Genomic DNA, 114,862 nt, shown 5'->3' on the forward strand with positions numbered 1-114,862 from the left:
GCATATTCGTCCTTGTAAAGCGCGACCATTTCCGGTGACGGCGCACTATTGGCGGGCATATTGGCCGCCGCCTCGAAATCATCATCGGTAATGACCTGCCCTTCGCGCTTTAGTCGGCGCTGCCCGTCAAAGGCCAGGTTTCGGACGATCCGAAACAGGTAGCTTGTCGAATCTTCAAGGAATTTTCCGCTGGATGCCTCGTCAAAGCGAAGCCAGGCTTCCTGCACGACATCTTCGGCATGCGCACGGCTGCCGACGATGCTGCTGGCATAATTCAGCAACGCCCGACGGTGCGTGACAAAGATATCAATGCTGCTTGGCTGCTTACCCAAATCTGGTCATTCCTGCACAGGCCTTGCGGCCCCCTTGGAACCGGCGACCGCCACCGCATTCAAAAATTCGAATGCGGATCATTCGCAATAACCTCTAATATTTTGTGCAGAACCACGCAACAGTTTTCACGCATTGCCGAACAGAACCGCCTCAACAGCGGTGAAAAATCAAACTGGAATGATGGTTATATCTGAACGCTACGCGGCTCAGGCACTTTCTTGCATGCGCTTGTCAAACGCTTCGCGGGCCGCTTCTACTTCGGGCATTTTTTCGCGCGTCCAATAGTAAAGCGCCTTGAACGGCTCGATCAGGCTACGCCCCAGCGGGGTGATTTCATATTCGACGGCCACAGGCGATGTCGCAATCACATTGCGCGCGACAATGCCGTTGCGCTCAAGCTTGCGCAGCGTCTGGGTCAGGGCCTTTTGCGTGATGCCCTCAAGCCCGCGCTTGATCGCATTAAAACGAAGCGGCCCGTCGGCCAGCACCGCCAGGATCATCATCGACCATTTATCGGCGATTTGATCAAACAGCTCGCGCGACGGGCATTGGGCGTGAAATTTCTCGATCGAACATTCTTTCATCGGCTGGCCTTCCAATCGCCTTGGCTCCGATCAGGTGCATCAACCGCAGATGTGCGGTTTCCTCGAGTATACCTGGTTACCTCAAGGTGCCTGATTGACACCAAGTATATAACATATATCTAGTTGCCATCATAGACTTTCATAAACCGGAGCATTCCGTGATGACGAAAACAGATATTCTGTTTCAGCCTTTCAAGCTGAAGACACTCGAACTGCCCAACCGCATCGTGATGGCCCCGATGACCCGCTCCAAGGCCGAAAACGGCATTCCGGGTCCGATCAATGCCGAATATTACCGCAAGCGCGCCGAAGGCGGCGTTGGCCTGATCCTGTCCGAGGGCACCGTGGTCGAGCGCCCGGCGTCCCGCAATGATCCGGGCATTCCGTTCTTCCATGGCGACAAGGCAATGGCCGGCTGGAAGGCCGTTGCCGATGCCGTCCATGGTGAAGGTGGTAAAATGGGTCCGCAGATCTGGCATACCGGGTCCACTCGCGCCTTTACCGACTGGGAACCCGACAGTCCGGTTGAAAGCCCGTCAGGCCTTCTGGCGCCCAATGAACCGCGCGGCAACACCATGAGTGATGCAGATATTGCGGACACCATCGCAGCCTTCGCCAAGGCCGCCCTGGATGCCAAGAATGCCGGTTTTGATACCTTTGAAATTCATGGCGCGCATGGCTATCTGATCGATCAGTTCTTCTGGTCGGGCACCAACCTGCGCACCGATCGCTTTGGCGGCAAGACCATCAAGGAACGCGCGACCTTTGCGCACGAAGTGGTGAGCGCCATGCGCGCGGCCGTCGGTCCGGACTTCCCGATCATCCTGCGTGTCAGCCAATGGAAGCAGCAGGACTTCACCGCCCGCCTTGCGACCACCCCGGATGAAATGACCGATTGGCTGGCCCCGCTGGTCGAGGCCGGGGTTGATATCATCCACGCCTCGCAACGCCGTTTCTGGGAACCGGAATTCCCCGAGATTGACGGCGAAAAGGGCCTGAACTTTGCCGGTTGGGCGAAAAAACTGACCGGGGCCGCAACGATTTCGGTCGGTTCTGTCGGCCTGTCCTCGGACTTCATCGGCGCGTTTTCCGGCGAAGCCTCCGAGAAATCCAGCCTCGATGACCTCATCGCGCGCATGGAAAAGAACGAATTTGATCTGATCGCGGTTGGCCGTGCGCTGATCACCGATGCCCAGTGGCCCAATAAGGTCGCAAAGGGTGCCTTTGATCAGCTTGAAGATTTCAACGCCTCTGCGTTGGCAGAACTGGTGTAGGTCCGCCTGCACCATCCCCCCCCCTGTTGTGCCACGCAAAAACAGCCCGCCTCTTTCCCCGGCGGGCTGTTTGAATTTTGATCGCGATTTTCAGGAAACTTGCGCCAGAAAAATGCACGCAACCTGCCATCATGATCCAATAGCCAGATGACACAGCTTGATATCGATAAACTCAAAGCAACCCTGGCCGCGAAAGACCCCGGCCTGTTTCATTTCCATGAAATCTTTTGGGATGACTGGGACGGGCTTTATATCGGCGACAAGGTCAAACTCGGCCACGCGTTCCCAGGCTCAGGACCTACTAATTTGATTTGAATGGCAGACGTTATATTTGTGAAATCCAAGGAAAAGTCCGCCGGGCGGGTTGGTATCCCGGACAAGGGTTTTGACGCTGGAGTTTGCAAATATTACGTCTGTCCTTTGGATTCACCGGATTTGCACGGGCTACTTTGTCGCAAAGCCTTGAAAGATGCATATCTTCCTGCAGCTTTGCTCCGTGTATCCGCACAAATCCGGTGAACCATTCAGACCAAATTAGTAGGTCCTGAGCCTAATGCCGTGCGCGCCGGAAAGCTGCCGGGCGTGATCGATACCGGCACCAAGAAAGGCGGCGGACGGTTATATCTGTGGAAACCGCGCGGACTGTAAAAACCAGCACCCCTATCGCCTTCACATCAAAAACGTGCTAAATTCGCATCATAAAAGATGTTTTAAAGGTGCGACGATGGATATCACCAAGGACATTCGCCCGCTCACCGAATTCAAACGTGAAACGGCACAATTCACCAAACGGCTCAAGGAAACGGGAAAACCGGCTTTTCTGACAGTCAATGGCAAGGCAAGCCTTGTGGTCATGGATGCTGGCGCATGGCAGGAAATGCAAAACCGGCTTGAATATGCCGATAGCGTTGCAGGTATCCGCAAAGGACTGACTCAGATTGATCAGGGCGAAGGTGAAGATGCCAAAGCCTTCTTTGACACGCTTTCTGATCCGGCCGCATAGCCGGGCATGAAGCATTGTCGGGTTATCCTTGCACCCAAAGCGGCCCAAGACATCCGCGATGCCTTTGAATGGTTGCGCATGGAAAATCCTGCTTATGCCAATTCCTGGCGGGATGGTCTGCGGGATGCCATCATGGCGCTTGAAACCCTGCCGCTCAAAAATCCGATTGCACCGGAAAGCAGGGAATTCGATGTCGATATCCGCCAGCTTCTATACGGGCGCAGCACACCTTGGCGGATTTTCTATTCCGTCAACGATCAGCAGGTCTCGATCCTGCATGTCCGACACGGGCGACAGGATTACTGGCGCCCGTCCGATACGGACAATTGATCGCAATACCGGATCTTAACGCAAATCTTCCGGCAGGATATGAACCCCGTCGGGGTCAAGGCGGATGTCATCAACGCGCGTAACGTGTTCGACCGCCAGCGCATCATAAAGATGCGGGAACAGCGTGCCGCCACGGGCCGGTTCCCATTTGATCTTCCCCTCGATCGGGGCGACCGGAACATGCAGCAACTTCAAATGATCCCGCCCGGCATAATGCAGGGCAAGGGTGGCTGCCAACGTTTCCTGGGTCGAGAAATGGATAAAGCCATCGGCAATATCGTGCGGCGCACCGTCATATTGTCCGACGCTGATCGCTTCCGCCCACTCATCCGCGCCAAGAACGCGGTAGATTGTTTTATCTGTTATATTTGTCATGGCCGGAATTTAGGCAGCCGTGCGCAAAACGGCAAGCCTATTTCATTTGAGCCTTGAGCCAGCCGAGAAGCGTCCCATGGCGCTCCCTCTTGGTAAGATATAGACCAACTCGTTAAATCTCTTTTCCTGCTAAGATTACAGTGGCGCTGTCTTGCAACTCAGCAATCAACCTGCATTTTGCTATCTCCAGATCACTGATTAGACCTGCTAGATCATCTGGCCCGTCACTTGCAATGCAAATCATCTGCTCTCCCGTGCTAAGTCTTGACACTATGCATAACGCTTTAGTCTCCAGAACGTGATCCATAGCCAACTCAAGCGTTGATTTCACAGAGCCAGCGTGATTCGGAAGAGTCAGGGCATCCATTCTACATCTCTCTCGACAATGAAAACAATTCAGGAACATAACTTTTTTAAACGCTTTAATATCAAAGCGTTACGCGACTCAAAAAACTTTGACCTAACATCACGAGTCGGTTAGCATTTTTACTGAACCAAGCAATAAAAAAGGCGATCTCTGTTGGAGCAGAGACCGCCAATATATTGCTCCTCAAGTCAGTTCTGCCTCGAGGTTGCATTTTGTGAAGACGTAGAAAGTATCAACTACGACGCAGTGGTTCAAGGCAGATCGCTCTTTAGCCTTGAAAGGATATAACCATGGCTAAGAAGTCGAGCTCGAAGACTACTTCTTCATCCGGCAAAGCAAGAAGCGCTGTAACCGGACGCTATGTGACAAAAGGGTATGCAAAAAAGCACCCTAAAACCACAGTAGTAGAGAAGAAGTGATTCTGTATGAAGAGGAGGAGACTCATCTCCTCCTCTTCATCACACCCCAACCAATCCTGTCAGAAAATCTTCGTCTGACCTTTAATCAACGCGATCTGACGCTTCAACCACCCCAGAAGTGCCCCATGGCGCTCCGTCTTGGCAAATTCCGGGCTACAGACCAGCCAATAGGCCGATTTCATCGGTACTGCCTTGCCGATGGGTTTGAGGAACCCCTGCGCGATATCGCCCTCGATCAGAAGCGTCCGCCCAAGCCCGATGCCCATGCCATTGATCGCGGCCTGCAACACCAGATCGGCGCGATCAAAGGCGAGTGCGTTGGCATCCTCTATGATCTCCACCCCGGCCTGCCCGGCGTAATAGCCCCAACTGAAATCCGTGCCATCGCGCTCGCCCACTGCATCCTTGAGCAAGGTGACATCGCGCGTTCCAACAACATCGTCAAACGCACGATCCCCGGCACAATAACCGGGGCTCGCCACCGGAATGATCGCAGCCTTTTTAAGCAAGCTGGAATGCAGCCCCGGATACGGCCCGGCGCCAAAGCGGATGGCGGCATCAATCGTGCCCTTGCTGAAATCCACCGGCCGGTCATTGACATCCAATGCAATCTCAAGCCCGGCCTGTTGCGCGCTTGCCAGATTGGGCAGCACCCATTTCATCGCAAGGGCCGATGCCACCGACAGCCGCACCGTTCCGCTCGTTCTGAATTTCTCCAGCCGGTCAAACGCCTGATCCCAGACAGCCACGGACTCAATGGCCGCCGCGCACAGCACCCGACCATATTCGGTCGGCGTGATCTGGCGCGTGGTGCGTTCAAACAGCGCAAAGCCAAGCGCCTCTTCAAGCTGCGTAATCCGGTGACTGACGGCGGATTGATGCACACCAAGCTTTTCGGCCGCCTTGCTGAAACTGTTTTCACTGGCAATCGCGGCAAGTACCGGTGCCAGGTGGCTCGCCCGTGCAATCAGATACTCGCGAGAAATTTCATGAGGTTTCTTCATCTATATATGAGTCCAGGATCTCTGAAAAAACGATTAAAACAGCTTCAATTCAGATTTTAGCAGGAATAGAGTCATGAGTACATCTCAAGAAAAAACCCACACCGTCCCGGTCCAGATCGTCAATGCCTTTGTCAAAAACGGAACAGGCGGCAACCCGGCCGGGGTCGTTCTGGATGCCGACCAATATAGCGACGCGCAAAAGCTTACGATCGCACAGAAAGTCGGCCTGTCGGAAACCGCCTTTGTCTCGAAATCCGCGACCTGCGGCATCAAGCTTGATTTTTTTACGCCAACCAAACGCATCGCCCATTGCGGCCACGCGACCATCGCGACCTTCTCCTACCTCGCCGAACTGGCACGCTTTGGCGATGGCGAGACCTCCAAGGAAACCGTCGATGGCCCGCGCAAGATCATCCTTGATCACGGCATGGCCTATATGGAGCAACTCGCCCCCACCTACACCCCGGCCAGCAGCTGGACGGATCACGGTGTCACGCTCTGTGATGTCCTGAAATCGCTTGCGATCACCTCGGATGATCTCGATGACCGCGCCCGCCCGGTTCTGGTCAACACCGGCAATAACTTCATCGTCATCGCGGTGAAAGATCAGAAGACGCTCGCCAACATCACGCCCGATCAGGACGCCATCAACACGATTAGCGAGAAGCTGGATCTGATCGGCTATTACATCTTCACCACCGAAACCGGTGGCGCTGACGACGCAGGCATTGACGCCACCACCCGCATGTTCGCCCCGCGCTACGGCATTGCCGAGGAAGCCGCCACCGGCATGGCCGCCGGCCCGCTGGCCTGCGTGCTCCATGACCTGGTGGACATGAAAAAGGACACCTTCCTGATCGCCCAGGGCGAGTTCATGACCGAACCATCCCCCAGCCAGATCAAGGTCACACTGGACCTCAAAAACGACCGCATCACCGGCCTTCTCGCCGGCGGTCAGGGCAAGGTGATGAAAAACCTTGAGATTGCGCTGTAAGTACCCGCCCCTCCTTGGCGCTTCTGCAAGCTCGTAGAAGCGCCATAGCTTTACCTGCAAGTAAAACACAAGCCAAACTCAGCACAAAATCGCAAAACTTTACTCATAGGTAAACATGACTTTACATTTGTAGCAAAACCACCTAAATTTACTCACAGGTAAATTTGGAGGATACTGTGCACATCGCTCGCATGGATCAGCTTGGCTCGGAAATCCGCAAAACCCGCAAGGCACTCGGCTTGTCGCAGACCGATCTGGCACTTGCCACGGGGCTAAGCATCAAGTTCCTCAGCCAGCTTGAAACCGGCAAGGCCGACAATCCAAGCTTTGCCAATATCCTTGAGATCACCCGTGCACTTGGCGGTCAGGTGATGCTGGATTGGCCCGATATCTCGATTGCCCCCGCCCCCACCCAAACGGACGGAGACGGGGTATGAGCAAAACCCTTCTGGTCCTCGCCAATGGTCACGATCGGGTTGGCGTTTTGCAATCCGATGCACGCGGCTACATGTCGTTTGACTATGACCCGGATTGGCTTTCAAGCCCGGCCACCTATCCGATTTCGCAAAGCATCCCGCTGCGATCCGGCCCGTTTGACCATCAAGCAATTGAGCCATTCTTTGACGGGCTTTTGCCGGACAAGAAAGATGTCCGCCGCCAGATCGCAGCACTTTTTGACGTTGCCCCAACGGACGAATTTGGCATCCTTGAGCATATCGGGCGCGATTGCGCCGGGGCCTTGATGCTGATCCGCCCGGATCAGGCCGAACAGCCCGAACTATCCGGCGCGCATACTGCATCGATTTCACAAAACGACCTCGCCAAACGCATTGCCGAACTGCCGCAAAGACCGCTTTTTGTCGACGAAGACGAAGTTGTGCTGTCGCTGGCCGGGGTGAATGACAAGGCCGCGGTTTATATCGATCCCACCACACAGGAAATCTCCCTGCCGATTGGCGGCTATCCCAGCACGCACATCCTCAAGATTGATATTGAACGCCTGCCCGACTCAACCCGGACAGAGCATTTCTGCATGAAACTTGCGCGCAAGATCGGCCTTGATGCCGCGCACACCAAAATCAGGATTTTCAGTAACCGCCCGGTCCTGTTCGTCACCCGATTTGACCGGGCCTACGCAAAAACATCAACCGGCGTCCGCGTCACCCGCCTGCATCAGGAAGATTTCTGTCAGGCGCTTGGCGTAAACCCGGATGTCAAATATGAACGGCAGGGCGGACCGGACCTTGCCACGATGTTTGCGCTCACCAAACAGGCATCCACCATCCCGGCCCGCGACATCCCCAAGCTGCTTGGCTTTGTGATTTTCAACTTCCTGATCGGCAACCCGGATGCCCACGCCAAGAACTATTCCCTGATCTATCGGCAACGCCTGCAATCGGTTCAGACGGCAATCAGCCCGCTTTACGATGTCAATAACGGCGCTGCTTTTCGCGATTGCTTCAAAAGCCAGCGCGCCCGCCTGGCGCAATCGATTGGCGGATGTTTTGACCCGACCGAACTGGACTGGTCCCACTGGGAAACCCAGGCCCGCATGATCGGTAGCTCCCCCACCGCGCTTCGCAAGGCGTTGCTCACCATGGCAAAGAAAGTGCAGGAAACCATCATCCCGCTACGCAATGAATTGCGTGACACGGACGCCGATAGCCCAAGGCTTGATCTGATCGTTGACGACGTATCGAACCGATGTGAAGCTTGGATCAGAAAACTGGGGTGATCCCATGGATGATGATTTCGAACTCCCACCGGGCATCGGCCCGCACAATGACCGCGAACTGGAACTGATGCTGGCCGGAACAAAGCCGATGGCGATGTTCTCGGACGCGGTCCACGTCAGCGACTATTTCCCCGAAACCGATTTCGCCCCGCACGTCAAATCAGGTCGAATCATTCGGGTTGAAGAGATCATCCGCAAAGCCCCTTACCCAATGCGTTACCTGTTTTATGCCCTGCCCGGCGAAGAATGGCGGATCGAGGAAGCGTTGGTTATGTGTCGCAATCTATGCGCCGGAACGGTAGCAGATCACGACGTTGATTCCGCACGGATGGGAGCGTTACTAGGATATTCGGAAGAGGACATTGCTGCGTTTATAAACCATCAGCAATACATGAAATCAAAGATATCGTGATACTCGAAATCACCAGTATTGCTCATATTCCTTGAGCAACAACGCAGTCTTCAGCAACCCACGGCTCTCAGCAAACTGAATGATCTTACTCGTCGAAAGAGCCGGGTTCTGGTAGCCGGTTCTCATGCACTTTAACGCACTGAAAGCTGTTTGCTCATGCAGCGTGATCGTATCAGCAATAAATTCATCCGGCGATTTAAGCTCAATGCCGAACTTCACTAATTCTTCCGGCGGAAAATCTTTCAAATTGTCCGTCACAAGAACCTGCGCGTTGGTATGAATCGCCGCGGCCAACACATGCCGATCACCCGCATCCGGCAACGTTAGTGCTGGGATATGAGGCTCATGCCCTGTTACGCAAGCATCGCGAAAAGCTCTTTCAATTGCCGCACGTTGCTTTGCTCCATTTGCTTCGCCTTTGGTAATTTTCTTTATCGCCCGCTCGGTCTCATCCAATATTTGCGGACTCCAGCGCGGGCGGAAAAGTTCCGCCTCGGCTAGATGAAGCAACAAATTGCGCTTGAACACATCGGCCAGAACACAGGCATCAACAAGAGCTGTAAAATGGTCTGCCCGATAAGTCATCTGCGCTCAATATCCTTTCAAAAGAAGCTCTGCGTCCATTTTTGCCAGTTCGGACAAGGCTTCGCGACGTTCTGCATCACGGGCGGCCTTGTAAGCAAACAAATCCTCGGCCTTAATCCGGCGATGCCGACCGACAGTAGTAAATTTGATATCGCCGGCTTCAAGCAGTTTGATCAGATAGGGTCGAGACACATTCAGCAGATCTGCCGCCTGCTGCGTGGTCAAATCTGCCGAAAGCGGCACCATCTGAAATCCCTGACGGCTGGAAACTAGACGCAGCAAAGCCATCAGGCTTTCCGTCAGCGCCGGGCTCAAGGTAATCGTTTCGGGCTTACCATCACCGGGCATAACTGTCAGCTTGGTATCTTCACCTTCTTGTGTCTGCGAAGCAATGATCTGGCGGAGTTGATCTGCTGTCGCGCTTTCAATTTTCGTTGGCAATCTACCGCCAAAATCGTCTTTGCGAATTGCCGACATCTCTTATCTCCATTCCCTTTTCCCGCATCGTCGGGCTCAACCGCCCTCAGATGCGACTACATCATATGCCACCCCTGCAACAAACGCAATATTCGAAACAAACGAAATATTCGAAACAAACGAAATATTCGAAATCACGGTAGTTTCTTATCCGCACTCCGCTTCACAACGCTCACCCCCAAAACCCCCAACGCAATGCCCCAGATCGGGCTGGTATTGACCAGGGCCGCGATAATCGCCGGGGCCTGGAGTGGCGTTAAGATGATGGCATAGGCGATGGCGCCCATGGTCATGATCCAGGTGAGTGCCACGGCGTAGCCGAAGCTGGGGCGCCAGCGCCGCACGAACGCGTCTTCGCTTGCGACTTCGGCGCGGATGGTGCGGTTGACGGATTTCAGCGTCTCGGTATCGCGGGCCAGTTCGATTTCGGCCATGCGTTCGGTGTGGCGGTTGGCGGCAATAAGTTGTTCGGGCGTGACGTCGCCTTTGGTGACCGCTTTTTCGACCTGTTTGAGGCCCTCGGCCGCCGTTTTGGCGATCGGGTTGTCGATATGATCAAGCCCCGCACCCACCGCTTTCATCAAAAACGGCAGGCCGATCTGGGCGAGCAATGCCGGGATCATGTGAGCCTCCCTACCCTATGTTTTTGTAAAATAAGTGGTTTCCAATTTCTGCCACCGGCACATGGCCGCGTGCCCAGAATGGATCGACCGCATAAGTGTGATAGTGGGTGGCACCATCGGTCGGATCGGGAAGCTCCCCCGCAACTGCGCGCTTGGCGATGCGTTTGCATAGCCGATAGGCCGGGTCGCGCGGGCTGAGGGCGAGCAGCTTCTTGCGGTTGGGGTCTGCTGCGTTCCAGCAGGAAAACTGCGCCGGTTTGAGGCACACCGATTTGACGTCATTGCCCCACCAATAACGCCCACGTTGTTTGGCAAACGCCACGCGGTTGAGGATGACGGCTGCCACCGCCTCGATCCCGGCGAGTTCTTCACCGCGCGCCTCGCCATAAAGGGTTCGGGCAAGCACTTCGACCTCGGACAGGGCATCGGGGTTGGTGAGTGGCTGTGCCGTCAGGGTTTGGGTTTCGGTCATAGGCTCAGATCCTTTTTGCCGGGGATTGCGGGCATGTCGAGCTTTGCCTCGATCCGGAGCAAATGGCCGGTCAGGCGTTTTTCGACATCCTTGAGATAGGGGATGGAGACATAGTTGCGCGCGACGTCGAGCTTGAACGCCGCCAAGGCATCGCGCAGATCGCTGGCGTCCGTTTCCTCGCGGGTGCGCAGCTGTTCAACGCGACCCAGCAGCTCGGATCGCATGCGCCAATGCAGCCAGAACAGGCTCGCAACAGCAGGGATTTCAACAGCCGTGATCCACCAGATCACATCAACCGTCTGGGTCACAGGCAGGGTCATGGGGGCCTCGATTTGGAAAAAGTCAGAACAGGAAAATCAGCCATGGGTTCCCGCCTGCGTGGGAACGACGGATTTACGCCACGGCTTTCGTCATCCCCGCGAAGGCGGGGATCCATTCAGGACGAAAAAACAGACTTGTTTTGCTCAGACGCATCACAGACAAAGAAAAACCCGCAAACCAACGGCTTGCGGGTCAGGTCGACCGCGCCTCCACCCGGGGCAACACCCCGCGGGCTGGAGAGGCGGTCAAAACATTCAGGAGGCGAACGGCATCAAATCTACGCTGCCGGGCCCTTCAGCTTTTCTTCCAGGTCCTGCCAGGCCTCGCCAGAGGCGACAAGGCAGCTTGGGCCGGACGGATAGGTAAACAGGATGGTCCAGGTCTGGCCATCGGGCGCTTTGAGCACCTCGATCACGCCACCATTGGACGTGACACCCACCGCGACCGGTTCTTCGGAATATTTCGCGCTCAGGCTATCGATCACCTTGGATCGATCCCCGCAGACCGGGGATGCCGAGGCTTGGGGAATGGTAACTGCAACGGCACCTGCCACCACAGCAATCAAGCTCAGTGTTTTCAACATGGTCAGGCCTCCTGACAGTCAGGTGCGCCCACATGGACGTCTTGTTTTCCTGTACTGCGAAATGGATCAACAAATGATCTTTGGCCGTTTCCCGGTCCGGCATCTGTGCGCCGGGACCTCTGCTTATCTGGCTTAAATACTCACTTTGGTATAGGAAGAAAAATTCCTTACTATTCTTTCATATAATAAACGTAGGGTTCAAAGCTGAATTTTCCATGAACATTTCACAAATGTGATAAAGGCCGCCGCTAACCATTTGGCATTGTGGGAAAGTTTTTTCTTCCCTCACGGATTGAAGAACCTTTCTCACGGGTTGAAGTGGCTCTCGGCCCGGAAAATCCCGCTTTTACCCCGCCAGTCGGCGCGTTTGATCGGCATATCGACCCGTGGCAGGCGCACCGGATCATTCAATATACATCCCGCCACCGCATCAAGCCCGTCATCCGGGCCATTGCCATCGGGATGCCAATCGCGCATCTGGCCCACGAACGGTGTTTGACGAACGCCGTCATGCACATGCAACAGCCCCGCCCCCATCACCGCGCCAAAGGCATCCTCGATCCGGGTGGCTTTGTGCGTACTTTCATAATGTTCTACGACGCTGGCCGCCCATCCGATTGATTTCAATTCCCGGCGCAAAATATTGGGCAGGAACCGGCCAATGCCATTGGTCTCGACCCGGACCGATGGTAAATGATGGCGCGCCATGAAGTCTGCGACCTGCGCACAAAGCTGGCTGGCCTCATCGCGCCAGGGCATATCGCCGCTTGTCGCCGGATCAGATGCCCGCAACCAGGCCATATCCTGCAGCCAGTATTCGCCCTGATCGCAAATATAAACACATGCCACCACGGCCCCGTCACCGCGCATTGACCCGAAACTCGGATCAAAATGACAGGCACTCGCCACCATGGTCCGCCCGCCAATGCGAAGCGTCATGCGGCCATTGCCGTGCGTGATCTCGGCCGCGCCGTCATAGAACCGCAGTTTGGCGGGATCGAGGATGCCTGCCACCGGGGCCATCATTTCAAGCATCATCTGACTTTGAAACTTGCGCTCCGGCGTTCGGGCGCGCATCGCATCAATCGCCGCAATATCAAACCGCTCCGGCCAGCTTGATGTCCCGTCCTTATTGACGATGGGCAGCTCAAAGCGTGAAAAACCGGCCAGAAACGGCGCGGCCTCGCCGACCTCGGACCGCGCCTCCTTGGCGTAGATCGAGTAATAGCTGTGCGGCGTTCCGACATAAAGCTGCGCACCGCTCGGGCCCAACACATAGGCAATCTCGGAAAGCTTTTCGCGCAGCTCGGATCGCTTGTGGGCGGTATCGCTGTTTTTGGGCACCTCGACATCATCGCAAATGACGATATCGGCCCGCGACCCGGTAATATTGCCGCCAATCCCGACTGCCTGCATCGACGGATCGCGCAACACCGCTGTCCGCGCTACCGTAAACCGCTCGCTCCCCCAATCAATCAGCTTTTCGGGCAAAAGGGCGGCCATCAATGGATGACGCTCAACCACACGCTTGACGTTGCGCACCATCTTTTTCGCCAGATCCAGATCAGCAGCCAGCACCAGAATGCGCAAGTTCGCATCGCGATACAGCAACCAGGCACAAAACAACCCGACCAGCGTTGATTTGCCGGAATTGCGAAACGCCATCAAAAGCATCTCGCGCTTACCGCTCTCCCAGCACTCCTCCAGCCAATCGGCCATCTTGCGATGATGCGCAGGCAGACCAAGCCCCAACATCTGATCCCAGATCCAGACGAATTCGGCGAAGCTTGCCATTTGCTCGATCCTCGAAATGATCAGATTACTTTATCTTGAATTCAAAAAAGGCATCCGGCGACACATGCCGCCGAATACCATTCACATCACGGTGAGAATTGCTTCTTAGAGGTTTGAACAAACCCCAAATTTGCTTTCCCAGGACTTGCCCTTGGACTTGACCTTGCAGTTATGGGCATCACGATTGCTAAGGACTTTGCCTTCGCAATCTTTACGTGACCAGCATTTCTGCTTTTGGGTCGCGCCCTGCACCTCTTCAATCAGGCTGTCTTCCGAGCTCGAACTGGTCGACTCGTCGTCACCACCATTGGCAAATGCAGGGCTTGCCAGAAACATCAGACTGGCAAAAACAATCATCGCATTCTTCATGATCTGTCCTTTCTAAAGTTAGGCATTTATCGCTGCGCGACCTATGCCGGCAGCTTTCAAGGACGTCTCTACAATCACGGATGTGATACCATCACACAAAGATCACAATGCTTTACGCCAATCCCTTCCCTCAGTTGGCACCTTCAAGCGCCTCCTTCGCTTTGGCGATCAAATCGCTGGTGTTCATTCCATCGTCCGCGCCGTCGTCTTCCCCCATCCCCTGATCCTCAGACGCCCAACGCAGCAACTTGATCAACCCATCAAGATGCCCGAGTGCGGCCTTGCAGGCCGCCTGATGGGTGTTGAAATCCTTCGCTTCACGCAGAAGGGCGGCCTGTTGTGCCGCCCGGCGATAGGCATTGCGCACGCGCTTGATATCACCGGGCAAATCACGCAGTAGTTCCGCCCGCAAACTCGCGATTGGATCGGTGTTTTCCGTCTCACGCATCGCCCATCCTCAGACTGTCGAAAGCTCTGACAACCGCGCATTGGAAAGCTTTTCCGGCCAATAAGAAAGATTGCGCAAGTGCCCGTTCATCGCCTTTTCCGCACCACCAAACGCGCCCAGCACGATCTTGGAAAAATTGCGCGGCATGGCAAAGCCATCGGGGGATGACAGCACCACGCCATCCAGCCCCACCGAAATCACATCATCATCCCACGCCAACGCAATGCGATGGCGGGTATCCTTGGCAAGCTGGCCATAAAGCGACTGGGTGACCAGCGGCACGCCACCGGCGCGGAGCGAAATGCGCAGCTGATCAGCATCGCTGTCATAGCCAAGATCAAGGTGATCATCATTAAGGCTTAAGGAATAAAGCTGCACGATCCGCCAGATCCCCTGCCAATCGCGCGCGGTATGCAGATCAAACACCAATGTGCCCCGCCCTTGCACAAACCAGTCGCCGGGATCGATGCGCACATCATCGCACGCCCGCGCCGCCGGGATGCCGTTGCTGATGATATCGCTGGTCGGTGCAGGTCCCGCTTCAAGCTGCGCATTCCAGATCAGGATGGAGGCCGGAAGGGCGCTGATCGCCGTGCTGATTTTCGGATAGCGCGTGGTGCCGGATGCCGGTTCCGCAATCCACACCCGCTGCCAGGTTTCATCCAAAGCAAAGCCATGCGCGGACGGCCCGTCAATGCCGCCCAGCGTGATATCGGCCGTGCCCGATACCGCGCGCATCCAGACGGCAAAGCTATAGATTTCACTGGCAACAAGCCCGCCGACATTCTGACAAAGCCCGTCTGCACCGGCGGCACTGCCGGGCAGGTCAAGCTGCATCGCGCTAAGGCTGCCATCCGGGGCAGCAACGGCGCTGGGCCCTACCACAACCCCGCTATTCTTTTCCCAAAGCGCATTGTCAAAGGCGGTTGAATAACGCAGCAAGTTGGTCGTCGCCCCCTCGATCAGAAGGCCCAGACGCCGGCCAAGACCGTCATGATCATAAGCCGGTTGATCCATCGCGCGGGTTTCAAGCAGGCCGTTTGGGCCACGCACAAGCTTGGTGCTGGCGCGCGCGACACTCATGCCGGCCGCAAGCGGCTGATAACGCAATCCCATTGGATGCATCTCCGTTTAATTGGCTGTTGGTTGATGGTGGCGCGCTAGCCGCCAATGCGATGGATGTGACACCAGGTCAAAAGATCATGGTCGCCGATTTCGCGCGTTTGGCTATCGCTATGCCAAAGGCGCAGGCGCAATCCGGTGCCAGGCGTCATACCGATCCGCGCAATGCCATTCAGCCGCAAACTGTGCGACGCCCCGCTGCCGATTGCCGTGATGTCGTTGCTTTGCAAATGGCTGGACCAATCGGTGCCATCAAAGCGTTCGAGCGACAATGTCGTAGAAACCGACTGGTCGGTAATGGGAAAACGCACGGCGATATCAACATGATAAAAGCCGGGCGGAAGCCCCGTCACGCCATGCACACCGCTGTCATAAAGACCGTGGCTATCCTCAATCACCTGATCCCATTCGATCAGAAACGCCCCACCCGCCGGGATGGATTGGCTCGCCACCCGCGAAAGCTTGATCACCGGGCCGCTTTCATGGATCGGGGCGGCAAACCAGCGCGTGCCATCACAGATCAGATCGACCATGTCACCGCGTGTCGGAAGCGGATAAACCGTCACCTCCGCCCCGCCATTTGTCGGGCGAATAACATTGCCAGATGCGGTCGTGATATCAACCATCGTGCCATCACCGTTAAAAACGCGGTAGCGCACGCCATTGCGCGCAAGCGATGCCACCGGCAGGGTCAATTGCGCCCCGCTTGATAACCGAACCAGCGATCCGGTTTCGCGGATATCCATGATCCGGCTGACCGGCGCATCAATCACCGGCATGCGGCGCTCATCCTCCCACGCCAGCAGATCGCCACTGCGAAAATCAAGATTGAGCATCGCCGATGCGTTGGATCGTTCAAACGACGCAGCTGCGGTTTCAGACCGGCTTTCGGCGGCCTCGGCCCGGTTGGCAGCATCCTGTGCCTGACTTGCCTTGGTGGCCGCCTGCGCGATTTCATCGCCGGTTGGACCATTGGAAAGCCCGCTGCCATCACTGTTCCAGATCAGCGCCCGACCGGGCTCAACCCCCGGCAATTCCGCCGATGCCGGTGCATCCTGATCCGGCCCAAAGCGCAGCGTGCCGGAAAGGGCGCGATCCACATCACCAAGGGCGGCCGTCATGAAATCAAGATCACGCTCCAGCGCATCCCCGCGCGGGATCGACATGGCGTCAAAGGCACTCAGCCGACGCAAATGCAGCTGCCGGGCAAGGGTGATGGTGCTGCCATGTACCGGCGGGGTTTCAAACCGCACCACACCTCCGCCACCCTGATCAGCGGGCGTTAGGGCAATGTGAAACCCGGTCTCGGTTTCACTGCCATCAATGACAACCCGCACATCGCCAGCGTCAAACACATCAAAATCAAATGGAAACGTCTCGCGCACGCCGTCGCCAACGAAGGCGATGGCAGCCCGGATCTGATTGGCAAAAACGGCACCCATAGCTTCTTCCCCATATAAACCTCAACCCCACCCATCACGCTTTGAAAACCAGGCATTCAGCCGTGCAACTGTGTCGTCTTCGACCGATCGTAAAAGTGACTTTTCGCGCCAGGCCGCCTGTTGATTGATGCGCGCGCGTTTGCGGTTGGCGGCATCGGCGTCCATATCCGCATCCTGCCGGGCGGCCTTTTCAAACCCCGCCAGCACCGCACTCGCTGATCCCGATCCACCGGCCATCAGGCCCGATGCCCCTTGCCGGGCGCGTGCGGTTGCCTGACGACGCCGAAGATCCTCTTCGCGTTTGGCGGCATCTTCGCGTTGGCGTGCTTCAAGCTCTGCCAGTTCGGCCTGCCGTGCCGCTTCGCCTTGATTGATGCGGGCTTGGGCGTTGCTTTGATTGGCGCTGATCCGTTGTCCGGTTTGCAGCACCGATGCCGCCATCGGCACGATTGATGTAAATCCACCCATCAGTCATTCACCCCCATTTCACTGGCTGCACCCAGCAATAAAAAAGGCCGGGGCAATGCCCCGGCGATGCGCCACAATCCGCTTTTAACCGTCCCGCCACTGCCTCGCCGCCAGCCAAGCGCGCGCAGCGTGATATCCCCGCTATAAAGCGCATCCTTTTCATCAGGCAGTGCAGATACCGGAAGCGCCACATCGCGCAATCCCCGACCGGTATCAACGCGCAGCTGCCCGGTTTCCTGCAAACGCAAGGTGACCGAAACCAGCCGCACGGCATTGCCGCCATGCGGGCGACTGCCATCCGATGCGGCGGGCGGCAGGGCATAAATTTCATGGGTAAAGGGCAATCCGACTTCGATCTCGGAGACCGCCCCAATGTGATCGGGCACCGTAATCGTGCCCCCGGCGACCGGGATATCATTGGCAAGAACGCCATCGCCCCAGACGCTGACTTCAAGCCCATCAAGCGCCTCAAGATTACCCCAATGACGGCGCGGCGGCTCGCCCTCCGCCACCGCTTGGTGGCGATAAAGATCAAAGCCGCATGCCAGGTCAAATACGCCGAGGAAATAGCGCCCGTCGCGTTCCAGCACGACATAAACATCCCCCCCCCGATACCGAAATCGACCTGAAGGCACAGCCCGCAACCGATTGCGCCGACCAGGCAGTGATGGCTTCACTGCGATACAGGGTCAGGGTTGCGAGCGATCCATCCTTCATCACCACATGCAACAAACGCCGATCAGGATCAAAGGTCTGATCAATCGGATGATTGATCAGGTGGCGTGACAGCAAGGCCAGATCGGCTGATCCATAGGCCTGCTCGACATCGGTAAACAGGAACTCACGAATTTCGCGTCCGCTCCGCCCGGCAAAAAGCGTCGCGCCATCAACATTGACCAGCGGCACGGTGCGATCACTTTGGCTGCCAATCCGGGTCTGGCGTGTAACCTGCACATTGGCCGGCGTCAGCGGATCGCCCGTCACCATCCATTCCGAGCCGCTGGTAAAGACCTGCAAATGTCGACCGGCGAAAATGCCGGTGATGGCGTTGACCTGATCGGCCAGCAGGGCAAATTCAATCGCCTCGTCATCAAGGCCTTCGCCAAGCTCGAAATTAAACAGATCGCCCGATTTCGACATCCACAAACGGTTGGGCAGATCGCGCGATCCACCAATGATCAACCGGTCCTGATGGAAGGTCACGCTGCGCGGCCAACCACGCACATCCGAGAAGGCCTGCTCGACAAAATCGACTGTCGCGTTGGTATTGGGCAAGGATTGCTTGAGTGCGATGGTCGCAGTGCGGGCATCAGCAACCGCAGTGATTTCACCCTCTATCCCCTGTATCCGCCACAGGGTGCGAACATGCCCCGCCACAAACAAATCGACATTCGCACTAATCTGGACCGTGCCGCTGGCACCTGATGGCGTCAGGGTCGCGGCGGGTTCGGCAAATTTGTAATAAGGCTGCCGGGTCCGAAGATTGGTTTTGCGCCAGGCCCAAAGGGTTGTTTGCCAGCTGCCATCGCTTGTCCGCGTCATCCGCACCGGCGGTGCATCGGGGTGCACGACCAGAAGCGTATCGGCACTTTGTGTCCAGTTCAGAAGATCAAGCTGCTCGGCCCCGAACGTGGTTTCAAACCAGACCGTCTCGACCCCATCCTCAAACACGCGCGCATGCTTGTCGCCAAAGGCCAGCAAATAGGTCTGCTCGGTATTGAACTCGAACTGGATCAGACGCGCCCGCCCGGGCAATTCATCAATCAATCGAATACCGGGACGGCGACGCACCCCGCCAGACGGCTCGATGAACACATTACGCAGGCGCGCCGCCCCATTGGCATAAGCACTCAGATCCGATCGCCCCCAAAGCTCGGGCGCCAGTTCGCCGGTCGAAAAGGTGTTTTTCTCCAGAACACGGCGTGCCATGGCGGCTCCCTCGTTGAATTATGGTGATACGCTTGCGGATCGGGATCCCCGCCTGCGCGGGGATGACGGAGCCCACAACAGATGCATGGAACGAACGTCATTCCCGCGAAGGCGGGAACCTCGACCGGCAGGCTCCAAACCCAAGGCCCGCCACCCTACCCCCGCGCCGCAATCAGGGAAAAATCATCAATCGCATGCGGCGTTGATTGCTGCGCATCGGCAAGCCGTGCTTCGCGCAACTGATCCTCGGCCCGCTTGAAAAGGTACTCGGCGCGTGTGCTGCTCTCGGTCAGCGGCAGGCAAAACTCGGCCGCCAGCCGCGCCATCAACGCCAGATCAAACCAGGCCGGAAAGCTGCCCTCGGGCAAGCGTGCAACATAGGCAAGATAGGCACTGTCGCCCGCGACCTTGATCGCCTGATCGCGCAACTCAAACGCTGCGATCTTGCCACCGTCATTTTCAAGCGACAGCAAGCGGATGAAATCGCGCGGCAAGGCAAACAGATGACTGCCATCTCTGGCCGAACTTGTCCCACTCCCATCGGCCAAGCGCGACAACCAGCTCCCCCGCCCGGCAAACCGCCACGGATAGCCCGCCAGCATCCCGTCCCGCACGCTCGGATACAACATCCGGGCAATCTCGGCCTCGGCCACGTCTTCCTCAAAAGAAGAAATCGGCGCCGCCCCAACCATCACCAAAGCCCGCGCACACAGCGCCACATCACTTAACGCCATCCGTTTTGCCCCCAAACAAAAACGGGGCCCGGAAAACCGGACCCCGCAATAAAGTCAACCGCCAGACTTACGATGCCGACGGATAAAACGCCTTGATCGCATAGGTCATCGCGATGTTGCGTGGGCGAACAGAACCAGAATATCCACTGGCCCCAGCCGCTCCGGGAAGAGTGCTTGTCGCGTTTGTACCAATCCCCCGTAAGCGACCTTGGGGATAATTTTCAGTATCATAGTTATCAAGTCCGAGGGATTCGGCTATTGCTCCGGAAGTTAATTGCGTCGAAGCAGACCAAACAGCATCATCTTGAGTATCAAAGCCAACGATACTTGGTTTTTGCCAACTTCCAAACACACGCCCATCATCAACACCGCGACCATCATCAAAACCGCGTACGAACTCGCCACGAAGGTCCGGCAGGTTAAAGGTCGACACCTGATCACCATGCCCCCAAAGGGTGCCAATGGTGGCAAACAGATCGGCATAGTCGGTACGTGAAACGGCCGAACCATCACACACCAGCCAGCCGGTCGGCGGGGCGGGCATGGCAAAGGCTGAAACCGTGCCGATTTCGCTGCCAATAATGACACCACCGCCAGCCGTGCCACCACCAGAAATCAACGTTTCGATGGCCTGAAGCAGTTGGGTTTTGTCATCGCAATCGGGCCAGATACCCGCACCCTGAATAACGTTCAGAACTTCACATTCCACTGGGGTTGAACCCTGCATGGGCAGTCTCCTTGGCTGGGTAAAAAGAAACCCCGGCAACTTGTGTCACCGGGGCGAGGTTGAGGGAGGATGGAAAGGTTGGATCGGACTTATCCGGATCAGTCGGTGTTTGAGGTACCAACCGCCGTCATGTCACGGACATCGACACCGCCTGCGCCAGCACTTGCGACGACGAACAGGCCGCCCGACATGGTGGCGTCGCGGTTGGTGTTGGCGATGATGAAATCGCCGACGCGCAGCATGTCACGTGCATCGGCAAAATAGTCGGCGGTATCGACGTCAGCGGCGACGTCGGGGGTGATGTAGTGCCACAGCGTAAAGCCGTTGGCATAGGCCAGAACACTGAGGTTTCTGGCTTTGAAACCTTCTGCCATTTCGGGCTCCTGTTGTTAGGAAATGTTGGGCTGAGCGGTTGGCACGAGATCCCCGCCTGCGCGGGGATGACGGTGCTGAATTAAGTGCATGGAACGAACGTCATTCCCGCGCAGGCGGGAACCTCGAACAGCATGCTGAACAGGGCTTTGGCGCTATTCCTGTGCTTGCAGGCACACCACGCCATCGCCATCAATCAGCGTTGCGCCTTGGCTCATGGAGTTGTTGACAAAGTGGGCTGCGTGATCGCCATGCCAGGTGATGTCGGACTGAACATCCGAGCCGATGGCGTGGCCAATGGCGGTTCGGTGATACCAGAAGCAGGACCGAATGCCGCTTGCCACCGGAAGGCCCGAATGGGGCATCCAGAGCGTCCCGAGCCAGCGTTTGGCCTGTGTTCCCTTCCACGGCAGATCGTCATCGCCGATATAGTCAGATCGCGAAAACTCATCGATCAGCAGCAGCTCAGACCACTGCTTCCAGCCGACAATCGCATAGCGCTGCCCGTCATCAGGCACATCGCGATCACCAAGGCTTTCGAACGCCATCATCACCTTATCAAGGGTCATGCCCTCGGTATTATCGGGCACAACATCGCTGGCCCCGACCAGGGCATTAATGATGAGCTCGTCGGTCTTGCGGCCGAGCGCATAGGCCCCGGCATTGGCCAGAACCATCTTTTCATCATGGTTGATCTTGAGCTCATCGAGCGCATCAACCCAGTCGCCGGCATAGTAATCGCGCAGATCACAACGCACTGCCTCGTGATCGACATTCATCACCGGCACCTTGCCATGGCGGGCCTTGGTGGTTGCCGTACCCTTGCCGACCTTCTGGAAAACCGTGGTCGCGCCCTTGATGGAATTTTTTACCCGCACCGTGTTGCGAAGTTTCGATCCCATGCGTTGATAGGCCTGATGCACATCGGCCTGAAAATGGTCGATGAAGCTTTGATCAATCGTGGTTGTCATCGCCTTTTATCCCCTTGTTTCAGATATGATTTTGTCGCGTGCACAAGCAGCCGCCGGGGTTCAATTGCGCCATCTGCCACAATTGCCCCAAACCCGGTCATTTTCCGGTCATGGTTTGATGTTTTAAGAAAGCCGTCGATGGAGCCTCATCCCTCGATTTTGCATCGTTTTGCCTGAGGCATTCATCTTTCCAGCAAGGAAAGGATCGCAGAGCGTAGCGGCACTACGGTCAAGGTCCTTGACGCTGCGGGAGAGATGAATGCCCCGGCCCGAAGGGTTCGTGTTTGGCGACGTTTTACGTCGTTACAGCGCTTGCACGATGTGCCACATCGTTCTGCGCGCCGTGCCTTGCCAAACGGTTCGCCAAACGCGAACAAAACCGGTGCAAAATCGAGGGGTGAGGCTCCGTGGGACACGCACCGGATTTGCCCCGACCTGTTGCACCCGAAGGGCTCGCCTGTGCGTTACAAACAAGAAAAGAGTGTCTGCCGTGAAGAAGTCGGTTTTGCTTGTGTTCGGCCTGATCGGGCTGGGTGTTGCGGGCTATTTCCTTTTACCGATGACCCCGATCCCCGATTACGTCCACGCGGTCATGGACCGCGCGGATAAGCTTTTCTAGGGTCCAAACTCATTCACATAATCGTCCCGGTCGCCCGGATTTGTGCGGATATGCGGAGCGAAATCACAGAAAGATCTATATCTTTCAAGATTTTGCGACAAAATAGCCCGTGCAAATCCGGGTGATCCGAAGGACAACCGCTATGAGAGAAAGCCCCTTCGTCAAATCCCTTGACCGGGGATCGCCCCGCTCTGCGGGTTTTTCCTAGATTTTTCTCTCATAGCGGTTGCCGGGTCGGTCATGTGAATGAGTTTGGACCCTAGGTCAGGCTTAAGCCCCGGACAGGCGGGCAAAATCCGCCTGCACCTCGGCGACCAGCGCCGGATCACGATCGCGCCAATAGCGCGGATCATTCATCTTGCGCCGGATTTCGGACCGAAGATTGGTTTCCCCCGCCCCGCAATCGGCTTTGCCAAGGGCTGCCTCATTGCTTTGCGCCATCATACGATGCATGGCGCGCACGCCATCGGCACTTTGACACAGCGTTTCAAAGGCGGCGTCTGGCAGATTGGCCTTGCCCCAGCTTTCAATTTTCGGTGCCAGCTTCTTCCAGCTTTCCGCACCGCCAAACTCGGCCGCAAGTGCTGCGCGATCTGTCGCACGCCGGGCGGCCTGATCAAGATCGCCCAGAAGCGGTGAAAGGACTTCCCCCGCCAGATCATAGACCAACTGCGCCTGGGCGTTGCTGAAGCCTGCTTCATGCAGGCGCTGGTTCAGATCGGCATCGATATCGCCAAAACCATCCGCAAGCGTGATTGCATAGGCGTCTGGTGTTTCGGGCACCAGATTGGCAAGGGCTTCGGGATCAAGCATGCTTTCAGGCATCTCGTTGCTGGCATCTTCTGCTTCCGGCGTTTCGGATGTTTCCGGCACGTCAGATGCCGCGACTTCCGGAGAAAGAAGGTCGGGTTCGGTTGTCATGCGAACACTCCGCTAAATGGGTCAAACTTTGTTTGGCATGTGTGGCTCCGGTTCCCCGCCTGCGCGGGGATGACGGTGCCCAAAACATCTCATGGAACGAACGTCATTCCCGCGCAGGCGGGAACATCGCGCCGCAAGCTCCGTCGTCTTTCGCGCCAGCCGCCAATCGCTTGATCTGCAACACCAGCGCCCGTTGCCCTTCGCGCATCCAGATCGCCTTGTCACTGGCATCCGGCCCAAGCACGCTGAGCAGGAAATGACGTTCGAGATCGTCGAGAACCTTTGCACCGGCATCACTATCAAAGCAGGCCTGCCAATGATCGGTGCCGTCCTTGGTCAGGGCTTCGGTTTCAGCCTCGAACCAGTCCCATCCGATATCAACCATCACACTGCCTCCGCGATTTCAGACGGCAGGCTTGGCCGCAACAGATGGTCGGGCACGCCAAACTGATCGGCAAGCCAGCGGACCATGACGGGCAGATCGACCTCTGCCAATGCCTCCGGGCCCAGGGCCGCGATGCGCGAAAGCCAATCAAGCGCCTGACCTGCCTGTACCCGTTTGGGCAATTGCGCCAAGGGGGCCGCGTGACGCAGCACGACAACATCGCCATCAAGCGGGATGTCTGGAAGCTCCCCGGTTTGGGTCAGGATATAAAGTGCCCGCCGGATCAACGGATAAAGCAACTCCGCCTGCAACCGGCCATAGGTTGCCCCCAGAAGCCTTGCGTTTTCCGATGCCCGTTCCAGCACCTCGGTCGCGGTCATGCCCGGTTGATCGGTTTGCCCCAACCGATCAGCCAGCAAACACCGTCGGATGCGATCACGTAGGTCTGAGAGCACAAGATCCGACACATCAAACCGACCGGGCGCCTCAAGCGGTTTGAGCCCCGCCGATCCCACGGCCTTGGGAATGATGCTACCCGGCACGAGCCGGATGGTCGCGGGATTGAGCACCCCGTCATCATCGGCCTGCCAGATGCCAGTAACGGCGATCGAGGCGTTTTTAAGCACCAGCTCGACCACCTTATTTGCTGTCTTGATATCGGGCAGCGCCTTCATCACGGGCGACCGGCCATAAATCTCGCCCGGTGCCTTCATCCAGCGAAAGGCAATATAGGGCGAGACATCAAAACGGTCGCGATAGATCAGATCATTGGTCGTGGCATCGCCGTCTTCGCGAAACACACACAGCTCATAACCGGTTTTGCCGTTGGCTGCCGGAAGTACCGCCTCGATCACGGTGATGCGTTTTGGTGCATCCTTGTCATCGCCATCATCGGCTAAGCCCTTGGCTACCGGCCAGGTCGCCGCGATCTCGTCGCGGGTCAGTGCCAGTTTGCGAAACACTGCGTCCATCTTGCCATCAGACCGCTCTTCAAACGCCAAGTCACGCAAGGGCACGGCGGTAAAGCGCAATGCAGACGGGCTGTGCAAATCGGCCTTTTCAAGTCGCAAACACGCCGTCCCGGCCGTCACCAGATCGAGAAACGCCTGATGCATTTCGACCGCAAAGTTGGAGCGATCAAAGTGCCCCTGCAAAATCCGAACGGCCCGACCAAGTTGCTCGGTCAGTACCTGCCGATCCGCATTGGCGACATTGCCGCCCGCCTCCAACTCAAACCAGCCACCAGCGGGCGGGGTAATTTCGGCCATCAGACTGGCGGCAAGTTGTTCGACCGCATCGGATGCCGTGGCATCAAACACCCGATCCAGGCGCTTGCCGCCACTGGTCTGGTGGCTTGCCGCTGCATTGCGCTGTGGCAGGGCAAATTCATAACAATCCTGCCAATGCGACAGCCAATTGCGCCGGCGTTCCATCGCCTTTTGAAAGCGGGTGCGCAGATGAGCGATATCTGCCCCATCGGTTGCCTTGTCCGCAGCCACCGCCTTTTGCGACTTCGCCATGCTTATTCCCCCAACAGGTTCTTGCCACCGCCCGCCTTGGCGATGCGGTCTGTCAAAAGCCCGCGATAACTTGTCCCGATCAAACTGGCGCGCCCATAACGACGACGTTCAAGCGCCTCGGTCCGGGCCAAGCGTGCGGCGTCTTCGGCACTGGTGTCATCTTCGGTTTTGGTCGCCGTTGGCGTTTGGGCCGGCGGCGCAACACGTGCCGGTTTCGGCGTGGAAAACAGGCTTCCCATCTGGGCCTCCGGTTTGTGAAGTTTGGTGATGGTTTCGACAGAGCACGTTACATGAGTTCCCCGCCTTCGCGGGGATGACGGTGCCCAAAACAGCTGCAAGGAACGAACGTCATTCCCGCGAAGGCGGGAAGCTCGATCCACAAGCTCACAGCCAAACGCAAAAACGCCCGCAAGGGTCGGAACCCTGCGGGCGCATCTGTGGCGTTGATTTGTCTCTTATGTCACATTAAAAAGAACAAATCAAGAACATTTTTCAGAAAAAAACACATCCCCGATTTGATCGCGCTCCAACCCCTTTTGCAGATGGCGATAGAGCTGCCAGGGGGTGATGATCCAGAGTGCCGAAATGCCAAGCAACCGTTTGACCAGTTCGACACAACTCATCGGGCCAAAGCGGACCTTGCGTGAAATGGAGGCCGGATAGCGCGCCCAGATACAGTGATATCCAAGGCCGCGATAATAGGCCGCCGGATCAAAGATCGGCGAATAGCACCAGCTGTCACAGCGCACCCGATGGCTTTGCGGGTCAAGGCAGATCCATTCCCCTGCCCGAACCCCGGATACCAGCACAAAGCAATGGCGAAAGCCCGGTTTGAGAACCCGCAACAAACGCTTTTCCGGCGCATCGGCAAACACCACCAGTACTGAAACCTCACGCCCTGTCGAGGATTGGTTGGTCCAGTGATCGATCCATGGATCGGCGGCATCTCGCAAGGCTTCCCCGGCAATCGGGGCGGGTTTGATCAGGTTTGTTACATCCCGCATGGCGACAGATCCCCACCCAGTTCCACGGCAACATCATCATGATGAAAACTTTCATCACGCCCGCGTTTGACGATCCCGCGCGTGACCAGCACATTTTCAAGGGACTCCATGGCATGGCGCCATAGATCCCCCTTACCCTTTTCACGCGGATCACGTGGGTCGGGTTCGCGTTCGACGAGGCCAAAATACTCCAGAACCTGCAAATGGCGATCACCCAGAATGCCGCCCTTTTTAAGGCGCATCACTGCGTTATAAACATCATCCGGATCACAGGGGCGGACCACCTCGCCCGCGTCGGCCACCACACGCGCACCTTCGATCCGGGCCGTCTGACAGCGCACGAACCAGAACCATGCCTGCCTGGCACTGGAAAAAGGGGTGATGTCGCGCGCAGAAAGTGGTTTGGGAAAAAGTCGTTGTTCGGTCACGTCGCCCTCCTGCTTGGTAATGCCTGTTCATTCCACCGGGCCTGCAACCGCACCATCACCGTGCCAAATCCAGAAAATGGATACAGCAATCCCGCCCGCGCATTTGGCAATGCACGCCGGTGCGATGAATGGTTTGTGATGTCCCCAAGGGCCTTTTCCGCCCGCGCAAATCAGCAGCTTTGACCGCCGCGTTATCAGCCGGCCTTGATCAGGCCCGACTTACTTCCAGATGCAATTCCGGTGTTGATATGCAAGCTATAATCCCTTTTTGTTCTCATTGTAAAGGATTAATTTCCTATTCAAAAGACGAGGCGATTCTGCCTGCATGGGCCCAGCGGCGCCCCAGATCCTATAACAATTTGATTTTATGGATCTTTTGGGGCCCCGCCTTATGGCAGGTTCTCCTTCACTACGACCTGCATGGTGAGTTTGGCGACGTCCTCGTCGGCCGCCTGGCCGTTGCGGAGGTTTTCGAAAATCCGCAGGGTGTTTTGCACAATCACGCCCGGGCTTTGGGTGATGACGACATCCATGATGTCTTCAAGCAAGAAGCGTCTTGTATCAGGGGTCAGGCCATGACCGATAAAGATGATTTCGCGTCCCCGCCCACTTTCGCGCAGCGCGCGCGCCACCCCGTCTGACGAACCGCCGACGTTATAAATGCCGACCAGATCGGGATATTCTTCGAGAAGCGATTTGGTGTGCAGGTAGTTTTCACTGCGGTTATCATGACCTTCGCGGGCTGCCACCACGCGGATATCGGGAAAATCTTCCTCCATCAGCGACAGGAAACCCATTTCGCGTTCTTCATGGGCGCGATAGGTGCGGCTGGCGGCAATCATCGCAACCCGACCGCGGGCAGGCCCCATGAACCGGCCCAGCAAATAACCCGCTGTGCGCCCAACCGCCCGGTTATCCAGCCCGACATAGGCCGCGTGCGGCACACCGGAAATATCCGAGACCACAGTAATGATGTGTTTCCCGGCATCCTGAAGATCGGCCACAGTTTCACGCACCAGCGGATGATCAATCGCCATAAAAGCAATGCCATCGGCCTTTTCACCGTGTTGGCGCAGGGCTTCGGAGAGCAGTTGCGGATTGAAACTGTCGATAAAATAGACACGCGCGCGGATGTTATAGCCCGTTGTCGCCTCGGCTGCGGTCTTGATGCGATCACCGAGCAGTTTGAGATACGGGTTGGTGCCCGATGGCAGCAGGAATACCACACGCATCGGCTTGGGCCGGAAGACTTCATGGGTGTCGGTTTCGGGCAGATAGCCAAGTTCGCTTGCGGCCTGAAGCACGCGTTTTGCCGTGCGTTCACGCACGCCGGGGCGCTTGTTCAGCACCCGGTCGACCGTTGCCGGAGACACCCCGGAAAGGTCGGCAATATCCTTGATGATCGGCCCGCTTGTCTTTGGCATTGCACCCTCAAAACCATCAAAACACATCATTTTATGATGTTTGATGAGGCAATATGTTTCACGTACTCTGGGATCATTCAAGGGAAAAGAACAACAAGACAGTCCTGAAATAGACTAAAACACACAGACCATCACGGGAGGAAACCAATGGTCATCCAGAGCAAGTTTCGCCATATCGCAACAACTTTCGTTGCTGCTGCATCCCTTTCTGTCATGGCGCATGCCGCCAGCGCACAGGAATATGAACTCAATTACGGTCACATGAATTCGCCGACCTCTGTTGTCGGCATGCAGGCTGACTGGTTGGCCGAGGAAATCGCCAAAAACACCAACGGTGCGGTCAAGATCGACGTTTATCCGTCATCCCAGCTTGGCAAAATCCAGGAACTCGCCGAAGGCGTTTCCATGGGCGCCATCGCGCTGTCGCACAACACCGCTGGTGCGCTGAGCTCGCTTTATGAAGATTTCGGCGTACTTGATACCCCGTATCTGTATCGTGATTACGACCACCTGATGAATGTGGTTGATATCAACTCGCCCGTCATGGAAGAGCTGAACCAGGGGCTGATCGACAATACCGGCATGCGCGTTTTGTATGCTTTCTATTTCGGCACCCGTCAGCTGACCGCTGATCGCGCGATCAAAACGCCGGCTGATCTTTCGGGCGTTAAAATCCGCGCCATTCCGTCGCCGGTTTACCTGACCGCGGTCGAAGGCCTTGGTGCCGCCCCGGTTCCGGTTGACTGGTCAGAAGTACCGACCGCACTTGCCACCGGTATCGTTCAGGGCCAGGAAAACCCGGTCAACGTGGCTGTCGATCACAAGCTTTATGATGTTCAGTCGCACATGATGCTGACCGGACATATCTCAGCCGCTGAAATCGTCGTGATCAACGAAGACCTGTGGCAGAGCTTCCCTGACGACATCAAGGAAGGCATTGCCAAGGCAGCCGAGACGGTGCGCATGAAAGCGTCCCAGACGATCCTTGATAAAGAGGCAGGCGATCTTGCCAAGCTCAAAGAAGCTGGCATGACCATCATCGGTCCGGATGACGGCCTTGATGTTGCGGCCTTCCGTGCAGGCGTTGAAAAGCTTGTGCACGAACGCTTCGACGACAAATTCGGCAAATATTACGAGCAGATCTCTGCTGTAAAATAAGCAGGATCGATCGTCTTCGGGCGGCATCGGGGAACGACACGTTCAGGGATGCCGCCCGTTTTTTCCAAGCCTTTGTTTTCAGGTATCGTGATGCCTTACAGGAACTCCCCGATATATAAGGGGCTGGACCGGATATGCCGGGTTCTGACCGCCTTTTCCATGGTGATGCTGGCTTTGATGTCAGTCCTGGTGGTTGGTCAGGTCATCTTGCGCAACTTCTTTGATCTTGGCCTGCCCTGGGCGGATGAGCTGTCGCGCATTGCCAATATAGCCCTGGTGTTTTTCGCGGTCCCGGCACTCATGCTCCATAACCGTCACATCGCAATTGATCTGCTGTTCAGTGCACTTGGCGCACGCGGCAAGGCGATTTTGCGGTTTGCCAATTACGCGCTGATTACCGCCTTTTCCGCGATATTCCTGTTTGGTCTTTTTAAATTTGTGATGCGTGCGGGCAAGTTCACCACCCCCTCGCTTTCTATGCCCAATTACGCGGTTTATGCGCCTGTCGTAATCGCCATCGTGCTGTTGCTCGCCGTTGCGCTGTATCGCCTGATTTCGCGGACCGAGCCGGTCACGGAATATGACACTGATGACGGCGGCAACGCGATTGCCGAAGCAATTGAACAAGAAATGGCAGCAAGCCAACGCCCGGAGGATACCCGCAAATGATGAGCGCAACCCTCCTTATCCTGTTTCTGGCATTGATGATCATCCGCCTGCCGATTGCGGTCTGCCTTGGCCTGTCATCTGCGGTTGTCATGATCCTGTTTAACCTGCCGATGACGGTTCTGGCCCAGCGCACGGTCAATGCCCTGGATTCCACCCCGCTTCTGGCCGTCCCGCTGTTTATCTTTGCCGCCAACCTGCTCAGCCTGTCGGGTGTCACCAACCATCTGTTCGAGCTTGTCCGTATGATGGTCGGCTGGATCCGGGGTGGCACCGCACAGGTCAGTGTTCTGGTCAGCCTGATCTTTTCGGGCGTGTCGGGTGCGGCCCTGGCTGATATTGGCGCTCTTGGCGCGGTTCAGATCAAGATGATGCGCAAGCAGGGCTATTCGGCCGAGTTTGCATCGGGCATCACCATGGCAGCGGCCACCATTGGTCCGATCTTCCCGCCCAGCATTCCGATCATTATTTTTGCCTCTGTTGCCAATGTGTCGGCGGTGAAGCTTCTGATTGCCGGTATTGTGCCAGCCGTTCTGATCACCGCCCTTTTGATGCTGCAGGTCGGCGTGATGGCACGCATCTACAAGCTGCCGCGCGATGAAGTGAAATTCAACATCGCGGCCTTTGCCCGCAAGTTCGTGATTTCCCTGCCGGCCCTTGCCGCCCCGGTCATTCTGATTGGCGGTCTGGTATCGGGTTATTTCGGCCCGACCGAAGTGGCCGGTGTCACCGTGGCCTATGCGCTTTTGATCGGCAAATTCATCTATCGCCAGCTTGATCTCAAACGCGTCCTGACCGCAGCCCGCGACAGTGTCGATGCGACGGGCAGCGTTCTGTTTATCGTTTCCACCGCGGCCCTGTTTGCCTGGGTCCTGACCATGGATCGCCTGCCAGCAACGGCAAGTGAGTTCCTGCTTGGGCTTTCGAGCGATCCGCTGGTGCTGCTTCTGATTGTCAATGTGCTGTTGCTGGTGGTGGGGATGTTCCTTGAATCCATCGCAGCCATCCTGATCATCGCCCCGATCATTACGCCTGCGATGACGGCCGCCGGTGTTGATCCGCTGCAGCTTGGCATTGTCTTTGTGCTTAACCTGATGATCGGTCTTCTGACCCCGCCGGTTGGCATGAGCCTTTATATGGTCAGCATCATCGCCAAGATGCCGCTGCACCGGGTGATCCGCGGCGCCCTTCCCTTCCTGTTACCGCTGTTTTTGTCGCTGCTCGCAGTGACCTGCATACCGGCAATCTCTGTCTGGTTGCCCAACATTCTGGATTAAGTGAGGAACTATGAGCAGATTTCTTGGTGAAATTCGCCAGCTGGGTTACGTCGTGCCCGATATCGAGGCCGCCATGGAATATTGGTCGGAAACGATGGGTGTCGGCCCCTGGTATTACAACCCGAAAGTTCCGATCGAGGATTACCGTTATGACGGTCAGTCCTATGAGGTCCATAACTCTGTGGCCCTTGCCAATTCCGGCTATGTCCAGGTCGAACTGATCCAGACGCGCAACGATGCGCCGTCGATGTATCGTGACTTTCAACAGGCGGGCAATACCGGCCTGCAGCACGTCGCCTATTGGACTGAAAAGTTCGATGACGACCTGGCGCTGATGGAAAGCCAGGGTTTCAAGGTCAAGATGAGCGGCAAGGTCGGCGACAATGGGCGCTTTGTCTATTTCGACAAGGAAGACCATCCGGGCACCGTGATCGAACTTTCCGAAGTTGTCGGTCCGAAAGGCCGCCTGTTCAAATCCATCTATGAAGCCTCCATCGACTGGGATGGTGCTGATCCGATCCGTCCGTTCCCGTCGCTTTCGGAAATCTGAGCCATGGACCTGATCGAAGCCCGTTACCTTATCGAAACCCCGATGGCCCCGGAAAAGATCGCCGGCATCATGGCCGGTGAGCAAAGCAGCGGCACGTTTGTGCGCGTTGCCGGGGAAACCGACGAGCTGCGCGAACGTTGTGCGGCCCGCATTCTGGGCATCCGTGAACTGACCCCGGTCAACCAGCCAAGCCTTACGAGTGCCTATCTTGAGGCGCGCGGGGTCAAGGGCCCCTATCGCCGGGCGGAAATCCGCATCGGGTTCCCGACGGGCAATATCGGGCGCAATCTGGCAACGCTGGCCTCCACGGTTTCGGGCAATCTTTATGATCTGGGTGAGATCACCGGCCTTAAGCTGATTGATGTCACCGTGCCCAAGTCCTATCGCGATCTTTATGACTATCCGGTGGCTGGCACCAAGGGCACGCGCGATCGCATGAGTGTCCATGGCCGCCCGTTCTTTGGCACCATCATCAAACCGAATGTCGGTTTGCGCAGCCACGAGATCGCCGATCTTGTCGATCAGTTGTGCGAAGCCGGTGTTGATTTCATCAAGGATGACGAAATCTGTGCCAACCCGGAAAGCGCGCCGCTTGCGGAACGTATTCCGGCCGTGATGGATCGGGTACGGCGTTATCGCGACAAGACCGGTCGTGATGTAATGATTGCCTTTAACATCACCGATGAAACCGATGCCATGCGCCGCCATGCCGATCTGATCGCAAAGGAAGGCGGGTCGTGCGCGATGGTCAGCATGAACTGGGCCGGTCTTTCCGCCCTTCAGACCTTGCGCAAATCCACCAACCTTGTCCTGCATGGGCATCGCAACGGTTTTGGTGCGCTGTCGCGTCATCCGCTGATCGGGATGAGCTTCCCGGCCTATCAGACGCTCTATCGTCTGACCGGGATGGATCACATGCATGTGCATGGCATGGGCGGCAAATTCTGTGACGATGACAGCGAAGTCGCCGCATCGGCCGAGCTGTGCGCCAAACCGCTTGCCGAGGGCAATGGCGACGAGGACCGCGTTCTGCCGGTCTTCTCATCGGGCCAGTGGGCCGGCACGGTTCCAGCCACGTACGAGGCCGTCGGATCGGCTGATTTCATGTTCCTTGCCGGTGGTGGCATTCTCGCCCATCCGTCTGGACCTGCGGCCGGTATCACCAGCCTGCGTCAGGCATGGGAAGCCTGCGAAGCCGGGATCAGCCTTGAAAAACATGCCAAGGACAACAAAGCCTTGGCCGAGGCGCTATCGTTTTATGGGGCGCGAGGCTGACGATGACCAAGTTCATTTTCTGTGCCGATGATTTCACCGGGGCATCCGATACCCTTGCAACAGTGGCCCGTTCCGGCCTGTCTGCACGGCTATATCTGAGTGCCCCGCAATCCGAAGCCGCAGAAAATGAAACCGGTCACGGGTCGCTTGGTCCCGACCTTGGCAGCCTTGATGCCTTTGGGGTTGCAACGTCACTTCGTGCTTTGGGGGTCGAAGACGGCGTTGCAACCATTTCTCCGCTGGCCGAACACCTCAAATCACCCGCCTGCAACCTGTATCATTTCAAGGTCTGCTCGACCTTTGACAGTTCGCCCACCACTGGCAATATCGCAACCATTGCTGATCACTATGCCAAGGCGGTCGGTGCGCCGTGGAAAGCGATCATTGGTGGGCAGCCGTCACTGAGACGCTTTTGCCTGCTGGGCAACCTGTTTGCCGGGGCGGGTGATGGCAAGATTTATCGCATTGATCGCCATCCGGTCATGGCGAAGCACCCGGTCACCCCGATGGATGAGGCCGACCTGTGTCGCCATCTGGCCAAGCAGGGCTGGACCAATGTCGGCCTGATTGATTTCACCATCATCCGCAAGGGTCGCGTGACCCTGGTCAATGAAATCCGCCGTCGCATCGCGAGTGGGGAAACCGAAACCCTGTTTGACGTGACAGAGGCAACCGACCTTCTGACCATTGGCGAAGCCCTTGGTGAGATTACGGCCGACATGCCCGTACTTTGCGTCGGCGCAAGCAGCGTCGCACAGGCGATGTTCCCGTCCTTTGAGACGGCCAATGATCCCACGCCGAAACCCAGCCGGCGCGAAGGCCCGGTCTTTGCCTTTGCCGGCAGCCGATCATCGTTGACCTCCGATCAGGTGGCACACGCCAAGGCCTATGAAAAACGCAATGTGCGTCCGACCGACCTGCTTGATCCGAAGGCCACCGCAAAGCTGCGTGATGAATGCCTATCAGTTCTGGCATCGAACAAGAACCTACTGGTCGCGCTAACTGATGATCGCGATCATGATATAGCAAGCCACGATCTGGCACGTGCCAGTGCGGATTTCATCAGCGACATAGCCAACGAAATCGCCCTTGGGTTCCTTCTGATTGCCGGTGGCGATACCTCAAGCCTGGCAGTGCAGAAACTGGGCATCGACAGCCTGTCTTTCGCGGCTGATTTCGATGCCGGTGCTCCGATCATTCGCGCCCATTCAACCCGCACCATTCTTGACGGTATGCCGATGCTGCTTAAAGGCGGGCAGATGGGCAAACCGACCCTGTTTGACAATATCGCAGCCCTGCCCGTCAAAGGCGCTTGAAACCGGGCTGTCTCAGGAATTAATTCCTTTCGCTTGGCGCTTGGCTCCTGCTAGGATGCGCCATGATCCGACATCAACAAATTTGGGCTGCCCTTGACCAGATTGCAGAGGACCATGGTTTGACACCGTCTGGACTGGCAAGACTGGCGCAACTGGACCCGACCACATTCAATCGGTCCAAGCGCACCACCGCCCAAGGCAAGGCACGCTGGCCCTCGACCGAAAGCATTTCCAAGGTGCTTTCCGTCACCGATGTCAGCTTCCGTGAATTTTCCGAACTGGTCGATGGCAACGGGGCCGGGCGCATTCCCGTCATCGGCTTTGCCCAGGCGGGTAATCGCGGCTTTTTTGATGATGCCGGATATCCCGTTGGCGGTTCATGGGAAGACATCACCTTCCCGGCCCTGCATGACCCGACCGCCTATGGGTTGCGCATATCAGGGGAATCCATGGCACCGGTTTTTCGCGATGGTGATCTGATCATTGTCAGCCCGGCATCAAACATCCGCCCCAAGGACCGCGTGGTTGTCAAAACCGTGGACGGCGAAGTCATGGCCAAGGAACTTGTCCGGCGCGGCGCGCTGGGTGTGGAGCTGAAATCCTTTAATCCGGACTTCGAAGACCGCTTTGTTCCCGCCGATCAGATTGACTGGGTGGCGCGGGTTTTGTGGTGCAGCCAGTAAACCTGTTTCCATTGAACAGATAACCACATTCGATCAATGGTCTATTCAAATCGGGCGCGCGACATATTACATTAAACCTGATCAATAAAAATCCGGCTGGTACCTTATGGGAAAAGGAAGAACCGTTTGACGCTGCAGCGCCATCACATTGTGCGTTATCTGGTAATTATCCTTGCCTATTTCGTCACGGGTTATGCCGCTATTCATCTGCCGTTCTTTGCGACCAGCATCACACTGATCTGGCCGCCAGCGGGCATCATCCTTGCTGCGCTGGTGTATTGGGGATGGCGCTATTTCCCGGCGGTTTATATCGGGGCGTTCCTGTTAAACATTGTCATTGCCCAAACAATTGGTGCGATGATCTTTGTCGCCGTGGGCACGACGCTGGCCGCCGTGATCCCCGCCATTCTCATTTCGCGCTTTGCCGGGCGATATCCCTTTGCCCGTCTGCGCGATATCGCGATCTACCTTCTGGCAGGTGGGCTACTTGGCCCGGCGCTTAGTGCGACTTTTGGCGCGTTGAATGTCAGCTTCTTTGACGTTGGTAACTTTGACCGGTTCGAGTTGGTTTGGCAGGGCTGGTTCAAGGGCGATGTGATTGGCGCCCTTGTTGTTGGTCCGTTGGTCTTGCGCCTGTTCAACTGGCGTATCAAACCGCGCCCGATCATGCATTACTGGGAACTGGGCTTTATCGGTCTCGCCTGTGTGGTTCTGGCATCCGCCGTACAAACCACGCCGCTGACCGCCCGCCCGGAATTTCTGTTTATCTTTGTCTCCCTGCCCTGCGTGATCTGGGGCACGATCCGCTATGGCCTTTTAGGTGCTGTTGTCACCAATGCCCTGATTGCCGGCGATGTCATTGCGTTTGCCGCCCTTGGCAACTCGACCTTTGCCGGGATTGAGCTGCAATCAGGCATTAGCAATCTGTTTGGCTATCTGATTGCAAGCTCAGTCGGCGCCTTGTTGCTTGCCGTGGGTCTGGAACGCATTGCAACGGTGACCATGCGTGCGCGCGATGGCAGGCTGTCGGGCGAAGTCCACCGCCTGCGTCGTGCCTTGGCGGTCCTGATCGGTGTGATCGGGTTCGGAGTTTCGGGTTTTGCTGGCTGGTACACCTATACCCAGCTTGAAGAGGCCGACCGTCTGACCACCGAACAATATCGCTTGGCGTTTGAGGCGTCGCTTCGTGAAGAACTTGGCCGCGCCACCGATGCGCTGATAGCAGTCCGCACACTGTTTGATGTGCATGGCAGTGTGTCTGCGACCACCTATGACGCCATGGTCGCCCCCTGGATCAACCGACGTCCGGGCGTTGCCGCCCTTGAATGGGCGCCGCATGTTGAACGACGCGCTCGCATCCTGGTCGAAGAAACCGCCGAACTGCGCGGGGTTAAAAACTTTGCCATCCGCGAAGTCATTGATGGCGTCACCCGCCCGGCCGAGGAACGCGATAGTTACTACCCGGTCTTTTATGTCTTCCCGCGTTCGGGCAATGAGCAGCGCGTCGGCTTTGACCTTGCCAGCGAACCGGCGCGCAAACGCGCGCTTGAAACCGCGATCAAGACCAATAACGTCACCCTGACCCAGCCGCTTAATTCCGTGCAGTCAAATGCATCGCTTGTTTCATCCCTTGCGTTTCTGGCTGTGGAAAATCGCCGCGATCCGGATGGCCCGCCGCTGGGCATTGCGGTCGGGGTGCTTCGGATTACCGACATGATTACGCGTGCGGCCCGGGTGGCGCGCATTCCCCTTGATTACGCCCTGCATCTTGCCGATGCCAAGACAGAAGGCCGGGCCGGGTTGCTCTATTCATCAAATGATGCTCAAGGCGCACTGGATGAGATCGAGGCGGAGCTTGCCATTCCGTTCAATCCGAACATTTCGAATTTCACGTTCGGCTATCGTGACTGGACGATCCTTCTGCATCATCAGAACAAAGGTTATAACACGCTGGTCTATTGGCAGCCCTGGGCGATCTTTGTCTTTGGCAGCACGATCAGTGTCCTGCTTCTGATTTATCTGCGCTCGCTTAACCGCACGGAGAAACACATTGTCGATCTGGTCACGACCCGAACGGCTGAGCTCGAAGATGCGCGTGCTGCCGCCGAAAACGCCATGAACCAGGCCCAGCAGGCCGACCGTGCGAAATCGGAATTCATCGCCCATATGAGCCACGAATTCCGATCCCCGATGACGTCCATTCTGGGCTATACGCAACTGGCATCTGACAGTCTGGACAAGGACGGCACCAACAATACCGACACACTGCGTAATTACCTCACGACCATTCGCGGCGCCGGTCGGCATGTTCTGTCGCTGATCGGTGATATCCTTGATATCTCCAAGATCGAGGCGGGCAAACTAGTCCTTGAAGAAGCGCCGCTTGATCTGCACCATCTGTGTGAAGAGGTGGTCTCGATGATGCTGGTGCCAGCACGCGCGCAGGAAAATACGCTGGAACTTGATATTGATCCCAAGCTGCCGCGCCATGTCATTGGCGATACGGTCCGCCTCAAACAGGTCCTGACCAACCTTGTTTCCAACGCCATCAAGTTCACCAAATATGGCAAGGTGCAGGTATCTGCTGTCCCGCTTCAGATTGACGAAGACAAAGTCTCCTTCCGCATTTCTGTTCGTGATGAGGGGATTGGCATTCCGCGCAACAAGCTTGATGCGATCTTTGATGCCTTTACCCAGGTCGATACCACCACGACCCGCCGCTATGGCGGCACCGGCCTTGGCCTGACGATTTGTCAGCGCATGGTTCGAGAAATGGGCGGCATGGTTAAGGTCGAAAGTCAGGAAGGCAGCGGCAGTACATTCTGGTTTGATTTGACCCTGCCGCGCAGCACCGCAGAAGCCGTTGCCGAGCATGACGGTCAGGCCCTGCACGCCCAGGATCAGGAAACCGCGCCCGATCAGGCCGAACAGGTTCAACCCGGCACCTGGAACCTGCTCCTGGTCGAGGATATCGAGATCAACCGCATCCTTGCCCAGAAACTGCTTGAACAGCAGGGCCACACGATTACCACCGCCGCAGACGGCCAGATTGCGCTTGATATCCTTGCCGCGACCGATTTCGATGCGGTTCTGATGGATCTGCATATGCCGGTTCTCGATGGCATCGAAGCCACCCGGCGCATTCGCATGTTTGAAGACCCGGTCAAGGCGACCATTCCGGTCCTCGCCCTGACCGCCGATATCTCAAACGACAATCTCGAAACCTTCCAGGAGACCGGCTTTGATGCATATTGCACCAAGCCGCTTGATATCGAGATGATTGACGCCGAGCTGGCCCGCCTGACCCACCGCAAACTGGAACATCGCAAGGGCACAAACGACCCGAGCAACGCCTGATCGGGCAATCCTATTTACTGACGCCGGTCATACACCGGAGTTCCTCGGCGACATTCGGCCCGGCGGTCAGGATTGGCGCGCCGTCTTCAAGCGCATTGGGCACACCAAGATAATCATTGGCCCAACCGCCTGCTTCCTGCATCAGAAGGATGCCGGCCATGCAGTCCCAGGGATTGATGTGCGGCTCGTAATAGCCGATCAAACGCCCGGCCGCCGCATAGGCCATCGAAAGCGCGCCCGATCCGTTGCGCATAAAGATGCCCTTGCGATCGAGAAGGTCCTTGATAAAGGGCGTGATCGCGTCACTTGTCGTGCGATGTGACATGCCAAGTCCCATCGGCCCGTCACCAACGGTTTTGACATCGCTTGCCTTGATCGGTTCACCATTTACAAACGCACCTTCGCCGCGCTTTGCGGTAAACAGTTCATCACCGACAGGCTGATAGATCAGGGCAAGCTCGATCTTGCCTTTGACGACAAGGCCGATGGAAATGCACCAGCTTGGCATCTGATTGACAAAGCACGCCGTGCCATCAATCGGGTCAATCACCCACAGGCAGTCATTATCACCCTTCTCGATGCCCATTTCCTCGCCAAGGAAGCCATCCTCGGGAAAGCTATCGCCGATCTGGTCGCGAATGATCGCCTCGACATTCTTATCGGCGATACTGACCATATCGAGCGGGTTTTCCTTGGCCTCGACCTCAAGATCGCCAGCCGTACCGTCAAAATATTCCATGGCGCGTTCGCCGGCATGGCGGATCACATCACGGGCATGCTCAAACCGCGCGTCGAGATCAAGTTTGATGTCATCACCCATCATGTATTCCTTTCAAAGCGCCGATCAGCCTCAATGCCCGGTCGGCAGAAAACGTCTCGAAATCAATCATCTATAGAAAAACCTATCGCATAAGTTGTTGCAAGCTTTCATGACATTTCAAAGGCGGTTGGAAGCGCGATGTTTTCTTTGACCATCCTTGGGCAAAACTCCTATGCTATGCGCCGCTTGAACAGCCGCCCCACAGGCGCCTTCCCCGGATAGAATCAGGAGCATTAAAATGGGTCACGCCGCCACCGATAGCACTGTCACCACCTGGACCTGGCATCAGGGTCAATGGCACGAAGGCAATCCCAACATCATGGGTCCGCAAACCCACGGTGTCTGGATGGCCTCGACCGTGTTTGACGGCGCGCGCCGCATGAACGGCAAAATGCCCGACCTGTATCCGCATTGCGCACGTGTGATCCGCTCGGCCGAACTGATGGGCATGAAACCGGCTATCACCACCGATGAAATCGTCGCCCTGGTCAAGGAAGGCGTGCAGAAGTTCGACCCGGAACTGGCCCTATACATCAAGCCGATCGTCTTTGGCGGAGAGGGCTTCATCGCGCCGACGCCCGAAAGCGCACAGTTCGTGCTGTGCATCTCGGTTACCGAAATGCCCGAAGCCATCCAGACCGGCTTTAGCGCCTGCAAATCAAGCTTCCGCCGCCCGTCACCGGAAAGTGCCCCGACCGAGGCCAAGGCATCCTGCCTTTATCCCAATGTCGGCCGTGCTGTGACCGAGGCAACCGGTGCTGGCTTTGACACCGGTGTGATGCTCGACCCCATCGGCAATGTTGCCGAGTTTTCCTATGCCAACCTGTTCTTTGCCAAGGACGGTACGGTTTATACCCCGGCGATCAATGGCACGTTCCTCAATGGCCTGACCCGTCAGCGCGTGATCAAACTGCTTCGCGAAGATGGCGTCGATGTCGTTGAAAAGACCTGCAAATACGAAGAACTCGAAGCCGCTGACGAGATCTTTGGTACCGGCAACTATTACAAGGTCGCACCGTGCGTCAAACTCGATGACCGCAACCTGCAGCCCGGCCCGATCACCCGTCGTGCGCAGGACCTTTACATGACGTTTGTTGACGCCAGCGAAGACTGATCACGCATTCCATCACCACAAATGAAAACGGGCCGGATATCCGGCCCGTTTTTTTGTGTTCAAGCGATTTACTGCTGCGGCAGCGGCTGGGGAATTGGATTGCCCGCGACATACGGGTACTTGGCAAAGATTGATGCCACCGCGGCCCGCACGGTTTCATTCGGGGCTTCGCGCACCGCACTGGTCACGCGCGAAATTGCGGTTCCTTCCCACACCATCTGACGGGTACGGCGATCTACCAGATCGATGTTCAGCGTGCCTTCGGTGTAGCTATCGACATAACCCGGCTCGACATAACCCGGCCAGCCGACATACATCCCGCTGCGATAGCCATAATACCCGCCCATGTAGACCGGCGGTGACGAGCGGGTCTTTTCCTGGGTCTTGAGATGGAAATTGATCAACAGGTCCGGGTTGTGGATATCAAGCTGATAACCACGCGACACCATCGCCAGATTGATCGCATCCTCAATCCGCTGACCTGACAGGGTTTTATATTCTGCCTCGGCATCCTTGCCAGCACCGTCGACAAAGGCAAACGTCCTGAACTGCCCGAAATCGGCGGCCGGATCGGCATCGGTATAGATGCGCGGCCCGCTGGCACATGCGCTCAGAACCATTGCCATCGCCCCGACCAGCGCAAATTTTACTGTTCCAAGCCCGATCATTGCCCGTGTCCTTTATCGTTTGGCGCGGCCTGTGACGCCGCTGCTCTGATAATAGTATGACGTTTCAGGGCATTGATTTCATCATCAGAAAATGAACTGATCATGGCAGAACAACCAAAAGCTGCAGATTTTTGTGATCAATCCTGATCCAGCGGGTTGCTTGCCAGTGCCTTGGCAAACCCGACACCGACCAGCCCGGCGATATGGCATTGCGGTTTACGATCGGCCTGATCAGCCACCAGCTTTCCGAAATCCCGGACAAAGCCGGTACGGGGATAATCGCGCAGGATTTTTGCCCGGACATCGGGGTGGATATTCATCACCTGCATGCCGACCACATCGACCCCGGCACCCAGATGAAGAAGCAACCCTTCCGGGTCGCGCGGACCGGTGTGACAGACGGCCGAATGCAGGGCCATGGCTTCGTGGATGATATCGGCCTTTTCAGGGTCATAGTCCTGCTGACCAAGCCAGCGATGGGCGCACCCGGCGGCCTCGACCTCAAACGATCCCGGTCCATCACATTCGGGGGATGCCAGTGAAATATCATGCAGGATGCTTGCGATATAAAGCATTTCGCGGTCAAAGCGCACGTTGTGATAATCGGCCAGCGTCACACCAAAGGCGAAGCTGCGCAGTCCGTGATATTGCACGAAATCCGGCTGCAGGCTGGCCGCCCATGCAGTTGCCTTTTGCGCCATGGCACTATCAGGCACGCCAAGACGATCCAGCACGGCGCGATCAGGTCGCCCGATCCCGATTGATTGGCGCAGCGCATAGAACTTGTCGCGAATGCCAAGCCGGACAAAGTTGAAAATCAAAGCTGCCTTGGGATCACGCCCAAGAGCTGTGGTCAGTGCGCGGGGCATGGCAGGCACTTTCATGTTTTGGAAAAACGGGTGGCAGATCCGGAAAGGGTTGGCTTAGTTCCTGCCGATCAACGCATCTGCCGTCTGGCGCAGATCATTGATCTCGTCATCAAGTATGGTACGGTCATTCATCGAATGGGCCAACACAATCGCGCCTTGCCAGCGCAGGACAATCCGGCGACCCGCAATCGCGGCACTGTGCGCATCCAGCCCGCCTTCGCGAAGCTGGTCAGCCACCCAGTCGATCAGGGCATCAAACACGCCCTGCCCGATTTTGCGTGCTGGATCGAAATCCGCATCGCCGGGCATATCAAGCATCAAGCGCGCCAATGGGCAGCCATGACTGACGCGCCTTGGCGTCATGGCATCAAGATAATCAAAGAAAACCGATAACCGATCCCCGACCGCACCCTTGGATTTGATGCTGTCGAGAAGCGGGATGAACTCGCCTTGCATGGTTTCAAGGGCTGCCTGCGCCAGGTCATGTTTTTTGGGAAAGCGGTAAAACACCCCGCCGGCGGGCAACCCGGCCTCGTTCGCAACCGATTGAATGGTAGCCGCGTGATAGCCATCACGCCAGATCACATTCATTGCCGCACGGGCAAGCTTTTGCCGCTTCTCTTCGGGTTTCAGCTTTGAGGCCATGACCATCACCGTCAATTAAGTAAGTTAACTCACTTACTACTGATTATAACTATCTGTCAATCGCCTTTTCATCGTCTTATTCCGGCGTTACGCATGCACAGATGTTTGAAAGCCGAGCGCGTGGCGTGTATCAATAAACACATCGGACACGCGCCTAAACGGCACAAAACCAACAACATGATGCGGAGCAACCGTGAAAAACAATCAATTCACCCTTGCCGATATCCGAAATGCGGTATCGGCCGGCGTGCTCAGCGAAGAAGCCTTTGCACGGCTCGAAGGGTATCTGGCGGAGCAAACCCAGGAATCACCTGAAACAGAAAAATTCACCCTGTTTCGCGGCATGAATGACATCTTCAGTGCGCTAGGCATATGCGCCCTTACCATCGGCTGGTTTGTGCTGTGGGGATTGCTCGCCAATGGTCCGGCCTTCTGGATCGCACCGCCGCTTGCGATGATCGCCTATGTTGCGTTGGCGGAATATATCGCCGGCAAACTCAAGGCGTCCCTGCCCTCGATCGCCATCATGGCCGCCCTAGGTGCGACGCTGATGATCTATGCGGTTGCGCTTTACATGTCCTTTGCCGGACCGACCGGGCAGCTATCAGACCTTGATACGGTGATTGATTTCGGCCAGCGGTCAATGAATGTTCTGGTGTTTGTTGCTGTCATCGGCTTTGCCTTCCAGCTGGGCTTTTTCCTGCGCTATCGTCTGCCGGTATCCTTTGCGCTGATTGCCGCAGGTATCGTCGGTGTCTTCTGGACGGCCCTTTTGGCAACCTTTGGCCCGGCGGCAGAGCCCTACATTCCCTATCTGATCACCGCCACGGGTATCTTGCTGCTCGCCCTTGCGATTTTTATCGACAGCCGCGACCCCAACCGGGTCAATGGCTGGGCAGAATGTGCGTTCTGGCTGTATGTCTTTGGCGCACCGCTGACCATCCATTCGATTGCCGCAACGTTCGAGGCTGCCCCGCTTGCCATGATCCCGGTGATCATCATTGCGATGTTGCTCTCCCTCATTCTGGATCGCCGGTCGCCCATCATCAGCGGCCTGATCTATGTCGGCTATCTGCTGCAATCGGGCTTTGAAGGTGCCGCCATCGATCCGTCCATGACCATCGTTCTGGTCTGCTTCATTGTTGGCGGACTGGTGATGGCCTTCGGGGTTGGCTGGCAACGCGCACGCCATATGTTGTTGGCCCCGTTTGAACACCATCCACTGCGGCGTTATCTACCGCCAAGTTGATCAGGTGGCGTCGCGATACCAACATAACAAAGGCCCGTATCAAGACGACGCGGGCCTTTGTGGATCCTAACACCGAAAAATCAGCGCTATCGTGAATTTTCCAGCCTTACTTGATCGCAAGGATATCGAAGTTCTTGATATTGGGGACAACACCGTTTTCCCAGCCACCATTGACAAGTTCGGAAGATTTTTCATTCAACAGTCCTGCGACACGACCGGCAAAATGTGCGTCGCGACCGGCTTCACCGGAAAAAATGTCAAAGATTGCAAAGGTGGTTTCATCGATCTGCAACCCTACCCAGAACAATGTTGCGGGTTCGGTTTGCCTGACAATTGGCCCGGCGGCTTTTAACAGGGCGGCAAGTTGTGCGCTCTGCCCCGGCGCGGCTTCAAGCTTGATAAATGTCGCGGTTGTCGCGGTGTAAAGATCAACAGCGTCCTTTGCCGATAGCACATTGGCATTGTTGATATTGGCAACGACGCCGGCATCCCAGCCGCCATCAACCAATTTATCGGCATTTTGTTTCAGGGCACCGGCGACACGACCGGCAAAATGTGCGTCCCGTGCCTTTTCATCCACAAAGACATCAAAGATTGCCAACGTATCCTGCGCTTGCAGGGCGAACCAAAGTTTCGTTCCTGGTTCGGTTTCTTCCACCAACGGTGCCGCATTGGTCAAAAATTCCGCAAATGCTTGCGCTTGACCGGGCGCTGCGGGCATTTCGATAAAGCTGGCCGTCTCGTTATTCATGGCATTTTCCTGTGCATATCCAACGGTTGTCGTGCTGATAACAACCAATGCCGATAGTATCTGAAGGATTGTCGCTTTCATGATCTACTCCTGATTTGGATTTCAGCGGCTCGTGTTGCGCAATAACCTTGTCCCACAGCAAGCCGTCTCAGCGCCAATTCCGATACCCTATTTTACGATAGGCATTGACTATGCACATCGTCCCATAGACCCTGTTTGAATACGCAATATTGGGAGGCCACCATGGAGATGAACCAAGTTCGCTATTTCCTAGCCGTTTGCGAACATCGCAATTTCACGCACGCTGCCAATGCATCCAACGTGTCCCAACCTTCGCTGACAACATCCATCAAAAAGCTTGAAGAAGAATTGGGTGGTGCCTTGTTCATCCGTGACCGGGCGGGTTGCCGCCTGACACCACTTGGAAAACTTATCAAACCAAGACTGACAAAGGTTCTTGTCGAGACCCGGGAAGCAAAGGCAGAAGCCATCCGGCATGCAAGGCTTGAAAGAGTTCCCATAAGCATTGGCATTGGAGAAACCATTGGCCAAAATGCTATTTCCAAAGCCGTTGAACAGTTCAGAACCCGCCTGCCGCAGGCCGAGATTGAATTGATTATTCAGCCATCCGAGTTGCTGTTTTCAGGCCTTCGGAGCGGAGATTTCGACATCGTCATCACGGCCGAAAATGTCAGCCCCGCACTTTATCGCATAGACCATCTCTATCGAGAGACCTACAAGGTCGTCGTCGCGCATGACCACCCGTTAACCCAATTGGATGGCATTTCACTCGCAGACCTTGCCAAGGTCAATATGCTCGACAGGCCAAATTGCGAGATGCGCGATACGCTCCATGAAACCTGTGCAGATCAGGGACATACGCTTTATGCAGCATATCGTTCAAATCGTGTTGATTGGCTGATTGACCTTGCCCGTCAGGGGTGGGGGGCTGTCATTTTACCGATAACTGCAATCCCGGCGGATAGCAGCCTTGTATCGCTTCCGATTATTGGGATGGAAATCGAACGCGATGTGGTGGCCTTGCGTTATCGACATCAGGTATCAAGGCCAGAAACAAAAGAACTGGTCAAAGAAATTTCACGCAACCAGTTTCAGTCAATTCTTTAAAATCAAAGCGATTTCCGATTAAAGCTTTGTAATGATTTCCTGATCACCCAAACGAAAAAAGGCCCGCATCATTGCGATGCGGGCCCTTGTCATTTCAAAATAAGGCCGCAGCCTATCAGACGTTAAGGTCTTCACCCTCCAGCGCACGGTCGATCAAGGCAACGCTTTCATCAAGACCGTAAAGCGCGATGAAGGAACCCATGCGCGGGCCCTGTTCCTGACCAAGCAGCACTTCGTAAAGCGCTTTGAACCAGTCGCGCAGGTTTTCGTAATTGTGGTTTTTACCCACGGTGAAAACTTCGGTCTGGATGTCGGACGGATCAGTACCCGGTGCGACTTTCGACAGGGCATCGCGCAGGTCCTTAAGGGCGGCCTGCTCTGCCTCAGTCGGGGCGCGGTACGATTTCGCCGGTTTGACGAAGTCACGGTAATAGTTGATCGCATAGCCGACCAGCTTATCAAGATACGGCGCGGTTTCCGGCGTCGCACCGGTGGCATAGCGCGAAATGAACTTCCACAGCAGGTCACGATCATCGGTGTTACACACCGAAACCAGGTTCAGCAGAATGCCGAACGACAACGGAATGTCGCGATCCGGCGCGGTACCGGCATGAATGTGCCAGGCCGGGTTCTGCAGGATCTTGGTCGGATCGGTTTCGGTTTTAAGCTTTTCAGCAAAGGTAAGATATTCATCCACGGTTTTCGGGATGACATCGAAATACAAACGCTTTGCAGTTTTCGGCTTCTGGAACATGAACAGCGACAGGCTGTCTTCCGGCGCATATTTCAGCCAGTCTTCCATCGAAAGACCATTACCCTTGGATTTGGAAATCTTCTGGGCGTTCTCGTCAAGGAACAGCTCGTAGTTGAAGCCTTCCGGCGGGGTGCCGCCAAGCGCCTTGACGATCTTGTTGCCGAGTTCGACCGACGGAATAAGGTCCTTGCCAGCCATTTCATAATCAACGCCCAGCGCATACCAGCGCATCGCCCAGTCGGGTTTCCACTGAAGTTTGCACGCACCGCCCGTGACCAGCGTTTCAACAAGCTCGCCGGTTTCCGGGTGCTCATACACGATGCTACCAGATTCCGGCTTAAGCTCGGTCACCTTGGCCATCAAGACCTTGTTGGTGCCCGGCTCAACCGGCATGAACGGGCTATAGGTCGCGCGACGTTCTTCACCAAGGGTCGGCAGCATGATTTTCTGGATCGCGTCATAACGTTCCAGCAAACGCAGGAGTGCCGCGTCAAACATGCCCGAACGATAACATTCGGTCGAAGATTTGAACTCGTACTCGAAGCCAAACCCGTCAAGGAACTCACGCAGCTTGGCATTGTTGTGATGCGCAAAGCTCTCATGGGTGCCAAACGGATCCGGAACGGACGTCAGTGCCTTGCCAAGATGCTCGGCAACCATGTCCTTGTTCGGGATATTGTCCGGGACCTTGCGAAGGCCATCCATATCATCGGAGAAGCAAAACAGCTTGGTCGGGATATCGCACATGGTCTCGAACGCGCGACGGACATAGGTCGTGCGCGCAACTTCACCAAAGGTGCCGATATGCGGCAGGCCCGACGGACCATAACCGGTTTCAAAAAGGACATAACCCTTTTCAGGCGCCTTCTGTTTATACCGCTTGACCAGCTTGCTGGCTTCCTGAAAGGCCCAGACGTTGCTGTTAAGTGCGGCATCTCGAAGATCGGTTGTCATTTTTGAAACCTTGTTTGTCAGTTGGATCGTTGAATTCTCGGGAAATCTTGTTGGGGACAAACCCCTCACACGCGATCACAGGGATCGCATGTTTGCGCGAAGCTATACCCCACTTCGGGCCAAGATCAAGCACCTGTTGCGCATGGCAGCCAAATAATCGCGGAATTGGTGGGGAAAACTGCGGGCTTTATTGCTTTCTCGTTGCGTGAAAAGCCCGGCGCGCGGCTACACGTAAGTGTAGTTGAATTTAGCTGTCCGGAAGCAAATATCCGATTATGGGTTCGCACGCTTAAGTCGATACGATCTTTTTTCATAGAAACATGGGACTGAAGCATAACAAAGAATAAGTCTAATCTAATACCGATGATCAATTTCTAAGCGCAGGCAAACCCGACCGACGAACCAAGCACGAAGACTGGAGTGTATTGATGTCGTTTGGAGAGACCGGTGCCCGGATCACCGAAAACGCCTTTCCGACGGGAAGTCCAGACCAAAGGTTTGAGCGCGTTGTTGAATACGCGCCAAATGCCATGATCCTGATTGGCACTGACGGGACCATGGAAATGGTTAATGCCCAGACGGAAATCATTTTCGGTTATGCCCGTAGCGAGCTGCTCGGCCAACCGATTGAGATGTTGGTCCCGGAACGCTTCCGCGCAGGCCATCCCAATTTGCGTGGCTCCTACACCAATCATCCGAACCCGCGACCAATGGGAGCGGGTCGTGATCTTTATGCGCTGCGCAAGGATGGCAGTGAGTTCCCTGTTGAGATCGGCCTGAACCCGATTTCAGACGGCGAAAACATGCAAATCCTTGCTGCGATCTCCGACATTTCCGAGCGCAAACACCGCGAAGAGCAAATCGCTCGATCGCTGCGGGAAAAGGAAACCCTGCTGTCAGAGGTCCACCACCGGGTAAAAAACAACCTGCAGATCATCCACAGTCTTCTTGATATGCAAACATCCTCGGTGATTGACATTCAGGCCCGAGAGGCCCTGATTGATAGCTGCAACCGCGTGCGGTCAATGGCGCAAATTCACCAGTCGCTTTATCAAAGCGAAGATATCGCCAAGGTCAATTTTGCCGATTTCTGCGAAAGCCTGATTTCTTCCCTGCTTGCGACCTTCAATGTCGATATCACCCGGGTTCGGGTCGAAAGCGATCTGGCCGATGTGCAGCTTGCCATCGATCAGGCGGTTCCGTGCGGCTTGATTGCCAATGAGCTGATCACCAACGCGCTTAAGCACGGCTTCCCCGACGGTGCGGAAGGCCAGATCGAAGTATCGACGAAAATGATTGATGCCGATGTGGTCGAGCTTCGGGTGTCCGATAACGGACGCGGCATGCCCGATAACTTCAAGCTCGGCACCACGGATGGCCTTGGTCTGCAACTGATCGAACTGCTTGTCGATCAGATTGGCGGTGACATTGATGTCCTGACCGATCAAGACACAACCTTCGTCATCACATTCAGGATAGGGAGCTGAATGCGATGACCCATCCCGTCCATGTCATGATTGTCGAGGACGAGCGCATTATTGCGCTACATCTGCGCAAGCAGCTCGAAAAACTGGGATACGAACGCACAAGCGCCCATACCCGCGGCGAGGATGCGCTGGCGGCAATCAATGAAGATCCGCCGGATATCATCCTGATGGACATCCGGATTGACGGCGATATTGACGGCATCGAAACGGCGGCCGGCATTCCGGCAAACCTGATGATCCCGGTCATCTATCTTTCGGCCCATTCCGAAGATGCGACACTGGCGCGCGCTCAGAAAACCCGCCCTTATGGCTATCTGATCAAGCCGTTTTCCGATCGCGAATTGCACGCCACCATCCAGATGGCGCTTGAACGGCGTTCAGCCGAACTGGCCCTGTCGGAAAGTCAGCACCGTTTGTCCCTTGCCATGAATGCCGCGCAGATGAGCTGTTGGGAAATTGATGTCCTGACCCGCCAAATGCACAGCACAGGTCTTGGCAATTTCGAACTGCTTCAGGAAACCGAAACCGTCACTGAAAGCTGGGATGCGTTTCTGGAACGCGTCGCATCCGAAGACCGCGACATGGTCCATAAGGCCTTTGCCTATGCCGTGGGTCATGGCGAGTTTTATGACGTCGTTTTTCGCAGCCTGGATACCGATCAGAATTATCGTTGGCTACGCGCCCGCGGAAAGTCCTTCGGCGACGAGCGCAAGGGATCACAGCGTATCATCGGTATGATGCAGGACATCACCGATCAGCGCCTGACCCAGGACAAACTCCGCGAAGCGATGACGGTATTTGAAACCACCCAGGACGGTATTCTGATCCTTGATCCGGAGCTCAATGTCACCAATGCCAATAAAGCCTATTACCGAATCACGGGCGACACCGAAGAAAACACCCTGAAAAAGCCGCCCTATTTCCTGTCACCCAGCGAACATCCGGCGGAATTTTTCCCGGAACTGTTTTCAGGCGGCAGCATCCGCCGTCACTGGCATCGTGATCTTGATACCAGAAATGCCGACGGCAATCCGATCTCACTGGCGATTCAGGTGATTGCGGTTGAGAACGAGGAAAACGTTCTGACCCACTTCGTCATGATCGTTTCCGACCGCACCGCCATACGGCAGGCCGAGCAGGAATTGCACTATCTGGCCCAATATGACGGATTGACCAGCCTGCCCAACCGCCTGCTTGCGACCGACCGTCTTAACCGCGCGATTGAGCGATGCGAAGCCAATGGCCGCATGGTCGCCTGCCTGTTTCTCGATATCGATGATTTCAAGACAATTAATGACACGCTGGGTCATGCGGCAGGTGATCAGGTCATCCTGATTGCCGCCACCCGGATCAAGGGCATTACCGAACGTACCGACACCATTTCGCGGCTTGGCGGCGATGAATTCCTCATCATTCGCGAAAACATTCCCAATGAAACGGCGGCAACCAATCTGGCGCAAAAGATCATTCAGGAACTGCAGCGCCCGTTCTATATCAGCGGTCATGAGATGAACATCTCCGCCAGTGTCGGCATTTCACTGTATCCGATTAACGGTTATTCATCCCACGACCTGATCCGCCTTGCTGATACGGCGATGTATGCGGCCAAGGATCGTGGCCGGCGGACATATGCGCTTTACGAGCCGGAAATGACCGAAAATGCTGCGCATTACATGACACGATCCCTTGAATTGCGACGTGGGCTGGAAAAGAACGAACTCACTTTGCATTACCAGCCGCAAATCGATGGTGCGAGTGGCGATATGGTCGGCGTCGAGGCGCTTTTGCGCTGGAACCATCCGACACAAGGTCTTGTCGGCCCGCATGAAATCATCCCGATTGCGGAAAAAAGCGGACTTATTCTCGAAATCGGCGACTGGGTCCTTGGTGAAGCCTGCCGTCAGGCGCGCCGCTGGCAGGACGAATATGGCCAGAAGCTTCGCATGGCGGTCAATGTCTCGGCGCGCCAGATGCAACAACCGGGCTTTGCCGATACGGTTGCCCACGAACTGGCCATGGCCGGTCTTCCGGCCGAGGACCTTGAAATCGAGGTCACCGAAAGTATGATCCAGGACGAAGCCAGCATGATTCAAACCCTGCATGATTTGCGCGCGGTCGGGGTATCGCTGGCGATTGATGATTTCGGCACGGGTTATTCCTGCTTGCGGTCGATCAAAAGCCTTCCGATCAGCCGCATCAAGATCGACCGCGCCTTTATCAAAGGTCTGCCGGGCAACAGCGATGACGTTGCCCTGATCACAGCCATGCTGGCGATGGCCGATGCGCTCGGCCTGCAGATCACGGCCGAAGGGGTCGAGACGAAAAAACAGTACGAATTCCTGCGTGAAGTACCCGGCATCGAATTACAGGGCTTCCTGTTTGGCAAACCGATCCCCGCTAACGAAGTCTTTGCCCCGGTGATCGGCAAGTCCCGAGTATTTTAATTTTCACAATCGAAACCTTCTGAGGCGCTTTCCTTGCAGGATATTCTACTTTAGAATAGCACCTTGACGTGCCGTGCCTGTTTGCCCCACCAAGCCATTGAGTTGGCTTGCGCTTTGTCAAAATGCGATCTCCTCGACGAAAGCATAGGTCGGAAGGACAGCCGAATGAACTTTTCCTCCCTGTCACTTGGCGCCAAACTTACATTTGTCAGCGCTTTGGCAATCGCCATCTGCCTCATTGCGGGCATCTCGCTTCAAACGCTCCAGACAAACCGGACCACCGAAGAACTGACGGTTGGTGAGGCGCGCGCGGTTGCAAACCATCACGCAGAACAGGCTGGCAGTGTTCTCAATAGCGGCATGAGGGTCGCCAAAAATCTTGCCGGCGCGTTTCGCGCCATCCGCGATCAAGGCGGCGTTGACCGCAAAGCCTATAACGAAATTCTCAATCGCACACTGATCGACAATCCGACCCTTGCAGGGGCCTGGTCCGGCTTTGAGCCCAATGCCCTTGATGGCAAGGATGCCGACTATAAAGACGAAGGCGAACCGTTTGGCGATGGCAGCGGCCAGTACGTTACGTATTATTATAATTTTGGCGAAGGCATCACACCCTATCACCTGACCGGCCTCGATAATCCCGAAATTAACGAGTATTACACCGCCCCGCGCGATACCAATCAGCCCTATGTCACCGATGCCATTACCTATGACATTCAGGGGCGCGATGTTGTCCTGACCTCGTTCGTCTATCCTGTCCAGAATCCCGCTGGCGATTTTCTTGGCGTTCTTGGTGTCGATCTTGAACTGAACGCGCTTTCGGAACGCTTTGCCGAATTGACCCCGTTCGGAACCGGTACGGTAAATCTGGTCTCGGCACAGGGCACATGGGTTGCCCATGAAGACCCGGAAATCCGTGGCACAACGCTGAGTGCCGATAACACAGTTCAGGCGGCAATTCTTGATGCGATGAAAAGCGGCACTCCGACCCGGGTTGACGATGACCAGATGCTGCACATGATCGTCCCTGTCGAGATCGCCGGTTACCCGAACCAGTGGGGCGTTGTCGTCAATGTCCCGTATGATACGGTTTATGCCCCCGCAGAAAGCTTACGCAACACCACGCTAATCGGCGGGCTCATCCTGCTTGCGATCGTGATTGCCGTGGTTCTTCTTTCGACCAGAAACCTTGTTTCCCGCCCGATGACCCGTGTCGCGGGCGTGATTGATCATCTGCAGAGTGGTAATTTCGATGTATCGATCCCCTATCTGAAACGAAACGACGAAATCGGCGCCATTGCTAAGGCGCTTGAGGCCTTCAAGGAGGCCTCGGCGGGCATGCAGAAAGCCGAACGTGAAAAGCTTGAAGCCGAGCAGAAGGCCAGCGAGGCGCGCAATCGCGCCCGCCTGCAGATGGCCGACGAGTTTGAAAAGTCGGTTGGGTCCATCGTGGTCAATGTTTCGGATAGTTCAGAAAACATGGAAAGCGTCTCGCGCCAGATGCGCCGGGCCGCAGATGAAAGCTCCGAACAGGCCGTTGTTGTCGCAGCCGCAGCCGACGAAGCCAGTGCCAATGTCCAGACAGTGGCATCCGCAACCGAGGAACTTTCCGCCTCCATTCAGGAAATCAGTTCCCAGGTGGCAAAATCGTCCGACATATCCTCCACAGCTGTTGAGGAAGCATCGCGCGCCAATGCGATGGTCACCGGCCTTGCCGAGGCCGCTGATCGCATCGGTGAAGTCGTCAGCCTGATCAATGATATCGCTGCCCAAACCAACCTACTTGCGCTCAACGCCACGATTGAGGCTGCCCGTTCCGGCGAAGCAGGCAAGGGGTTTGCCGTTGTGGCACAGGAAGTCAAAAACCTTGCCACGCAGACAGCCAAGGCAACCGATGACATCGCCCAACAGATCGGGTCAATTCAGTCGGAAACCCAAAACACGGTTGGTGCGATCGAAAAGGTCACTGAAACGATTTCCAACATCAACGAGATCGCAACAGCCATTGCCTCCGCAGTCGAGGAACAGGGTGCGGCTACCGCCGAAATTTCCAGCAACGTCCAACAGGCCGCAGCTGGTACCAACGAAGTTTCATCCTCTATCGGGATTGTCCGCAACACATCTCAGGAAACCGGTGAAGCAGCATCCAACGTGCAGGCCGGGGCGACCCAACTTGCACAAGAAGCCCGCAATCTGGACGAACAGGTCAGAAACTTCCTTGATCGCCTGCGGAACATCTAGGCTTCCGGGAAGTTCAAATAACACATCACAAGGACGGCATCATTTCTGGTGTCGTCCTTTTGTTTGATCCCCACATCATTCGATGATTGAATTACCTTCGCCAATTACAATTTGCCCCAACAATTCGGGAAACGTTCAATGCTGCCACTTCCTGTAACCATCTGCATTACCGCAGTATTCGTTTTGATGCTGACCGGGCTCAGCCTGATGGTCTCTGTTCGGCGTGCCCAGGTCGGGGTACTGAGCGGCGATGGTGATGACAACACCCTGCGCCGGCGCATTCGGGCGCACGGCAACTTCGTTGAAAATGCCCCGCTTTGCGTGCTTCTCATTCTCGCCATCGAGGCGATCCTGGCGACCTCTGACATTATCTGGATTGTTGCGGTCATTCTGATCGCAAGTCGACTTCTGCATGCGATTGGCACGCTCAAACGGTCCAAACGGATCATCGCACCGGCCATGGTCATGCAGCACATCACGCTTGCGGTCTGTGGTGTCTGGCTTCTGATCCAGTCCTTTGGCAATCTCAGTGCTGCGGGCATGTAATGGTATCAGGTGATTTCGCCAGCGCCGAGGTTGCGGCCAAATTCAATGCCTGCCCGGCTGCGGCCCGCCGGGCATTGATGTCGATCCGGGATTGGGTGTTTGAACTGGCTGGCGAAATCGATGGGGTTGGCCAGGTGACCGAAAGCCTCAAATGGGGTGAACCGGCCTGGCGCCCCAAATCGGGATCAGGCATTACCATCCGGGCCGACTGGAAACCCAAAGCACCTGATCAGGTGATGATCTTTTTTGACTGCAAGACTGACCTGATTGATCGCACGCGTAGCCTGCTTTCAGCCGATCTTGCCACCGAAGGCAACCGTGCGATTATCCTGCCGCTTGATCGCCCCCTGCCCGAACCGGCAATAAAAACTGCGCTTAGTTGGGCTCTGACCTATCACCTCGACCGCAAATCATCCGGTAAATAAGCCCAATCAAAGCTCTCGAACCACCGCGTCAATCTGATCACGCATGGTGCGTAAATCGCGGTTCAACCGCTTGGCGGTTTCAACATCAAGCCCAGTGGCTTCAAGAATGCAGGCAGGTACTTCCTCTGCCTGATCTCGAAGGGTCTTTCCGGCCTCGGTCAGGGTAATGCGGACGGATCGCTCATCACTGGGGTCGCGCGTGCGCGTGACCAGTCCATTGGCTTCAAGCCGTTTGAGCAACGGTGTCAGGGTGCTTGATTCCAGATACATCTTTGCGCCAATACTGCGCACCGACTGATTGTCTTCCTGCCAAAGCGCGACCATAACCAGATATTGCGGATAGGTAAGCCCCAGCTTGTCGAGCAATGGTTTGTAGACCCGGTTAAAGGCATGCCCCGCCGAATAGATCGAAAAGCACAAAAACTTTTCCAGATTGAGAAGATCTTCTTTGGCAGCCTTGGTCATCCATCACATCCTTTAAGCACAATCAGGCCATTCCCGGATCACGTACCTGATCCGTATCATCGATACTGCCTGCCACCCAATGGTCGCGCAAGCCACCGCAAATTCAAAGCCGCTGAATTTAAATCGCGCACGATATAATGACAAGCGATTTATCGACATGACTGCCTTGTTGCATTTTATATCGCACACGATATATTATTGTGCGATCTTATTTTCATCACGCAGACCCTGATCTGCTTTGGACCTGATGGTCACAAAACTTTCACCCTCTTTCGGGCAGGTGCTCTTGCACCTGCTCACCCCCGGCGACATATGAAGGTATCGCAGCCGGGTTCTCACCAAGTCGAACCAACGTTCAAACAAAGGATGAAACCATGTCTGTTGATGTAAAATATACTGCAAGCGCTTCTGCCACCGGCGGCCGTGATGGCCGGGCGAAAACCGCTGACGGCTCGCTCGATGTCAAGCTGACCACGCCAAAGGAACTTGGCGGCGCAGGCGGGGACGGCAACAATCCCGAGCAGCTGTTTGCCATGGGCTATTCGGCCTGCTTTATCGGTGCAATGAAGTTCGTGTCATCCCAGGGCGGCCCGAAAGTCCCCAATGATGTTTCGGTCACAGCCGAAGTCGGGATCGGCCCGCGCGATGCAGGCGGCTTTGGCCTTGCCGTGACGCTCAAGATTGCACTTCCGGGTCTTGATAAGGCGGATGCCGAAAAACTCGTCGAAGAAGCTCACAAGATCTGCCCGTACTCGAATGCAACACGCGGCAATGTCGATGTTTCGTCCGTGATCGCTTAAAGCACAAGCTCCCCCCTGCTGGTCAGCTCCCCCCAAACTGCTGACCGGCAATTTCAGGCCCGGTGTTACCCCGCACCGGGCCTTTTCTTTGTCCGAGCCCGACGCGAAACATGCTGGACGCCCTGCTCATTCCCGTCTATCGAAACGCCATGACCACAACATTCACCCTACTCACAGGCCTCTTTTTCTCGGCCCTGACTTCCGCAACCATCCTGCCTGGCACGTCCGAGGCGGCTTTGGCCGCGATGATTGCGTCCGGTGATCATGCGGTGTGGCTGCTGGTTGTGGTGGCGACGGCGGGCAATGTTCTGGGGTCGCTGGTGAACTGGTGGCTTGGTCTTTATGCCGAGCATTTCAAGCACAAGCGCTGGTTCCCCGTATCGGCAGACGCCCTTGATCGGGCATCGCGCTGGTTTGGCAAATACGGGCTTTGGTCGCTGTTGCTCGCCTGGCTTCCGATCATTGGTGATCCGCTGACGCTATTTGCCGGGGTGATGCGGGTGCGCTTTGTGCCCTTTATCATTCTGGTGACGATTGGCAAGGCCGCGCGCTATGCCATGATTGCCGGTGGTGCATCAGCACTGGCCAAAGCATTCGGCGTTTAGACCGCCTGAGCAATATCGTTCAATAAATCACCACACGCATTTGCCATCCTCCTTGATAACAAACACGGCACCTTTCCCCACAGGATGTCGATCAAGGAGGAAACACCACGCATGCTCAGCGCAACTCTCAGCCTTTATCTTTCCATGGCCGCCTTTGCGCTTGCGGCCTCCATCACCCCGGGACCGGTCAATATTCTGGTGCTAAGTTCAGGCGTGCAATATGGCTTTCGCCCCTCGCTGCGCCTTGTCTTCGGCGCGACAGCGGGCTTTTGCCTGTTATTGCTTCTGATCGGGTTGGGCCTTCATGAAATGCTTGAAGCCTTCCCGCAACTGATCCTCGTCATTCAATGGGCCGGCGTGGCGTTCCTGCTGTTCATGGCCTGGAAACTGGCGACCTCGAACGGCGAACTGGGCAAGGGCAATGCCGCATCCGGGCCCAAGGCGATCACCGGGGCCATCATGCAATGGGTCAATCCCAAGGCCTGGCTGGCATCCATCGCAGGGATGGGTGCCTATGCCGCGTCCGGCGCGCCTGCATTGATCTGGGAATTTACTGCGATCTATTTCGTGGTCTGTTTTGTCTCGGTCGCCTGCTGGGCCTATACTGGCGCGTTTTTATCGCGCTTTCTTGGCGAGCCTACGCGTATTCGCCTATTTAACCGGGCGATGGCGGTGTTGCTGATCGCCAGTGCCGCTTATCTGGTTTTGGGATAAATCCGCCTGCACCGCATCCGGCAAGAGTTTCCCGCCTGCGCGGGAATGACGACATAACTGAGTCTTCCCCGTCATGCCCGCGAAGGCGGGCATCCACAGCTCCAACTTACGCGGCTTGCGCGCGGGCATATTGCCGGGGCGTGGTTGCCATCAGGCGTTTGAAAATGCGTTGGAAATGCGCCTGATCGGCAAAGCCGGTTTCAAGCGCGACATCGACGATCTTTTCGCCCTGCCTAAGCGCATGACGGGCGCGCTGTACCCGGCAATTGATCAGATAGGCATAGGGCGTCATGCCAAAGGCCTTTTTGAAGGCGCGAACCAGATGCGACCTTGAATAGCCAACCAACCCGGCCAGCTCATCAAGCCCGATATTCTCGGCATAACGGGTGCGGATATAGTCGCCCACACGTGCCATCTTGCGATCATGGAGCACGCCGCTAACACCAGCCGCACCATCCAGCACCCCCCGCTGATCAAGCTTCACATGCAGATCGCCAAAGAACGACACCATCGCCGTTTCCTTGCCGAGAATATCCACACCCGGGTTAGCAAGCGTATCGGCCAGATCCAGCAATCCGTCATAAAGATGCGGATCATGGCTCAGTGTGTCGGAAAACATCGCGAACTTCCCGGCCGCATCGGCATCGAGTTCAATCTGCAAATCCAGCAGCCAGTCGGGATCCACAAACAGCATGTCATAAACCCAGTCCGCTCCCTTGACCGGGTTGCAGCCATGCACGTCCTCGGGATTAAGGATCACCACCGACCCTGCTTGCGTTTCATGGGTCTTGCCCCGGTTCCAATAGGTACTAAAGCCGCCCTTCACCGTACCAATCGAAAAGGTATCGTGGCTATGACGCTCGTAACAAACCGAATGCCCATCCGCCACACGCCGCAATTCGACAAACGGCATGGCGTCATCGCGCCAGAAATATTGGGAGGATTTAATCATACTCAAGTTTTTGATTTAATCGATGCAGCGGATTTTGCACCTATATTTACAGTCAATATATGCAAAAATTTCAACCTTACCGCGAAAATTGATTAAAGTTCGAATTATCTCTGCGAAGCCAAGAATCTGACATTAGAAAAAAGAGTTATGATAATGGATAAACGTCAATCTCCGTCTGTACTTCACACAGCAATGTCCTCCTTCCTTGGCGGACTTATTACTCTATTTTTTATTCTTACCATGAACATATTGCCTCAATTTGACCTAAAAATCGAAGAATGGGACACAAAGATTGAAACACTGTATGGCTGGCAAACTCTTGCTGGCGCATTTTTAGCGCTACTAGCCGCTGCGGCTACTGTTGTTGTTATAAACATACAAACTCGGTCCACGAGGGACAATTTTGAAAGGAGCGTTGAAGGTGCTGCAAGAAAGGCACGGGCATTTTTACCTCTAGCCGCAACAGAAATAATCGACTACTCGAATGCCTTTATAACAGAGATGGAAAGCATGGGAGCGCAATTGCTTCCACACGCTCCAAATACAAGATACACAAACGTGCAATCTCACACCTTTCCCGACCTACCAAATGCAGCAATTTCACGTTTTGCAAATGCAACTGAACACGAACAATCTAAATATATTCAGGAAGTTCTAGCCAACACAATCAGAGCACTTCAGTTTCAAAGAGCTCGACTAACGAGATACATTTCCCAAAACCAAGTAAAACACTCAGAAATAGAAGAAACCATAAAGGTATCTTTACAGATCATCGCAATGTGCCATGAGATATTCAAGCACTCCGATAAGAGTTATTGGGATTTCAACAAACGGCAAAGCCTACAAGATGCATTGTCCACCTCCACTGTTAGTGGGCATGGTGTTAATCTACAGAATATTATTGACTGGATCGCCTCGCTCAAGAACTGAAATTTCCCCGGTAGCGCCCCGGCACACACGCCATTATAGTGCCCCAAATGTTCGATGATCGTTCCGAAGAGTCCCAACCGCGTTTCATGCCGCCCAACGCCCCTGTCATGGTCGTTGGATTGCGTCATGCCGTGTTTTTATCGCCCGATGGCGAGATCGAGGAACTCCCGCACGGCGCAGCTGCCAAGCGCGCCCGGTCATCGCGCCCCATTCTGGTTCATACCCCGGCCTGTGCCCGGCGTTTGAAATCCGATCCGTTTCCGGCCCATGACCTGTTGGAACTTTTTGCTTTTGTCCGTCCGGCACAGTTTTGCGTGCCGACCCCGCGCGGCATTGCCCTTGCGACGGGGCAAAAACCGGCCGATGACCTGATTGGTCAGGCAGAGGCACTGGCAGAAGCCATGAAGCGCCTGTTGCAGGAACTCGCCACCCTTCATCGTAATAAGCGTGGCCCGGCACTATCCATCGCATGGCCGATGGCGCGCGGACATTGGCCGTGGGGTGTATCGGTTCTGGCGGCATTGGGAGCGGATGGCGATGGCCCGCACCGATATGCGGTTTATGAGGGACTCAAGATCTGGAAAAAGCTCGGCGAATGGGCCGAACATGCCCCGCCCCCGCCACCGGCCAACCATCCGGTTGATCCCAAGGATGCGCGCAAGCGCTTGAAAGAACTTTTGGGCGAAGGGGCGGAAGAACGCCCGCAGCAGGCCGATTATGCATCCTCGGTCTGTTCGGCCTTTGGCCCGCGTCTGCATGACGGTGCGCCGAATATTGTTTTGGCCGAGGCCGGAACGGGGACCGGCAAAACACTGGGCTATGTCGCCCCGGCGTCGCTGTGGGCGCAGAAGAATGATGGCGCAGTATGGATTTCGACCTATACCCGCAACCTGCAGCGCCAGATCGATCAGGAACTTGATCGCCTTTATGACGATCCCAAGGACAAGCGCCTGAAGGCTGTCGTCCGCAAGGGCCGGGAAAACTATTTCTGCCTGCTGAACTTCGAAGAGGCGCAAAGGCCGCTTGCCCAACAACCGCATCAGGCAACCCCGCTTGGCCTGATTGCGCGCTGGGCGTCGCACACGCGCGATGGCGATATGGTCGGCGGCGATTTCCCCGCCTGGCTGACTGAATTGCTCGGCAATCGTTTTACCGGGGCGTTGGCTGATCAGCGCGGCGAATGCATCTATGCCGCCTGCCCGCATTATTCGAAGTGCTTTGTCGAGAAGACCGTGCGGCGTGCGCGTTCGGCCGAGATCGTGGTCGCCAACCATGCGCTGGTGATGGTGCAGGCAGCCCTTGGCGGGCTTGATGATGCCTCCATGCCGACCCGTTATGTGTTTGACGAGGGGCACCATCTTTTTGATGCCGCCGACAAGGCATTTTCATCGCACCTGACCGGGATAGAAGGGCAGGAACTCCGTCGTTGGTTGCTCGGTGCTGAGCAAAAGGGATCATCGCGTGCGCGCGGCCTCAAGCAGCGGCTTGAAACGCTTATTCTGGATCGCGACGAGCTGCGCGATGCGGTTAATGCGGTGATTGTCGCCGCCCAATGCCTGCCCGAACAGGGCTGGCTGTCGCGCATTCATGACGGATCCCAACATGCCAAGGGCCCGGCGGAAACCTTCCTTGCCCATGTCCGTGCGCAGGTAATGGCACGCTCAAGCGATGGTGATCGCGGCTACTCGACCGAGACCGACTGCAAACCGGCGATCAATGAAGTTCTTGCCAGTGCAGCCGATCTGGATCGCGCGCTGGAGGCCATGGAAAAACCCGCCAAATCGCTGATCAAGATCATCGCTCATATGTTGGACGAAAAGGCTGACGAGCTTGATTCCGCCGAACGCCAGCGCCTTGATGCCGCCATTCGCTCGCTCGAGCGCCGGGCGATCATGCAGGTCGGCGCATGGCGTGAAATGCTGGCTTCCCTAGTGGAGGAAACACCCAAAACCTTTGTCGACTGGTTTGCGATTGAACGCCAGTTTGGCCGGGATTTCGATGTCGGCATGCATCGCCATTACCTTGATCCGACCATCCCGCTGACCACATCGCTTGCCCCGACCGCACATGGCATGGTGGTGACATCCGCCACCCTTCGTGATGGCACGGGCGATGAAGATTTCGACTGGGCCGTGGCCGAGGATCGCACGGGGGCATCGCACATGCCGTTGCCTGCCATCCGGGCCGCGATGAAAAGCCCGTATAACTATGCCGAACAAACTCGTGTTTTCATCGTCAATGACCTTGGCCGCGACAACCCGGACCATGTTGCGGCGGCCTATCGCGAACTGTTTCTGGCGTCCGGCGGTGGGGCACTTGGCCTGTTTACCGCGATTACACGTTTGCGGGCGATTTATGAACGCCTGACCGGCCCGATGGATGATGCCGGTTTGCAGCTTTTGGCCCAACATATTGATGGCATGGATGTCTCAACGCTCATCGACATTTTCCGGGTCGAACGCGATGCCTGCTTGCTTGGCACCGATGCCGTGCGAGACGGGGTCGATGTGCCGGGCGATAGTTTGCGTCTGATCGTCTTTGACCGTGTGCCCTGGCCGCGCCCTGACATCCTGCACCGTGCGCGCAAGTCCGCCTTCCATGGTGCCCGCTATGACGACATGCTCACCCGTCTACGCATGAAGCAGGCCTTTGGCCGCCTTGTCCGGCGTGCGGAAGATCGTGGAGTGTTTGTCCTGCTTGATAACCGCTTGCCATCTCGGCTTCTGGGCGCCTTCCCCGAAGACGTCGAGGTCCAGCGTGTTGGCCTCCGCGAAGCAATCGAGCAAACGAGCGACTTTCTTAGAACGAACTAGTCGTCAGCGTATGGAAAACCGTTCAAATTAAATAGCTTGAGAATGTCTTCGCGCGCTACACTTTGAAAATAATCATCCGCCCCGTCAGGAGACCAGTGCTTGAATTCACTATCTCGAACCTCGTCCAAATCTAATACTTTATGCCAGTCCTCAAATTCATTTTCAGCGCGAAACTTCTTTACGATGCTGTAAACTTTCTGGCGCTCTTTGTCCAAAACTGGATTCAGTTTAGTATCACCATCCCCAAATGAACTACCGGTTTCTCTCGAACCAAATCCATTTAGTGCGGTAATATCTGCGCCTGCCAAGCAAATGCCGTATGAATTAGAAAATCCCAAATATGTGTGCTCAGGTGCAGTGTACCAAATACCGGAAAAATCAGTTCCGATAAGCTCGGCCCCCCAAAAACTAGCGTAATTTAAGAATGCACCTTGGAATTGTGTACCCAGCAAGCGCGCCGAAGAAAAGTCAGCATTCGTGAGAGACGCCGAATGGAACTTTGCACCAGAAAAGTCACCGCCACTGAAGACTGCGCCATCTAGAGTTGCCCCTGAAAAATCAAGCCTAAACTTGTTTTCCCACTCTGACTCAATCTGTCTTCTTGTTCGCCTCCCAACAACCGTTATCACTGCTTGAACATCAACTCGGATTTTCGGACGAGGTTCGAAAGCGTTCAAAGGTCTTGGAGTATTCTCTCTGACATAAGCACAGAAAATTTCCATGATTTGCTTATGATCTCTTAAGCTATCAAGAGCAATTCGTTCGAGCGAATAAATGCTACCTAACCGCACTTCCAGATTTGGCACGGTAACTTCAACATTCTCAACATCTTCAATATGTTCGCCTTCAGAATTCACAACTGGGATGGGTCTTCCATTGTCGTCAAAAATGGGCCAACCATCACGTTTTTTATATCTAGCTACCTTATTGTATTCTTTGACCACCTTTTCAGAACCAAGCCCCTTTACCGCCTCATTTATTCGGTCGGTTATATGCCCTTGTTCTGCAATGCTAACCTGTTTTTGGGCAACAATTGAACGCCAGACCAGAAATGGCAAACCTACAGTTGCGGCAAGTAGCAAACCAAGGTTTCTAATGGACTCAGCTCTTTCCGCAGAAGGCAAAACACCTGCATCGACGACCATCACGACCAGCATTCCTAAGACAGCAATACTGAGTGCAACGAGAGTAAAAACGAACAGCAGGAGCACAAAACCTAATAGTCCGCCTAAAAACGCATTCTCTGAAAAATTCAGTTCGCGCTTAAGCCTCAACCATTCCACAAGTGTTGATTTCTCCCGCCGCACGATTTCCCCCAGCCGAAAATTAACTCATTCAACAAATTACGACCTAAAATAGTATTTCGCTTATAGGTTAAAGGCTACTTTCAATTATCATCCTCGGCGATATCGGCATCAATATCATGCTTAAGCGCCAGCCGGAGAGCATTGAGGATCGCAATAACATCAATGCCTTCCTGCAAAAGCGCCCCTGCAACCGGGGTGATATAGCCGCCTGCGGCAAAGCCCATCGCGACAATGGAGAGCACCATACCGCCAATGACACTTTGTAAAAGGATGCGGCGCATCGCCATGCTGATGTGAAGCAGCTCATCGACTGTAACCAGTGATGCCTCGGGGATCACCACACCGGCGGCATCGGCGGTAACGGCACTTTCCTTGCCAAAGGCGATGCCGACCGTGGCGACGGCCAGTGCCGGAGCGTCGTTGATGCCATCGCCCATGAAGATTGTCGGGGCCTTGGCGGTTTCGGAGCGTACGATGGCGACTTTCTGCTCCGGGCTTTGCGACGCCAGACTTTCGGAAATGCCAAGCAGTTCGGAAAGGTAGCTGACCTCGCTTTCGCGATCGCCGGAAAGCAGCATCACCTTGTTGAAGTGATGGATTTCGCCGAGATGGCCAACGAAGCTTTCGCCCTCAGCGCGCGGGGTATCGCGGAAGCGGAAGGTCGCGCCATATTTGCCATCGACCAGCACCACGCATTCAAGCCCGGCTGCCGTTTCGGGCAAAAGCCGCGCGATCCCGGGATCGGATTTCATCAGTTTGTTGCGGTGGGTAACGGCAACTTCGTGGCCATCGACCTGCCCGCTCAACCCCTGTCCCGGTTTTTCCGAGGCATGATTGACCTCATCAAGCGGCAATTTGCGATCACGGGCGGCGGCCAAAACGGCCGAGGCCAGCGGATGCTTGGAATAGCGTTCCAGACTGGCGGCCAACCGCAAGACAAGATCGCCATTGAATTCCGGCCCCGCCAGAACCTCCACCAATTCCGGGCGGCCATAAGTGAGCGTCCCCGTCTTATCAAAAATAGCCGTCTGGCAGGTCGGCAAGCTTTCCAGCACGGTCGGATCACGCACGACAATGCCGCGCCGGGCGGCAATCGAAATCGCACTCATCACCGTGATCGGAATAGCAATCAGAAGCGGACAGGGTGTCGCCACCACCAGGACCGCAAGAAACCGCGATGAATCGTCACTGAGATAGCCGACCAAGATCGCAAACAAAAGGGCAGCCGGTGCAAACCACGCCCCGATCTGATCACCAAGACGGCGAATGCGCGGGCGCTTTTGTTCGGCCTCGGCCATGACATTCATGATCTGGGCATAGCGGGAGTCTTCCGCGCGCTTTTCCGCCCGAATGACCAGCACCGCCTCGCCATTGATTGCCCCCGACAGGACATTGGTGCCCGGTGCCTTGGCGACCACATAGGGCTCCCCGGTCAGATAACTCTCATCCATGCTGCCATGGCCATCAACGACCACACCATCCGCCGGTGCCGTTTCATGGGGAAAGACCGCAATCAGATCACCAATCTGGATATCGTCAATCGCGATGTCGGTAATCTCGCCGTCTTCGGATTTGCGGTGCGCGACACTTGGCATACGCTTGGCAAGGGCATTGAGCGCCGAGGACGCCTTGCGCATGGCATAGCTTTCCAAGACCTGCCCGCCGGTCAGCATCAGAATGATCAGGCTGGCAGCGAGATATTCTGCCAGCACCACACCGGTGACAAAGGAAATAGCGGCAAGAAAATCCGCCCCCATTTCACGGCGCAAAAGCTTGATCGCAAGCTGCCCCAGAATGGGCAAGCCGCCCACGACAAACAGGATGAAAAGCGGAAGATCAGCAGTGCGCCGGCCAAGCATTACCTCGGGCCCGACGAACATCAAAACAAAGTGGGCCGCCATGGCAAGCAGGGTAACAATCAGAATGGCGCGGTTAAGGGCAGGTGTCGAAAGCGCATCGTCACACCGTTCAAGAACCCCTGCCTGAACACCAACCGGTGCCGCCTTTGCCATGCCTTATCCCTCAATTTCGCCCTTCTTTAAGGGCGCGAAACCGTACCCATCGCCATGGATACCATCAGGTAACTGAACCCTGACGATAACAGGTTGATGCCCAGCAGCAAACCGATTGCCCATGTTGCCGAACTAGGCAATTCAGCAAAGATCAGGATACCGGCCAGAACCGAAATCCCGCCCGAAAGCAGCATCCATTTCCAGCCCGGAAACTGTTTGAGCCAAAGCGCCATCATGGTTTCAAAAAGACCGTGCAAGACAAAGGCAATCGCCAAAAGAACGGTCAGGGTGACAATGCCGCCTTCCGGCATGAAGGCAAGCCACCCACCGATCAGCGCAAAGACAGCCCCCTGAATGACATCAAGACTGCGGCGCGTGGGTGTATCGGCATTCCAGGCACCGTAAAAATGGCCAAGCGCCCCGATCAGAAACAGCCAGCCAATCACGGTTTTAAAGGCAATTGTCGTGACAAAGGGAAAGGCCACCGCCAGCACACCCAAGATCAGCATCACAATCCCGACCGTGCGCAACCGTTTACGCCCCTTTTCCAAAAGGCCACGCATTTCCGGCGTTCCGTCATTGACGATCAAGGTCATGGTAAGGTGCTCCTGACTGCTATGGGGCGCAGCAACATCAACTTGAAATTGCTTCGAAGTATAAACCCAACGCTTTGAGAATAGAACAAGTTCCCGGTTTCGACGGGACCAAACGAACCAAACGACCGCAACGCAAGCGCCCGCGGTCTTTTCTGAAACGATTATAAAAAAATGGTGATAACTGGTTCACTATCGCAGGCTTTGACACGGCGCTTTCAAGGGTTTATTCAAATTCACAAGCTTTCCAATCGGGATGGAAACTCGTGTATTTCACGCCGTTAAACTGCCTGGCTGCCAGACGCACGCTGTCACTTTGTGTGGCGTGGTTGTTGCTGGTTAACGCGCTGTTTTTCGGCTTCATGCATGCGCCGGTCGCCCTTGAAGCGGTGCCGACAGCCGACACGCAAGTTTCCCAAACCTATGTCCCGCTGATCATCTGTACCGCGAATGGCATCAAAACCATTTCGGTCCCAGCCGAGTTTGCCGAAGATCGCACCGCCCATCCGCACAGCTCGGATGCCTTTGACGGTTTCCAGTGTGCGAGTTGCGGCCTAGGCAACCATGCGGCCGGCATGCCGGTTGAACCGGAATTGCCACTGGTCCATCGGGTGCGCCTATCGAACAAGGTCACAGCCCTTCACATCACCGCACGCCTGCATGACTTCTGCCCGATTGCAGCGTCGCCACGTGCACCGCCCGTTGCCATCTGATCCGGTTTCTGATTGCGGCCGTTATATGCTAGCGCGGCCTTCATGGTCCTTTGACGTCACAACTGTATCTGCAGTGCTTGGGGTCGTATCCGATCTGAAACCTTTTTCCAGCCGAAAACCGGCACATACCGGGCATTCCCCGGTTCACAGACTGGTGTCGATACGCGACGGCTTTGCCGCGTATCTGTAAATTTGCCAATGGGAGATCCCCATGAACAAAGACGACGCCTTGCACCTATTGGAAAAACTTGCCGAACCCGCTGTTTTGACATTGCCGGCAGATGCCAGCATCGGCCACCACGCCGAGGACCACACATATGTTTACATTGTGCAGGCCGGGCTGGCTTTGCGCTGCAAATACACTGAACAGGGCGAAAGACAGGTTTGTCGCGTCTATCGTCCCGGCGATGCGATCGGCCTTGAAATGCTGGCCGTGACCGACCCGTCATTGGTGATTGAGACCATCGCACCGTCGGTGATCAAACGTGTCCCGATTCAGCGGGTCCGTCTTGCCCAGCAAAATGACGCCCGCGCGCAAGCCGCAATGATGTCGCTTCTCGCAAGCGAGGTCATGGATGGTCAGCAGCTCAAGATCAGCTTTGGCACCGGATCGGCCATGCGCCGGATTTGCCGGTTCCTGTTATGGTCAGCCCATAATGATCTGGTAGCACTGCCCAACCGCGAAAAGCTTGGCAATATTGTCGCCACCACGACCGAAACGGCCAGTCGCATGATCGCCAATCTGAAACGCGAAGGGGCGATTGTGCGCAATCCGCGCATGCCATCGACCATGCGCATTGACCGCGACAAGCTGTGCAAGGTCGCAGGTGAGCCGCAACAACAAACCGCGGCCTGAAACGACAAAAACGCACCGGGATAATTTCCGGTGCGTTTTTCTTTCAGGCCGTCTTTGGTGCAGGCCAGATGCGCCTTGATCAGGATTGCGCGATCGGGAACTGCGCGGGCGAAGTCAGATTGGCCTTAAGCAGGTTTTCCATATCGCCTGCATTGATCGGCTTGCTGAAATAGAAGCCCTGAACCTCGTCCACCCCTTCGGATGCGATATGTTCAAGCTGGGTTTCGGTTTCAATGCCTTCGACATTGACCGCCATGCCAAATGACCGCGCCAGGAACACCACCGCGCGCACGATGGCGGCATTGCCATCGGAACTGTCAATATCAATGATGAACGACCGGTCGATCTTGATCTTGTCCACCGGGAAACGTTTGAGATAGGCGAGTGACGAATAACCCGTACCGAAATCATCAATCGCAATCCGGATGCCCTGATTACGCAGGATACCCAGCGTGATGGCCGCTTCGCGCGGGTTGTCCATAACCGCCCCTTCGGTTACTTCGAACTGCAACTGATGGGGGTCAAGTTCGGTGCGCGAAAGCACTTCGCCGACACTTTCAATCAGGTCCTCATGACGGGCAAGCTCAAGCGGCGACAGATTGACCGAAATCGTCAGATCGCCATAGCCAGCATCACGCCATGCCTTGGTCTGTTCGCAGGCACGGTTCAAAACCCATTTGCCGATATCGGCAATGATGCCCATGCGTTCGGCCACCGGGATGAAATCAACCGGGCTGACCTGTCCACGGGATGGGCTGAACCAGCGCACCAGGGCTTCCATGCCGATGATACGATGACCGCCAATATCAATGATCGGCTGATAGAAAAGCTCGAGTTCGTCATTTTCAATCGCATGGCTGAGGTCGCGTTCCATCGCCTTGCGTTCCTGAACCTCGACCTGAAGCTTCGGTTCAAAGAAGTGATAGCGATTGCGCCCCTCGGCCTTGGAGCAATAAAGCGCCAGATCGGCATTACGCAGCAGGTCTTTTTCATCGCGACCATCCTGCGGATACATGCATATCCCAACAGATGTCGATGCCTGCACTTCGTTGCCATCAAGCATGAAACGCTCGGAAACACGTTCGATCAAGCGCTGCGCGACAAAGGTCACTTCCTCGACCGAGCCGGGCTCATGGATCAGGACGGCAAATTCATCCCCGCCCAGACGCGCAACCACGTCCTCGTTGCGCAGGCAAACCCGCATGCGCTCCCCCACCCCCTGCAAGAGCAGGTCGCCAATCGGATGGCCCAGCGTATCGTTGATGTCCTTGAAGTTATCAAGATCAAACATCATCAGGACAAAGTGGCTGCGTTCGCGCTTGCTGCGCTCGACCGCGGCTGCCAGACGCTCCTGGAACAGGGTCCGGTTGGGAAGCCCCGTCAAACCATCATGATGGGCCAGGAACTGAATGCGGGCTTCGCTGCGCTTGCGGTCGGTAATATCAGTGATCGAACCATCGATCAGAACCGGGCGTCCCTGATCATCACGAACCAGACGGGCATTTTCCTCGACCCAGATGATCTTGCCATCGGCCCGGCGCATTTCGGTTTCAAATCCGTGTACTGCCCCGTCACGCAGCAACCGGCCGGTGATGCGCAAACGGCTGACCGGGTTCAGGTAATGGAAGGACCAATCCTGTTCCTTGTTGATCAGCTCGTCGACCGTTTCATAGCCAAGAATCGATGCGAATGCCGGGTTGGCCGAATGCACACGACCAAGCGGAATGCTCTGGAACAGGCCCTCGGCCGAGTTTTCGAAAATGCCGCGGAATTTTTCTTCGGCATGGCGCAGTGCGCGTTCAACGGAAAGCTTTTCTGTCACGTCCTGCCCGATGCAGATCACACCGGCAACATCGCCATCTTCGCCGAAATGCGCGCGGGCATTCCATTGCAGCAAACGTACTTCGCCGTCGCGGCGCTTGAACGAGAAGACCTCGTCCTTGATGATTTCACCTGACAGCAACCGGCGCACGGCCATACGAACCCGCGCACGGTCATCCTCGACCAGCAGGAAGTCAAAGAAGTTCTGCCCGGCGGCCTCCATCCAGGAATAGCCAAATGTCCATTCGCATTCGCGGTTATATTCAAGAATGCGCCCCTCGGCGTCGAGGAACATGATCACGCTACCGGCGGTTTGCACAAGGGCGCGATAGCGTTCCTGACGGCGGCGCAAATCATATTCTGCCTGCCGGCTTTTAGTAATGTCGGTGATGGTGACACTGTAACCCAGCAACACCCCGCCTTCGCCGCGAATTTCGGTGGCGTTCACCCGCACCCAAAGCTGGCTGCCATCGGCCCGGCGCATTTCCAGATCGCGGGCATGCACCCCCTTGCCCGATGCAAGGTCGCGCCGTAGCTGAACGCGGTCGTTGTCGCTGGCATAAAACGTTTCCGGATGGCGGAAATAGGCCTGTGTCAGTTCGCGCACGGATTCATAATTAAACAGCGACGCGGTTTCTTCATTCACGCTGGTAATGGTGCCTTCGGCGTTCAGCTCGATAATGCCATGCACGGCATGTTCAAGCGCGCGGCGATAACTTTCCTCGCGCGTGCGTTCCTGCCCGAACAGCACCAGACAGCCCGATGTATCGAGCGTGATATATTGCCAGAAGAAGAACCGTTGCCCGTAATGCATGGTCCGGGTGTTTTCGGAATCAAACTGCGGACCTTTTTCGCTGACCAGTGGGCGCTGGTCATTCGGGTGCGTCAGATCAAGCGGCGAAGAAAGCCCCATCTCAAGGGCAAGCTGTTCGGCCGCGCGGTTGGCACTGCGTAACCGGCCATCATGTTCCACCAGCAAGACCGGCAGCGGGGAGATCAGCGATCCAATCCCCGAAGACACATTGGCATCAATAATCGTAAAGCGGATAAAAGTCCGGCGACCGATGGTCAGCGACCAGCCAAAGATAATGCGCGCGGTATCACGGAAACCGCAGGCGACATGATGATATCCATGGTTTTCAAGAAGGCACTCGGATAATTCCTTGATCGGATCGCACAGGCCTTCGATGACATCAGGGGAAACCCACTGACCAACCTGCACGCCATGATCATAGGTATCGCGCCAAGCCGCGTTTACAAGCATTCGCCCTTCGTCTGGATCATATGCTCCAGACGGCAAACACAGGTGGCTGATCAACGCCGTCAACGTACCGACGGAATCGATTGCGTTGATGTCTCCCATAGCGGCTTTATTCGTCATGTTTGTTGTCGCTGCGCGACCATAACTGCTACCCCATGCAGTGCAAAGCCAAATTTTCCCCGACGAGAGCCAATAACCCCAATCATTCCGCTTGCATTTTTATAGCGGCTTCATTTTTCGTTCTTCTGATCGCACACGCCGTGTTTTTCACGGCTTTCTGCGCCCGTGCGACCGGTGCAAACAGAATGAACGCGATTTCACTACATATTCCTTAAAATCCCTGAAATTTCATCGCTTAGCTGTTGCCCATGGAAGGTTATCGTCATACCATCGGGCGGCTCGGGGGTTTTCACACTGTCCGGATAAAAACGTCTCTTGTCCGGATAAACAGCGTTTCAGGGAACCATCCTCGAAAAGGAGTAACCAACGTGATTTCGCATCAGGACGCCTTGATCTACACAATGGTTATGGTTTCGGCCGCCGATAATGACATCACCGATGCCGAACTTTCCGCGATGGGCCGCCGGGTCCGTTATCTTCCGATTTTTGCCGGGTTTGACAATGATGGCGTGACCAGTGTTGCGCGCGATTGTGCCAAACTGCTTGGCGAAGAAGACGGCATGGACCGCGCGCTGGATCTGATCCGCGATGCCCTGCCGCGCAAACTGCGCGAAACGGCCTATGTCTTTGCCTGCGAAATCGTCCTTTCCGACAGCGAAATCAGCCAGGAAGAACTGCGTATTCTGGAATTGCTGCGCCACCGCCTTGATATCGACCGCTTGGTCGGATCGGCGATTGAACGCGCCATGGCGGCACGCTATGTCCGGCCGGGTGATTTCTAAACTCAGCATTTTGTCTGGCGTCATCAGCATAAAAAAACAGGATGGCCTGTAAGATCAAAATTGCGGAACCAAAAGCGCGCTTGGGGCGTTAGCCCAGAACCCGCTGCTTTCACGGATGCCGCAATGTGATATGGCCTGACTGACAAACTCTATCGACTTCGTGAACCCATTGCTGGCCGGGTTTGCGTTGCCTGTTCTGATTTTGCCACCGCCACTTACGATCGCCATACAAAGGAACTGCTGTCATGACCGCTCTTGCCGGGGAAAACATTGCCTTTATCGGACTTGGATTGATGGGGCGTCCGATGGCGCTTAATCTTGAAAAGGCCGGTGCGGTTCTGACCGTCAACACCCGCAATCCAGAAACGCTTAATGCCTTTGAAGACCTTGGTATCGCAACTGCCGGAACCCCGGCCGATGCCGTGGCCGAGGCTGATATTGTCATCATCTGTGTGGCCAACACGGTCGCGCTTGAAAATGTCCTTCTGGGCGAAGACGGTATTATCGACGGCATGGAAGAAGGCACGATTGTCATCGATATGGGCACAACCTCGGTCGAAGCCACCCGTCGTTTTGCCGATGCGGTTGATGAGGCCGGCGGCACCTGGATTGATGCCCCGGTATCGGGCGGCACGCACGGGGCTGAAAACGGCACCCTTTCGATCATGGTTGGGGCGGATAAGGAAGATTTCGAACGTGCGCGCCGCGTGTTTGATGTTCTGGGCGCACGCGTTACCCATGTTGGTGACGTCAGTTCCGGTCAGATCGCCAAGGCCGCCAACCAGATGATTGTCGGCATCACCATTGGTGCGGTTGCCGAAGCCTTTTCAATGGCCGATGAAGCCAATGTCGATTTGGACAAGCTGCGCTCCGCGCTCACCGGTGGTTTTGCCGATTCAGCGATCCTTCAAAAGCATGGCGAACGCATGATCGAACGCAATTTCGTGCCGGGCGGCAAGGTCGTCACCCAGCGCAAGGACCTGTTCCAGGCGCTTGAGTTTTCCGAAGGCGAACTGGGTGTCGAACTGCCGATCACCCGCCTTGCCATGGAGCTGTATGACGAACTGATCGAAATGGGCGATGGCGATCTCGATCACTCCGCCCTGATCAAAGTCTATGAAGAAGACTGATCCCGTTTCCGTCGAACTGACATCGGTTTTAACCTGCCCCGAATGCGGGCATGTCGAAACCGAAACCATGCCGACCGACGCCTGCCAGTATTTCTATGACTGCAAGGGCTGCGGCGCTGTTTTGCGACCCAAACCGGGTGACTGCTGCGTTTTCTGTTCCTATGGCAGCGTCCCCTGCCCACCGATCCAGTTGCATGGCCGGGGAAAAGATGGCGGCTGTTGCGGACACGGTAACTAGGGTCCAAACTCATTCAAATGACCGACCCGGCAATTGATATGAGAGAAATGGCAAGGAAAAGCCCGCAGATCGGGCTGATCCCCGACCAAGGGATTTGACGCAGAGGCTTTCTCTCATATCAGTTGTCCTTCGGATCACCCGGATTTGCACGGGCTACTTTGTCGCAAAACATTGAAAGATATATATCTTCCTGCGTTTTTGCTTCGCGTATCCGCACAAATCCGGGAGACCGGGACGATTATTTGAATGAGTTTGGCCCCTAGGTCCCCGAAAAATCAGGCAACAATGCCCGGCTTGTGACTGCCGATCCGATAAAGGTAAAGTCGATCAGACCCTGTTTTCATCGGCACTTCGCCAAAGGCCTGCCAGCCCGGAATGGCGAAGGCGCGTGAAATCACAATGCCGCCGCTTGTCATCCGTTCGGCCAAAACATCACCGACATCGCTCATCACCCGCGGATCAAGGAAACAGACCACAACATCCCCCGGGTTGCGATCAAGGGTGCGAAAATCAGCCCGGATAAAATCAAGATTGGGCTTGGCGGCCAGAACGGCACGCATACGGCTGATGGCATATGGGATTGGCGAAAGCTCGATCCCCGTCACTTTGACGTCCGGCCGGGCTCGCGCAATCGCCAAAGCAAGATCACCCCAGCCCGATCCGAAATCGCTCACCATCTTGGTATCATTCGGTATATAGGCGATGATTTCCTCGGCCGCCTTGGGTGATGTCGGCATCGGAACCGCACGCAGACGGATTGCATAAACCGCAATCAGCGCCAAAATAATCCCGACAAGGGCCAGTACGGATAAATCAGTCATCAACCATCCAGATATGTTAGGGTCCGCTCCGGGCAGTCGTGCCACAGGCTTGCATATACCGCAAGTCGCGCTAAAAGCACGAAACAAAGTCATTTGCAGAAGATCGAAGTCATGAGCCACGAAGAAATCGACAGCCGCGTCACAGAGCTTGAAACACAGCTTACCCACATGGAAACCGTCGTCAGCGACCTGTCCGACATGATCAAATCCCAGTGGGACCGCATTGATATGCTCGAACGTCAGAACAAATTAATGACGTCTGATATTAAACGCATGATCGATTTCCTGCGTACAGCACCAGAAGACGACGCACCACCACCGCATTATTGATGGCATTGCGGTCCGTCGATTTCGGCTGCCATCCCGCGCACTTGAAAGACCGATGTGACCAACTTTTATCTCGACATACCCACCTTTGACGCCTTCGAAAAAGTTTTGGATGGCGGGGTTTACCATGCCCTGCCAGATGACTGGTGGGTTGGCACGTCCGATGTCATCGGATCGACCAAGGCGGTCGAAGCAGGGCGATACAAGGACGTCAATATGGTCGGCGCATCGGTTATTTGCGCCGTCAGTAACGCGCTTGGCCATTCCGACTACCCGTTCCTGTTTGGCGGCGATGGGGCCAGTTTCGCCTGCCCGCCTGATAAAATCGACGCCGTGCGCGATGCCATGGCGGCCACTGCGACCTGGGCGGTTGAGACACTTGATCTTGGATTGCGGGTTGGGCTGGTCAGGATTTCCGATATCCGTGCGGCCAACCGTGATGTGCGTGTTGCCCGCTATGCTGTTTCCGATCCTGTATCCTATGCCATGTTTGCCGGTGGCGGCATGCAATGGGCCGAAGACCAGATGAAGCAGGGCAACAACCTGATCCCGCCTGCCCAATCCGGCAGCCGCCCGGACCTGACCGGGCTGTCATGCCGCTGGTCACCGATCCGGGCCGAGGGATCAGACGTCATCCTGTCGATCATTGTCGCCCCGCGCGATGACCGCGCGCGGTTTGACGAAACCGTGGGCAATCTGTTTGCCATCCTTGATGACAGCCCGCGCAAAAGCAGCCCGATTCCAGCAAGCGGCCCAGACGTCGCCTTTCCGCCGCCCGGCCTGCATCTTGAGGCCGAGGCGACCAAACATAAGGAAGGCGGCTATATCAAAGCCTGGCTCAAGGCGCTTTATATCGCGCTGATCGCGGCCATCCTGATGAAAACCGGCTGGAAGCTCGGCGCGTTTGATCCGCGCCGCTATCGCGATTACACCGGCTATAATACCGACTTCCGAAAATTCGGTGATGGCCTGTGGATGACGGTGATGTGCAGTGCCGCGCGCGCCGAAGAAGTCGAAGCCCACCTGCACGCCGCCGAGCTCAGCGGTGCCGTGCATTTCGGCACCCACCGCCAACGCAGTGCCATCATGACCTGCATCGTGCCATCGATCACCAATGATGCGCATTTCCATTTCCTCGATGGTGGCGAAGGCGGCTATACGGCTGCCGCAACCGCCTTCAAGGCAAAGGTCAAACGCGACAGGAATGCTACCCCCGCACCTTCTAATGCATGAAATGCATCAATTGTTGCGAAACAATAGATTTCTTGCATGGCCGTCCTGTTTAGCGGACACTCCCCTGATCCCGGAATGATCAGGACAGCCCCATGGACACCCGCGAGCTTGAAACCCTTATCGCTGTTGCCGACGCGCAATCCTTTCACGGTGCCGCAGATCGCCTTGGCCTGACACAGCCCGCCGTCACCCGCCGGATCCAGCGCCTTGAAGAACGTATTGGCAAAAGCCTGTTTGATCGCACGACAAAGCCACTGCAACCGACCATCGCCGGCCACCGGGCGCTTACCGAGGCCCGCGATCTTCTGCGTCGCCTTGACGGGTTCAGTGATTCGGTTGCCGGTAACACCAAACGCCACGGCCCGTTCCGGCTTGGACTAAGCCACGGGGCAGCCCCGCTTCTGGCCGCCAACGAACTCCGCGCCCTCCACCAAGCGTTCCCGGATATGTCGCTTTCGATCAAGATGGGCTGGTCGGCGGAGCTTCTGCCGCTTCTGCGCCGGGGCGAAATTGATGCGATGCTCTCGCTTGATGGGCCAAACGGCATTGTTGGCGGGGTGCAAAGCCGTGATTTGCCAGCCAGCCTGTCACCACAAACCCTGCTTGATGACCATATCGTCGCCATCGGCCCGAAATCCGGCCGTGATCATCCATCCAATATTGCCGAGCTTGCCCAAAACCCGATGATTCTGATGCCCGAAGGTTGCACCTTCCGCGCACTTGGAAATGCATGGGCGCATAAAAACGGGGTCGAATTTACCTCGGTCCTTGAGGTGTCCGCCCTTGAATTGCAGATCGAAATGGTCGCCGCCGGGGCCGGATACGGCATCATGGCACGGCGTTTCTGCCTGCACAGCCCGGCAGCTGATCGCATCAAAATCCTTGATATTCCCGGCATGAACTGGGGCATGGCGATCACGCTGATTCGCCGCGCCTCAAGTTCCGATCTTGATGACATTATCGACAAGGTCGGGGAGCTTGTGATGGAAGCTGGTAAAATATCCAACATCGATCATGCAGAAATGTTATCAGCTTCATAATCCGAATGAATTGGACGCATGCCACCACCGCGTTCACTATCACAACAACAAAACAGGTATCTCGCCGGAGAAAACGTCATGAGCCCCACTCAAAGCCCTACCCGTATGGCGCTTTTGCGCGCCACCAAATGGTTTCCCTGGATCGTATTGCTGTGTGGCGGCCTTGTGCTGTCGCTTAACCTTGGTGTGCGTCAGTCGCTCGGGCTTTTCATTCCAAACATGCTCAATGACACCGGCTGGAGTGCGGCAACATTCGGTCTGGCCTTTGCCATTCAAAACCTGATGTGGGGTGTTTCGGCCCCGATTGCTGGCGCCCTAGCGGATCGTTTTGGCACCACGCGCACCCTGATTGGTGGGGCTGCGATCTATGCCGCTGGCCTTTACATGATGGGCACCTCAAGCTCGCCCGGTGAACTGCACCTGACGGCTGGCTTCCTGATTGGTACCGGGGTTGGCTCCACCAGTTTCCCGGTCATTCTGGCCGCCATCAGCCGTGTCTTCCCGCCCCATAAGCGCAGCTTTGCACTTGGCCTTGCCTCGGCTGGTGGCTCCGTCGGGCAGTTTGTCATGGCTCCGACCGCGCAGATGCTCAACGGCTCGCTTGGGTATGTCACGACACTTATGATTTTGGCCGCCATTGCCATGCTGATGGTCCCGGCCGCCTTTGCGCTCACCGGCAAGGCCGATGGCCATAGCCCAACGGCAACACCCGACCTTGGCCCGCAAGGTTTGATGGCAGCCTTCCACGAGGCGCGCAAACATCGCGGCTTCATGTTGCTCAATGCCGGCTTCTTTGTCTGTGGCTTCCACGTTGCCGTAGTCACCACCCACCTGCCGACCTTCACCGCCCTTTGCGGCCTGCCAAGTTCGGTCGCGGCCGAAGGTCTGGCTTTGATCGGCCTGTTTAACATCTTTGGCACGCTGACGGCGGGTTGGGCCGGCGGACGGTTTAGCAAGAAGTTCGGTCTGTCGTTTATTTACGGCATGCGGGCTGTGGTCATTCTGATCTTTATCTTTGCGCCCCAAACCTCTGAAACCATCTTGCTGTTTTCCGCGACACTTGGCGCGCTTTGGTTGTCCACCGTTCCGCTCACCAGTGGCCTGATCGCACAGGTTTTCGGTCCGCGTTACATGGCCACCCTGTTTGGCATTGTCATGCTCAGCCACCAGATCGGCGCGTTCTTTGGCGCCTGGATGGGCGGGATCGTCTATGACATGACTGGCAATTTCGATGCTGTCTGGTGGGTCTCGGTCGCACTTGGCGTCTTTGCCGCCCTTGTGCATATGCCAATCGATGATCGTGAACTGCGCTCGACTGCCAAGGCATAACGCGAGCGGCACGTGCCCGTTTCACCAATATCAAGCAGCGCCGGACACCAATCTGGCGCTGCTTTTTTTGATCTCTTTTCCAACCATCTGCTTTGCGCTAAAACGCAAGCCATGGACAGACCGATATATATCACCCCCGAAGGGCTGGACGCCCTTAAATCCGAACTCGACCACCTTTGGAAAAAGGAACGGCCGGAAGTCGTCGCAGTCGTCCATTGGGCGGCGGGCAATGGCGATCGTTCGGAAAACGGGGATTACATCTATGGCAAAAAGCGCCTGCGCGAAATTGATCGCCGCGTGCGTTATCTGCGCAAGCGGATCGAAGATGCCGTGGTCGTCCGTTCCGAAGAACAACCTGATCATGCCCACATCTTCTTTGGCGCCACCGTCACCTACGTCAATGCACGTGACGAGGAAAAAACCATCCGCATCGTCGGCGAGGACGAGGCAGATAGCCTCAATGGCAAGATCAGCTGGATTTCGCCTGTGGCCCGCGCCCTGATGAAATCAGGTGTCGGCGATGTCGTGACCGTCCGTACCCCGGCGGGTGAGGACGAGCTGGAAGTGCTTGAGATCAGCTATCCGGTGTAACGTTACATCCGGCTTTTGACCCGACGTGTTGGTTCGGCAACTTGCGGATCGTCGGGCCAGTAATGTTTGGGGTAGCGCCCCTTCATCTCGGCCTTTACCTGCGCATAGGACCCGTTCCAGAACCCTATCAGGTCACTTGTGACCTGAATGGGTCGTTGTGCCGGGCTTAGCAGATGAAGCGTCACCGCAACCTTGCCATTCGCCACCTTGGGCGTTTCGGTCGCACCAAACATTTCCTGCATCCGCACCGGAAGAGCCGGTGTCTCGCCGCTATAATCAATGCGCATGTTTGAGCCGGTTGGCACTTGCCAATGGCTCGGGGCCAGACGATCCATTTCCTGTCGCTGGTTCCAGTCAATCCCGGCGAGCAATGCCTCTGACAGGTTGATCTGTTTGAGCTGACTGCGTTTGGTAATGCCCGAGAGGTAAGGTGCAATCCAGTCTTCAAGCGATCCCAGAAGGCCGTCATCAGAAACATCAGGCCAAACTTCACCATCTACGCGGTGCAGGAACGCCAGCCGTTCGCGAAGGCCCTCTGATGCCTTGTCCCATGGCAGGCAATGCAGGCCTAGCTTGCGGATACCCTCAATCATGGCGGCCGCAATCGCATCGGGATCGGCTTCGTCATGGGTGGCTTTTTCATCCAACACCAGCGCGCCAATCCGGCGTTGCCAGCGCGCCGCCACCGCATCGCTTTGACTGTCCCAGAAGACTTCGGTGCCTTCGGAAATCTGATTGGCAAAATGGGTTTCAAGGGTGGCGCGCGCCACCGGGGCGGCAAGGTAAATCTTGGCTTCGCGCGCCTGCCCGTCCAGTTCCGCCACGGCGATATAGGGTTCCGACGCCAGACTATCTTCATTGGGCAAAACACCACCACGCCCGCCGGACAAGCGATAGCGCGCATCCGCGCCCTTGCGCCGTTCGCCAATCCGGTCGGGATAGGCAAAGGCCAAAAGCAACCCGACCTCATCAGCATGATCGACCTTTCCACCCCCCGATTTATCAAGCCCGGCTTGTTTGGCTGCATCGCGCAATCGACGGGCAAGTTGTTTGGCGGCCTCGGAGATCATTTTGGTTGCGCGACCCTTGATGATCGCCTCCACGCGGATACGTAAATCCGCTCCGCGCCCGCGCATGAAATCACGGTCGGACAGGAGTGCGGCCAAGGCACAGGCAACCTCATCCAGACCAAGCTGTGCACTAAGCAACATCATATGCGCCAATCTGGGATGGACCGGCAATCCGGCCATGGCGGTGCCCATCGGCGTAATGCGGTTTTCACCATCAAGCGCCTCAAGCCCGCGCAAAACATCGCGCGCCTGATCAACCTTGGCGGCGTCCGGCACATCCAGCCACGGCAGGGCTTTGGGATCCGTGACACCCCAGCGCGCCAGCTCCAGCGTCAGGGGTGCCAGATCGGCCTCAGCAATTTCGGGCGCAGTAAACGGTGCCCGGGCACGTTGTTCATTTTCCGGCCACAGGCGATAACAAACGCCCGGCTCCAACCGCCCGGCACGGCCCCGGCGTTGCTCGGCACTGGCTTGCGATGACTTGACCGTCACCAGCCGAGTCATGCCCGATGCCGGATCAAAGCGCGGCAGGCGTTGAAGGCCGCTATCAACCACCACCCGGATACCATCAATTGTCAGCGACGTTTCGGCAATGGCCGTCGCCAGCACCACCTTGCGCTTGCCGTCCGGTGCTGGCTGAATCGCGATATCCTGCGCCTTGGCATCCATCGCGCCATACAGCGGGGCGATGATGACGTCATTCCCCACCGCATCCTTAAGCGCGCTCTCCACCCGGGTGATTTCACCTTGCCCCGGCAGGAAGGCCAGGATCGATCCGCTTTCCTCCCGCAGGGCCGTTTTGATCGCGGCGGTCATTTCCACATCGATGCGGGTATTGCCCCATTTATCGGGTTTGGTCGGGATATATTTGGTTTCAACCGGATAGGCACGTCCTTCAGATGTGATCACCGGGCACCCGCCCATCAGATCGGCAATCGGCCCGCCATCAAGAGTCGCGGACATGACCACAAGGCGCAGATCATCACGCAGCGCCCCTTGTGTTTCAAGCGCAAGTGCGAGGCCCAGATCGGCATCCAATGATCGTTCATGAAATTCGTCAAACAGGATGGCAGCAATGCCGGGAAGCTCCGGATCATCCTGAATCATGCGGACCAGAATACCCTCGGTCACGACCTCGATCTTTGTATCCTTGGAAACCTTGCTATCGAACCGCACGCGATAGCCCACACGCCCACCAACCGCCTCACCCAGCAACTGCGCCATGCGCCGCGCACTGGCGCGCGCGGCCAGACGCCGGGGCTCCAGCATGATGATCTTCTGATCGCCCCTCCATGCGCAGTCCAGCAACGCCAAGGGCACCTTGGTCGTCTTGCCCGCCCCAGGCGGGGCCTGCAGCACGGCACTGGTGCCGTTTTCCAACGCGGAAATAACATCCGGCAGGACGGCATCAATTGGCAGGGTGGGAGATTCTGAGGTCATGGCAGCTTTACGATCACACAAGGCGAACAGGTTCGCCATATTGCCTCAACAAAGTATCAGCGGTCAGGAGCAATATGCCCTCCGCCTTTGCCTGTGCAATGAGAATTCGATCAAACGGATCCTTATGCACAGGAGGCAGCGTATCAACAGTTACCGCATGTTCACTCAACATGGGGAGTTCCACATAGCCATTATCAAGCATCGCCCTGCGAATGAGCCGCGGGTTTGCCTTGAAGTCGGGCCTTTCCAGTGCATTCTTGGTCGTGATTTCCCAAATATTGATCGGGCTGAAAAGAAGTTCGTTTTCCGTATCAGAAATCATCTTGCGGGCCTCAAGCGACAAACGATCATTGCCCTTTGCAGTCCACAAGATCAGTTGGGTATCCAGCAATAACTTCATCAGCCAACCCCAAACATTTCTTCAATCTCATCCTGGCCCATGCGATTGAAATCATCCGGAATCAGAATTTCTTCATCTTTCAAAAAGCCGATACGTTTCGGGACTACTGCGTCTTCCTGATAAGCCGACATTTGCACAACAGGTTTGCCCGCCTTTGCAATGACAAGGTGCTCACCACTCATGACGCGCGCGATCAAGCGCGACAAATGGGTTTTGGCCTCATGAATATTAACGATGCCCATCACATCCTCCAATTAGACTAAGTTAACTTAGCCTATATTATTTCTGCGCAGAATGCGATTGGGATTTCATAAAGACAATCCCGCGCTCTCCACCAATCCGCTGCAGGGTTTTCATCCCGCGCGTCAGACCATAAAGCGTTTCCATCGCCCCCGCTGCCTTGGCGCGCGATGCCGCTACTCGCGTTATGTCGTAGAGCTTCCGAAATGCTGGTTCTGGCAGGCTGCTCAAAGCCGTTTCGGTTGCCTCCCGCTTCGGATCGGGATGGGTAAAGCTCAATGGCGCGGTCGGGTCAAAATTCGGCATGGAGTGATCTTGCAGGGTTTGGTGCGTTCCGGTCCGTTTTTTCTATCACAATTGACAGCGCCCAGACCATCCAGGCTTGCGTCCAGCGGATATAATTGCGCCGATCCGGCTCCCACCGACCAAGCCCTGCAAAGAACAGATCGCGCTCCGAATCAAAAAGCTTTTCTGCAGACCAAACTGCTATCCGCATCGCCCCACCGGTATCCCCAAACCGGATCAGGCTCCCCATCGCCTGCGCCACTGCATGCGCATCAAGATACCCATCCCGTCCGGCGTAGCTTCGTGGTAGGCCATACTGATCAAAACACTGTGCTCGACAGAACTGCCAGCCACGCGCAATCGCATCCGAAACTCCATTCATGCCCGCGGCGCGAAACCGATCCAGCAAATCAAGAACGTAGCCCGTGTGAAACCCGTCCACGAACCGGTGGTGGGATCGCGTGCCGTAAGGCCAACTGCCATCAGCCTTTTGCGCGGCGCGAACCCGCTCCACCGCCTGCGTCGTTTTGTCATTCGGCCCGATCACCCGATGCAGCGCAAACGCCGCCCACAGGCTGGCATTGTGGATTTCAACATTGGTGTGATCAAAATAGGTGAAATAGCCACCCCGCCAGAGCTTGCTTTCAATGAGGCTTGCCGCCTGCTGGAGGGTGGGATGATCCTTTGCCAATCCGCTTTCGATCAGGGCGTCGACAACGAAACTCGTGACAATCGCACTGCTTTGATGGCGGCAGGCATGAAACGCGCGTGCCTGCCATTCAAACGGATATCCCCAGCCACCATCGGGATTTTGCATTTTCAACAATTGATCGCGCACATCGCAAAGCACTACACCCTTCGCCGCGCCACCCAGCAAAGCCAGCGTCTTGGGATTAACCATCAGCGGAATGCGTGCTGCTTTCCGCAAGACATCCGGACCCCGCTTGATCGCCTGCAGCCACGCCAAGCGCGCAAGGCGAAACCGCCCAAGCCTACTTGCCCGGAATACCGCACTTTCAAGCCCATCAAATGGATCGGCTCCTGCGAATTCAGCGGCCATCATGCGCGTAAGTACCCTGTCCCGGATATCAATCAGGTGATCCCTATCCATGCTTCGCCCCCTCACGCGCGGCAATCCCGGCGGCTATCCCGCAGCAAATCAGGTAATGCCCGTAATTCAGCGCATTATCGGTCACCATGGTCAGCATCACCGACAGCAATATACAAACCGCAAGACGTGCGTGACGCACACCCCAAAGCATCACCCCCCATCCCGCAAGCCAAAGCCCGGCCCCCAGAAAACCGGTTTCAAACAGGATGCGAAAATGATCGTTATGCAGGGCACCAAAGGAGGCAAAAGACTGATAGCCAGACAGGATTTCCTCCACTGCCCCGGCCCCGAAGCCAATCCACCTTTGCCCGTTTGCCCCGCCTTGCCACAGCACCCAGAAATCCTGCCAGAAGGCCAACCGACCACTGCCGTGGGTCAGAAACAGGCGCGGCAGATAAAGGGCCGCAGCCCATCCGGCACCTGCAAGAACGACGGTCCCCACAAGCCATGTCATAGCGCGGGAAAACCGGATCATCCCGATCAGATTGACCAGCATCGCCAAAACCGCAATCCGCGTCTGGCTGAGCAAGATGGCAACACCACTTGCCGCCGCCAGCACCCCATGCCCCCGCCACCGTGCAACCGAGCAAAGCGCAAACAGGCCCAGAAACAGAAACGGCTGATTAAGACGCAAGCCCTCATGTGTCACCTGAAACGAGCTCGACAGCAGCAGATAAAGCATAAGGGCCGGAATGATCAGCCGAAGACTGTCGCGCCCGATCACGAAGCCGATCAGAAGTCCGGCAGGCAGCATCAAAATGTTGCCAATCAGACGCAGCTTTTCGAGGTTTGCACCATTCCCGGTCGCGATCACACCGATCATTGCCGCAAGGATTAACGCCCCCGCTAGAAAACCGCTTCCAAGACGGCTGCGATAGACGAAGCAGCACAAAACAGCAATCCAGAACCCCAGCAGAATAAGCTTAGCAGCCATCCCCCCCGCCGCAATCAGCCAGAGCGACGCCCCCATCGCGAGGTTCCCCAGCAACACCAGCCAGATAGGCAAAGACAGGCCTTGCCCGGCAGCACCCAGCCTTTGCCCGCCTTCCATCGCGGCTGTAGAAACGCTCTCCCTCATGGCTCTGAACCTCGCGCAAGCAACGCGACAGGCAGCTCAAATTCAGCTAGGCTAAAGCTCTTGATTTCAAAGCAGATTGGCAGACCTTGATGCTTTTGCTGGCGCAAACCTGTCTGATGGCGCAGATCATTCTCGCCCCGCTGATGCTGGGCGGACTTAGGCCATGGGCACTTGCTATTCTGACGATCCTGACAGGTGTAGGTGTTCTGGCGATCTGTCTGCGGCCTGCCCCCGTGCAAATAGGCAAACACCTGCGTTATCTCTGGCTGGCCATCGCTGCACTGATTGGCTGGTCGCTCCTGCAAAGCCTGCCCATCTGGCCCATGCAGCCATACCCGTTTGATGCGCCGCGAATTTCGCTTGCGCCTTATGGCTGGCAGAGTTTGGCCGCCTATCTGATCTGGCTTGGCGGTGTAATCACCCTGACGGCACTGGTGGCGCGACTGCAGACCCGCCTGATCCTGATCATTGCACGAACCGTCGTCATCACATGTGCCGTTCAGGTGGTCTTGGCGGCAAGTGCCGAACTGATGGGATGGCAGACTACATTCTGGTTTGCTAAGCAGGCCCATTTCGGCTACTGGACTGGCAGCTTTGCCAATCGCAATGCCTTTGGCAATTTGATGGGGTTTGGCATTGTCGCCTGCCTGTTTCTTTATCAACAATCCCGCGCGGTCAGTTTTGCCAAGCAACTTGATCAGGCCGGGGGCTGGCTGGCACTGGCGATGATTTTCTCCGTTGCCCTCATCCAAAGCCATTCGCGGCTGGCTTTCATTGCGGCGCTGGTTGGCGGCGCGTTGTTTATCATCCTGACACCTCGTGAAAACGCCAGCAACCTCAAGCGACTGCTTGGAATTGCTTTGGGTTGCATCGCGATTATCGTCGTGACGGCCTTTGCATCGCCAGATCTTTTCGTCCGGTTCACCGACCTTGGCCGCAGCGATCTGATCCAGCGTGATGATCTTTGGACCACGGCCCTGCAGGCAATTTTGGAACGCCCCGTTGCCGGCTGGGGTGCGGACAGCATTTCGCTCGTCATTGCTCATTTCGCCACCCCGGACCTGAACACCAATGCGAACTGGTTTAGCAGCCATAACCTCTGGCTCGACGGGACGATCGTATTTGGCCTCCCCGCCATGCTGATCCTGACTATGGTCCTAGTCTTCGCCCTTAAAACGGCGATCACCACAGTCCAGCAGACGGACACCCGAGGATTTCTGGTCGCATTCATTTTCATGGGATTGATTGGCAGCATTGGCGACTGGGTCATGATCATGCCGCCCCTTATTCTGCCATTGGTGATGCTGGCGATGGCAGGTTTTGAAGGCGCGCTTGCAACCCGTCGCGCAACACCTGGACGCGCGGATCACGCGGCGCAATCACCGTTGCCTGATCAAGAAGGTTTGCGCCAACCGAGAGATCCTGCTCGACCAGCATCTCAGCCTTAAGCCCCAGCAAAAGCGGATCAAATGGCATCTCAGCCAAACGTGCCTCAATTATTGTGCGGCGCCATTCATCATCACTTGAAGCGAGCGCCTGCAGAATCTCCTGCGCGTCCCGTGCAGCTACGAACCCGTCCCCATTGGCGAAACCGGCACTTTTGTTTTCAAGCTGCGACAGTGCTCGTCCCTCCGACAACAAGACCAAGCCGCCAGTGCCCAACAAGAGTAACGCAATCGCCATCAAGGCCAGTTTCATGTCAGCTGCCCCTTCATCACGCTGGATGGTTGCGCCTTACCATAGGCGGCACGGGGCTTGGCACCATTCAGCACAACGCCCTCCGGGACAATGTTTGCCGCGCGCAGTTGCGACAGGGCCTGAGCAATGTCGCGGCGTTTGCTGCGACCACAACGCAAGGCGAACAACCTGACATCGGCCAGGCCCAGAGCAATCACACCATCCGCTACCGACAGGATCGGCGGCGTATCAACAATCACATGATCAAACCGGGTGCGCAGATGCGTGATCAAATCAGGCAACTTCCCGTCAACCATCCCCGTCGCGATGCTTCCCGGCACCGGCATCCGCGCCCCAAGATATCGATACCCTTCGTCATCCCCCTGTGGGGCAAGGGCTGTATCCAGATCGACAATCCCCGACATGACATCCGTAAGGTCGTTGACCTTTTCGACGTTATACGGCCTCAGTACTGGCGGTGCAGGATCATGCAAATCCGCATCAAGAACAATCACAGATGCACCGAGGCCTGCCAGCTTTTCGGCCAAGGCATGGACAATGTGGCTTTTGCCATCGCCAGATAGTGCGGAGCCCAGCGCAATTACCTGCCCGTCCGTTCGGATTTGGGTTTCTGCATCCCGCCCCTGCACCATGATCCGCATCAGGACAGCCAGATGCCCGGCGGCCTCGTCATGGGCGGTTGCCAAATTGCCTGAGCCAGACTGGTCCGGAATGCGGGCAAAAAGCGGGATGCCTAATGCGACCTGCGGATCGAATTCATCATCAATGCTTTGATCGAAATAATGCCGCAGCAAGACAGCAACCACGGCTGCAAACATCGCAATCATGATCGCCAGCATCGCCAGATCGCGCTTGGTCGGGAATTCGGTTGCCTCCGGCAATGTTGGTGCGCGCAGGATCGCTACGTCGCCATGAAAGGCCGCCATTTCACGTCGAAGTGACTGCACCTGTTGGCCAAGCTCCTGAAGGTTGGTGCGCGCCAAGGCAACCGACCGGTTCAGGGCTGCCTGACCCTGAACACTTGTATTGCGAAGCGCCATCCGGTCTTCCCAACGATCACGTTGGGCGGTGATCAGTCGAAGCTTTTCTTCCGCCCCGGCAAGGGCGATATCCATCTGATCGGCGACATTGCCAGTCACAGCCGCCAACTCGCTTCGCAGATCATCAAGTTCGCGCTGCTTGCCCTGCATGATCGGGTGCTTGTGACCATAACGCTGATCAAGGGCGACGAATTCCTGCTTTCGGGTTTCAAGCTGCAACGAGATTTGACTTACAACCGGATGTCCCGCGACATCGGAAATCGCCAGAAGGTCATCGAGCCCCGCCGCATTCGACCGGCTTTGACGTGCCAGCCTCAAGCCCGCAACTTCCTGCCCGAGCTTTTCGGCCTGCTCATCCAGGGCATAGATGCGGTCCAGCATCCGCGCACTTTCATCAGCATCAAGAATACCGGCACCACTTTGTACGGTGGCCAGATCATTCTCCAGTCCCGCCAGTTCGTCTTGTGCCGTGTTGAACTGCAGCTCCGCCTCCGCCAGTTGCCTTCGGATGCTTGCCTTTTGCCGATCCTCGCGCTGCCAAAGATAGCTTTCAACAATCGCTAACAAGGCCTGTTGTGTAGTTTCCGGCTGCTTTGCGCTGAAGGCAACTTCGATCACCGTCGCATTGCCAACCCGTGCGGCTTCCAGCCCGCTGCGAAGCTGCAACATCGCAACTGTTTCTGGATCATCTGAAATTGGCGCATCCGGCTTCCCGGCAATCATCGCGGCGAGCTGATCAAAGATACGGCGATTCGCCTGCTCCCCTGTCAGAGAAACACCCTCTCCCCTCAAAACCGAAAGTGCTGTCGACAGGGTTTCCTGACCCTTGACCTCGGCAATCGCGGTTTCGATTTCCTGAGCAGTGACGGTGCGTCGATCCGTATCAGCCGAAAGCCGTTCCGTGATTTGTCTGTCTTGCGCAAAACCGATCTCGGCCACGGACCGATAATCGCCCTGCCAGTTGGCAATCATGCTCAAAAGCGCAATCAGAACAGAAACAAAGACGAGTACCGCCACCCCGCGCCGTTGCCAGAGAATGCCCAGCAAATCTCGTAGCGACGGATCAAACCGCTCTGTTGCCGCACGCGCCATACTATCGGGATGGTGGGGATGCTCTGTCATCTGGGGCTTCCATCCTCAAGCTCTGGAACGCCAACAGGGCTCCCGTATTGCTCGTCATCCCACAGGCGCCCGGAATCCGCATTCTCCAAGCGGACAGTAAGATAGGGATACCCCCACAATTCTTCGATTTCCGACGGTTGCACAAAGCCAATTATGGTGGGTGACGCGGTGCTTTCCGAACGCGGGGCAAGTCCAGATTGAGCGCCATCAAACATGACCGGCCGGTTCGCGCGACGCTCAAAAAGACGCTCTGCCAAATTTGCTGCACGGCTGCGCACGATGCCCGTAAGTCGATCTGGTTCGGGATGCAGACTAAGCAGTCTCAGGACCACACCACCAAGTATGGTTTCCAACAGAAATCGGCTGGTACCGCTGCCGAAGTCGAATAGACCGAGCAGCACTTCAAGGCTGTTCTCCGTAGCCTGCCAGTCGATAACAGGTCGTTCGGAACTGGGATCCTCTGACAACACAGCATTAACAAGCGCATCAATCAGCTGCGGAACATCATTCGGTTCATTGACCTTGGCGAGTTCCGTTTCAATCCAGCTGATTGCTGCCTGCCGGTTTTCTGGATCAAGCGTCATGCTTGTCGCCGGTTGGGCCTGTAGCTCGGCAGCCGATGCCAACATCGCGCAAAGGGCCAAAAGGGTCGTAACCTTTTGAATGGTCCCGCGCAGGCGTTTGAATTGAAAACTCACTACTCTTGGCAACACGAGTTTGGCAAAACCAGAAAGCCCCCGCGCATATCGCGGGATCATGTAACGCGGCTGGCACAGGATGCGCCAAAGGAACTCCAGTCCCGCCCGTTGCCAGATCATCGGGGCACGCCGAACCTTACTGGCCAAAACATCAAACGCCCCGCCAACGCCCATGGCAAAACGGCACCCTGTCTTGGGCGCAAACTGATCAACAAACCGTTCCTTGCGTGGCGACGGCAGGGCCACAAAAAGGGCATCTGGCTCGGCCGAGGCAACACACCTGGCCAACTTTTCATCATCCATCTCATAACCGTGATGTGTGCCGGCAATTATGAGCCCCGGAAAACGGGCTGGCAACGTCGCCTGTAGCTGATCGAGAACCTCCTGCCGTGCACCCAACAGGGAAACCCGCGTGCCATCTTGAGCAAACTGCGCCAGAAGATCGGTCATAAGATCGATGCCCGTTACCCGCTCAGACACCCTGCCCCCCATCAGGCGGGCAGCCCAAACAATCCCCATGCCGTCGGCCGAAAGGCAATCAGCGCGCGACAGGGCGGCAAAAAGTCTGTCATCGCGCAAGGCAGCGGGCAGTTTGCACGCATTCATACTGTGATGGCGGAAACACTTTCGGTTCTCCGTCACAGCCCCTTCGCGAAGCATGAGACCAATCGCGGCGCAGACCTGGGCGCGTCGTCGCGTATCAAGCAGCAAGCCAAAGAAGGCATATTTGTGCCGTGAAATATCGTCGCGCATGCACCACCCCTGTCACCCCGCCCGACACAGCTGCAGACCAGCGAAACCTGCCCTCTGCAATTTTAGGTTATGGCTAATTGGTTGAAGATAATGGTAACTTATGATTGAGTAACAAACAATATTAGCATCTCAAGGTGACCATCGCGGTGAGGGTGACTTTACTGACAAACCTTGTGCCACCCTACCGATCTGCCGCCTATGACGCGCTTCATCACCGCGCCATTTCGGCAGGTGGTGGCTTGCGTGTTTTATGTACCCAACACCACGAACCTCAACGAAATTGGGCAACGCCCAAGGCAAGATTCGAACAGGCAACCTTGCCCGGAGTACAAATCCCGCTTGGAGAAAACCGGACCTTCGCACTCCCATTTGGTGTCACTCGCACCCTTTCCGCCCAACCGACCGATGCGCTGGTTTTGGTCGGCTTTGGCATCGCGCAATGGCAGGCGCAGAACTGGGCTTTGAAACGCGGCATTCCTACTGTTCTGCAATTTGATGGCTGGTCAGGCTCTGATGCCGCCTATGCAAATCCGGTTCGCCGAAGATTGCGCCGGATGATGGTTTCGCGTGCTGATGGGTTCATCGCCGCTAGCACACTTGGAGCCGCATGGTTTGAAAGCCACGGGATCGCCCGCGAGAACATCTCAATTGCACCCATTCCACCGTCATTTACGACGCCTGAGGCCTGCGTCAACAGGATGATGGCCAACCGGCAATATGATCTCCTCTGGTGCGGTCGCACGACACGTTCAAAGGGCTTTGATGTATTTATCAAGACCGCCGAAGCATTATCCAAAGCAGGCATCGCCAAGCGAATTACCATTGTCGGCAGCACGGACATCGCAGAAACAATCGCGACTTTAAGAGCATCGGGCATCAATGATCAGGCAGACGTTTTCGGACAACTACCGCCAGATCAACTCCCGGCCATTCTGACCAACAGCAAGATCGCCCTTTTCCCCAGCCGCAATGACGCCTACGGCGTTGGCGTGATTGATGCGATCGCATGCGGCGTTGTCGCACTGGCAAGCCCGATGACAGGATGTGCACTGGATATTTTGAGCACCCCGGAAATACTGCCGATTGATGTCCCCGACCGCTGGTTCAAGGCCTGCGAACAGCTTCTAGGCAACCCCGCCCTTTTCGAAACCACGCTCCAGCAACAAGCCAAGGCAATTATCAGCAACAACCCCGTCCATCATGGTGAGACGATCTGGAATGCGATAAATCAGGCGGCACATCGCAAATCGGGAACACGAAAATGGGGATGATCACGCAACTCCCCAAATCAACTTCAGCACCGTCGATCTGGCTGATCAGCCGTGTCGATCAGGTCAGCATTCTCGCCCAACATCTGGCAGCCCAGAAAAGACTGGTTCGTTGGGACAGTTTCTGGCGCCACGATGGCACGGGCCTTGTTCAACCCCAGTCCCGCAACATCGACACTGCACTCTGTGACATTCCCGGTCGTCATCTGCTGCCCGATTTACTTGGACAAGTGGCCCAACGGCTTCGATTGCCAGCGCGGAATCTATATTCCGACATTCCGCTATCATTGCTGGCTGCCTGGAATCCGCCCAAGGCAAGCATCCTGCATGGTCAGGGCAATTACAGCCTGCCTGCTATGCGCCGGGCTAAGGCCCGCAATATAATCACCATCTCGGATGTGACCGGCCAGTTGGCTGAAACCCGCTATGAGCAACTCGCTGATGAATATGCAGCCCACGGTAAACGATATCGGGAAATTTCAACTTTCCTTGCCGGTCGACGCACAGCAGAGGCGCACTATGCCGACGCCGTCTTTGCCCCTTCTGAAGCTGTCGTAAATGGCCTGGAGCGTGCTGGCATTGCGCAAGACAAGATATACCTGATCCCGTTCATGTCGCGGCATTGTCAGACGCTGCTTGCACGGCAACTCCCGGCACGTGACGACACCACCATTCGCCTGCTTTATGTCGGCAACCTGTCCCTCGCCAAGGGCACCGCCCATCTTCTTGCTGCATGGAAAACTATTCGTCGTCAGTTCCGCTTGCGCGTTGAACTGATCCTGGTTGGTACGGCACAGCCGTGCGCCAGAGGATTGCTTTCCAACCTGCCCGATGGTGTCAAATGGCTCGGCCCATTGCCCCATGATCAGGTCGCAGATCACATGTTGGCCGCAAGCATTTTTGTTTTTCCCAGCCTGACAGAGGGCAGCAGTCTTGCCACGATGGAGGCCATGGCAGCCGGTTGCGCGGTGATCACGACATTTGATGCCGGAAGCCCGGTGATTAACCAGCAAAGTGGCCTGATCATCCCGCCGCGCGATAGCGCAGCACTGGTGAAAGCGGTTAGCGCCCTTATCACCCAGCCAACCATGCGCAGTACCATCGCCCAAACCGCCCGTGATCAAATCGCACGAGACCTCCAACATGCCTATGGTACCCGTATTGATCTGGCTTATGAAACCATCCTGTCGCGCCATGGATAGATGGCTTTCGTCCATAAGTTCTGGGCTTTATCCGCTCTGGCTGATCGGGGCGAACATGATCGCGCGATTGGGCGGGATGCTGATCCTTGTCATGATTGGACACACCTATTCAGAGAGCGAACTTGGGACTTATTTCGGGCTGCTCGCCATGATCGGCCTCGCCGTCACGGCAACACAAGCTGGCAGTGGTCCGCTTTTGATCCGCTTGGCACAAGGTCGCGCATTTCACTCAGCGGCTCTTGTCTTGGCGCTTCGCGTGCTCATCGCTGCGATCTCAGTACTCCTGATCACGACAACGACCAGCCTGCCACTGGGCCACTACTGGCCGCTGGTCCTCATCCCGCTCGCAGCCGCCCTTGCCCCGGACTGGATTATTACTGCCCAAACCCGGTTTTCTCGGCTCGGCATGATCGCGGTTGCCGGCCAGACCTTAGGGATTGCCGTCGCGGTCTGGGCTTCACTCACCCAGTCACTTTTGGCGCTTTATATGATCGCGCCCGCGATCTCATTGGCAAGCCTTGTACTTTCAACCGCATTCGCATTCGAAGCAGCCCCGACCCAAATCGCTGAAACTGTCCCAACCGGCAAAAGTGCCGGTTTCGGCCTTGTCGGCTTCACCCTGCTGGCGGGCTTCGTGCCAAATCTCGACTTTGTTCTGTTGGGCACGGGAAATGATGCTTTATTTCTGGCGCAACGGATTTTCCTGTTCTGTGCCGGTTTGATCGCCGCCATTGCCTCAACCCTGTTTGCCAAACAACAAACAGGCAAATTGCGCGATGTTTGGCTTCTGGCACCAATGGCCATCATATCTGGTCTGCTTTTCCTATTCCCCACCAGCCTGGTTCACCTCGTCTATAACGCCCCTTCGCATGACCTGATCAACACCCTTAAAGCAGGCGCAATCTGGCCGATATTGCTTGCAGTTCTGACCCGACTAATCCTGACCCTGCAGGAAAACCCAACTGTCCGATGGATCGGCTGGCTGTGCCTCGCCACAATGGCGACTTCCGCGTTCGGCTTGCCAAACTTGGCGACCTCAACTGACATCATGGCTCTGATCGTGTTTCGGATGGCGTGTTTGGTTCTGGTCCTGTTTGCCTGCCAGAAAGCCATGACAAAGCGGCGGGCCTTGGCATGAAACATCTCTCAACCGAGATCTCCGAAAACAAGCTGATCAGCGGCCAATATGGTGACATTCATTTTGGACCGTGGGGACTGGAATGCTCCGACCGGCACTCGTTTGTCACGATCACCGACCAACCCCGAAATGCCATTCTCCGGGATGACATCTGGCACTTATCGGATGGCCGGCTGCAGATTAAGTACGAAACGGAACAAACATCATCGAACACAATCCGGCTTTGCCTCTCGGTTGAGGCACTCAATGACATTCCGCTGCAAGATGCGGTAATCCGGCTGGTGTTTGACAAAAACGCGATCACGCACGGGATCATTGCAGGCAGGACGTTTACCCACTGCAACAGCGACAAATACCGGCTTTATCCCATCAAACAGGTACAGCTCGTTGGACAGGATGGCGGGACCATCACCGTTCGCCTTGAGGATGCCGACGGTGCCGGCCGTTTTGATCCATACATGTATCTGCGTGACCGCGACGATCACTGGATCATTCATGCCCGCCTGCTGCCCTGCGATCCGGTTGATCAGGTCTGGTTGCGCTGGGCAAATCGCTTTTTTACGCTCTCCGCGCCGAACGGGGTCTCGCGGTTCCTGTGGCGCATTTCACCAATCAAAAAGCTGCTGTGGCGCTTGCGCGAACGTGCGGGACGGCGTTGCCCAGAGATTCAGGCAGTGCCGCTCAACCACCTCAAGGCGGGGCAATCTCTTGGTCTGGAGGTAACATGTCACTTCGACTGAAAGACGAAGATATCCGCAACCGCTGCCAAGCCTTGGCCCAGCAGATCACAGACGATCTTGCGAAACGTCAACGCGAAAACGGCCAGTTCGAGCAACCGGATTTCTACGCCAAGGCCTTTGGCGTCAATCTCTGGAGCCGGATTGATCCGGAACGGTTTGCACTGAATATCGAACGCGCGCTAGCTGCACTGAGATCTGATCCAAAGGATAAAACCTACCACCGCGAATTCATCGAATATGCGCTGCTTCATACGCCGGATCTCAAAACCGAAATCACTCGCGGAATCCTGCGCGGCACCAAAGAGCAATGCCCGGACGTTGCCAACTGGCAAATGCTTGGCCTGATCAATCGCCAAAAACGACGAACCGGATTTGTGTCGAAACTCATCAACCGCGCCCACCTAGCCTTAATCCTGCTGCGCTATTGGCGCGCTCAGGTTTTCCTTGATCGGCCAAAGTGTTTTTCCGCGCAATACCATGCCTTTTGCACCGCCCTTCTATCCGACAGCGAAACCCCGCGACATCAACGCATTGCGGATCGGGCAACAGCACCGCTCTCACAATTGATAGGCACACATGGCTATGCAAATCTGCTCGGACGCGGTGCAGGTCAAAGCTTTGGCGCGGCTTGCGCGCTTTATGTATTGCTGAAAAGCGGACATCTCGACGCAGCCGACGCAATCCTCCACCGCATGGAAGATGCCTCTCACGAGGCAGGTCAACTACCGCTGAACCTGCTGGCTCCTAAACCACTTCCGAACAACCCCGGCCCCGAAAACCCGGACACACCGGGGTGGTACAGCTATAACCGCCATGACGATTACCTTGCCTTTGCGGGGTATTGGCTGCTCAAAGCAACACAACTTCCTGCCCGGCAAAACCGCCAGCCATCTTCTCCATGGACTAACAGTTCCGCACACATCACGCAGTTTTCATCGCCTCACTATCACGCGCAAATGACACTTCGCGGCAAACAGGGATTCGACGTCTCCGGCGCACCGGTGATTGTTTCCGGCCAAGGAAAATCAGCCCGCATCCTGTTACCTCCAACCGGCGGCGAACAGGATGCGCCAAGCCTTTACGACAAAGCCTCAACTCCACTTCCGGCCATTACGGAAAGCAGCTTTGCACGCTTCCTGCGTGCCCGCCAAGTCCACGACAACCGTGTTGAAGTGACGTTAGATCTTGCAGGTATCACCGGCCACAGGCAGATCGAGTTTCAAGACAAGCGCGTCATCATCACGGACCACTTCCCCGATAACGAACCGGGTCAGGTCGATCTATTCCGAATTCTGATTGATGGCACAATAGAGTTCGAACAAACCAGTCCGGACACAGCTATCTGCCCGCAACTCGGGATCAAAATCACCGCAGACACACCACTGCAATTCACCCCAAACGCTGCATTTAGCGCAGTCGGGATCGCAACGCGGATTAGCGCGAAAACAAAGCACGGGACCAGCGCCACCCTGACCATTTCATGGGGAGAGATCGATGCGTGATCCGATAACCGTCATCACAACCGTGCGGGACGGCGAGGCTTTTCTGGATCGCTATTTTGATAACCTAGGTCAGATACTCGGCCCTCATGACCATGCCGTCATCGTCGATGATGGCTCTAGAACGCCCCTCATCACACCGAAGAACTGGCAAAACGACCCGCGACTGACAATCCTTCATCCCGGTAAGATTGGTCGCGGTGCTGCACTTAACCTCGCCATTGAAAACAGCCCGACAGATTTGATTGCGATTCAGGATATTGACGACATCTCCCTGCCTGAGCGATTGGACCGACAAGTTGACATCCTTACCCGCAAGCCCAATCAACTTGTCTTCGCACAGGCCGCATCCGCCCCATGGCGACCAACCTTCGGCAAGGCACAGCAGTTTGCGCCCTCACGCCTTTATGTCGGCAATCCACTGCATCACTCTTCCCTTGCCATGAACCGATCCCTTTGGATCCGGGCCGGGGGCTATGCGACCGATCTGCCCTGCTGCATCGATCTGGATTTCTATCTGCGGACTTGTTGTCTGGCCAATGCCACCATGCGTCGGCTGAACACGCGACTGATTGAACGGAACTTTCGAGCGGACACCCGCCACTTCGCCCGGATACCAGACGCGGTTTATCGCCAGACCCGCACCGCCGTTCTCGCGCGTTATCGCGCTTACCTTTCGCCATCAATCTGGATGACCCTTGCCAAGTTCCGCAATTTTGAGATGTTTGTCGGGAAGGATATACGATGACTGACCGCCCGAAAATTATCGCCATGGTGCAACTACCGCCACCCATGCATGGGGCGGCCAAAATGAACCAGTTCGCCATTGAGGCCTTGGCAAAAGACTTCGATTTGCATGTCATTGAAATGCGCTTTGTCCGAACACTGTCGGATGTGAACCGGTTTTCCCTGCGCAAGGTTGGGCTGGGCCTTTGGCTGCTGATACGTTTGACTTGGGCGTTACCACAGGCAAATGCCCTTTATATCTGCTTTGCCCCAACTGGTTTCGCCTATTACCGCGATTGCCTGTATATGTTGATGGCAAGGATGTTTCGTGTCACTGCCGTCCTGCATCTGCATGGTCGCGGACTGCCGAACATGCGAAGATCGAAGTGGTCTGCGCTCTTTCAAAAACTGGTCTTCAAAAATCAAACAGTCATCCTGCTCGGTGAAAGTTTGTGTTCTGAAATTGATGGTCTGAACTGTAAGTCCGCCATCATCCGCAATTGCCTGAACGACGAAGACTTTCGCACGCTGCCAATCAAACCTTGGACACCGCATGATCCGGTCAGGCTTTTGTGGCTGTCCAATCTGTTTCACGCCAAGGGCATCGAAACCCTGCTTGCCGCCTGCGCTATTCTCCGCGGACGAGATATCGTTTTCACCCTGAACATTGCCGGAGCTGCTGGTGACGTAAATGACGTAGATCTGGATTTAATGCTCGGGCGCTATCAGGTGAAGACAGCAACAAACTGTTTGGGACCTGTGTCGGAAAGCCAGAAACGCGTCGTTTTCGAAGAGGCAGACCTCTTCATCTTTCCCAGCCACTACGCCAATGAGGCCCAACCACTTGTCGTGCTCGAAGCCATGGCCGCCAATGTGCCGGTCATTACGAGCGATATCGCAACCCTTCCGGAATTTGTTCGTGATGGCGAAACAGGGCAGCTTTGTTCGCCCAAAGATCCAGAAGGGCTCGCAAATGCGATCATCGAAGCTATCAATTCACCCGACGAGACCACGAGAATGCGCGATGCGGCTTATCTGATGTGTCAGGAGGATTTCAGCAACGCGCAATTTGCCAGTAGACTTACCGGCCTGTTTCGCAGCATCCTCAGACAGAACTGAAATTTTGCTCAATGTTTAATGACGGGATCAGCCAGATGGATCGGGACGCATTTAACGCCTTTTGCAAATCACTGCCGCACACCACGCATGTCGTGCAGTGGAGCGGTGCTGATGTTTGGAAGGTCGGCGGCAAGGTGTTTGCGATTGGCGGCTGGACCACAAATGAGACACTTGGCATCACATTCAAGACATCCGAGATCGGTTATGAGGTCCTGAAAGAAATGCCGGGTCTTCGCCCTGCCCCGTATCTGGCGTCACGCGGCATGAAGTGGATACAGCACTATGATGCGCCGGGGCTCAGTGACGAGGACCTTATGGACCATCTAAAAAGCTCGCACCGCATTGTCGCCAAGGGTTTGACGAAGAAACTGCAGCGCGAGCTTAATCTTTATCAGGACGAATAGATCGGGTCGCTTATAGACGCCAGAGATCGATACCGGTCGGCACCGCATCACGCGGCAGAACAGCCCGTACATCGGCAACAAAGCCCTTGCCATCCTTAAGCAGGCCGCTGATCAGCGGCCAGCCCTTGGCAACATATTCCTTGTGCGACACGGCCAGAACCAATGCGTCTGCGGGTTCGAGGCAGCTGTCCGAGCAAAGCTTCAGACCATCAAATTCATGCTCGACTTCTTCCTTGTCGGCATGAACATCGTGGACCTGGACGTTCACACCGGCTTCTTCAAGTGAACGGACGATATCAATCACGCGTGTATTGCGGGTGTCAGGCACGTCTTCCTTAAAGGTCAGACCAAGCACGGTAACAGTCGGATTTTTGGTTGCACTTTTGCGCAGCAACGCACGAATGACCTTGTTGGCGACTACATCACCCATCCCGTCATTCACTCGACGACCAGCCAGAACCACCTGCGGGTAATAGCCAAGTTCTTCGGATTTATGCGTCAGGTAATAGGGGTCGACACCAATACAGTGCCCGCCAACCAGACCCGGCGTGAATTTCAGGAAGTTCCACTTTGTACCCGCAGCTTCAAGCACGTCGCGGGTATCAATGCCAGCGCGATCAAAGATCAGCGACAGCTCGTTCATCAGCGCAATGTTCAAATCACGCTGGGTGTTTTCGATGACCTTGGCTGCCTCGGCCGCCTTGATGGTCGGCGCCTTGTGAATACCAGCTGTGACAACGCTACCATAGACGTCGGCCACAATATCAAGTGTTGCCGGGTCCTGACCGGAAACGACCTTGGTGATAGTGGTAAAGCGATGTTCGCGATCACCTGGGTTAATGCGTTCCGGCGAATAGCCGACCGTGAAATCACTTCCGGCTTTCAGGCCAGACAGTTCCTCGAGAATCGGCACGCATTCTTCTTCGGTTGCACCAGGATAGACCGTGCTTTCATAAACAACGATGTCGCCCTTTTTCAGGATAGCGCCAACGGTTTTCGAAGCAGAACGCAATGGAGACAGATCCGGACGGTTCGAGCTGTCAATCGGGGTCGGAACGGTCACGATATGGAAATCGGCTTGCGCCAAGTCCTTGGGGTCAGCGCTGAGCAGAAGGTCGGCTGCGGCTAGTTCGTGGTCATCAACCTCGCCCGTCGCGTCATGTCCTGCCTTGAGCTGGGCAATGCGCGCCTGATTGATATCAAACGCTACGGTTCGGCCATTTGAGGTGCCAAACGCCACCGCGACCGGCAGACCGACATACCCCAAACCAATAACTGAAATCTTGCGCCCGTGACTCATCGATAAAACCTTGCAAATACCTTGGTTGCCGATTTGTAGCCAGCCCACCATGCCCCGTCAATTGCTTAGGTCACAGTGAATTCGGTTCACGACACTTTTTTCAGGGGAGCCAGCGCGCTCTGTCCAAACCACCACAAAACACCACCCTTGTATCGGCATCCATATCATGGTCTAGTTTTGCCTCCTGCCCCGCAACACGCGACTTCTTTGATATGCGCCTATTTTCGCTGGCCCTTGCCTGCATTCTTCTCTTCAACAGTCATGTTCTGGCCGCGCAATCAACGTCACCGATGCGTGTGGTATTTCCCTATATTCCGCTGATGGCTGAAACGTCTGACCATGGCATCTTTATCGAGATGTTTGATGAAATTGCCACTCGGTCCGGCAAGGAAGTGTCGATCGATATTCTGCCGGTAAAGCGGGCCATGCAGGATTTCAACAATGGCGAATATGATGCTCTGGGCGCGTATCCGTCGCTTGCGGAAATCCCGGTATCGCTGGCCTCTGTTCCGTTTTACCGCCGGGAAAACCTGATTTTTTATCGCACGACAGTCTTTGGATTGGGCAACGTCGACAAGCTGTCCGATCTTGACGGAACACGCGTCGGCCTGTCGGCGTATCAGTACCCGGCCTATATCCTGGATCGTAAGGAACTCAGCCTTGAACGTGTACCAAGCGACACCTTCCTTCTGCGCATGATCGCCAATGATCGTCTGGATGCAGCGATCATCGAACGCTTTTCCGGCCACTATGTCAGAAACATCCTTGGTCTGGAAAATGCCATCTCGGTCACCGACGATCCGGTCACGACTGAAAATGTCCTGACCTTGTTCAAGGCGGACCTTGATGGTATTGAAAACCGCAAAGCCTTTAACAAGTCCATCTACGAGATGCTGTGCGACGGTACTTTGGGCAAGCTTTATGGCCGCGAGAGCCTGCTTCCCGATCAGATGATTATCGAGCGCGAATTGCCAAAATCAGCCATCATCGAAGATTGCAATCCCACTGCCGCATTCACAGACGACTAACCCACTCAAACAAAAAGGGCACGCTGCCAAAGCAACATGCCCTTCCCCTAGATCGGATTTCGTCGCGAGGGCCTAGCCCTTCACAACGATATTGACCAGTTTCGGCGTCGGCTTGGCGACATAGATCACCTTGACGATTTCCTTGCCTTCAATATGCCGGGCAACGTTTTCGTCGGCCTTGGCAAGCGCCTCGACCGTTGCCTGATCGGCATCGGCTGCAACCATGACGGAGCCACGCTTTTTGCCATTGACCTGAACCGGGACTTCAAATTCGTCATCCTTGGCCTTTTCGGCATCGAATGCCGGCCAATCGAACTTGATCACCGATTTCTTGGCACCGAACTCGTCCGCCGCCATCCGGCTCATCAGCTCCTCGCCCAGATGCGGGGCAAACGGAGCCACCATCAGGGCGAGTGCCTTGGCATGATCATCATGCACGGCGTTTTGCTTGGTCAGCGCATTGGTGAGCTCGATCAAGGCCGCAATCGCGGTATTAAGGCGCAGATCGGCAATATCACCGGTCACCTTGGCAATCGTCTTGTGCAGAAGCGTTTCGATCTTGCCATCGACGTGATCGGTCCGCTCCATCTGGGTCGTAACTTTCCAGACGTTGGACAGGAACCGCATCATGCCGACAATCGCATCAGACTGCCACGGTTTGGAGCTATCAAGCGGCCCCATATACATCTCATACGTTCTGAACGTATCGATGGTGTACTGATCGCAGATTTCCTCAGGCGGGATACCGTTTTTATAACGCTTGCCCATCTTGCCGGGAACCGTGATCAGCTGCTCATCGGTCTTGGCGTTGAACGGTACTTTTTTGCCATCGACATCGCGCATTTCGACGTCATGGATATCGACATAAACACCGCGCGCATCGGTATAGGCATCAGCCGTAATCATGCCCTGGTTAAACAGCTTCTGGAACGGTTCCGGCGTTGCGACATATCCCAGATCAAACAGGACCTTGTGCCAGAAACGCGAATACAGCAGGTGAAGCACCGCATGCTCCGCCCCACCGACATAAAGGTCAACCGCACCCGGAAGCGCATTGCCATCCTTGTCCGTGCTGTTCGCCCAATAGGCCGCCGCATCATCTGATGCAAATTTCGCATCATTCTTGGCATCAAAATAGCGCAGATAATACCAGCAAGACCCCGCCCAGTTCGGCATGGAGTTGGCATCACGCTTGAACGCGCGCACTTCATATTCCGCACCCTCATGGGTGTGTTTGCTGCCAACCGCCGCATCCACCGGCAGAACCGAACCATCAGAAAGGACAATACCGGTGACTTCCATCCAGTCCTTGGCACGCGCCAACGGCGGCTCCGGCTCGGAATTCGGGTCTTCGTTCGATTTCGGTTTGAAATCGGTCATTTCCGGCAGAACGACCGGCAGGGCCGCCTCGGCAATGCCGTGAACCTGATCGGTTTCGGCGTCGAACAGAACCGGGAACGGCTCACCCCAATAACGCTGACGCGAGAACAGCCAGTCACGCAGCTTGTACTGCACGCGACCGCGGCCAATGCCCTTGCCTTCCATCCATTCGATGATCTTGGCCTTGGCATCCGGGGTCGAAAGCCCGTTGATCGAAACTTCATCATTGGCGGAATTGATCGTCTCGCCAACTTCGGTCTGCGCCAGCTTGAACGCACCCGGCTCCGCCTCATAGCGCGCCAGAAGGGTCGCTGCGTCGGCATCGGCCACGTCCGCCGGGGCATTTTCCTTAAGCCAAGCGTCTGACGGCTTGGTGGTTGCCTTGATCGGCAGATCGAATTTATGAGCAAATTCAAAGTCGCGCTGATCGCTGGCCGGAACCGCCATGATCGCACCGGTGCCATAGCCCATCAGGACATAGTCGGCAATCCAGACCGGGATTTCTTCACCGGTCACCGGGTTGGTCGCATGCGCACCAATAAATACGCCGGTCTTTTCACGTTCGGCATCGTCCTTGGCCGAAACGGCCTTAAGCTCGGACGCCTGCGCGCGATAGGCTGCAACGTCGGATTTCTTGTCGGCTGCGCAAAGCTTATCAACCAAAGGATGCTCAGGGGCCAGAACCATATAGGTCGCGCCAAAAATCGTATCCGGACGGGTGGTATAAACCGCGATCTTTTCATCCGCACCATCAACGGTCTTGACCGGGAAGTTCACGCGCGCACCAACAGAACGGCCAATCCAGCCCTTCTGCATCTCGACCACGCCATTTGGCCAATCAAGACCTTCAAGGTCGGCCACCAGACGATCGGCATAATCGGTAATGCGCAACATCCACTGTTTCAGCGGACGTTTGTAAACCGGGTAATCACCACGTTCGGACTTGCCTTCGTTGGTGACTTCCTCGTTCGACAGAACCGTGCCCAGCATCGGGCACCAGTTGACCGGAACCTCATCGACATAGGCCAGACGCCCGCGATCAATCGCGCGGTCGATCTCCTTGCCCTCGGCCTTGGTACCTTCGCCAATCACCGATTTCGGCTGCGGCACGCCGTCTTCGTCAAGAAGCCATTCGCCACTTTCAAGCAACGGGCGCAGCTCGGCAATCGGGCGCGCACGGCCAGCAATCACCTGCCCCTGCGGGCCTTTCCATTCGACAGTCGGGTCATAGAAGCTGTTAAACAGCTGCAGGAAGATCCACTGCGTCCATTTGTAATAGTCGATATCGGTCGTGGCGAAACGACGATGCGGGTCATGGCCAAGGCCGATGACCTGAAGCTGACGCAGCATGTTTTCGATATTGGCTTCGGTCGTGATGCGCGGATGCTGACCGGTCTGGATGGCAAACTGTTCTGCCGGTAGGCCAAAGGCATCAAAGCCCATGGAATGCAGAACGTTATGGCCGCGCATGCGCTCGAAGCGTGCCTTTACATCCGTCGCGATATAGCCCAGCGGATGTCCGATATGCAGGCCGACCCCGCTTGGATAGGGGAACATGTCCAGGATGACGCTTTTCTTCTTGCTCGCGTCGAAATCGGCATCGCCGGGATTTGGCGTACGATAGGTATCGTTTTCACGCCAATATGCCTGCCAGCGCTTTTCAAATTCCCGCGCACTTTCCTGATAGTTCGCCACGCTCAATCAACTCCTGCCTGTCAAACCCGATCGTCGGCTTTTGGTGCTGCCATTCGGCGCGCCAGCCAATCCGCATCGGGGTCAAAAAAATTCTTAGGCTGTGTTCATAAGCGCGCTTTGATCGCTGTGCAACATCAGATAACGAGATTTCTGGCGAAAACCCGTCGTTTTCGACAAACTTTCACCACCAATCGCCAACATCCCGATCCAAAGCCCAAAGCGCATGGCCGCCCTGCCCACCCATCAACCCGGACTTGCACATCAGGACTGGATTTTTACGCCTTTCCATGCCATATTGAACTTTGAATTCTGCCAAGCAAGCAACCGTACGAGAAATCGAGGCGTGGAATTGCTTGGAAAAGTGCTGGTTGTCAGCACGGCTCTCAAAGCTCTCCGTCCAGGGAGGACGAATATGGATATCACCATTGGTGGTCTGTCATCCCAACAATCCGGCGCATCTGCGCGTTCGGCACAATCCTATTTGCCGGGACAGAGCGATTCTGAAAAAACCGGCAATAATGGCACGTCTGCCTTTGCAGCTGCGACGTCTGTTTCGCTGTCTTCGGAGTCAGCCACCCGCCTGTCGGCCGACAATATCGTTGCCGCAATCAATGAAAGCCTGCAATCGACCGGCCTTTCGATCCAGGGTGTCAATCCGACCGATTACACCCCCGAAGCGGTTGCTGATCGCATCCTTGCGCGTGTTGGCGATCTGATCGCCTCAAACGCAAGCACCGAGGCCGAAGCCCGCGAGATCTTCGATCAAGCCAGCGAAGGCATTCAGGCCGGTCTTGAAGACGCCCGCGCTGTCCTTGACGGGCTGGGTGCGCTCAATGACGAAATCAATGGCAATATCTCGGAAACCGAGGAACGCCTGAATGAAGGCCTCAAGTCGATCGAGCAGCGCCTGACCGAGCTTTACAATAGCGACGCGTCAGAGGAAGCAGCCGAGGCTGCAACGCCGGAACGCGATGAACAGGTCCTGCAATCGCAGGTCAGCCAGACCGCACAGGCAAGCCAAGCCTACGCCGAAGCAGGCAGCAATGCCCAGCGCAACACCCCGCGCTACGGCACCAACGGCTGATTTTCCAAACATTTCGTCCGCACAAATTAAAACCGGCCCTAATCGGGCCGGTTTTTCTTTTGTAACGACAGTGATCTAAGCTTGCTTTGGGCCATAAATCCTCTCAGCAGAGCCCATAGCTCTTTCAAGGTTTCGCTCAAGTTGTGGCCTAGCTTCTGCCAAAGGATTTCCCAACCACTCGCGAGACAATGAACGACGAGCCGCATCCTCCTGAAGCCCAAGATATCTTTTCTCCAAGAACGAATAGAAAACCTCTACTCTCTCCTTACGAAGGGTCATTCTATGAGTAATGGCGCGCTCGTCATAAATTTCCTCAGTCAACTTGTAGAGCGTATTCCAGACATTATCGTCGTCTATAAAGGTGTCTACCATAACGTTTTCAAGGAACACCATTTCTGGGATTAAACCTCTTAAAACATATCCACCCAACCGGGATGGCACGAATGATGACTCAAACGACGCCTGACCATGAGAAGTTGTGAAAATATATCTAGCCTCACACATCCCTCGAAGAATCCTAAGTGTCACTTCCGGGCCAAACCCCAAATGCTCCAGAACCAACCTTATTTCTTCGCCCGTAAAGCTACTACCATTCTTGGTTGACTGAGCATTCACTAAAGCACTCAACACAAACAAGCGCAGAAACTGCGCGCTAGTCATAGACAAATTGGCATCAAATGGATTGGCTACAGGACTATACTTTTCATCATAAACTGACTGATTCCCGAGCATAATTGCTCTCATCGCTTCATGGGGAGGCAAGCGATAACGTCCTGTTTCTTTGAATATCCTCATCGCCTTACCGGTAGCGCTGTAACCGTTACGAAGGAACTCTCTCGTCATACGCAAACAAAGTCGAATATCGCCAGTCGATAAAACTGAAATTGCATTTCCAATCTCAGTGTCCAACACAGATTGAGAGACCAAATCAATGACTATACTCGTATCATCAAGCTCTATCTTAGCTCCGTTTTCAGCAACAAATTCTGACTTTTTCCCTCGAAGCAACTCGCGGGCGACATTAAACCTACGGGAAAGAACCATCTTTACATCGGGAGCATCAACTTGAATTGGATCAAAATCAAAGGCGTCAAATATTGGTCGTGCTTTATTTGCAACATATGTTGCATCTCTCATAGCAAGAACTAAACTTAAGTTTAGACGCTGCGCTATCGCGATAGCATCTGAAAATATACTCTCTTGTACAGACTGGTCTTCAAACTGATCAACATTATCAACAACAAGAAAAACAGCACAATTTTTTGCCGCATATTTTAAAATATTTTCGACATATGACTTTTTATTCTTATATTCCTCGGACAAGAACTCCGATATCTTCACTCTTTGCAAAGGCTCATCATCAGAAATAATTTTTAATGGCCCAGCAAGAAGCGAATCAATATCCGATTTGTATGCATGCTTGACGCATCTTTCGTAACTAGAAAGAAACTCATCTTGAGCAATGTAATCGAACATTACAGAAACAAAAAACTCTAATGCGTCCTCATATCGAGATAGCTTTCTGCAATCGACATATATCCAATGAGGATAAGGAGCATCTTTTCTCGGCTCAAAACGCTCTCGTTCACGAACTAGCCGAACATGATTTATAAAAGTCGTCTTACCGGCTCCCACCTGCCCAAGCACCAACAATGCGAGCGGTCGAACGTTATCAGATGCTCGCGATATAGCATCTGAAAAGCTCGATTTACCGCTAGCCGTCATTACTTTCATTGGACTTGATTTGGCCGGATTATCCCGCCTAGTCAGATGCATGCCAATGCGACTATCGAACTTTAGCCTATCCGGTGTATCAACATAGCATTTACTGAATAAATCAACATCAGAGCTTACCAAATCTTCAGAGAACGCGGTAACAACTTCGTCCTCGATTAAAGGGAATAGACTGCTCCTTGAGATCTTCGAAAAACTATTTTTGAAGTATAGATTAAGCCTACGCCCAATAATCTGATCTTCCTTCTGGCCCAGAAGATCATTTTCTAAAGATCCGCTTATAACTGCATCGCGAGAGAGTAAATCATAAAACTCTGAAAAATCGTTATTAAGCACTGACTCGATATCAGGAAAAATAATTGCTGAACTTTTTTCGAAGGAAACAGCATCTGTTCTTGTCGCCGGAAACACCACCCATTGACTTCCATTTGTTACTACTGCAAATGGAATTGAAAGCTTTCTAGCATAATCTCTCGCTTGTTTTATCGCATCCCCCACCTCACCAGAGACCATCTTACGCCCAAGCAACTCCCGCCTTTTCTTAGGAACATCGAAGCTAGCGACCCCTACACGCTTAGCCTCAATCAGAAGTGAAGTACTAACAGTTCTAATTGTATAATCTGCAAACTGCGTAGTTTTATCTTCAGAAACCCTCTCTTCAACTTCGACATCATCGTGAGTCCACCCCAAAACATCGAACACGATTTTATCAATTAGCTTCAAACGGGTCTCGGCCTCGTTTGCCTGTCTATCCGCCAACTTGTTATAATCGTCCAGCAGTTGTTCTGGAGTAACCAGCATGTCGCCTCATCCCCACTCATTAAAATCACGCCAAACCAGCATCAATCTTAGGTAGCTATAATACCTAGTTAATACACCCAAATTCAATAAACGATATTTCGTAAATGCGAAAATTTAAGTTCATTTCGCCGAAGCTACCAGTGGACAAACATCCAAAACTCCAGGGTAAATAGCCCACGTCACACCGACCGAATGGAATTAATCTCTTTTAGAATGTGAACAAAACAATCATTCCCCTTTAAGGTGTTGTTCAATTCCCCTCGAGACGCCCTAATATTTGCTCTCCGACAAAATGAATGGCTTGCAAAATTCATCACACTATATATAAATCTAATATACGTTCTCTCATGTAGAGAGAGCCGTAACGTGCAATCAACGCCTTGCTTGTTCAGGTAGGAACTTTGACATGGCTCTGAATATCGATTTTACATGCGCTGCATCTGCGGCCCTGCGTTGCCAGCACCCCGTTTTCGGGTCGGCAATGTCGTGCGTCTGCGCACTGTGGCTTGAAACGATAGGCGTGCTTTCCCTGCACGACGTTGCATTGCGCATCAAAAACGCACTTCCCAAACAAACCCTGATCGGGCCGGTCTGGCTTTCCGCGCTTTGCCACCGGTCGTGATCATCTTCCCGGCACCGGGGCCACCTGTTGCACGAAGCCCCGTGTGCCGTAACTGTTTCGTTCCCAAAGGCCTTGTGTCTCCGCGCAAGGCCTTCTTTTTTGCCGGCGTGAGTCGCAAGAAGGCCAGATTTGGGATTTTCGCCAAGCCCCCCTCTTTGGGGTAGGAGACTATTTTATTTATATATTTCAATTATTTATGATTGAGATAACCCTAATATTAGCTATTGCCATTTCAGATTTACCTAATTAACATCTTGCGCAGTTGATCTCATGTAGAGGTCCAAAAATCGCCGCCACCTTTTGTTTTGCTTGTTCAGGTAGGAACTGCGACATGGCGTTAAATATTCTATCCAATCACGCGGCCAATCTTGCTCATCGCAATTTGGTACGCGCCGAAGAAGCGACCAACAGATCGCTTCTGAAACTGTCATCAGGACAGCGTGTGGTTTCTGCACGCGATGATGCAACTTCGATGGCGATCGGGGTGCGGCTGGATTCAACGGCCTCCTCCATCACTTCGGGAATTGTCAATGTCGGTCACGGCAATTCCATGCTTCAGATTGCTGATGGCGGCATGGCCACCATCGATAACATTCTGGTGCGCATGAAGACCCTGACCGTTCAGGCTGCATCGGAAAACCTGTCCGATACCGAACGCGGTTTTCTCAATGACGAATTCATCGATTTACGCGATGAAATCAATCGCATCGCATCTTCGACCAACTTCAACGGCGTTCAGTTGTTGGGCGATGGCAGCGATGTGTCGCTAGACTATTCAGACCTTGAGGGTGGTGGTTCTGCCAGCGCCCTTTCGCATGCCAACGGCTTTGCCAATGTCGCCATTACCAATGACAATTATTGGGCTGGCGATGAAGGCGAAGACGGCCTTTCTGACACCCACTTGCGGTTCGATGTGGTCAAATCCGGCGACCGGATCATGTTAAGTGCCATCGCCGAAATTGATGGCAGCGCGACGGATCGAAGCCAGGTTATCGACATCACCGACTATGCCACGGGCGGCAGCAAAGCACTTGGTATTGGTGATCAGGTCAAGCTCGACTTCGACAATGTCGGGGTGAAGGTTGATCTGAACTTCAATATCGGCAGCACGATCTCCAACGCCCTTGCCCAAGGGTCTGACGGTTCGGGGGCCAATGGGTCAACCAGCGCGCAGATCTTTGGCTCTTCGCCGGTTTTCTCGGTGCTCGAAGATCAGGGCAACAAACTTTCTGATCGGGTTTATCTGCAAGTTGGCAGCGGGGCGACTGCCGCCGATCAGGTATCGATCTTCATGACTGCTGTTGATGGCTCTGCCCTTGGCAGCGGGAAGAATGGCACGGAAACAAGTCTTGATGATCTGGGCAGCAAGGCGATTGCCTCGACCATGAAGGCACGCGAAGCACTTGAAACCGTCACCCGTGCGATTGATGATCTTCAACGGGCCCGGACCAATATTGGCACCAACCAGAACCGACTGGATGTTGCCAGCACCAACCTGGCCGCGACATTGCAGAACGTCGAAGAAGCCAGATCAAGCCTGCTTGATCTCGATGTCGCAGCCGAATTGACCGACTTTGCCTCCAACCAACTTCTGACCAAATCAAGTGTTGCGATCCTCGGACGCATCAGCGAAATGCGTCAGAACCTGTTACGCTTGCTGGAAGGTTGAAGAGCCGCCTTTCAGTCTGCAGGGTCCAAACTCTTTCAAGTGACCGTTCCGGTCTCCCGGATTTGCGCGGATATGCGAAGCAAAATTGCAGGAAGATCCATATCTTTCAAGATTTTGCGACAAAATAGCCCGTGCAAATCCGGGAGATCCGAAGGACAACTGATATGAAAGAAAGCCTCTGCGTCAAATCCCTTGATTGGGGATCACCCTAATCTGCGGGCTTTTCCTAGCTTTTTCTCTCATATCAATTGCCGGATCGATCACTTGAATGAGTTTGGACCCTGGGAAGCCCTGCGCCATAGCGCGCAGGGCTTCTCACCGGCATTGCGCTGCAAAACATCCTTTAAACAGGTCACTGTTTACGTCTATGGTCGTTGCTTAACCCAAAGGGAAGCTGACCGACAATGACCACCACCCCGACCTCCGAGACCTGGCAAAACCTTTCCTCTGACTGGATCACCTGGGCAGAACGCCTGGCACCTGCGGCCGAGAAAATCAATCGCCACATGATCGAGGCCGCCGACCTCAAAGCCCTTTCGGAAAGCCGCAATGGCGCGCCGCTTGCCGTTCTTGATCTCGCATCCGGGGTTGGGGAACCGGCATTTTCCTTTGCCCGCGCCCTTGGTGGGGGGAGCGAAGAAGACCGGGTTAATATTCCCGGCGTTACCGGGACGGTGACGGCAACCGACATCGTGCCCGATATGTGCGATGCCCTGATCGAACGGGCCGAAGAAGAAGAAATTTCCAACATCACGGCAACGCCCGCCGATATGGAAAATCTGCCGTTTGAGGATCAAAGTTTTGATGTCGTGTCGTGCCGCTTTGGCGTGATGTTCTGTGATGATCATGACAAGGCATTGCGCGAAGCCTTCCGCGTTCTGCGCCCGGGCGGCAAGGCAGTTTTCATGGTCTGGGCACCGTTGGTGGATAACCCGCTTTTCGCCGCAATGGATGCGGTTTTGGGCAATATCCTTGGCATCGGGTTTGACAAGGCCGGGCTCGATCCGTTTTGCTTTGGCGATGTCAATCATGCCACCGACCGGCTCAAAAACGCCGGGTTTAGCGATGTAACTGACACCAGCCACAGCCCGGCGGGTCGCATTCCTGAAACCGCCCCGTTCTGGAAGCCGCAGATGGACATGCTGTTTGGCAATATCCTGCGCAAGTCATCGGATATGGAAGTCGGCGCGATCAATGCCGCGATGTTTGAAACCCTCGCGCCTTATATCGAAGACGGCCATTTCCAGGTCCCGATTTGTTTTCATGTACTTAGCGGAACGCGCGCCTGATTGCCTGCAGATGCGCGACGCAGCCTAGCACCAAAACCCAAGCATTCCTGCGCCACACGCATGGCTGCATGCGTGTGTTTTTGCTTGCGCTTAATCCCGCCTCATGGCAAACCCCGCCCCCTTGGAAGGATGATCCTTCCCCTGTCGTAGCACCAGGTTAAAAACACGAAAGACTTGAGACTCATGAAGACGATTGTCGTCTGCTCTGGCGGATTGGATTCCGTCACGCTGGCCTATAAGGTCGCGAACGAGCACAAATTGCATTCCCTGATTGCATTCGATTATGGCCAGCGCCATAAAAAGGAACTCGATTTCGCCGCCCGCACGGCGCGCGATCTGGGTGTGAAACATCACATTGTTGATCTGACCCCGGTTGGTGCGCTTCTGGGCGGGTCATCGCTAACCAGTGATGATATCGATGTGCCCGATGGCCATTACGCCGAAGAAACCATGCGCATCACCGTCGTGCCCAACCGCAATGCCATCATGCTCGCTGTTGCCTTTGGCGCGGCAGCCAGTGCCGGCGCCGATGCGGTTGCCGCGGCTGTTCATGGCGGGGATCATTTCATCTATCCCGATTGCCGTCCCGATTTCATCAACGCCTTTCAGGCCATGCAGAACCATGCGCTTGAAGGGGTGAAGGACGTCAAACTCTATACGCCGTTCGTCAATGTCTCCAAGGCCGACATCGCACTTGAAGCCGGGCGCCTTGGGGTGCCGGTTGATCTGACATGGTCCTGCTATAAGGGCGAAGACACCCATTGCGGACGGTGCGGCACCTGCGTTGAACGGCGCGAGGCGCTTGAGCTGGCCCGGGTCAAGGACCCGACGGTTTATCTTGATCGCGATTACTGGAAACAGGCCCGTGCCGATCATCGCGCGCGCCAGCTTGCCGATCGCGAAACCGAAGCCACCAGCGCCACCAGCGCGGCGGAATAACACTTTCCATTTCCTGCACCATGGATGCCCGCCTGCGCGGGCATGACGGATCGACGGCAAACCTGTCGGTTTGGCACCGTCATCCCCGCGAAGGCGGGGACCTCGATCCGCATGCTCATGGCGGGGAAATGGACGATACCGAAAGAAAACCGATGTTCACCATCACCAAACAATTCGCCTTTTCCGCCAGCCATCAGCTGAGCGGTCTTGAGGATGATCACCCGTGTGCGCGCCTGCATGGCCACAATTATATCGTCGAGGTGGAGCTTAAGGGTGCCAGCCTCGATGCCCGTGGTTTTGTCCGTGATTACCGCGAACTTGGGCCGCTCAAACGTCTGATCGATGACGAGTTTGATCACCGCCACCTTAATGACGTTTTGGGCCATGACCACCCGACCGCCGAACAGCTCGCGCTGTTTTTCTATGACTGGGCGCATGATCGATGGCCGGAGGTTTCGGCCGTGCGGGTTTCCGAAACCCCGAAAGCCTGGGCGGAATATCGTCCATGACGATGGACGACCCCAACCTTGCGGCGCTTTCCGAGGCACGCGGTAAAATCCGCATCTCGGAAATCTTTGGCCCGACGGTTCAGGGCGAAGGCGCGCTGATCGGCATGCCGACCGTGTTTGTCCGAACCGGCGGCTGTGATTTCCGCTGTTCATGGTGCGACACGCTTTATGCCGTCGACCCGGCCTTTCGTGCCGACTGGAAACCGATGTCTGCGACCGCGGTCTTGGATGCGGCCAAAAGGCTTTCCGGCGGCAAACCAATCCTGATCACGCTATCGGGTGGCAACCCGGCGATCCAGCCGTTGGGCGATCTGATTGCCATGGGCAAGGCAGAAGGGTTCACCTTCGCGATTGAAACCCAGGGCAGCATCGCCAAGGACTGGTTTGCCGATCTCGATTTCCTGACGATCAGCCCCAAGCCGCCAAGCTCCTCAACAAATTTCGACGCGAACGCGCTCGCGGCCTGCATTGATGCAGCCCAAGCCAATGGCATGCTGGATGGCCCGGCGATAACACTGAAATTCCCGGTCCGTGACGAAGCCGACCTGCTGTTTGCCGATTATGTGAGGAACCTTCACATTGGCATTCCGGTCTGCCTGCAGCCGGTCAACACCACCCCGGCCGAACCGCACCCGGATGGTGCAGACGGGGTTGATATCGCTGGCCTGACGAAACGTTATCGCTGGCTGGTCGATGAAGTCGCCAAACGTAAATGGTTTGATGTCCGCGTTTTGCCGCAATGGCATGTCCATGTTTGGGGCAATTTGCGCGGGGTCTGAGCCGGATCGACAATCCTGAAAAGCGCTGAAAAGTTGCGCTTTTCAATTTCTACTACCATATAAAATATATGCGACCGGCACCGATATCCCTGGTGTCGGGGCAAAAGGCGCTTTGTGATACAGCCATTCAAGGGCTCTCTTGGGGATTGAGCACACCCATTGGGAAAAGCGCCAAGTTAACCTGCCGGAAGAAGGCGGGCGGAATGTTTCTGTCCGCCCCCGCGCCCGATAGGTGCAAATTCACAACAAAAACCAGATCAGCACCATCGGCGGCATCTTCCGGATGCTCGAAGGAGCCGTGATTATGAGCATAACCCGCACAACCCATCGTACGGTGACGTTCTTTCATCCGTTCCACCTGCCCGGTCATCCCGGGCTGCTTTCGCCTGGCGAGTATGAAGTCGACACCAACGAAAAGCTTGATCCCAATGCAGCAATGCGCAGCTACATCAAGCTTGAATGTCACGTCCATCTCTGGGCAGAGGAGGATCAGATAGACGGCAATGACGTCCTGACGGTCGCCCCGCAGGCACTTGAAGCCGCCCTTGCGCTTGATTCCGATCCCCTGCGCGAAGATGAACGCAACCGAATGATCAAATCCTTTGGCGGCAGACCAACCGATAACGCCGCCGCCTGACAGGGCGCTATGGCCGTCTTATGGCAACGAGATCAGGGTGATCCCCCATCCCTGATCTTGCAAAATCTTGATGCCTTCAAACACCGGGGCGGCAATTAAAAACCAGCAAGCATCGCGCAGGGTCACAAGGAAAAGCGCGGGCCTAACCTTGATGGTTTCCGCATCCCGCCATTTCATCAGGTTGGGACCAAACTGCGGGACGGTCTGGCAATAATCATCAAAAGACGCCCCGAACCGCTCGGCCAGCATCGCCTCTTCATGGGCGACCACACTGCGAAACACCAGCCAGCACGCCAAGGAAAACAACCCCGCCATCACCAGACTGCCCGTCTGCGCACCGGCGCCAAAGGCGCCGATGAAGCTAAAGACGTAAAGCGGATTGCGGCTGATCGAATACGGACCAAGTGTCACCAGCGACGTCTTTTTACGCCCGCCAATATAAAGCGCACACCAGCCCCGCCCAAAGATACAGATCAGGATCGCCGTGATCCCGATGGCCTCGATCCCCTCATGCCAGGCAGTGCTGCGATCAAATCCCGCCCGGGCGCAACAGACCAGCGCCAAAAGCACAACAATCCCGATGCGAAGCGTGCGTTTGCGCCGGCGCTGGATGGTTTGTAAAGGATCAACCGACGGAATGTCGGTCGCAATGACTTGGGTCGCGTGGGTCGATAAAGTCTGATTGTGATGCATGGATGCCCCCTTGGGTTAAGTGGGCGTCATGATCCGTGATCATCCGGCCTTTGGCGTCCAATGCTGTTGATTCGGACCCTCTGTTGGTGCCTCGGACAGGTTGGCCGGCTTAAGGGCTGCTTGCCTTGCAGCTTCGCGCACGGCACTAGGGGTTTCCCCTGTGATCTTCTTGAACGCCAGATTAAACGTCGATTTGGAGTTGAACCCGACACTGAGCGCAATGTCCAAGATCGTCCGATCAGGTTCCAGCACCAGAACAGATCGCGCTTCCGCCACGCGGGCGGCATTGACGAAATCAAAGAAGCTTTTGCCGACGTGGTGATTAAGCACATAGGAAAGCTGATTGGGGGTAACCCCAACCGCACGGGCAAGCTTTGGCAAGGACACCAACGGATCAAGCAGGATATCCCCGCGCGCCTGAATATCATCAAGGCGGGCCAATGCACGGGTTACACCATCGGGATCAAGCAACGGACGCGGTGCCGTGGTATCGGTTGGCGCATCTGCCAGATCCGCTTGCGGGACAGCGCGCGCTTCCGTTGGCTGTGCCGGACTCTCTGGTGCCTTGGCGGCAACAAACCCTGCTTCCTCATCGACAATCCCGTCATCGGCATCATCGGCGGGCCAGTCGGCCATGACAAACAGGGCCGGTTGCGTTGCGATTTCATAGCTCATGGCGAACAGGACCAGCGCAAAGGCGATCTCGGTGCCAAACATTTCGGGATCATCGGGCAGATAAAGACCGACAATCTTGCCAACCGCCACGGTAATAAAGACAAAGGTCAAACCACCCAGAACCACCCCGATCCAGCGTTGCATCGCCTTGCGGTCTGCCCCCAGCTGTTCCTCGGTCTTGAGCACATAACGACACGCAATCCGCCACAACAGCACCAGATAAACGGTAATCTGGATAAAAATCGCGCTCCAGCAAAAACCTTCAACCAGTTCGGCTGTGCTGTATCGCCCTGCCCACAGCTCATCGCCCCGCCCGTCGCCGGTCACGACCCAGGCAATCAGGTTGAACACCACCAGTACAAGCACGAAATGCCCCCACGGGCGGCGGGACGGATTGCCCGATATTTCACGGAAATAAAGGTAAATCGCCGGGGCGATGGCGTAATTGATCGGACTAAAGAACAGGTTCAGGAAGCGTTCGAGATCCCTTGCAACGAACGGCTCTGCCACATCCTGAATAAGGTTGAGCGCAATCGTTGCAATGAACAGCATCATCCAGCGGTTCGCCCCGAAGGCACGCGCGCCTTCGGATCGCAGGA

General features: G+C 55.6%; 113 protein-coding genes (2 of these 113 only partly in view). 58 read left to right on the forward strand and 55 right to left on the reverse strand.

The annotated features are described in order from the left end of the window. Together UF64_RS14805 and UF64_RS14810 are read right to left on the reverse strand one after the other, a co-directional pair. Window positions 1-332, reverse strand: the 5' portion of a protein-coding gene (locus UF64_RS14805) for a sigma-70 family RNA polymerase sigma factor (protein ID WP_044829386.1). 181 nt of this gene lie to the left of the window's left edge; 332 of the gene's 513 nt are visible here — the first part of the coding sequence; the start codon lies at window positions 330-332; its stop codon lies off the left edge, out of view. Window positions 333-539: 207 nt separating this feature from the next. Next, window positions 540-917: a helix-turn-helix domain-containing protein gene (locus UF64_RS14810; RefSeq protein WP_044829568.1), complete on the reverse strand. Its 378-nt coding sequence runs from the start codon at window positions 915-917 to the stop codon at window positions 540-542. Window positions 918-1,078: 161 nt separating this feature from the next. On the opposite strand from UF64_RS14810, the gene UF64_RS14815 reads away from it, so the two are divergent. From UF64_RS14815 to UF64_RS14830, 4 genes are all read left to right on the forward strand, one after another. Then, on the forward strand, window positions 1,079-2,191 hold the full coding sequence (locus UF64_RS14815) for an NADH:flavin oxidoreductase (RefSeq protein ID WP_044829387.1): 1,113 nt from the start codon (window positions 1,079-1,081) through the stop codon (window positions 2,189-2,191). Between the two features lie 147 nt (window positions 2,192-2,338). Continuing rightward, window positions 2,339-2,506: a hypothetical protein gene (locus UF64_RS20575; RefSeq protein WP_161794626.1), complete on the forward strand. Its 168-nt coding sequence runs from the start codon at window positions 2,339-2,341 to the stop codon at window positions 2,504-2,506. Between the two features lie 409 nt (window positions 2,507-2,915). After that, window positions 2,916-3,194: a type II toxin-antitoxin system Phd/YefM family antitoxin gene (locus tag UF64_RS14825; RefSeq protein ID WP_044829389.1), complete on the forward strand. Its 279-nt coding sequence runs from the start codon at window positions 2,916-2,918 to the stop codon at window positions 3,192-3,194. Between the two features lie 6 nt (window positions 3,195-3,200). After that, window positions 3,201-3,524 carry a type II toxin-antitoxin system RelE/ParE family toxin gene (locus UF64_RS14830; RefSeq protein ID WP_044829390.1) on the forward strand — a complete coding sequence of 108 codons (324 nt, stop codon included), beginning with the start codon at window positions 3,201-3,203 and terminating at the stop codon, window positions 3,522-3,524. A gap of 15 nt (window positions 3,525-3,539) precedes the next feature. Here UF64_RS14830 and UF64_RS14835 read toward each other — a convergent pair whose 3' ends face one another. Continuing rightward, window positions 3,540-3,899 carry a DUF952 domain-containing protein gene (locus UF64_RS14835; RefSeq protein WP_052657656.1) on the reverse strand — a complete coding sequence of 120 codons (360 nt, stop codon included), beginning with the start codon at window positions 3,897-3,899 and terminating at the stop codon, window positions 3,540-3,542. A gap of 845 nt (window positions 3,900-4,744) precedes the next feature. After that, the gene (locus tag UF64_RS14845) at window positions 4,745-5,689 is read right to left on the reverse strand and encodes a LysR family transcriptional regulator (RefSeq protein WP_152630701.1); all 945 of its coding nucleotides are present in this window, start codon (window positions 5,687-5,689) and stop codon (window positions 4,745-4,747) included. Between the two features lie 73 nt (window positions 5,690-5,762). Here UF64_RS14845 and UF64_RS14850 point away from each other — a divergent pair, with 73 nt between their 5' ends. The 4 genes from UF64_RS14850 to UF64_RS14865 all read left to right on the forward strand — a co-directional run bounded on the left by UF64_RS14850 (window position 5,763) and on the right by UF64_RS14865 (window position 8,830). Next, the gene (locus UF64_RS14850; protein ID WP_044829392.1) at window positions 5,763-6,683 is read left to right on the forward strand and encodes a PhzF family phenazine biosynthesis protein; all 921 of its coding nucleotides are present in this window, start codon (window positions 5,763-5,765) and stop codon (window positions 6,681-6,683) included. A 176-nt stretch (window positions 6,684-6,859) separates the two neighbouring features. Beyond that, entirely contained in the window at window positions 6,860-7,120 is a 261-nt protein-coding gene (locus UF64_RS14855) for a helix-turn-helix domain-containing protein (protein WP_152630702.1), read from the forward strand. Beyond that, a complete protein-coding gene (locus UF64_RS14860) occupies window positions 7,117-8,418 on the forward strand; it encodes a type II toxin-antitoxin system HipA family toxin (RefSeq protein ID WP_052657657.1) in 1,302 nt (433 codons plus the stop codon). The genes UF64_RS14855 and UF64_RS14860 overlap by 4 nt, the downstream gene beginning before the upstream one ends. Further along, the gene (locus UF64_RS14865; RefSeq protein ID WP_235285083.1) at window positions 8,390-8,830 is read left to right on the forward strand and encodes a hypothetical protein; all 441 of its coding nucleotides are present in this window, start codon (window positions 8,390-8,392) and stop codon (window positions 8,828-8,830) included. The genes UF64_RS14860 and UF64_RS14865 overlap by 29 nt, the downstream gene beginning before the upstream one ends. Window positions 8,831-8,839: 9 nt before the next feature. Here the strand turns inward: UF64_RS14865 and UF64_RS14870 are convergent, their stop codons facing one another. The 18 genes from UF64_RS14870 to UF64_RS14950 all read right to left on the reverse strand — a co-directional run bounded on the left by UF64_RS14870 (window position 8,840) and on the right by UF64_RS14950 (window position 22,267). Beyond that, the gene (locus UF64_RS14870) at window positions 8,840-9,415 is read right to left on the reverse strand and encodes a PIN domain-containing protein (protein WP_044829395.1); all 576 of its coding nucleotides are present in this window, start codon (window positions 9,413-9,415) and stop codon (window positions 8,840-8,842) included. A 6-nt stretch (window positions 9,416-9,421) separates the two neighbouring features. Next, window positions 9,422-9,892: a helix-turn-helix domain-containing protein gene (locus tag UF64_RS14875; RefSeq protein ID WP_044829396.1), complete on the reverse strand. Its 471-nt coding sequence runs from the start codon at window positions 9,890-9,892 to the stop codon at window positions 9,422-9,424. Between the two features lie 134 nt (window positions 9,893-10,026). Then, window positions 10,027-10,515 carry a 3TM-type holin gene (locus tag UF64_RS14880; protein WP_044829397.1) on the reverse strand — a complete coding sequence of 163 codons (489 nt, stop codon included), beginning with the start codon at window positions 10,513-10,515 and terminating at the stop codon, window positions 10,027-10,029. Window positions 10,516-10,525: 10 nt separating this feature from the next. Then, window positions 10,526-10,987: a cell wall hydrolase gene (locus tag UF64_RS14885; RefSeq protein ID WP_044829398.1), complete on the reverse strand. Its 462-nt coding sequence runs from the start codon at window positions 10,985-10,987 to the stop codon at window positions 10,526-10,528. After that, window positions 10,984-11,307, reverse strand: coding sequence for a hypothetical protein (locus UF64_RS14890; protein WP_044829399.1), 324 nt, complete (start codon window positions 11,305-11,307; stop codon window positions 10,984-10,986). The genes UF64_RS14885 and UF64_RS14890 overlap by 4 nt, the downstream gene beginning before the upstream one ends. A 278-nt stretch (window positions 11,308-11,585) precedes the next feature. Beyond that, window positions 11,586-11,891: a hypothetical protein gene (locus tag UF64_RS14895; RefSeq protein WP_044829400.1), complete on the reverse strand. Its 306-nt coding sequence runs from the start codon at window positions 11,889-11,891 to the stop codon at window positions 11,586-11,588. A 306-nt stretch (window positions 11,892-12,197) separates the two neighbouring features. After that, window positions 12,198-13,685, reverse strand: a complete 1,488-nt coding sequence (terL, locus tag UF64_RS14900; protein WP_044829401.1) for a phage terminase large subunit — start codon at window positions 13,683-13,685, stop codon at window positions 12,198-12,200. A 105-nt stretch (window positions 13,686-13,790) separates the two neighbouring features. Beyond that, window positions 13,791-14,054 (reverse strand): hypothetical protein, encoded by a 264-nt coding sequence (locus tag UF64_RS14905; RefSeq protein ID WP_044829402.1) that lies wholly within the window; start codon window positions 14,052-14,054, stop codon window positions 13,791-13,793. A gap of 130 nt (window positions 14,055-14,184) precedes the next feature. Then, window positions 14,185-14,502, reverse strand: a complete 318-nt coding sequence (locus tag UF64_RS14910; RefSeq protein WP_044829403.1) for a hypothetical protein — start codon at window positions 14,500-14,502, stop codon at window positions 14,185-14,187. Window positions 14,503-14,511: 9 nt separating this feature from the next. Beyond that, entirely contained in the window at window positions 14,512-15,618 is a 1,107-nt protein-coding gene (locus UF64_RS14915) for a hypothetical protein (RefSeq protein WP_044829404.1), read from the reverse strand. 44 nt (window positions 15,619-15,662) lie between these two features. Beyond that, window positions 15,663-17,066 (reverse strand): hypothetical protein, encoded by a 1,404-nt coding sequence (locus tag UF64_RS14920; RefSeq protein ID WP_044829405.1) that lies wholly within the window; start codon window positions 17,064-17,066, stop codon window positions 15,663-15,665. Window positions 17,067-17,087: 21 nt separating this feature from the next. After that, window positions 17,088-17,534 carry a hypothetical protein gene (locus tag UF64_RS14925; RefSeq protein ID WP_044829406.1) on the reverse strand — a complete coding sequence of 149 codons (447 nt, stop codon included), beginning with the start codon at window positions 17,532-17,534 and terminating at the stop codon, window positions 17,088-17,090. Beyond that, window positions 17,534-18,124: a hypothetical protein gene (locus UF64_RS20955; protein WP_235285084.1), complete on the reverse strand. Its 591-nt coding sequence runs from the start codon at window positions 18,122-18,124 to the stop codon at window positions 17,534-17,536. The genes UF64_RS14925 and UF64_RS20955 overlap by 1 nt, the downstream gene beginning before the upstream one ends. Further along, the gene (locus UF64_RS14930; RefSeq protein WP_235285085.1) at window positions 18,084-19,463 is read right to left on the reverse strand and encodes a hypothetical protein; all 1,380 of its coding nucleotides are present in this window, start codon (window positions 19,461-19,463) and stop codon (window positions 18,084-18,086) included. Before UF64_RS14930 ends, UF64_RS20955 begins: the two co-directional genes overlap by 41 nt. Before the next feature lie 155 nt (window positions 19,464-19,618). Continuing rightward, window positions 19,619-20,197, reverse strand: coding sequence for a hypothetical protein (locus UF64_RS14935; RefSeq protein ID WP_044829407.1), 579 nt, complete (start codon window positions 20,195-20,197; stop codon window positions 19,619-19,621). A gap of 67 nt (window positions 20,198-20,264) precedes the next feature. Beyond that, the gene (locus tag UF64_RS19960; protein WP_082049803.1) at window positions 20,265-20,924 is read right to left on the reverse strand and encodes a phage tail protein; all 660 of its coding nucleotides are present in this window, start codon (window positions 20,922-20,924) and stop codon (window positions 20,265-20,267) included. 98 nt (window positions 20,925-21,022) lie between these two features. Beyond that, the gene (locus UF64_RS14945) at window positions 21,023-21,298 is read right to left on the reverse strand and encodes a hypothetical protein (RefSeq protein ID WP_044829408.1); all 276 of its coding nucleotides are present in this window, start codon (window positions 21,296-21,298) and stop codon (window positions 21,023-21,025) included. Between the two features lie 153 nt (window positions 21,299-21,451). Beyond that, window positions 21,452-22,267 carry a phage capsid protein gene (locus UF64_RS14950; protein ID WP_044829409.1) on the reverse strand — a complete coding sequence of 272 codons (816 nt, stop codon included), beginning with the start codon at window positions 22,265-22,267 and terminating at the stop codon, window positions 21,452-21,454. Between the two features lie 490 nt (window positions 22,268-22,757). On the opposite strand from UF64_RS14950, the gene UF64_RS21090 reads away from it, so the two are divergent. Beyond that, window positions 22,758-22,886, forward strand: coding sequence for a hypothetical protein (locus UF64_RS21090; protein ID WP_255353109.1), 129 nt, complete (start codon window positions 22,758-22,760; stop codon window positions 22,884-22,886). 270 nt (window positions 22,887-23,156) lie between these two features. Here the strand turns inward: UF64_RS21090 and UF64_RS14955 are convergent, their stop codons facing one another. From UF64_RS14955 to UF64_RS14990, 7 genes are all read right to left on the reverse strand, one after another. After that, window positions 23,157-23,807: a hypothetical protein gene (locus UF64_RS14955; protein ID WP_052657658.1), complete on the reverse strand. Its 651-nt coding sequence runs from the start codon at window positions 23,805-23,807 to the stop codon at window positions 23,157-23,159. 103 nt (window positions 23,808-23,910) lie between these two features. Next, window positions 23,911-24,192: a hypothetical protein gene (locus UF64_RS14960; RefSeq protein WP_044829410.1), complete on the reverse strand. Its 282-nt coding sequence runs from the start codon at window positions 24,190-24,192 to the stop codon at window positions 23,911-23,913. Beyond that, window positions 24,192-25,712 (reverse strand): portal protein, encoded by a 1,521-nt coding sequence (locus tag UF64_RS14965; protein WP_044829411.1) that lies wholly within the window; start codon window positions 25,710-25,712, stop codon window positions 24,192-24,194. Before UF64_RS14965 ends, UF64_RS14960 begins: the two co-directional genes overlap by 1 nt. Window positions 25,713-25,714: 2 nt before the next feature. Next, window positions 25,715-25,951 (reverse strand): hypothetical protein, encoded by a 237-nt coding sequence (locus UF64_RS14970; RefSeq protein WP_044829412.1) that lies wholly within the window; start codon window positions 25,949-25,951, stop codon window positions 25,715-25,717. Between the two features lie 240 nt (window positions 25,952-26,191). Next, complete coding sequence (locus UF64_RS14975) at window positions 26,192-26,716, reverse strand: hypothetical protein (protein ID WP_052657659.1); 525 nt, start codon at window positions 26,714-26,716, stop codon at window positions 26,192-26,194. Further along, a complete protein-coding gene (locus UF64_RS14980; RefSeq protein ID WP_044829413.1) occupies window positions 26,704-27,144 on the reverse strand; it encodes a hypothetical protein in 441 nt (146 codons plus the stop codon). The genes UF64_RS14975 and UF64_RS14980 overlap by 13 nt, the downstream gene beginning before the upstream one ends. Before the next feature lie 389 nt (window positions 27,145-27,533). Beyond that, a complete protein-coding gene (locus UF64_RS14990) occupies window positions 27,534-28,568 on the reverse strand; it encodes a LacI family DNA-binding transcriptional regulator (RefSeq protein WP_235285086.1) in 1,035 nt (344 codons plus the stop codon). A gap of 147 nt (window positions 28,569-28,715) precedes the next feature. Between UF64_RS14990 and UF64_RS14995 the strand changes: the two genes are divergently transcribed. The 8 genes from UF64_RS14995 (at window position 28,716) to UF64_RS15030 (ending at window position 38,850) form a co-directional block, all read left to right on the forward strand. Beyond that, window positions 28,716-29,726: a TRAP transporter substrate-binding protein gene (locus UF64_RS14995; RefSeq protein WP_044829416.1), complete on the forward strand. Its 1,011-nt coding sequence runs from the start codon at window positions 28,716-28,718 to the stop codon at window positions 29,724-29,726. A gap of 90 nt (window positions 29,727-29,816) precedes the next feature. Beyond that, entirely contained in the window at window positions 29,817-30,395 is a 579-nt protein-coding gene (locus tag UF64_RS15000; RefSeq protein ID WP_082049826.1) for a TRAP transporter small permease, read from the forward strand. Next, window positions 30,395-31,669: a TRAP transporter large permease gene (locus UF64_RS15005; protein ID WP_044829417.1), complete on the forward strand. Its 1,275-nt coding sequence runs from the start codon at window positions 30,395-30,397 to the stop codon at window positions 31,667-31,669. The genes UF64_RS15000 and UF64_RS15005 overlap by 1 nt, the downstream gene beginning before the upstream one ends. A 10-nt stretch (window positions 31,670-31,679) precedes the next feature. Next, on the forward strand, window positions 31,680-32,219 hold the full coding sequence (locus UF64_RS15010; RefSeq protein ID WP_044829418.1) for a VOC family protein: 540 nt from the start codon (window positions 31,680-31,682) through the stop codon (window positions 32,217-32,219). Between the two features lie 3 nt (window positions 32,220-32,222). Beyond that, complete coding sequence (locus tag UF64_RS15015) at window positions 32,223-33,494, forward strand: ribulose-bisphosphate carboxylase large subunit family protein (RefSeq protein ID WP_044829419.1); 1,272 nt, start codon at window positions 32,223-32,225, stop codon at window positions 33,492-33,494. Window positions 33,495-33,496: 2 nt separating this feature from the next. Next, window positions 33,497-34,810, forward strand: a complete 1,314-nt coding sequence (locus UF64_RS15020) for a four-carbon acid sugar kinase family protein (protein ID WP_044829420.1) — start codon at window positions 33,497-33,499, stop codon at window positions 34,808-34,810. A 62-nt stretch (window positions 34,811-34,872) separates the two neighbouring features. Further along, window positions 34,873-35,493: a helix-turn-helix transcriptional regulator gene (locus UF64_RS15025; RefSeq protein WP_044829421.1), complete on the forward strand. Its 621-nt coding sequence runs from the start codon at window positions 34,873-34,875 to the stop codon at window positions 35,491-35,493. 126 nt (window positions 35,494-35,619) lie between these two features. After that, window positions 35,620-38,850, forward strand: coding sequence for a CHASE domain-containing protein (locus UF64_RS15030; protein WP_235285087.1), 3,231 nt, complete (start codon window positions 35,620-35,622; stop codon window positions 38,848-38,850). A 10-nt stretch (window positions 38,851-38,860) separates the two neighbouring features. Here UF64_RS15030 and UF64_RS15035 read toward each other — a convergent pair whose 3' ends face one another. Then, window positions 38,861-39,670, reverse strand: coding sequence for an inositol monophosphatase (locus UF64_RS15035; RefSeq protein WP_044829576.1), 810 nt, complete (start codon window positions 39,668-39,670; stop codon window positions 38,861-38,863). Between the two features lie 238 nt (window positions 39,671-39,908). On the opposite strand from UF64_RS15035, the gene UF64_RS15040 reads away from it, so the two are divergent. Beyond that, window positions 39,909-40,784 (forward strand): branched-chain amino acid aminotransferase, encoded by an 876-nt coding sequence (locus UF64_RS15040; RefSeq protein WP_044829423.1) that lies wholly within the window; start codon window positions 39,909-39,911, stop codon window positions 40,782-40,784. Between the two features lie 68 nt (window positions 40,785-40,852). Here the strand turns inward: UF64_RS15040 and UF64_RS15045 are convergent, their stop codons facing one another. The 3 genes from UF64_RS15045 to UF64_RS15055 all read right to left on the reverse strand — a co-directional run bounded on the left by UF64_RS15045 (window position 40,853) and on the right by UF64_RS15055 (window position 42,966). Then, window positions 40,853-41,452, reverse strand: coding sequence for a DUF4136 domain-containing protein (locus tag UF64_RS15045; protein ID WP_152630703.1), 600 nt, complete (start codon window positions 41,450-41,452; stop codon window positions 40,853-40,855). 137 nt (window positions 41,453-41,589) lie between these two features. After that, entirely contained in the window at window positions 41,590-42,321 is a 732-nt protein-coding gene (locus UF64_RS19770; RefSeq protein ID WP_152630704.1) for a hypothetical protein, read from the reverse strand. Window positions 42,322-42,375: 54 nt separating this feature from the next. Beyond that, a complete protein-coding gene (locus UF64_RS15055) occupies window positions 42,376-42,966 on the reverse strand; it encodes a TetR/AcrR family transcriptional regulator (protein ID WP_161794627.1) in 591 nt (196 codons plus the stop codon). A 193-nt stretch (window positions 42,967-43,159) separates the two neighbouring features. Between UF64_RS15055 and UF64_RS15060 the strand changes: the two genes are divergently transcribed. Beyond that, window positions 43,160-44,215: a hypothetical protein gene (locus UF64_RS15060; protein WP_044829425.1), complete on the forward strand. Its 1,056-nt coding sequence runs from the start codon at window positions 43,160-43,162 to the stop codon at window positions 44,213-44,215. Between the two features lie 106 nt (window positions 44,216-44,321). Here the strand turns inward: UF64_RS15060 and UF64_RS15065 are convergent, their stop codons facing one another. Next, window positions 44,322-45,047 (reverse strand): hypothetical protein, encoded by a 726-nt coding sequence (locus UF64_RS15065; protein ID WP_044829426.1) that lies wholly within the window; start codon window positions 45,045-45,047, stop codon window positions 44,322-44,324. Window positions 45,048-45,182: 135 nt separating this feature from the next. Between UF64_RS15065 and UF64_RS15070 the strand changes: the two genes are divergently transcribed. After that, window positions 45,183-46,094, forward strand: coding sequence for a LysR family transcriptional regulator (locus tag UF64_RS15070; protein WP_235285088.1), 912 nt, complete (start codon window positions 45,183-45,185; stop codon window positions 46,092-46,094). Window positions 46,095-46,209: 115 nt separating this feature from the next. On the opposite strand, the gene UF64_RS15075 is transcribed toward UF64_RS15070, so the two are convergent. Then, the gene (locus UF64_RS15075) at window positions 46,210-47,802 is read right to left on the reverse strand and encodes a lysine--tRNA ligase (RefSeq protein WP_044829428.1); all 1,593 of its coding nucleotides are present in this window, start codon (window positions 47,800-47,802) and stop codon (window positions 46,210-46,212) included. A gap of 428 nt (window positions 47,803-48,230) precedes the next feature. Here UF64_RS15075 and UF64_RS15080 point away from each other — a divergent pair, with 428 nt between their 5' ends. The 5 genes from UF64_RS15080 (at window position 48,231) to UF64_RS15100 (ending at window position 54,945) form a co-directional block, all read left to right on the forward strand. Continuing rightward, complete coding sequence (locus UF64_RS15080) at window positions 48,231-49,289, forward strand: sensor histidine kinase (protein WP_044829429.1); 1,059 nt, start codon at window positions 48,231-48,233, stop codon at window positions 49,287-49,289. 5 nt (window positions 49,290-49,294) lie between these two features. Further along, window positions 49,295-51,733: an EAL domain-containing protein gene (locus UF64_RS15085; protein WP_044829430.1), complete on the forward strand. Its 2,439-nt coding sequence runs from the start codon at window positions 49,295-49,297 to the stop codon at window positions 51,731-51,733. 165 nt (window positions 51,734-51,898) lie between these two features. Continuing rightward, window positions 51,899-53,974, forward strand: coding sequence for a methyl-accepting chemotaxis protein (locus UF64_RS15090; RefSeq protein WP_052657661.1), 2,076 nt, complete (start codon window positions 51,899-51,901; stop codon window positions 53,972-53,974). 138 nt (window positions 53,975-54,112) lie between these two features. Then, window positions 54,113-54,520, forward strand: coding sequence for an MAPEG family protein (locus UF64_RS15095; protein WP_044829431.1), 408 nt, complete (start codon window positions 54,113-54,115; stop codon window positions 54,518-54,520). Continuing rightward, window positions 54,520-54,945, forward strand: a complete 426-nt coding sequence (locus tag UF64_RS15100; protein WP_044829432.1) for a DUF1801 domain-containing protein — start codon at window positions 54,520-54,522, stop codon at window positions 54,943-54,945. Before UF64_RS15095 ends, UF64_RS15100 begins: the two co-directional genes overlap by 1 nt. A 6-nt stretch (window positions 54,946-54,951) precedes the next feature. Here UF64_RS15100 and UF64_RS15105 read toward each other — a convergent pair whose 3' ends face one another. Continuing rightward, a complete protein-coding gene (locus UF64_RS15105) occupies window positions 54,952-55,410 on the reverse strand; it encodes a MarR family winged helix-turn-helix transcriptional regulator (RefSeq protein ID WP_044829433.1) in 459 nt (152 codons plus the stop codon). Between the two features lie 374 nt (window positions 55,411-55,784). Between UF64_RS15105 and UF64_RS15110 the strand changes: the two genes are divergently transcribed. The 3 genes from UF64_RS15110 (at window position 55,785) to UF64_RS15120 (ending at window position 57,529) form a co-directional block, all read left to right on the forward strand. After that, the gene (locus UF64_RS15110; RefSeq protein ID WP_044829434.1) at window positions 55,785-56,210 is read left to right on the forward strand and encodes an organic hydroperoxide resistance protein; all 426 of its coding nucleotides are present in this window, start codon (window positions 55,785-55,787) and stop codon (window positions 56,208-56,210) included. A gap of 149 nt (window positions 56,211-56,359) precedes the next feature. Continuing rightward, window positions 56,360-56,815 (forward strand): YqaA family protein, encoded by a 456-nt coding sequence (locus UF64_RS15115; protein WP_044829580.1) that lies wholly within the window; start codon window positions 56,360-56,362, stop codon window positions 56,813-56,815. Between the two features lie 111 nt (window positions 56,816-56,926). Continuing rightward, window positions 56,927-57,529, forward strand: coding sequence for a LysE family translocator (locus UF64_RS15120; protein WP_044829581.1), 603 nt, complete (start codon window positions 56,927-56,929; stop codon window positions 57,527-57,529). A 106-nt stretch (window positions 57,530-57,635) separates the two neighbouring features. On the opposite strand, the gene UF64_RS15125 is transcribed toward UF64_RS15120, so the two are convergent. Next, window positions 57,636-58,481 carry an AraC family transcriptional regulator gene (locus UF64_RS15125; protein ID WP_044829435.1) on the reverse strand — a complete coding sequence of 282 codons (846 nt, stop codon included), beginning with the start codon at window positions 58,479-58,481 and terminating at the stop codon, window positions 57,636-57,638. A 153-nt stretch (window positions 58,482-58,634) separates the two neighbouring features. Between UF64_RS15125 and UF64_RS15130 the strand changes: the two genes are divergently transcribed. Together UF64_RS15130 and UF64_RS15135 are read left to right on the forward strand one after the other, a co-directional pair. Further along, window positions 58,635-59,411 (forward strand): hypothetical protein, encoded by a 777-nt coding sequence (locus UF64_RS15130; RefSeq protein ID WP_152630706.1) that lies wholly within the window; start codon window positions 58,635-58,637, stop codon window positions 59,409-59,411. Between the two features lie 47 nt (window positions 59,412-59,458). Continuing rightward, window positions 59,459-62,224 (forward strand): ATP-dependent DNA helicase, encoded by a 2,766-nt coding sequence (locus tag UF64_RS15135; protein ID WP_044829437.1) that lies wholly within the window; start codon window positions 59,459-59,461, stop codon window positions 62,222-62,224. Here UF64_RS15135 and UF64_RS15140 read toward each other — a convergent pair. The 3 genes from UF64_RS15140 to UF64_RS15150 all read right to left on the reverse strand — a co-directional run bounded on the left by UF64_RS15140 (window position 62,221) and on the right by UF64_RS15150 (window position 66,139). Then, complete coding sequence (locus UF64_RS15140; protein ID WP_052657662.1) at window positions 62,221-63,531, reverse strand: pentapeptide repeat-containing protein; 1,311 nt, start codon at window positions 63,529-63,531, stop codon at window positions 62,221-62,223. The two genes, UF64_RS15135 and UF64_RS15140, sit on opposite strands and share 4 nt — an antisense overlap. A gap of 80 nt (window positions 63,532-63,611) precedes the next feature. After that, entirely contained in the window at window positions 63,612-65,543 is a 1,932-nt protein-coding gene (locus UF64_RS15145) for a heavy metal translocating P-type ATPase (RefSeq protein ID WP_044829438.1), read from the reverse strand. Between the two features lie 26 nt (window positions 65,544-65,569). After that, a complete protein-coding gene (locus UF64_RS15150) occupies window positions 65,570-66,139 on the reverse strand; it encodes an HdeD family acid-resistance protein (protein ID WP_044829439.1) in 570 nt (189 codons plus the stop codon). A 263-nt stretch (window positions 66,140-66,402) separates the two neighbouring features. Between UF64_RS15150 and UF64_RS15155 the strand changes: the two genes are divergently transcribed. Both UF64_RS15155 and UF64_RS15160 read left to right on the forward strand, forming a co-directional pair. Continuing rightward, window positions 66,403-66,849 carry a DUF2946 family protein gene (locus tag UF64_RS15155; RefSeq protein ID WP_044829440.1) on the forward strand — a complete coding sequence of 149 codons (447 nt, stop codon included), beginning with the start codon at window positions 66,403-66,405 and terminating at the stop codon, window positions 66,847-66,849. Between the two features lie 211 nt (window positions 66,850-67,060). Then, a complete protein-coding gene (locus UF64_RS15160; RefSeq protein ID WP_044829441.1) occupies window positions 67,061-67,705 on the forward strand; it encodes a Crp/Fnr family transcriptional regulator in 645 nt (214 codons plus the stop codon). A 79-nt stretch (window positions 67,706-67,784) separates the two neighbouring features. Here UF64_RS15160 and UF64_RS15165 read toward each other — a convergent pair whose 3' ends face one another. Next, window positions 67,785-70,790, reverse strand: a complete 3,006-nt coding sequence (locus UF64_RS15165; protein WP_235285089.1) for an EAL domain-containing protein — start codon at window positions 70,788-70,790, stop codon at window positions 67,785-67,787. 485 nt (window positions 70,791-71,275) lie between these two features. Between UF64_RS15165 and UF64_RS15170 the strand changes: the two genes are divergently transcribed. The 3 genes from UF64_RS15170 (at window position 71,276) to UF64_RS19965 (ending at window position 73,057) form a co-directional block, all read left to right on the forward strand. Further along, window positions 71,276-71,689, forward strand: coding sequence for a tellurite resistance TerB family protein (locus UF64_RS15170; protein ID WP_082049805.1), 414 nt, complete (start codon window positions 71,276-71,278; stop codon window positions 71,687-71,689). 245 nt (window positions 71,690-71,934) lie between these two features. After that, on the forward strand, window positions 71,935-72,819 hold the full coding sequence (locus UF64_RS15175) for an NAD(P)-dependent oxidoreductase (protein WP_044829444.1): 885 nt from the start codon (window positions 71,935-71,937) through the stop codon (window positions 72,817-72,819). Further along, window positions 72,806-73,057 (forward strand): GDCCVxC domain-containing (seleno)protein, encoded by a 252-nt coding sequence (locus UF64_RS19965; RefSeq protein ID WP_082049807.1) that lies wholly within the window; start codon window positions 72,806-72,808, stop codon window positions 73,055-73,057. Before UF64_RS15175 ends, UF64_RS19965 begins: the two co-directional genes overlap by 14 nt. 275 nt (window positions 73,058-73,332) lie before the next feature. Here UF64_RS19965 and UF64_RS15185 read toward each other — a convergent pair whose 3' ends face one another. Next, window positions 73,333-73,878: a trans-aconitate 2-methyltransferase gene (locus tag UF64_RS15185; protein ID WP_044829446.1), complete on the reverse strand. Its 546-nt coding sequence runs from the start codon at window positions 73,876-73,878 to the stop codon at window positions 73,333-73,335. 93 nt (window positions 73,879-73,971) lie between these two features. Between UF64_RS15185 and UF64_RS15190 the strand changes: the two genes are divergently transcribed. From UF64_RS15190 to greB, 5 genes are all read left to right on the forward strand, one after another. Further along, window positions 73,972-74,208: a SlyX family protein gene (locus tag UF64_RS15190; protein WP_235285090.1), complete on the forward strand. Its 237-nt coding sequence runs from the start codon at window positions 73,972-73,974 to the stop codon at window positions 74,206-74,208. A gap of 54 nt (window positions 74,209-74,262) precedes the next feature. Continuing rightward, window positions 74,263-75,438 carry a DUF3095 domain-containing protein gene (locus tag UF64_RS15195; protein WP_044829448.1) on the forward strand — a complete coding sequence of 392 codons (1,176 nt, stop codon included), beginning with the start codon at window positions 74,263-74,265 and terminating at the stop codon, window positions 75,436-75,438. Between the two features lie 92 nt (window positions 75,439-75,530). Then, complete coding sequence (locus tag UF64_RS15200) at window positions 75,531-76,478, forward strand: LysR family transcriptional regulator (RefSeq protein ID WP_044829449.1); 948 nt, start codon at window positions 75,531-75,533, stop codon at window positions 76,476-76,478. Between the two features lie 78 nt (window positions 76,479-76,556). Next, complete coding sequence (locus UF64_RS15205) at window positions 76,557-77,807, forward strand: MFS transporter (RefSeq protein WP_235285091.1); 1,251 nt, start codon at window positions 76,557-76,559, stop codon at window positions 77,805-77,807. A gap of 111 nt (window positions 77,808-77,918) precedes the next feature. Continuing rightward, the gene (greB, locus tag UF64_RS15210; RefSeq protein ID WP_152630707.1) at window positions 77,919-78,398 is read left to right on the forward strand and encodes a transcription elongation factor GreB; all 480 of its coding nucleotides are present in this window, start codon (window positions 77,919-77,921) and stop codon (window positions 78,396-78,398) included. Between the two features lie 2 nt (window positions 78,399-78,400). Here greB and hrpB read toward each other — a convergent pair whose 3' ends face one another. Genes hrpB through UF64_RS15235 form a run of 6 tightly spaced genes read right to left on the reverse strand, consistent with a single transcriptional unit; the run spans window position 78,401 to window position 84,022 of the window. Next, window positions 78,401-80,908 (reverse strand): ATP-dependent helicase HrpB, encoded by a 2,508-nt coding sequence (gene hrpB, locus UF64_RS15215; RefSeq protein ID WP_044829584.1) that lies wholly within the window; start codon window positions 80,906-80,908, stop codon window positions 78,401-78,403. A gap of 13 nt (window positions 80,909-80,921) precedes the next feature. After that, window positions 80,922-81,308 (reverse strand): type II toxin-antitoxin system VapC family toxin, encoded by a 387-nt coding sequence (locus UF64_RS15220; RefSeq protein ID WP_044829451.1) that lies wholly within the window; start codon window positions 81,306-81,308, stop codon window positions 80,922-80,924. Further along, a complete protein-coding gene (locus tag UF64_RS15225) occupies window positions 81,308-81,550 on the reverse strand; it encodes a type II toxin-antitoxin system Phd/YefM family antitoxin (protein ID WP_044829452.1) in 243 nt (80 codons plus the stop codon). The genes UF64_RS15220 and UF64_RS15225 overlap by 1 nt, the downstream gene beginning before the upstream one ends. Before the next feature lie 37 nt (window positions 81,551-81,587). Further along, window positions 81,588-81,854 carry a hypothetical protein gene (locus tag UF64_RS20185; protein WP_152630708.1) on the reverse strand — a complete coding sequence of 89 codons (267 nt, stop codon included), beginning with the start codon at window positions 81,852-81,854 and terminating at the stop codon, window positions 81,588-81,590. After that, on the reverse strand, window positions 81,841-82,944 hold the full coding sequence (locus tag UF64_RS15230; protein WP_152630709.1) for a prenyltransferase/squalene oxidase repeat-containing protein: 1,104 nt from the start codon (window positions 82,942-82,944) through the stop codon (window positions 81,841-81,843). Before UF64_RS15230 ends, UF64_RS20185 begins: the two co-directional genes overlap by 14 nt. After that, a complete protein-coding gene (locus UF64_RS15235) occupies window positions 82,937-84,022 on the reverse strand; it encodes an O-antigen ligase domain-containing protein (protein WP_235285092.1) in 1,086 nt (361 codons plus the stop codon). The genes UF64_RS15230 and UF64_RS15235 overlap by 8 nt, the downstream gene beginning before the upstream one ends. Window positions 84,023-84,138: 116 nt before the next feature. Here UF64_RS15235 and UF64_RS15240 point away from each other — a divergent pair, with 116 nt between their 5' ends. Next, window positions 84,139-85,470, forward strand: a complete 1,332-nt coding sequence (locus tag UF64_RS15240) for an O-antigen ligase (protein ID WP_235285093.1) — start codon at window positions 84,139-84,141, stop codon at window positions 85,468-85,470. Between the two features lie 246 nt (window positions 85,471-85,716). On the opposite strand, the gene UF64_RS15245 is transcribed toward UF64_RS15240, so the two are convergent. Both UF64_RS15245 and UF64_RS19775 read right to left on the reverse strand, forming a co-directional pair. Beyond that, on the reverse strand, window positions 85,717-87,882 hold the full coding sequence (locus UF64_RS15245) for a hypothetical protein (protein ID WP_152630710.1): 2,166 nt from the start codon (window positions 87,880-87,882) through the stop codon (window positions 85,717-85,719). Next, on the reverse strand, window positions 87,879-89,099 hold the full coding sequence (locus UF64_RS19775) for a WecB/TagA/CpsF family glycosyltransferase (protein ID WP_369792963.1): 1,221 nt from the start codon (window positions 89,097-89,099) through the stop codon (window positions 87,879-87,881). Before UF64_RS19775 ends, UF64_RS15245 begins: the two co-directional genes overlap by 4 nt. Here UF64_RS19775 and UF64_RS20960 point away from each other — a divergent pair. The 9 genes from UF64_RS20960 to UF64_RS15290 all read left to right on the forward strand — a co-directional run bounded on the left by UF64_RS20960 (window position 89,001) and on the right by UF64_RS15290 (window position 97,429). Further along, window positions 89,001-89,318, forward strand: coding sequence for a hypothetical protein (locus UF64_RS20960; protein ID WP_235285106.1), 318 nt, complete (start codon window positions 89,001-89,003; stop codon window positions 89,316-89,318). The two genes, UF64_RS19775 and UF64_RS20960, sit on opposite strands and share 99 nt — an antisense overlap. A 149-nt stretch (window positions 89,319-89,467) precedes the next feature. Next, window positions 89,468-90,604, forward strand: a complete 1,137-nt coding sequence (locus UF64_RS15255; protein ID WP_152630711.1) for a glycosyltransferase family 4 protein — start codon at window positions 89,468-89,470, stop codon at window positions 90,602-90,604. Then, window positions 90,601-91,803, forward strand: a complete 1,203-nt coding sequence (locus UF64_RS15260; RefSeq protein WP_044829586.1) for a glycosyltransferase family 4 protein — start codon at window positions 90,601-90,603, stop codon at window positions 91,801-91,803. Before UF64_RS15255 ends, UF64_RS15260 begins: the two co-directional genes overlap by 4 nt. Next, complete coding sequence (locus UF64_RS15265; protein ID WP_044829458.1) at window positions 91,796-92,941, forward strand: hypothetical protein; 1,146 nt, start codon at window positions 91,796-91,798, stop codon at window positions 92,939-92,941. The genes UF64_RS15260 and UF64_RS15265 overlap by 8 nt, the downstream gene beginning before the upstream one ends. Beyond that, window positions 92,938-93,681: a hypothetical protein gene (locus tag UF64_RS15270; protein ID WP_044829459.1), complete on the forward strand. Its 744-nt coding sequence runs from the start codon at window positions 92,938-92,940 to the stop codon at window positions 93,679-93,681. The genes UF64_RS15265 and UF64_RS15270 overlap by 4 nt, the downstream gene beginning before the upstream one ends. Beyond that, window positions 93,666-95,183, forward strand: a complete 1,518-nt coding sequence (locus UF64_RS15275; protein WP_044829460.1) for a hypothetical protein — start codon at window positions 93,666-93,668, stop codon at window positions 95,181-95,183. Before UF64_RS15270 ends, UF64_RS15275 begins: the two co-directional genes overlap by 16 nt. Next, window positions 95,176-95,928: a glycosyltransferase family A protein gene (locus UF64_RS19780; RefSeq protein ID WP_052657664.1), complete on the forward strand. Its 753-nt coding sequence runs from the start codon at window positions 95,176-95,178 to the stop codon at window positions 95,926-95,928. The genes UF64_RS15275 and UF64_RS19780 overlap by 8 nt, the downstream gene beginning before the upstream one ends. Beyond that, complete coding sequence (locus tag UF64_RS15285; RefSeq protein ID WP_044829461.1) at window positions 95,925-97,025, forward strand: glycosyltransferase family 4 protein; 1,101 nt, start codon at window positions 95,925-95,927, stop codon at window positions 97,023-97,025. Before UF64_RS19780 ends, UF64_RS15285 begins: the two co-directional genes overlap by 4 nt. A gap of 11 nt (window positions 97,026-97,036) precedes the next feature. Continuing rightward, window positions 97,037-97,429: an MmcQ/YjbR family DNA-binding protein gene (locus UF64_RS15290; RefSeq protein ID WP_235285094.1), complete on the forward strand. Its 393-nt coding sequence runs from the start codon at window positions 97,037-97,039 to the stop codon at window positions 97,427-97,429. 10 nt (window positions 97,430-97,439) lie between these two features. Here UF64_RS15290 and UF64_RS15295 read toward each other — a convergent pair whose 3' ends face one another. Then, a complete protein-coding gene (locus UF64_RS15295; protein WP_044829462.1) occupies window positions 97,440-98,729 on the reverse strand; it encodes a nucleotide sugar dehydrogenase in 1,290 nt (429 codons plus the stop codon). A 212-nt stretch (window positions 98,730-98,941) separates the two neighbouring features. Between UF64_RS15295 and UF64_RS15300 the strand changes: the two genes are divergently transcribed. Continuing rightward, window positions 98,942-99,757, forward strand: coding sequence for an ABC transporter substrate-binding protein (locus tag UF64_RS15300; protein ID WP_044829463.1), 816 nt, complete (start codon window positions 98,942-98,944; stop codon window positions 99,755-99,757). A 72-nt stretch (window positions 99,758-99,829) separates the two neighbouring features. Here the strand turns inward: UF64_RS15300 and UF64_RS15305 are convergent, their stop codons facing one another. Beyond that, the gene (locus UF64_RS15305) at window positions 99,830-102,832 is read right to left on the reverse strand and encodes a leucine--tRNA ligase (protein ID WP_044829464.1); all 3,003 of its coding nucleotides are present in this window, start codon (window positions 102,830-102,832) and stop codon (window positions 99,830-99,832) included. Between the two features lie 412 nt (window positions 102,833-103,244). Here UF64_RS15305 and UF64_RS15310 point away from each other — a divergent pair, with 412 nt between their 5' ends. Further along, window positions 103,245-103,916 (forward strand): DUF5610 domain-containing protein, encoded by a 672-nt coding sequence (locus UF64_RS15310; protein ID WP_044829465.1) that lies wholly within the window; start codon window positions 103,245-103,247, stop codon window positions 103,914-103,916. Between the two features lie 75 nt (window positions 103,917-103,991). Here the strand turns inward: UF64_RS15310 and UF64_RS15315 are convergent, their stop codons facing one another. Continuing rightward, on the reverse strand, window positions 103,992-106,451 hold the full coding sequence (locus tag UF64_RS15315; RefSeq protein WP_044829466.1) for an ATP-binding protein: 2,460 nt from the start codon (window positions 106,449-106,451) through the stop codon (window positions 103,992-103,994). A gap of 953 nt (window positions 106,452-107,404) precedes the next feature. Here UF64_RS15315 and UF64_RS15325 point away from each other — a divergent pair. The 6 genes from UF64_RS15325 (at window position 107,405) to UF64_RS15350 (ending at window position 112,895) form a co-directional block, all read left to right on the forward strand. Beyond that, window positions 107,405-108,742 carry a flagellin gene (locus UF64_RS15325; RefSeq protein WP_044829468.1) on the forward strand — a complete coding sequence of 446 codons (1,338 nt, stop codon included), beginning with the start codon at window positions 107,405-107,407 and terminating at the stop codon, window positions 108,740-108,742. A 404-nt stretch (window positions 108,743-109,146) separates the two neighbouring features. Continuing rightward, a complete protein-coding gene (locus UF64_RS15330; protein ID WP_044829469.1) occupies window positions 109,147-110,031 on the forward strand; it encodes a class I SAM-dependent methyltransferase in 885 nt (294 codons plus the stop codon). Between the two features lie 183 nt (window positions 110,032-110,214). Beyond that, window positions 110,215-110,970, forward strand: coding sequence for a 7-cyano-7-deazaguanine synthase QueC (gene queC / locus UF64_RS15335; RefSeq protein WP_044829470.1), 756 nt, complete (start codon window positions 110,215-110,217; stop codon window positions 110,968-110,970). Between the two features lie 20 nt (window positions 110,971-110,990). Next, complete coding sequence (gene queD, locus UF64_RS15340) at window positions 110,991-111,479, forward strand: 6-carboxytetrahydropterin synthase QueD (RefSeq protein WP_235285095.1); 489 nt, start codon at window positions 110,991-110,993, stop codon at window positions 111,477-111,479. Next, window positions 111,476-112,258 carry a 7-carboxy-7-deazaguanine synthase QueE gene (gene queE / locus UF64_RS15345; RefSeq protein WP_044829471.1) on the forward strand — a complete coding sequence of 261 codons (783 nt, stop codon included), beginning with the start codon at window positions 111,476-111,478 and terminating at the stop codon, window positions 112,256-112,258. Before queD ends, queE begins: the two co-directional genes overlap by 4 nt. 304 nt (window positions 112,259-112,562) lie before the next feature. Next, window positions 112,563-112,895, forward strand: a complete 333-nt coding sequence (locus tag UF64_RS15350; protein WP_044829590.1) for a hypothetical protein — start codon at window positions 112,563-112,565, stop codon at window positions 112,893-112,895. A gap of 18 nt (window positions 112,896-112,913) precedes the next feature. Here the strand turns inward: UF64_RS15350 and UF64_RS15355 are convergent, their stop codons facing one another. Together UF64_RS15355 and UF64_RS15360 are read right to left on the reverse strand one after the other, a co-directional pair. After that, complete coding sequence (locus UF64_RS15355) at window positions 112,914-113,588, reverse strand: isoprenylcysteine carboxylmethyltransferase family protein (protein ID WP_082049809.1); 675 nt, start codon at window positions 113,586-113,588, stop codon at window positions 112,914-112,916. Between the two features lie 39 nt (window positions 113,589-113,627). Then, a protein-coding gene (locus UF64_RS15360) for an AraC family transcriptional regulator (RefSeq protein ID WP_044829592.1) crosses the window boundary here: on the reverse strand, window positions 113,628-114,862 show its 3' portion. The gene runs 76 nt beyond the window's last position; 1,235 of the gene's 1,311 nt are visible here — the last part of the coding sequence; the start codon falls outside the window, past its right edge — the gene reads right to left on this strand; it ends in the stop codon at window positions 113,628-113,630.

Source organism: Thalassospira sp. HJ (assembly GCF_000948415.1).
Lineage (GTDB): Bacteria > Pseudomonadota > Alphaproteobacteria > Rhodospirillales > Thalassospiraceae > Thalassospira.

What these genes read in the sequence shown, in the direction of transcription:
- terL (WP_044829401.1), bottom strand. Translation starts at nt 13,685, where the DNA reads ATGGCAAGCTTCGCCGAATTCGTCTGGATCTGGGATCAGATGTTGGGG.
- UF64_RS15230 (WP_152630709.1), bottom strand. Translation starts at nt 82,944, where the DNA reads ATGGATAGGGATCACCTGATTGATATCCGGGACAGGGTACTTACGCGC.
- UF64_RS15095 (WP_044829431.1), top strand. Translation starts at nt 54,113, where the DNA reads ATGCTGCCACTTCCTGTAACCATCTGCATTACCGCAGTATTCGTTTTG.
- UF64_RS15295 (WP_044829462.1), bottom strand. Translation starts at nt 98,729, where the DNA reads ATGAGTCACGGGCGCAAGATTTCAGTTATTGGTTTGGGGTATGTCGGT.
- UF64_RS19960 (WP_082049803.1), bottom strand. Translation starts at nt 20,924, where the DNA reads ATGCAGGGTTCAACCCCAGTGGAATGTGAAGTTCTGAACGTTATTCAG.
- UF64_RS14815 (WP_044829387.1), top strand. Translation starts at nt 1,079, where the DNA reads ATGACGAAAACAGATATTCTGTTTCAGCCTTTCAAGCTGAAGACACTC.
- UF64_RS15275 (WP_044829460.1), top strand. Translation starts at nt 93,666, where the DNA reads ATGTCACTTCGACTGAAAGACGAAGATATCCGCAACCGCTGCCAAGCC.
- UF64_RS14860 (WP_052657657.1), top strand. Translation starts at nt 7,117, where the DNA reads ATGAGCAAAACCCTTCTGGTCCTCGCCAATGGTCACGATCGGGTTGGC.
- UF64_RS14995 (WP_044829416.1), top strand. Translation starts at nt 28,716, where the DNA reads ATGGTCATCCAGAGCAAGTTTCGCCATATCGCAACAACTTTCGTTGCT.
- UF64_RS15260 (WP_044829586.1), top strand. Translation starts at nt 90,601, where the DNA reads ATGATCACGCAACTCCCCAAATCAACTTCAGCACCGTCGATCTGGCTG.
- UF64_RS15015 (WP_044829419.1), top strand. Translation starts at nt 32,223, where the DNA reads ATGGACCTGATCGAAGCCCGTTACCTTATCGAAACCCCGATGGCCCCG.
- UF64_RS15245 (WP_152630710.1), bottom strand. Translation starts at nt 87,882, where the DNA reads ATGACAGAGCATCCCCACCATCCCGATAGTATGGCGCGTGCGGCAACA.
- UF64_RS15175 (WP_044829444.1), top strand. Translation starts at nt 71,935, where the DNA reads ATGACCGCTCTTGCCGGGGAAAACATTGCCTTTATCGGACTTGGATTG.
- UF64_RS14910 (WP_044829403.1), bottom strand. Translation starts at nt 14,502, where the DNA reads ATGCGTGAGACGGAAAACACCGATCCAATCGCGAGTTTGCGGGCGGAA.
- UF64_RS14920 (WP_044829405.1), bottom strand. Translation starts at nt 17,066, where the DNA reads ATGGGTGCCGTTTTTGCCAATCAGATCCGGGCTGCCATCGCCTTCGTT.
- UF64_RS15020 (WP_044829420.1), top strand. Translation starts at nt 33,497, where the DNA reads ATGACCAAGTTCATTTTCTGTGCCGATGATTTCACCGGGGCATCCGAT.
- UF64_RS14905 (WP_044829402.1), bottom strand. Translation starts at nt 14,054, where the DNA reads ATGAAGAATGCGATGATTGTTTTTGCCAGTCTGATGTTTCTGGCAAGC.
- UF64_RS14950 (WP_044829409.1), bottom strand. Translation starts at nt 22,267, where the DNA reads ATGACAACCACGATTGATCAAAGCTTCATCGACCATTTTCAGGCCGAT.
- UF64_RS15225 (WP_044829452.1), bottom strand. Translation starts at nt 81,550, where the DNA reads ATGGGCATCGTTAATATTCATGAGGCCAAAACCCATTTGTCGCGCTTG.
- queD (WP_235285095.1), top strand. Translation starts at nt 110,991, where the DNA reads ATGGATGCCCGCCTGCGCGGGCATGACGGATCGACGGCAAACCTGTCG.
- UF64_RS15185 (WP_044829446.1), bottom strand. Translation starts at nt 73,878, where the DNA reads ATGACTGATTTATCCGTACTGGCCCTTGTCGGGATTATTTTGGCGCTG.
- UF64_RS15045 (WP_152630703.1), bottom strand. Translation starts at nt 41,452, where the DNA reads ATGATCGGGCTTGGAACAGTAAAATTTGCGCTGGTCGGGGCGATGGCA.
- UF64_RS15290 (WP_235285094.1), top strand. Translation starts at nt 97,037, where the DNA reads ATGTTTAATGACGGGATCAGCCAGATGGATCGGGACGCATTTAACGCC.
- UF64_RS15265 (WP_044829458.1), top strand. Translation starts at nt 91,796, where the DNA reads ATGGATAGATGGCTTTCGTCCATAAGTTCTGGGCTTTATCCGCTCTGG.
- UF64_RS14845 (WP_152630701.1), bottom strand. Translation starts at nt 5,689, where the DNA reads ATGAAGAAACCTCATGAAATTTCTCGCGAGTATCTGATTGCACGGGCG.
- UF64_RS15005 (WP_044829417.1), top strand. Translation starts at nt 30,395, where the DNA reads ATGAGCGCAACCCTCCTTATCCTGTTTCTGGCATTGATGATCATCCGC.
- UF64_RS15285 (WP_044829461.1), top strand. Translation starts at nt 95,925, where the DNA reads ATGACTGACCGCCCGAAAATTATCGCCATGGTGCAACTACCGCCACCC.
- UF64_RS14810 (WP_044829568.1), bottom strand. Translation starts at nt 917, where the DNA reads ATGAAAGAATGTTCGATCGAGAAATTTCACGCCCAATGCCCGTCGCGC.
- UF64_RS15100 (WP_044829432.1), top strand. Translation starts at nt 54,520, where the DNA reads ATGGTATCAGGTGATTTCGCCAGCGCCGAGGTTGCGGCCAAATTCAAT.
- UF64_RS14915 (WP_044829404.1), bottom strand. Translation starts at nt 15,618, where the DNA reads ATGGGATTGCGTTATCAGCCGCTTGCGGCCGGCATGAGTGTCGCGCGC.
- UF64_RS15350 (WP_044829590.1), top strand. Translation starts at nt 112,563, where the DNA reads ATGAGCATAACCCGCACAACCCATCGTACGGTGACGTTCTTTCATCCG.
- UF64_RS15130 (WP_152630706.1), top strand. Translation starts at nt 58,635, where the DNA reads ATGGATAAACGTCAATCTCCGTCTGTACTTCACACAGCAATGTCCTCC.
- UF64_RS14895 (WP_044829400.1), bottom strand. Translation starts at nt 11,891, where the DNA reads ATGTTGAAAACACTGAGCTTGATTGCTGTGGTGGCAGGTGCCGTTGCA.
- UF64_RS15035 (WP_044829576.1), bottom strand. Translation starts at nt 39,670, where the DNA reads ATGGGTGATGACATCAAACTTGATCTCGACGCGCGGTTTGAGCATGCC.
- UF64_RS15040 (WP_044829423.1), top strand. Translation starts at nt 39,909, where the DNA reads ATGGGTCACGCCGCCACCGATAGCACTGTCACCACCTGGACCTGGCAT.
- UF64_RS19780 (WP_052657664.1), top strand. Translation starts at nt 95,176, where the DNA reads ATGCGTGATCCGATAACCGTCATCACAACCGTGCGGGACGGCGAGGCT.
- UF64_RS15110 (WP_044829434.1), top strand. Translation starts at nt 55,785, where the DNA reads ATGTCTGTTGATGTAAAATATACTGCAAGCGCTTCTGCCACCGGCGGC.
- UF64_RS19965 (WP_082049807.1), top strand. Translation starts at nt 72,806, where the DNA reads ATGAAGAAGACTGATCCCGTTTCCGTCGAACTGACATCGGTTTTAACC.
- UF64_RS15235 (WP_235285092.1), bottom strand. Translation starts at nt 84,022, where the DNA reads ATGAGGGAGAGCGTTTCTACAGCCGCGATGGAAGGCGGGCAAAGGCTG.
- UF64_RS15300 (WP_044829463.1), top strand. Translation starts at nt 98,942, where the DNA reads ATGCGCCTATTTTCGCTGGCCCTTGCCTGCATTCTTCTCTTCAACAGT.
- UF64_RS14890 (WP_044829399.1), bottom strand. Translation starts at nt 11,307, where the DNA reads ATGACCCTGCCTGTGACCCAGACGGTTGATGTGATCTGGTGGATCACG.
- UF64_RS15080 (WP_044829429.1), top strand. Translation starts at nt 48,231, where the DNA reads ATGTCGTTTGGAGAGACCGGTGCCCGGATCACCGAAAACGCCTTTCCG.
- UF64_RS14975 (WP_052657659.1), bottom strand. Translation starts at nt 26,716, where the DNA reads ATGCGGGATGTAACAAACCTGATCAAACCCGCCCCGATTGCCGGGGAA.
- UF64_RS15085 (WP_044829430.1), top strand. Translation starts at nt 49,295, where the DNA reads ATGACCCATCCCGTCCATGTCATGATTGTCGAGGACGAGCGCATTATT.
- UF64_RS15055 (WP_161794627.1), bottom strand. Translation starts at nt 42,966, where the DNA reads ATGGCCTCAAAGCTGAAACCCGAAGAGAAGCGGCAAAAGCTTGCCCGT.
- UF64_RS15205 (WP_235285091.1), top strand. Translation starts at nt 76,557, where the DNA reads ATGAGCCCCACTCAAAGCCCTACCCGTATGGCGCTTTTGCGCGCCACC.
- UF64_RS14835 (WP_052657656.1), bottom strand. Translation starts at nt 3,899, where the DNA reads ATGACAAATATAACAGATAAAACAATCTACCGCGTTCTTGGCGCGGAT.
- hrpB (WP_044829584.1), bottom strand. Translation starts at nt 80,908, where the DNA reads ATGACCTCAGAATCTCCCACCCTGCCAATTGATGCCGTCCTGCCGGAT.
- UF64_RS15160 (WP_044829441.1), top strand. Translation starts at nt 67,061, where the DNA reads ATGAACAAAGACGACGCCTTGCACCTATTGGAAAAACTTGCCGAACCC.
- UF64_RS15115 (WP_044829580.1), top strand. Translation starts at nt 56,360, where the DNA reads ATGACCACAACATTCACCCTACTCACAGGCCTCTTTTTCTCGGCCCTG.
- UF64_RS20575 (WP_161794626.1), top strand. Translation starts at nt 2,339, where the DNA reads ATGACACAGCTTGATATCGATAAACTCAAAGCAACCCTGGCCGCGAAA.
- UF64_RS15105 (WP_044829433.1), bottom strand. Translation starts at nt 55,410, where the DNA reads ATGACCAAGGCTGCCAAAGAAGATCTTCTCAATCTGGAAAAGTTTTTG.
- UF64_RS15200 (WP_044829449.1), top strand. Translation starts at nt 75,531, where the DNA reads ATGGACACCCGCGAGCTTGAAACCCTTATCGCTGTTGCCGACGCGCAA.
- UF64_RS15240 (WP_235285093.1), top strand. Translation starts at nt 84,139, where the DNA reads ATGGCGCAGATCATTCTCGCCCCGCTGATGCTGGGCGGACTTAGGCCA.
- UF64_RS15310 (WP_044829465.1), top strand. Translation starts at nt 103,245, where the DNA reads ATGGATATCACCATTGGTGGTCTGTCATCCCAACAATCCGGCGCATCT.
- UF64_RS14885 (WP_044829398.1), bottom strand. Translation starts at nt 10,987, where the DNA reads ATGACCGAAACCCAAACCCTGACGGCACAGCCACTCACCAACCCCGAT.
- UF64_RS14875 (WP_044829396.1), bottom strand. Translation starts at nt 9,892, where the DNA reads ATGTCGGCAATTCGCAAAGACGATTTTGGCGGTAGATTGCCAACGAAA.
- UF64_RS15125 (WP_044829435.1), bottom strand. Translation starts at nt 58,481, where the DNA reads ATGATTAAATCCTCCCAATATTTCTGGCGCGATGACGCCATGCCGTTT.
- UF64_RS15325 (WP_044829468.1), top strand. Translation starts at nt 107,405, where the DNA reads ATGGCGTTAAATATTCTATCCAATCACGCGGCCAATCTTGCTCATCGC.
- UF64_RS19770 (WP_152630704.1), bottom strand. Translation starts at nt 42,321, where the DNA reads ATGCCCCGCGCACTGACCACAGCTCTTGGGCGTGATCCCAAGGCAGCT.
- UF64_RS15330 (WP_044829469.1), top strand. Translation starts at nt 109,147, where the DNA reads ATGACCACCACCCCGACCTCCGAGACCTGGCAAAACCTTTCCTCTGAC.
- UF64_RS20185 (WP_152630708.1), bottom strand. Translation starts at nt 81,854, where the DNA reads ATGCCGAATTTTGACCCGACCGCGCCATTGAGCTTTACCCATCCCGAT.
- UF64_RS14925 (WP_044829406.1), bottom strand. Translation starts at nt 17,534, where the DNA reads ATGGGTGGATTTACATCAATCGTGCCGATGGCGGCATCGGTGCTGCAA.
- UF64_RS15000 (WP_082049826.1), top strand. Translation starts at nt 29,817, where the DNA reads ATGCCTTACAGGAACTCCCCGATATATAAGGGGCTGGACCGGATATGC.
- queE (WP_044829471.1), top strand. Translation starts at nt 111,476, where the DNA reads ATGACGATGGACGACCCCAACCTTGCGGCGCTTTCCGAGGCACGCGGT.
- UF64_RS15090 (WP_052657661.1), top strand. Translation starts at nt 51,899, where the DNA reads ATGAACTTTTCCTCCCTGTCACTTGGCGCCAAACTTACATTTGTCAGC.
- UF64_RS15220 (WP_044829451.1), bottom strand. Translation starts at nt 81,308, where the DNA reads ATGAAGTTATTGCTGGATACCCAACTGATCTTGTGGACTGCAAAGGGC.
- UF64_RS15145 (WP_044829438.1), bottom strand. Translation starts at nt 65,543, where the DNA reads ATGGCAAAGGCGGCACCGGTTGGTGTTCAGGCAGGGGTTCTTGAACGG.
- UF64_RS15355 (WP_082049809.1), bottom strand. Translation starts at nt 113,588, where the DNA reads ATGCATCACAATCAGACTTTATCGACCCACGCGACCCAAGTCATTGCG.
- UF64_RS15270 (WP_044829459.1), top strand. Translation starts at nt 92,938, where the DNA reads ATGAAACATCTCTCAACCGAGATCTCCGAAAACAAGCTGATCAGCGGC.
- UF64_RS14930 (WP_235285085.1), bottom strand. Translation starts at nt 19,463, where the DNA reads ATGGCACGCCGTGTTCTGGAGAAAAACACCTTTTCGACCGGCGAACTG.
- UF64_RS15150 (WP_044829439.1), bottom strand. Translation starts at nt 66,139, where the DNA reads ATGACCTTGATCGTCAATGACGGAACGCCGGAAATGCGTGGCCTTTTG.
- UF64_RS15075 (WP_044829428.1), bottom strand. Translation starts at nt 47,802, where the DNA reads ATGACAACCGATCTTCGAGATGCCGCACTTAACAGCAACGTCTGGGCC.
- UF64_RS14990 (WP_235285086.1), bottom strand. Translation starts at nt 28,568, where the DNA reads ATGCCAAAGACAAGCGGGCCGATCATCAAGGATATTGCCGACCTTTCC.
- UF64_RS14850 (WP_044829392.1), top strand. Translation starts at nt 5,763, where the DNA reads ATGAGTACATCTCAAGAAAAAACCCACACCGTCCCGGTCCAGATCGTC.
- UF64_RS14870 (WP_044829395.1), bottom strand. Translation starts at nt 9,415, where the DNA reads ATGACTTATCGGGCAGACCATTTTACAGCTCTTGTTGATGCCTGTGTT.
- UF64_RS15315 (WP_044829466.1), bottom strand. Translation starts at nt 106,451, where the DNA reads ATGCTGGTTACTCCAGAACAACTGCTGGACGATTATAACAAGTTGGCG.
- UF64_RS15120 (WP_044829581.1), top strand. Translation starts at nt 56,927, where the DNA reads ATGCTCAGCGCAACTCTCAGCCTTTATCTTTCCATGGCCGCCTTTGCG.
- UF64_RS14830 (WP_044829390.1), top strand. Translation starts at nt 3,201, where the DNA reads ATGAAGCATTGTCGGGTTATCCTTGCACCCAAAGCGGCCCAAGACATC.
- UF64_RS14935 (WP_044829407.1), bottom strand. Translation starts at nt 20,197, where the DNA reads ATGGCGTTAAGTGATGTGGCGCTGTGTGCGCGGGCTTTGGTGATGGTT.
- UF64_RS14960 (WP_044829410.1), bottom strand. Translation starts at nt 24,192, where the DNA reads ATGGTTGATATCGGATGGGACTGGTTCGAGGCTGAAACCGAAGCCCTG.
- UF64_RS14945 (WP_044829408.1), bottom strand. Translation starts at nt 21,298, where the DNA reads ATGGCAGAAGGTTTCAAAGCCAGAAACCTCAGTGTTCTGGCCTATGCC.
- UF64_RS15010 (WP_044829418.1), top strand. Translation starts at nt 31,680, where the DNA reads ATGAGCAGATTTCTTGGTGAAATTCGCCAGCTGGGTTACGTCGTGCCC.
- UF64_RS19775 (WP_369792963.1), bottom strand. Translation starts at nt 89,099, where the DNA reads ATGGGGATTGTTTGGGCTGCCCGCCTGATGGGGGGCAGGGTGTCTGAG.
- UF64_RS14880 (WP_044829397.1), bottom strand. Translation starts at nt 10,515, where the DNA reads ATGATCCCGGCATTGCTCGCCCAGATCGGCCTGCCGTTTTTGATGAAA.
- queC (WP_044829470.1), top strand. Translation starts at nt 110,215, where the DNA reads ATGAAGACGATTGTCGTCTGCTCTGGCGGATTGGATTCCGTCACGCTG.
- UF64_RS15025 (WP_044829421.1), top strand. Translation starts at nt 34,873, where the DNA reads ATGATCCGACATCAACAAATTTGGGCTGCCCTTGACCAGATTGCAGAG.
- UF64_RS15165 (WP_235285089.1), bottom strand. Translation starts at nt 70,790, where the DNA reads ATGCTTGTAAACGCGGCTTGGCGCGATACCTATGATCATGGCGTGCAG.
- UF64_RS15135 (WP_044829437.1), top strand. Translation starts at nt 59,459, where the DNA reads ATGTTCGATGATCGTTCCGAAGAGTCCCAACCGCGTTTCATGCCGCCC.
- greB (WP_152630707.1), top strand. Translation starts at nt 77,919, where the DNA reads ATGGACAGACCGATATATATCACCCCCGAAGGGCTGGACGCCCTTAAA.
- UF64_RS14825 (WP_044829389.1), top strand. Translation starts at nt 2,916, where the DNA reads ATGGATATCACCAAGGACATTCGCCCGCTCACCGAATTCAAACGTGAA.
- UF64_RS15065 (WP_044829426.1), bottom strand. Translation starts at nt 45,047, where the DNA reads ATGAAAGCGACAATCCTTCAGATACTATCGGCATTGGTTGTTATCAGC.
- UF64_RS14965 (WP_044829411.1), bottom strand. Translation starts at nt 25,712, where the DNA reads ATGGCGAAGTCGCAAAAGGCGGTGGCTGCGGACAAGGCAACCGATGGG.
- UF64_RS14955 (WP_052657658.1), bottom strand. Translation starts at nt 23,807, where the DNA reads ATGACAACCGAACCCGACCTTCTTTCTCCGGAAGTCGCGGCATCTGAC.
- UF64_RS14970 (WP_044829412.1), bottom strand. Translation starts at nt 25,951, where the DNA reads ATGGGAAGCCTGTTTTCCACGCCGAAACCGGCACGTGTTGCGCCGCCG.